This is a genomic window from Nostoc sp., assembly GCF_036917535.1.
Classification (GTDB): domain Bacteria; phylum Cyanobacteriota; class Cyanobacteriia; order Cyanobacteriales; family Nostocaceae; genus Nostoc.
The window spans coordinates 1-115,343 of the sequence record NZ_JBALDA010000057.1 but is presented as its reverse complement, the minus strand read 5'-3'; the positions used below and the strand labels follow the sequence as shown (position 1 = coordinate 115,343).

111 protein-coding genes, 2 pseudogenes and 2 CRISPR repeat arrays (1 of these 115 running past the window's edge) are annotated in these 115,343 nt (G+C 41.7%); of the genes and pseudogenes, 58 read left to right on the top strand and 55 right to left on the bottom strand.

Annotated elements, in window-relative coordinates; translation table 11 throughout:
- Positions 1–1,445, bottom strand: partial view of a cation:proton antiporter gene (locus V7K56_RS19055; protein ID WP_334912485.1) — the 5' portion only. Its footprint begins 34 nt before the window's first position; 1,445 of the gene's 1,479 nt are visible here — the first part of the coding sequence; its start codon is at positions 1,443–1,445; the stop codon falls past the left edge of the window.
- A gap of 345 nt (positions 1,446–1,790) precedes the next feature.
- Here V7K56_RS19055 and V7K56_RS19050 point away from each other — a divergent pair, with 345 nt between their 5' ends.
- Complete coding sequence (locus V7K56_RS19050) at positions 1,791–2,534, top strand: SIMPL domain-containing protein (RefSeq protein ID WP_334912514.1); 744 nt, start codon at positions 1,791–1,793, stop codon at positions 2,532–2,534.
- A 59-nt stretch (positions 2,535–2,593) separates the two neighbouring features.
- Here V7K56_RS19050 and V7K56_RS19045 read toward each other — a convergent pair whose 3' ends face one another.
- Positions 2,594–2,956 carry a single-stranded DNA-binding protein gene (locus V7K56_RS19045; RefSeq protein ID WP_322682945.1) on the bottom strand — a complete coding sequence of 121 codons (363 nt, stop codon included), beginning with the start codon at positions 2,954–2,956 and terminating at the stop codon, positions 2,594–2,596.
- 374 nt (positions 2,957–3,330) lie between these two features.
- Between V7K56_RS19045 and V7K56_RS19040 the strand changes: the two genes are divergently transcribed.
- From V7K56_RS19040 to V7K56_RS19025, 4 genes are all read left to right on the top strand, one after another.
- On the top strand, positions 3,331–4,338 hold the full coding sequence (locus tag V7K56_RS19040; protein WP_334912513.1) for a rod shape-determining protein: 1,008 nt from the start codon (positions 3,331–3,333) through the stop codon (positions 4,336–4,338).
- Between the two features lie 101 nt (positions 4,339–4,439).
- Positions 4,440–5,234 (top strand): rod shape-determining protein MreC, encoded by a 795-nt coding sequence (gene mreC, locus V7K56_RS19035; RefSeq protein WP_334912484.1) that lies wholly within the window; start codon positions 4,440–4,442, stop codon positions 5,232–5,234.
- Positions 5,235–5,259: 25 nt separating this feature from the next.
- Positions 5,260–5,880, top strand: a complete 621-nt coding sequence (gene mreD, locus V7K56_RS19030) for a rod shape-determining protein MreD (RefSeq protein WP_334912483.1) — start codon at positions 5,260–5,262, stop codon at positions 5,878–5,880.
- 101 nt (positions 5,881–5,981) lie between these two features.
- Positions 5,982–6,188, top strand: coding sequence for a hypothetical protein (locus tag V7K56_RS19025; protein ID WP_334912482.1), 207 nt, complete (start codon positions 5,982–5,984; stop codon positions 6,186–6,188).
- 140 nt (positions 6,189–6,328) lie between these two features.
- On the opposite strand, the gene V7K56_RS19020 is transcribed toward V7K56_RS19025, so the two are convergent.
- A complete protein-coding gene (locus V7K56_RS19020) occupies positions 6,329–6,463 on the bottom strand; it encodes a hypothetical protein (RefSeq protein ID WP_334912481.1) in 135 nt (44 codons plus the stop codon).
- Between the two features lie 411 nt (positions 6,464–6,874).
- On the opposite strand from V7K56_RS19020, the gene ribD reads away from it, so the two are divergent.
- The gene (gene ribD, locus V7K56_RS19015) at positions 6,875–8,071 is read left to right on the top strand and encodes a bifunctional diaminohydroxyphosphoribosylaminopyrimidine deaminase/5-amino-6-(5-phosphoribosylamino)uracil reductase RibD (RefSeq protein WP_334912511.1); all 1,197 of its coding nucleotides are present in this window, start codon (positions 6,875–6,877) and stop codon (positions 8,069–8,071) included.
- 60 nt (positions 8,072–8,131) lie between these two features.
- Here ribD and V7K56_RS19010 read toward each other — a convergent pair whose 3' ends face one another.
- From V7K56_RS19010 to V7K56_RS19000, 3 genes are all read right to left on the bottom strand, one after another.
- Complete coding sequence (locus V7K56_RS19010) at positions 8,132–8,350, bottom strand: hypothetical protein (protein WP_334912479.1); 219 nt, start codon at positions 8,348–8,350, stop codon at positions 8,132–8,134.
- A 694-nt stretch (positions 8,351–9,044) separates the two neighbouring features.
- Complete coding sequence (locus V7K56_RS19005; RefSeq protein ID WP_334912477.1) at positions 9,045–10,859, bottom strand: protein kinase domain-containing protein; 1,815 nt, start codon at positions 10,857–10,859, stop codon at positions 9,045–9,047.
- Positions 10,860–11,026: 167 nt separating this feature from the next.
- Positions 11,027–11,986, bottom strand: coding sequence for a LysR family transcriptional regulator (locus V7K56_RS19000; protein WP_334912475.1), 960 nt, complete (start codon positions 11,984–11,986; stop codon positions 11,027–11,029).
- A 130-nt stretch (positions 11,987–12,116) separates the two neighbouring features.
- Between V7K56_RS19000 and V7K56_RS18995 the strand changes: the two genes are divergently transcribed.
- Positions 12,117–12,761 (top strand): DsbA family oxidoreductase, encoded by a 645-nt coding sequence (locus tag V7K56_RS18995; RefSeq protein WP_334912473.1) that lies wholly within the window; start codon positions 12,117–12,119, stop codon positions 12,759–12,761.
- A gap of 48 nt (positions 12,762–12,809) precedes the next feature.
- Entirely contained in the window at positions 12,810–13,964 is a 1,155-nt protein-coding gene (locus V7K56_RS18990) for an FAD binding domain-containing protein (protein ID WP_334912471.1), read from the top strand.
- Positions 13,965–13,987: 23 nt separating this feature from the next.
- Here V7K56_RS18990 and V7K56_RS18985 read toward each other — a convergent pair whose 3' ends face one another.
- A complete protein-coding gene (locus V7K56_RS18985; RefSeq protein ID WP_334912469.1) occupies positions 13,988–14,212 on the bottom strand; it encodes a hypothetical protein in 225 nt (74 codons plus the stop codon).
- A gap of 52 nt (positions 14,213–14,264) precedes the next feature.
- The gene (locus V7K56_RS18980; protein WP_334912467.1) at positions 14,265–15,317 is read right to left on the bottom strand and encodes a hypothetical protein; all 1,053 of its coding nucleotides are present in this window, start codon (positions 15,315–15,317) and stop codon (positions 14,265–14,267) included.
- Positions 15,318–15,799: 482 nt separating this feature from the next.
- Here V7K56_RS18980 and V7K56_RS18975 point away from each other — a divergent pair, with 482 nt between their 5' ends.
- From V7K56_RS18975 to V7K56_RS18945, 9 genes are all read left to right on the top strand, one after another.
- Positions 15,800–17,731 carry an alpha-amylase family glycosyl hydrolase gene (locus V7K56_RS18975; RefSeq protein ID WP_334912465.1) on the top strand — a complete coding sequence of 644 codons (1,932 nt, stop codon included), beginning with the start codon at positions 15,800–15,802 and terminating at the stop codon, positions 17,729–17,731.
- 158 nt (positions 17,732–17,889) lie between these two features.
- Positions 17,890–18,045: a hypothetical protein gene (locus V7K56_RS37155; protein ID WP_442940102.1), complete on the top strand. Its 156-nt coding sequence runs from the start codon at positions 17,890–17,892 to the stop codon at positions 18,043–18,045.
- Between the two features lie 82 nt (positions 18,046–18,127).
- A complete protein-coding gene (locus V7K56_RS37150; RefSeq protein ID WP_442940103.1) occupies positions 18,128–18,283 on the top strand; it encodes a hypothetical protein in 156 nt (51 codons plus the stop codon).
- Positions 18,264–18,491 (top strand): DUF29 domain-containing protein, encoded by a 228-nt coding sequence (locus V7K56_RS18970; RefSeq protein WP_334912509.1) that lies wholly within the window; start codon positions 18,264–18,266, stop codon positions 18,489–18,491. The genes V7K56_RS37150 and V7K56_RS18970 overlap by 20 nt, the downstream gene beginning before the upstream one ends.
- Positions 18,492–19,013: 522 nt before the next feature.
- Positions 19,014–20,588, top strand: a complete 1,575-nt coding sequence (locus V7K56_RS18965) for a CPBP family intramembrane glutamic endopeptidase (RefSeq protein ID WP_334912463.1) — start codon at positions 19,014–19,016, stop codon at positions 20,586–20,588.
- A 774-nt stretch (positions 20,589–21,362) separates the two neighbouring features.
- Positions 21,363–21,638, top strand: a complete 276-nt coding sequence (locus V7K56_RS18960) for a TM2 domain-containing protein (RefSeq protein ID WP_334912461.1) — start codon at positions 21,363–21,365, stop codon at positions 21,636–21,638.
- Between the two features lie 530 nt (positions 21,639–22,168).
- Positions 22,169–22,357: a hypothetical protein gene (locus V7K56_RS18955; RefSeq protein ID WP_334912459.1), complete on the top strand. Its 189-nt coding sequence runs from the start codon at positions 22,169–22,171 to the stop codon at positions 22,355–22,357.
- Positions 22,358–22,682: 325 nt separating this feature from the next.
- Positions 22,683–25,298, top strand: coding sequence for a heavy metal translocating P-type ATPase (locus tag V7K56_RS18950; protein WP_334912457.1), 2,616 nt, complete (start codon positions 22,683–22,685; stop codon positions 25,296–25,298).
- A gap of 167 nt (positions 25,299–25,465) precedes the next feature.
- Positions 25,466–25,954, top strand: coding sequence for an FHA domain-containing protein (locus V7K56_RS18945; RefSeq protein ID WP_334912455.1), 489 nt, complete (start codon positions 25,466–25,468; stop codon positions 25,952–25,954).
- Positions 25,955–26,034: 80 nt separating this feature from the next.
- Here the strand turns inward: V7K56_RS18945 and V7K56_RS18940 are convergent, their stop codons facing one another.
- On the bottom strand, positions 26,035–26,382 hold the full coding sequence (locus V7K56_RS18940; protein ID WP_334912453.1) for a hypothetical protein: 348 nt from the start codon (positions 26,380–26,382) through the stop codon (positions 26,035–26,037).
- A gap of 534 nt (positions 26,383–26,916) precedes the next feature.
- Between V7K56_RS18940 and thyD the strand changes: the two genes are divergently transcribed.
- Positions 26,917–27,882, top strand: a complete 966-nt coding sequence (gene thyD, locus V7K56_RS18935; RefSeq protein WP_334912451.1) for a thylakoid membrane protein ThyD — start codon at positions 26,917–26,919, stop codon at positions 27,880–27,882.
- 195 nt (positions 27,883–28,077) lie between these two features.
- Here the strand turns inward: thyD and V7K56_RS18930 are convergent, their stop codons facing one another.
- From V7K56_RS18930 to V7K56_RS18920, 3 genes are all read right to left on the bottom strand, one after another.
- Complete coding sequence (locus V7K56_RS18930; RefSeq protein ID WP_334912507.1) at positions 28,078–28,323, bottom strand: hypothetical protein; 246 nt, start codon at positions 28,321–28,323, stop codon at positions 28,078–28,080.
- A gap of 156 nt (positions 28,324–28,479) precedes the next feature.
- Positions 28,480–28,902, bottom strand: a complete 423-nt coding sequence (locus V7K56_RS18925; protein ID WP_334912449.1) for a tetratricopeptide repeat protein — start codon at positions 28,900–28,902, stop codon at positions 28,480–28,482.
- Between the two features lie 86 nt (positions 28,903–28,988).
- A complete protein-coding gene (locus tag V7K56_RS18920; RefSeq protein ID WP_334912447.1) occupies positions 28,989–29,345 on the bottom strand; it encodes a HesB/IscA family protein in 357 nt (118 codons plus the stop codon).
- A 320-nt stretch (positions 29,346–29,665) separates the two neighbouring features.
- Between V7K56_RS18920 and V7K56_RS18915 the strand changes: the two genes are divergently transcribed.
- The 4 genes from V7K56_RS18915 (at position 29,666) to V7K56_RS18900 (ending at position 35,393) form a co-directional block, all read left to right on the top strand.
- Positions 29,666–31,297: a DUF6930 domain-containing protein gene (locus tag V7K56_RS18915; RefSeq protein ID WP_334912445.1), complete on the top strand. Its 1,632-nt coding sequence runs from the start codon at positions 29,666–29,668 to the stop codon at positions 31,295–31,297.
- A gap of 1,671 nt (positions 31,298–32,968) precedes the next feature.
- On the top strand, positions 32,969–33,145 hold the full coding sequence (locus V7K56_RS18910) for a CopG family transcriptional regulator (RefSeq protein WP_292857258.1): 177 nt from the start codon (positions 32,969–32,971) through the stop codon (positions 33,143–33,145).
- 276 nt (positions 33,146–33,421) lie between these two features.
- The gene (gene zds, locus V7K56_RS18905) at positions 33,422–34,861 is read left to right on the top strand and encodes a 9,9'-di-cis-zeta-carotene desaturase (protein ID WP_334912443.1); all 1,440 of its coding nucleotides are present in this window, start codon (positions 33,422–33,424) and stop codon (positions 34,859–34,861) included.
- An 88-nt stretch (positions 34,862–34,949) separates the two neighbouring features.
- A complete protein-coding gene (locus V7K56_RS18900) occupies positions 34,950–35,393 on the top strand; it encodes an SRPBCC family protein (RefSeq protein ID WP_334912441.1) in 444 nt (147 codons plus the stop codon).
- A 34-nt stretch (positions 35,394–35,427) separates the two neighbouring features.
- On the opposite strand, the gene V7K56_RS18895 is transcribed toward V7K56_RS18900, so the two are convergent.
- From V7K56_RS18895 to V7K56_RS18885, 3 genes are all read right to left on the bottom strand, one after another.
- Positions 35,428–35,664, bottom strand: a complete 237-nt coding sequence (locus V7K56_RS18895; RefSeq protein ID WP_334912439.1) for a 2Fe-2S iron-sulfur cluster-binding protein — start codon at positions 35,662–35,664, stop codon at positions 35,428–35,430.
- Between the two features lie 95 nt (positions 35,665–35,759).
- Positions 35,760–37,244: a cobyric acid synthase CobQ gene (cobQ, locus tag V7K56_RS18890; protein WP_334912437.1), complete on the bottom strand. Its 1,485-nt coding sequence runs from the start codon at positions 37,242–37,244 to the stop codon at positions 35,760–35,762.
- 275 nt (positions 37,245–37,519) lie between these two features.
- Positions 37,520–37,924 carry an Npun_F0494 family protein gene (locus V7K56_RS18885; RefSeq protein WP_334912435.1) on the bottom strand — a complete coding sequence of 135 codons (405 nt, stop codon included), beginning with the start codon at positions 37,922–37,924 and terminating at the stop codon, positions 37,520–37,522.
- A 194-nt stretch (positions 37,925–38,118) separates the two neighbouring features.
- Between V7K56_RS18885 and V7K56_RS18880 the strand changes: the two genes are divergently transcribed.
- A complete protein-coding gene (locus tag V7K56_RS18880) occupies positions 38,119–38,556 on the top strand; it encodes a peroxiredoxin (RefSeq protein WP_334912434.1) in 438 nt (145 codons plus the stop codon).
- Between the two features lie 76 nt (positions 38,557–38,632).
- On the opposite strand, the gene V7K56_RS18875 is transcribed toward V7K56_RS18880, so the two are convergent.
- From V7K56_RS18875 to V7K56_RS18840, 8 genes are all read right to left on the bottom strand, one after another.
- Positions 38,633–39,034, bottom strand: coding sequence for a hypothetical protein (locus tag V7K56_RS18875; protein ID WP_334912432.1), 402 nt, complete (start codon positions 39,032–39,034; stop codon positions 38,633–38,635).
- Between the two features lie 36 nt (positions 39,035–39,070).
- On the bottom strand, positions 39,071–39,958 hold the full coding sequence (locus tag V7K56_RS18870; RefSeq protein WP_334912430.1) for an ABC transporter permease: 888 nt from the start codon (positions 39,956–39,958) through the stop codon (positions 39,071–39,073).
- Between the two features lie 99 nt (positions 39,959–40,057).
- The gene (locus tag V7K56_RS18865; RefSeq protein ID WP_334912428.1) at positions 40,058–41,077 is read right to left on the bottom strand and encodes an ABC transporter ATP-binding protein; all 1,020 of its coding nucleotides are present in this window, start codon (positions 41,075–41,077) and stop codon (positions 40,058–40,060) included.
- Between the two features lie 134 nt (positions 41,078–41,211).
- Positions 41,212–42,192, bottom strand: coding sequence for a choice-of-anchor A family protein (locus V7K56_RS18860; protein ID WP_334912426.1), 981 nt, complete (start codon positions 42,190–42,192; stop codon positions 41,212–41,214).
- A gap of 195 nt (positions 42,193–42,387) precedes the next feature.
- Positions 42,388–43,857 carry an aminotransferase class I/II-fold pyridoxal phosphate-dependent enzyme gene (locus V7K56_RS18855; protein ID WP_334912424.1) on the bottom strand — a complete coding sequence of 490 codons (1,470 nt, stop codon included), beginning with the start codon at positions 43,855–43,857 and terminating at the stop codon, positions 42,388–42,390.
- A gap of 62 nt (positions 43,858–43,919) precedes the next feature.
- Positions 43,920–46,811, bottom strand: a complete 2,892-nt coding sequence (locus V7K56_RS18850; RefSeq protein ID WP_334912422.1) for an AAA family ATPase — start codon at positions 46,809–46,811, stop codon at positions 43,920–43,922.
- A 37-nt stretch (positions 46,812–46,848) separates the two neighbouring features.
- Positions 46,849–48,432, bottom strand: a complete 1,584-nt coding sequence (locus tag V7K56_RS18845; RefSeq protein ID WP_334912420.1) for a serine protease — start codon at positions 48,430–48,432, stop codon at positions 46,849–46,851.
- A gap of 60 nt (positions 48,433–48,492) precedes the next feature.
- Positions 48,493–48,804 (bottom strand): CU044_2847 family protein, encoded by a 312-nt coding sequence (locus V7K56_RS18840; RefSeq protein ID WP_334912418.1) that lies wholly within the window; start codon positions 48,802–48,804, stop codon positions 48,493–48,495.
- A 737-nt stretch (positions 48,805–49,541) separates the two neighbouring features.
- On the opposite strand from V7K56_RS18840, the gene V7K56_RS18835 reads away from it, so the two are divergent.
- Positions 49,542–50,249 carry a M15 family metallopeptidase gene (locus V7K56_RS18835; RefSeq protein WP_334912416.1) on the top strand — a complete coding sequence of 236 codons (708 nt, stop codon included), beginning with the start codon at positions 49,542–49,544 and terminating at the stop codon, positions 50,247–50,249.
- A 5-nt stretch (positions 50,250–50,254) separates the two neighbouring features.
- Here V7K56_RS18835 and V7K56_RS18830 read toward each other — a convergent pair whose 3' ends face one another.
- The 3 genes from V7K56_RS18830 to V7K56_RS18820 form a co-directional block, all read right to left on the bottom strand.
- A complete protein-coding gene (locus tag V7K56_RS18830) occupies positions 50,255–50,728 on the bottom strand; it encodes a TspO/MBR family protein (protein WP_334912414.1) in 474 nt (157 codons plus the stop codon).
- Between the two features lie 184 nt (positions 50,729–50,912).
- Positions 50,913–51,386 (bottom strand): TspO/MBR family protein, encoded by a 474-nt coding sequence (locus tag V7K56_RS18825; protein WP_334912412.1) that lies wholly within the window; start codon positions 51,384–51,386, stop codon positions 50,913–50,915.
- A gap of 211 nt (positions 51,387–51,597) precedes the next feature.
- Entirely contained in the window at positions 51,598–52,038 is a 441-nt protein-coding gene (locus V7K56_RS18820) for a hypothetical protein (RefSeq protein ID WP_334912410.1), read from the bottom strand.
- Positions 52,039–52,400: 362 nt separating this feature from the next.
- Between V7K56_RS18820 and V7K56_RS18815 the strand changes: the two genes are divergently transcribed.
- On the top strand, positions 52,401–52,625 hold the full coding sequence (locus V7K56_RS18815; RefSeq protein ID WP_334912408.1) for a DUF433 domain-containing protein: 225 nt from the start codon (positions 52,401–52,403) through the stop codon (positions 52,623–52,625).
- Between the two features lie 350 nt (positions 52,626–52,975).
- Here V7K56_RS18815 and crtR read toward each other — a convergent pair whose 3' ends face one another.
- Positions 52,976–53,857: a beta-carotene hydroxylase gene (gene crtR / locus V7K56_RS18810; RefSeq protein ID WP_334912406.1), complete on the bottom strand. Its 882-nt coding sequence runs from the start codon at positions 53,855–53,857 to the stop codon at positions 52,976–52,978.
- 484 nt (positions 53,858–54,341) lie between these two features.
- Between crtR and pyk the strand changes: the two genes are divergently transcribed.
- Complete coding sequence (gene pyk / locus V7K56_RS18805) at positions 54,342–56,111, top strand: pyruvate kinase (RefSeq protein WP_334912404.1); 1,770 nt, start codon at positions 54,342–54,344, stop codon at positions 56,109–56,111.
- Positions 56,112–56,226: 115 nt separating this feature from the next.
- Here the strand turns inward: pyk and V7K56_RS18800 are convergent, their stop codons facing one another.
- Positions 56,227–58,008 carry a M61 family metallopeptidase gene (locus tag V7K56_RS18800; protein WP_334912402.1) on the bottom strand — a complete coding sequence of 594 codons (1,782 nt, stop codon included), beginning with the start codon at positions 58,006–58,008 and terminating at the stop codon, positions 56,227–56,229.
- A gap of 445 nt (positions 58,009–58,453) precedes the next feature.
- Between V7K56_RS18800 and V7K56_RS18795 the strand changes: the two genes are divergently transcribed.
- Positions 58,454–58,597, top strand: coding sequence for a hypothetical protein (locus tag V7K56_RS18795; RefSeq protein ID WP_334912400.1), 144 nt, complete (start codon positions 58,454–58,456; stop codon positions 58,595–58,597).
- Between the two features lie 7 nt (positions 58,598–58,604).
- A pseudogene (locus tag V7K56_RS37145) lies at positions 58,605–58,709 on the top strand (DUF6888 family protein); the annotation flags it as partial.
- 48 nt (positions 58,710–58,757) lie between these two features.
- On the opposite strand, the gene V7K56_RS18790 reads toward V7K56_RS37145, so the two are convergent.
- The 5 genes and pseudogenes from V7K56_RS18790 to V7K56_RS18770 form a co-directional block, all read right to left on the bottom strand.
- On the bottom strand, positions 58,758–59,441 hold the full coding sequence (locus V7K56_RS18790; RefSeq protein ID WP_334912398.1) for a Crp/Fnr family transcriptional regulator: 684 nt from the start codon (positions 59,439–59,441) through the stop codon (positions 58,758–58,760).
- A 189-nt stretch (positions 59,442–59,630) separates the two neighbouring features.
- Positions 59,631–60,191: pseudogene (locus tag V7K56_RS37140) on the bottom strand (pilus assembly protein PilB); the annotation flags it as partial.
- A gap of 955 nt (positions 60,192–61,146) precedes the next feature.
- Positions 61,147–62,334 carry a HetZ-related protein 2 gene (locus V7K56_RS18780; protein WP_334912394.1) on the bottom strand — a complete coding sequence of 396 codons (1,188 nt, stop codon included), beginning with the start codon at positions 62,332–62,334 and terminating at the stop codon, positions 61,147–61,149.
- A gap of 1,132 nt (positions 62,335–63,466) precedes the next feature.
- Positions 63,467–63,814, bottom strand: coding sequence for a carbon dioxide-concentrating mechanism protein CcmK (locus tag V7K56_RS18775; RefSeq protein WP_322727986.1), 348 nt, complete (start codon positions 63,812–63,814; stop codon positions 63,467–63,469).
- Positions 63,815–63,896: 82 nt separating this feature from the next.
- On the bottom strand, positions 63,897–64,208 hold the full coding sequence (locus tag V7K56_RS18770) for a BMC domain-containing protein (RefSeq protein ID WP_334912390.1): 312 nt from the start codon (positions 64,206–64,208) through the stop codon (positions 63,897–63,899).
- 273 nt (positions 64,209–64,481) lie between these two features.
- Between V7K56_RS18770 and V7K56_RS18765 the strand changes: the two genes are divergently transcribed.
- On the top strand, positions 64,482–65,369 hold the full coding sequence (locus V7K56_RS18765; RefSeq protein WP_334912388.1) for an alpha/beta fold hydrolase: 888 nt from the start codon (positions 64,482–64,484) through the stop codon (positions 65,367–65,369).
- Positions 65,370–65,401: 32 nt separating this feature from the next.
- Here V7K56_RS18765 and V7K56_RS18760 read toward each other — a convergent pair whose 3' ends face one another.
- The 3 genes from V7K56_RS18760 to V7K56_RS18750 all read right to left on the bottom strand — a co-directional run bounded on the left by V7K56_RS18760 (position 65,402) and on the right by V7K56_RS18750 (position 67,085).
- Positions 65,402–65,602 carry a tautomerase family protein gene (locus V7K56_RS18760; protein ID WP_334912505.1) on the bottom strand — a complete coding sequence of 67 codons (201 nt, stop codon included), beginning with the start codon at positions 65,600–65,602 and terminating at the stop codon, positions 65,402–65,404.
- Positions 65,603–65,820: 218 nt separating this feature from the next.
- Positions 65,821–66,450: a hypothetical protein gene (locus tag V7K56_RS18755; protein WP_334912386.1), complete on the bottom strand. Its 630-nt coding sequence runs from the start codon at positions 66,448–66,450 to the stop codon at positions 65,821–65,823.
- Positions 66,451–66,452: 2 nt separating this feature from the next.
- Positions 66,453–67,085: a ParA family protein gene (locus V7K56_RS18750; protein ID WP_334912503.1), complete on the bottom strand. Its 633-nt coding sequence runs from the start codon at positions 67,083–67,085 to the stop codon at positions 66,453–66,455.
- 308 nt (positions 67,086–67,393) lie between these two features.
- Between V7K56_RS18750 and V7K56_RS18745 the strand changes: the two genes are divergently transcribed.
- Positions 67,394–68,776: a cytochrome P450 gene (locus V7K56_RS18745; protein ID WP_334912384.1), complete on the top strand. Its 1,383-nt coding sequence runs from the start codon at positions 67,394–67,396 to the stop codon at positions 68,774–68,776.
- A 265-nt stretch (positions 68,777–69,041) separates the two neighbouring features.
- Here V7K56_RS18745 and V7K56_RS18740 read toward each other — a convergent pair whose 3' ends face one another.
- Positions 69,042–69,215: a hypothetical protein gene (locus V7K56_RS18740; protein WP_334912382.1), complete on the bottom strand. Its 174-nt coding sequence runs from the start codon at positions 69,213–69,215 to the stop codon at positions 69,042–69,044.
- Positions 69,216–69,385: 170 nt separating this feature from the next.
- Between V7K56_RS18740 and V7K56_RS18735 the strand changes: the two genes are divergently transcribed.
- The 4 genes from V7K56_RS18735 (at position 69,386) to V7K56_RS18720 (ending at position 73,236) form a co-directional block, all read left to right on the top strand.
- Positions 69,386–72,157, top strand: coding sequence for a tetratricopeptide repeat protein (locus V7K56_RS18735; RefSeq protein ID WP_334912380.1), 2,772 nt, complete (start codon positions 69,386–69,388; stop codon positions 72,155–72,157).
- A gap of 386 nt (positions 72,158–72,543) precedes the next feature.
- Positions 72,544–72,801: a hypothetical protein gene (locus tag V7K56_RS18730; protein WP_334912378.1), complete on the top strand. Its 258-nt coding sequence runs from the start codon at positions 72,544–72,546 to the stop codon at positions 72,799–72,801.
- Positions 72,789–73,037 carry a hypothetical protein gene (locus tag V7K56_RS18725; protein ID WP_334912376.1) on the top strand — a complete coding sequence of 83 codons (249 nt, stop codon included), beginning with the start codon at positions 72,789–72,791 and terminating at the stop codon, positions 73,035–73,037. Before V7K56_RS18730 ends, V7K56_RS18725 begins: the two co-directional genes overlap by 13 nt.
- Before the next feature lie 76 nt (positions 73,038–73,113).
- A complete protein-coding gene (locus V7K56_RS18720) occupies positions 73,114–73,236 on the top strand; it encodes a hypothetical protein (RefSeq protein WP_334912374.1) in 123 nt (40 codons plus the stop codon).
- A gap of 99 nt (positions 73,237–73,335) precedes the next feature.
- Here V7K56_RS18720 and ccmS read toward each other — a convergent pair whose 3' ends face one another.
- The gene (gene ccmS / locus V7K56_RS18715) at positions 73,336–73,764 is read right to left on the bottom strand and encodes a beta-carboxysome assembly chaperone CcmS (RefSeq protein ID WP_334912372.1); all 429 of its coding nucleotides are present in this window, start codon (positions 73,762–73,764) and stop codon (positions 73,336–73,338) included.
- Positions 73,765–73,923: 159 nt separating this feature from the next.
- The gene (locus V7K56_RS18710) at positions 73,924–75,732 is read right to left on the bottom strand and encodes an ABC transporter ATP-binding protein (RefSeq protein ID WP_334912369.1); all 1,809 of its coding nucleotides are present in this window, start codon (positions 75,730–75,732) and stop codon (positions 73,924–73,926) included.
- Positions 75,733–75,822: 90 nt separating this feature from the next.
- Here V7K56_RS18710 and V7K56_RS18705 point away from each other — a divergent pair, with 90 nt between their 5' ends.
- The 4 genes from V7K56_RS18705 (at position 75,823) to V7K56_RS18690 (ending at position 79,545) form a co-directional block, all read left to right on the top strand.
- On the top strand, positions 75,823–75,966 hold the full coding sequence (locus V7K56_RS18705) for a hypothetical protein (RefSeq protein ID WP_334912367.1): 144 nt from the start codon (positions 75,823–75,825) through the stop codon (positions 75,964–75,966).
- 32 nt (positions 75,967–75,998) lie between these two features.
- A complete protein-coding gene (locus tag V7K56_RS18700) occupies positions 75,999–76,847 on the top strand; it encodes a prohibitin family protein (protein WP_334912365.1) in 849 nt (282 codons plus the stop codon).
- 284 nt (positions 76,848–77,131) lie between these two features.
- Complete coding sequence (locus V7K56_RS18695) at positions 77,132–77,548, top strand: DUF1824 family protein (protein ID WP_334912363.1); 417 nt, start codon at positions 77,132–77,134, stop codon at positions 77,546–77,548.
- 71 nt (positions 77,549–77,619) lie between these two features.
- Entirely contained in the window at positions 77,620–79,545 is a 1,926-nt protein-coding gene (locus V7K56_RS18690) for an ABC-F family ATP-binding cassette domain-containing protein (RefSeq protein WP_334912362.1), read from the top strand.
- A 115-nt stretch (positions 79,546–79,660) separates the two neighbouring features.
- On the opposite strand, the gene V7K56_RS18685 is transcribed toward V7K56_RS18690, so the two are convergent.
- Positions 79,661–79,945 (bottom strand): peptidase, encoded by a 285-nt coding sequence (locus tag V7K56_RS18685; RefSeq protein WP_334854477.1) that lies wholly within the window; start codon positions 79,943–79,945, stop codon positions 79,661–79,663.
- 580 nt (positions 79,946–80,525) lie between these two features.
- Here V7K56_RS18685 and V7K56_RS18680 point away from each other — a divergent pair.
- From V7K56_RS18680 to V7K56_RS18670, 3 genes are all read left to right on the top strand, one after another.
- A complete protein-coding gene (locus V7K56_RS18680; protein WP_334912361.1) occupies positions 80,526–80,984 on the top strand; it encodes a DUF4363 domain-containing protein in 459 nt (152 codons plus the stop codon).
- A gap of 236 nt (positions 80,985–81,220) precedes the next feature.
- Complete coding sequence (locus V7K56_RS18675) at positions 81,221–81,604, top strand: toll/interleukin-1 receptor domain-containing protein (protein WP_334912360.1); 384 nt, start codon at positions 81,221–81,223, stop codon at positions 81,602–81,604.
- Positions 81,601–85,797: an NB-ARC domain-containing protein gene (locus tag V7K56_RS18670; protein WP_334912359.1), complete on the top strand. Its 4,197-nt coding sequence runs from the start codon at positions 81,601–81,603 to the stop codon at positions 85,795–85,797. Before V7K56_RS18675 ends, V7K56_RS18670 begins: the two co-directional genes overlap by 4 nt.
- Before the next feature lie 117 nt (positions 85,798–85,914).
- On the opposite strand, the gene V7K56_RS18665 is transcribed toward V7K56_RS18670, so the two are convergent.
- The 4 genes from V7K56_RS18665 to V7K56_RS18650 form a co-directional block, all read right to left on the bottom strand.
- Entirely contained in the window at positions 85,915–86,067 is a 153-nt protein-coding gene (locus tag V7K56_RS18665; protein ID WP_334912358.1) for an antitoxin, read from the bottom strand.
- Positions 86,068–86,200: 133 nt separating this feature from the next.
- Entirely contained in the window at positions 86,201–86,332 is a 132-nt protein-coding gene (locus V7K56_RS18660) for a hypothetical protein (protein ID WP_334912357.1), read from the bottom strand.
- Positions 86,333–86,347: 15 nt separating this feature from the next.
- Positions 86,348–86,569, bottom strand: coding sequence for a DUF5615 family PIN-like protein (locus V7K56_RS18655; RefSeq protein ID WP_334912356.1), 222 nt, complete (start codon positions 86,567–86,569; stop codon positions 86,348–86,350).
- Positions 86,566–86,859 (bottom strand): DUF433 domain-containing protein, encoded by a 294-nt coding sequence (locus V7K56_RS18650; protein WP_334912355.1) that lies wholly within the window; start codon positions 86,857–86,859, stop codon positions 86,566–86,568. Before V7K56_RS18650 ends, V7K56_RS18655 begins: the two co-directional genes overlap by 4 nt.
- Before the next feature lie 88 nt (positions 86,860–86,947).
- Here V7K56_RS18650 and V7K56_RS18645 point away from each other — a divergent pair, with 88 nt between their 5' ends.
- From V7K56_RS18645 to V7K56_RS18610, 8 genes are all read left to right on the top strand, one after another.
- Positions 86,948–87,388 (top strand): hypothetical protein, encoded by a 441-nt coding sequence (locus V7K56_RS18645; protein WP_334912354.1) that lies wholly within the window; start codon positions 86,948–86,950, stop codon positions 87,386–87,388.
- A 142-nt stretch (positions 87,389–87,530) separates the two neighbouring features.
- Positions 87,531–87,926 carry a hypothetical protein gene (locus tag V7K56_RS18640; protein WP_334912353.1) on the top strand — a complete coding sequence of 132 codons (396 nt, stop codon included), beginning with the start codon at positions 87,531–87,533 and terminating at the stop codon, positions 87,924–87,926.
- Positions 87,927–88,101: 175 nt separating this feature from the next.
- Positions 88,102–89,160: a BMP family protein gene (locus V7K56_RS18635; protein ID WP_334912352.1), complete on the top strand. Its 1,059-nt coding sequence runs from the start codon at positions 88,102–88,104 to the stop codon at positions 89,158–89,160.
- Between the two features lie 570 nt (positions 89,161–89,730).
- On the top strand, positions 89,731–89,916 hold the full coding sequence (locus tag V7K56_RS18630; RefSeq protein ID WP_334912351.1) for a hypothetical protein: 186 nt from the start codon (positions 89,731–89,733) through the stop codon (positions 89,914–89,916).
- 372 nt (positions 89,917–90,288) lie between these two features.
- The gene (locus V7K56_RS18625; protein ID WP_334912350.1) at positions 90,289–92,166 is read left to right on the top strand and encodes an NAD(P)H-quinone oxidoreductase subunit F; all 1,878 of its coding nucleotides are present in this window, start codon (positions 90,289–90,291) and stop codon (positions 92,164–92,166) included.
- Positions 92,167–92,217: 51 nt separating this feature from the next.
- Positions 92,218–92,931 carry a carbonic anhydrase gene (locus V7K56_RS18620; protein WP_334912349.1) on the top strand — a complete coding sequence of 238 codons (714 nt, stop codon included), beginning with the start codon at positions 92,218–92,220 and terminating at the stop codon, positions 92,929–92,931.
- Between the two features lie 197 nt (positions 92,932–93,128).
- Positions 93,129–94,625, top strand: a complete 1,497-nt coding sequence (locus tag V7K56_RS18615) for an NADH-quinone oxidoreductase subunit M (RefSeq protein ID WP_334912348.1) — start codon at positions 93,129–93,131, stop codon at positions 94,623–94,625.
- Between the two features lie 98 nt (positions 94,626–94,723).
- Complete coding sequence (locus V7K56_RS18610; protein ID WP_334912347.1) at positions 94,724–96,031, top strand: CO2 hydration protein; 1,308 nt, start codon at positions 94,724–94,726, stop codon at positions 96,029–96,031.
- A 93-nt stretch (positions 96,032–96,124) separates the two neighbouring features.
- Here V7K56_RS18610 and V7K56_RS18605 read toward each other — a convergent pair whose 3' ends face one another.
- Complete coding sequence (locus V7K56_RS18605; protein ID WP_334912346.1) at positions 96,125–97,342, bottom strand: glutathione S-transferase family protein; 1,218 nt, start codon at positions 97,340–97,342, stop codon at positions 96,125–96,127.
- Between the two features lie 367 nt (positions 97,343–97,709).
- Positions 97,710–98,120: direct repeats of the CRISPR family, unit length 38 nt; unit sequence GTTTCAGTCCCCTTGCGGGGTAATAGACTTTGGAAACT.
- A 258-nt stretch (positions 98,121–98,378) separates the two neighbouring features.
- The gene (locus V7K56_RS18600; RefSeq protein ID WP_334912345.1) at positions 98,379–98,579 is read right to left on the bottom strand and encodes a hypothetical protein; all 201 of its coding nucleotides are present in this window, start codon (positions 98,577–98,579) and stop codon (positions 98,379–98,381) included.
- 304 nt (positions 98,580–98,883) lie between these two features.
- Between V7K56_RS18600 and cas10 the strand changes: the two genes are divergently transcribed.
- Genes cas10 through V7K56_RS18555 form a run of 9 tightly spaced genes read left to right on the top strand, consistent with a single transcriptional unit; the run spans position 98,884 to position 108,035 of the window.
- Positions 98,884–101,202, top strand: a complete 2,319-nt coding sequence (cas10, locus tag V7K56_RS18595; RefSeq protein ID WP_334912344.1) for a type III-B CRISPR-associated protein Cas10/Cmr2 — start codon at positions 98,884–98,886, stop codon at positions 101,200–101,202.
- Entirely contained in the window at positions 101,199–101,960 is a 762-nt protein-coding gene (locus V7K56_RS18590; RefSeq protein ID WP_334912343.1) for an RAMP superfamily CRISPR-associated protein, read from the top strand. The genes cas10 and V7K56_RS18590 overlap by 4 nt, the downstream gene beginning before the upstream one ends.
- Complete coding sequence (gene csx10, locus V7K56_RS18585) at positions 101,957–103,249, top strand: type III-D CRISPR-associated RAMP protein Csx10 (RefSeq protein ID WP_334912342.1); 1,293 nt, start codon at positions 101,957–101,959, stop codon at positions 103,247–103,249. The genes V7K56_RS18590 and csx10 overlap by 4 nt, the downstream gene beginning before the upstream one ends.
- Positions 103,246–103,713: a hypothetical protein gene (locus V7K56_RS18580; RefSeq protein ID WP_334912341.1), complete on the top strand. Its 468-nt coding sequence runs from the start codon at positions 103,246–103,248 to the stop codon at positions 103,711–103,713. Before csx10 ends, V7K56_RS18580 begins: the two co-directional genes overlap by 4 nt.
- 55 nt (positions 103,714–103,768) lie before the next feature.
- Positions 103,769–104,707: a type III CRISPR-associated RAMP protein Csx7 gene (gene csx7 / locus V7K56_RS18575; protein WP_334912340.1), complete on the top strand. Its 939-nt coding sequence runs from the start codon at positions 103,769–103,771 to the stop codon at positions 104,705–104,707.
- Positions 104,700–105,716: an RAMP superfamily CRISPR-associated protein gene (locus tag V7K56_RS18570; RefSeq protein ID WP_334912339.1), complete on the top strand. Its 1,017-nt coding sequence runs from the start codon at positions 104,700–104,702 to the stop codon at positions 105,714–105,716. Before csx7 ends, V7K56_RS18570 begins: the two co-directional genes overlap by 8 nt.
- Entirely contained in the window at positions 105,704–106,282 is a 579-nt protein-coding gene (locus V7K56_RS18565) for a hypothetical protein (RefSeq protein ID WP_334912338.1), read from the top strand. Before V7K56_RS18570 ends, V7K56_RS18565 begins: the two co-directional genes overlap by 13 nt.
- On the top strand, positions 106,275–107,327 hold the full coding sequence (locus tag V7K56_RS18560; protein WP_334912337.1) for an RAMP superfamily CRISPR-associated protein: 1,053 nt from the start codon (positions 106,275–106,277) through the stop codon (positions 107,325–107,327). Before V7K56_RS18565 ends, V7K56_RS18560 begins: the two co-directional genes overlap by 8 nt.
- Before the next feature lie 9 nt (positions 107,328–107,336).
- The gene (locus tag V7K56_RS18555) at positions 107,337–108,035 is read left to right on the top strand and encodes a hypothetical protein (RefSeq protein ID WP_334912336.1); all 699 of its coding nucleotides are present in this window, start codon (positions 107,337–107,339) and stop codon (positions 108,033–108,035) included.
- Positions 108,036–108,073: 38 nt separating this feature from the next.
- Here the strand turns inward: V7K56_RS18555 and V7K56_RS18550 are convergent, their stop codons facing one another.
- The 9 genes from V7K56_RS18550 to V7K56_RS18510 form a co-directional block, all read right to left on the bottom strand.
- Positions 108,074–108,892, bottom strand: coding sequence for a hypothetical protein (locus V7K56_RS18550; RefSeq protein WP_334912335.1), 819 nt, complete (start codon positions 108,890–108,892; stop codon positions 108,074–108,076).
- 90 nt (positions 108,893–108,982) lie between these two features.
- Positions 108,983–109,394: direct repeats of the CRISPR family, unit length 35 nt; unit sequence GTTTCCATCCCCGTGAGGGGTAATGATTTGAAAAC.
- A gap of 295 nt (positions 109,395–109,689) precedes the next feature.
- Positions 109,690–110,805, bottom strand: coding sequence for a CRISPR-associated endoribonuclease Cas6 (cas6, locus tag V7K56_RS18545; RefSeq protein ID WP_334912334.1), 1,116 nt, complete (start codon positions 110,803–110,805; stop codon positions 109,690–109,692).
- A gap of 291 nt (positions 110,806–111,096) precedes the next feature.
- Entirely contained in the window at positions 111,097–111,339 is a 243-nt protein-coding gene (locus V7K56_RS18540) for a hypothetical protein (protein WP_334912333.1), read from the bottom strand.
- Positions 111,340–111,476: 137 nt separating this feature from the next.
- Positions 111,477–111,782 carry a hypothetical protein gene (locus V7K56_RS18535; protein ID WP_334912332.1) on the bottom strand — a complete coding sequence of 102 codons (306 nt, stop codon included), beginning with the start codon at positions 111,780–111,782 and terminating at the stop codon, positions 111,477–111,479.
- A 372-nt stretch (positions 111,783–112,154) separates the two neighbouring features.
- Entirely contained in the window at positions 112,155–112,424 is a 270-nt protein-coding gene (locus tag V7K56_RS18530) for a hypothetical protein (protein ID WP_334912331.1), read from the bottom strand.
- Between the two features lie 131 nt (positions 112,425–112,555).
- The gene (gene cas2 / locus V7K56_RS18525) at positions 112,556–112,834 is read right to left on the bottom strand and encodes a CRISPR-associated endonuclease Cas2 (RefSeq protein ID WP_334912501.1); all 279 of its coding nucleotides are present in this window, start codon (positions 112,832–112,834) and stop codon (positions 112,556–112,558) included.
- A complete protein-coding gene (cas1, locus tag V7K56_RS18520) occupies positions 112,834–113,874 on the bottom strand; it encodes a CRISPR-associated endonuclease Cas1 (RefSeq protein ID WP_334912330.1) in 1,041 nt (346 codons plus the stop codon). The genes cas2 and cas1 overlap by 1 nt, the downstream gene beginning before the upstream one ends.
- Before the next feature lie 386 nt (positions 113,875–114,260).
- Positions 114,261–114,482 carry a DUF4351 domain-containing protein gene (locus V7K56_RS18515; RefSeq protein WP_334912329.1) on the bottom strand — a complete coding sequence of 74 codons (222 nt, stop codon included), beginning with the start codon at positions 114,480–114,482 and terminating at the stop codon, positions 114,261–114,263.
- A gap of 463 nt (positions 114,483–114,945) precedes the next feature.
- Complete coding sequence (locus tag V7K56_RS18510; RefSeq protein WP_334912328.1) at positions 114,946–115,140, bottom strand: hypothetical protein; 195 nt, start codon at positions 115,138–115,140, stop codon at positions 114,946–114,948.
- Positions 115,141–115,343 lie beyond the last annotated feature (203 nt).

The following is a 115,343-nucleotide window of genomic DNA, read 5'->3' as shown; positions in this document are numbered from 1 at the left end:
TTGCTGCTGTCATTTGATGCTGGCACCCTTGATTGAGGTGGTTCAATTACCAACGAAGTGCCAGAGGAACCGTCTAAGATTAGTTGCTCTGAGCTTCCGTCCACGGTTTTTGGATCTGGAAACACAAATCGTAACAAAGGAGGAGCTAAAAAGGTTGTCAAGATAACCATCATGATAATTGCTGCCCCTAATGGTTTGGAGAGAGCGCCACTGGCAGCGCCGACACCAGCAAACACTAACCCAACCTCGCCTCTAGGAATCATCCCTACACCGATCGCTAAACGGTTGATTCCCGGTTGACCAAACACGCTTAAGCCTGTGATTACTTTACCGAGAATGGCTACTGTAATCAGGAAAGTTGCCATAATTAGACCTTCACGATTGTCGGGAATTGCTGGGTTTAATACTCCCAAATCGGTTTTTGCGCCAACAGTCACAAAGAAAATTGGCACTAACATATCGGCAATGGGACAGACTTGCCTTTGCAGTTCTTTTCGCTTATCTGTTTCTTCTAGAACTAAGCCAGCTGCAAAAGCTCCCAAAATTGCTTCTAACTGGATGACAGCGGCCAGGTATGCCATAGCAAAGGCGAAAATGAATGCTGGGATTACTAGTCCACCACGTGTTTTGAGTTGATCAGCGATCGCTACAAAGGACTTATTAAAAACATTGCCTAGTAGGATTGCTCCCAAAATAAAACCAGTGGCGCTGATAATCAAGTAAATGACTTTGCTGACATCCACCACGCCGTCTTTAGCTAAACTGGCAACTACCGCTAAAACGATGATTCCTAGTACATCGTCAATTACAGCAGCACCCAAAATAATCTGCCCTTCTTTAGAATTGAGTCGCCCCAGTTCTGACAGCACTTTGGATGTCATCCCAATACTAGTAGCAGTCAAAGCCGCCCCTGCAAAAATTGCAGGTATAGCGCTAATACCAAACAAAGTCATTAGTCCTGCAGTCCCAGCGGCAAAGGGTACTGCTACCCCGACGACTGCGACGACGGTGGCTTGGATACCAACTGCCATTAAATCTTTTAAATTCGACTCCAAGCCGATTTCAAACAGCAGAATGATCACACCCAATTCTGCCAAAACGGAAATGACCTCGGACTGGGCTGCAAACACTGCTGGAGCAGCTTCAGGCGTTAAACCAGCAGTGGTTTGAAGGAAGGACACAATCAAAGAATTAGAACTGTCTGTGCCGCCTTCTGGAAAGACTAAAAGATGGAAAACAGAGATGCCAACTACCACACCGCCAACGAGTTCGCCTAAGACAGGCGGCAAACCTACTTGGTTTGATAACTCTCCACCAACTTTGCTGGCGAGATAAATGACTACTAAGCTTAGTAGCACTGCTTCGACTACCATTGAGCTGTCTGCGGCTTGTGTTGCGCTGGCCAGCAGAGGAAAAGAGAAGTTGATTGGTTCTAACAAATGCATTAGGTTCTCTGAAAATCCTTCTCTTTGATTCTGACGCGTTTCTGAAAAACATCATATAAAGACATAATCTGAATTCAAAATTCAAAATTCAAAATTCAAAATAAATACAGTGTAGACGTTTCATTTATGCTGTGCAGTATTAGTGTATTTTTTTAGTATCCAAAAATGTAACCATTTCAGCTTTTGACAATCGCAGTGTCAAAGTAAGAACATATAAATCGTATCTGGCGATCGCACTTAAGTTGTGAAAAACTTGTGGTGGCTGTTGATTCTCAACAACCACCAGAAGATTGCTACATACTTTTATTCAAAACATCTGTGGATACTTTGAGGAGTGCAAATATTATGACTAGAGCCGCTTTATCCGGTTCTCAGTTTCCATCGGGAAACTTGTGGAGAATACTGCCTTTAGCAATGCTTTTATGTACAACTTTTGTACTACCTGCATTTGCACAAGAAAGAGATAAATTGTCGCGAACCCTTAGTGTCAGTGGTCGCGGAGTCGAAACAATTCCGACAACTCTGGCACAAGTCAGTTTAGGAGTGGAGATTCAGGGGAAAACAGCCCAAGAGGTACAACAAGAAGCCGCTCAGAGGTCATCTGCGGTGGTTGCGTTTCTCAAGAGCAAAAATGTTGAAAAATTACAAACCACTGGTATCCGGCTCAATCCGGTTTACAGCTATACCAATAATGTGCAGCGGATTACAGGCTATGCTGCCAATAACACTGTAAGTTTTAGAATTCCTGTTGAGCAAGCTGGGACATTATTGGATGATGCAGTCAAAGCCGGTGCGACACAAATTAACAACATTAGTTTTGTTGCAAATGATCAAGCGATCGCTGCTGCTCAAAAGCAAGCATTAAAAGAAGCTACTCAAGACGCACGGCAGCAAGCTGATGCCGTTTTCAGTGCTTTGGGTTTTAAATCCAAAGAAATAGTCAGCATTCAAGTTAATAATGTTAGTGCGCCTCCACCACCACCAATGTTTTTACGGGCTGAGGCTGCGAAATCACCTGATGCTTCCACCCCGATTGTTGGTGGTGAACAAGAAGTAGAAGCATCGGTGACGTTACAAATTAGTTATTAGTCATTTGTCATTAGTCCTTTGTAGAGGCAAAGGACTAATAATCAATGCCCAATGCCCAATTAAAAATGTTCTGAAGACATATCTCCTGTACCGCCTTCTGCATCTCGCTTAGAACCTAATAAATCCAGCTGATCTACTTGGATCACCGGTGATGAGCGGTTTGCTCCTGTTTGGCGATCGCTCCATGTGTCAAACTTCAAAGAACCTTTGACAGCAATTTGCCTGCCTTTACGTACATAATTACCTGCCACCTCCGCCGTTTTTCCCCATAGTTCCAAATTAAACCAGTCGGTATGTTCACCTTCTTTTGTGCGACGATTAACAGCTAGTGTTAATTTACACTTCACACTACCAGACTCAAAATACTTAATCTCTGGGTCGCCGCCTACACGACCAATGAGGGTGACAACATTGATACTCATCGCCTTACCTTTCAGTACAAACGTACTTAGCAATTCCGACTTTCATCATAGCGAATTGTGAAAGAATTGAAAATAATGTGTTAAACAGTTAACAATATAATTGACTTGAAAATTTATACACATTAATTTGGAGTAAACATATAAAAATATACGTATATACTAAGTTAACCAGAGAATATCAAAAAGTACGGTGCTTGAGACATACTAAATATTTCTGGGAATCATATAAAAATATTGTCTAGTTTACTCAACTTAGGATACAAACATAATCGAATCAAGCACGATTAACTCTTACCGTTGTAGTCAAAAAGTATCGCACATAGGGGGCTTACAGACGCGTGGGTATTTTTAGGAACTTTCGCACTTCATGGGATATGGGTATCGACCTCGGTACCGCAAACACCCTAGTTTATGTATCTGGTAAAGGTATTGTACTGCAAGAACCTTCTGTAGTTGCGATCGATGTCAATGAAAAGGTAGCACTAGCAGTAGGAGAAGAAGCCAAAAAAATGCTCGGTCGCACACCGGGAAATGTGATTGCTCTGCGTCCTTTGCGGGATGGTGTAATCGCTGACTTTGACATCGCCGAGCTGATGCTTAAAAGCTTTATTCAGCGTGTAAATGAAGGTAAATCTCTAATTTTACCCCGGATTGTCATTGGTATTCCCAGTGGTGTCACAGGAGTAGAAAGGCGAGCGGTGATGGATGCAGCTCACCAAGCAGGAGCAAGAAAAGTTTATTTAATCGATGAACCTGTAGCTGCGGCTATTGGTGCAGGATTACCTGTTGCCGAAGCAACTGGCAACATGATCATTGATATTGGTGGTGGGACAACAGAAGTTGCAGTGCTGAGTCTTCAAGGTACGGTACTTAGTGAATCAGTACGCATTGCTGGAGATGAACTAACTGATGCGATCGTTCAGTATATTAAGAAAGTTCATAATTTAGTCATTGGTGAACGTACTGCCGAGGAAATCAAGATTCGGATGGGTTCTGCCTATCCAACTAATGATGATAATGACGCCATGATGGAAGTCCGAGGCTTACACCTGCTTTCTGGTCTACCGCGAACTGTCACAATCAAAGGACCAGAAATCCGTGAAAGTATGTTGGAACCGCTATCAATAATTATAGAAGCTGTGAAGCGGACACTGGAACGCACACCGCCAGAACTGGCAGCAGACATTATTGACAGAGGTATTATGTTAGCTGGGGGCGGTGCTTTGCTTAAAGGCATAGATACCCTCGTTAGCCATGAAACAGGGATTATTACCCACATTGCTGCCGATCCTTTGAGCTGTGTTGTGCTGGGAACAGGTCGTGTGTTAGAAAACTTTAAACAGTTGGAACGAGTTGTCATCGAAAGCTCTCGCAATATGTAACAAAAAAAATATCAGACTTGAGTTCTATTTGAGTTCTATTTGGGTTTTATATACATAGAATCCAAGTAGAACTTAATTTATATAAGTACATACAGGTATATATGGTGACAATACGGCGCTGGTGGGATCGTAAAGGGTTGCAAATTGGCTTGTTAGCTTTAGTAGTTGGTAGTGCTTGGATATTGCGACAGACTCAAGGTGAACTAGTGCTTGAGACATACCAGGCAATTACCCGTCCATTAGAGATATTGCAGTCAGGGCCAACTCCAGAAGAACGTCTTAGAGATGCCCGGATAATGGAATTGCAAACCCGTATAGTAGATTTGGAAAATCAAAAGACAAAGTTACAAGATTTATTAGGCTATGTGGAAAAAGAGCCGCTAGCATCACGGCCAATTCCAGCACGGGTAGTAGGACGTAGTGCTGACCAGTGGTGGCAACAAGTTACGCTGAATCGCGGTGCAAATACGGGGATTCAGGAAGGCTTCATAGTTAAAGCAGAGGGCGGATTGGTGGGTTTGGTAGAGAGTGTAACTCCCAATACTAGCCGCGTGTTGTTAATCAGTGACCTGAAGAGTCAAGTGGGTGTATCGATTAGCCGCACAGCAGCTAAAGGCGTTTTGCGAGGAGATTCTTCTGCTGAAGCAGTGCTGGAGTTTTATGAAAAAGTTCCAAATGTCAAAATAGGAGATTTAGTTTCCACATCTACTTATAGTCAGAAATTTCCCTCCGGTTTGGCAGTAGGACGAATTAAGTCGCTGGATTTAAAGAAACTTCCGGCATCAGTGGCGAAAATTGAGCTTTTTCCGCCAATCCGTTCTCTCGATTGGGTAGCTGTTTATCCCAAGCCAGAAAACCAAGAGTCAGCAAATCAAGTGCCGCAAAAGTCTAAGTAAATTCTTTGAAAAAATCCATAGAAAAATGAAGATTCCTGCATTTGGTGGTAGTAGGCAGAAAAAGCCAAAATCGTCACAGCGAAAATCGAAATTCCGAATCCAGCCGCTTGCTCGTTGGCATCCCGGTGTACGTCAGTTGTTTGGTTGGATAGTGACGGCTAGTTCTGTACTATTATGTTTACTATTATTACCAACTCGATTCCCAGGTATGGAATTGTTAGGAATTGGCCCTAACTGGCTGTTAATTTGGGTGGTAGCTTGGAGTGTGAAGCGCACGGTGTTTGCCGGAGCATTGGCAGGTATAGTTCTGGGGCTACTTCAAGATTCAATGACATCAACTAATCCCACTCATGCCATCGGTTTAGGTATAGTGGGGGCTTTAACTGCTCTGCTCCAGAAACAGCGTTTTATCGAAGAAGATTTTATTTCGATTGCTGTAATTGTCTTTGTGATGGCAGTTTTGGCAGAAACTATCTTTGGGTTGCAATTAACTTTGCTGGGCAATGAGCGCAAGGTGACAGATATTTGGACATATTACCAGCGTGTCGCTCTAGCTTCTGCCATTCTCAGCAGTCTTTGGGCACCTGTAGTTTATTATCCCCTGAATAGTTGGTGGCAGCGGATGAAATTATTGGAGCAATCTTAAAATAGCTTTGCCAACAAGTTTTCCGGTGTAGCCGGGATTAAGAAAAACACCACTTTGCAATTCAATAAACCAAGGTAAGGGCACAACATTGTTGTGCCCTTATGATTATTCAGCAACATTCGAGCTTTAAGTGCAAACGTTCTCGTTTTGAGTGGGAACGTTTTCGTTTTGAGGTAGAACGTTCTTGTTTTGAGGTAGAACGTTTTCGTTTTGAGGTAGAACGTTCTTGTTTTGAGCAGGAACGTTCTCGTTTTGAGGTGCAACTTCCAGCTTTTGAACTCGAATCATGTACCTTTAAAGAATATTAATTACAAAAATACCCAGATTGGGGACTTCCAGAAATTAAATTATTCAATTTTGTAAGCGAAGACGATCATTAGATTCTTGCTCCTCTGCTTCAAGAGCGCAAGAACAGCTTTCTCTGCTCACCAAAGCGATGGGTATTTTTTTAGTTGGAAGTCCCTTGTATGAGCCTAAAACAGAAATGCGATCGCAAAAATTCTACCCGCTTTGCCCGTTGATTATCCACATCAGCAGTGTAACTATTGGCATAGACTTCAAAATACCAGCGAATATCTTCCAAATCTTCTGCTATTAAGGGGGATGTAAAATTTAGTCTGTCGGTTTCTTAGTGGTCAAGTCTGACAATAACTTGATTAATTTCTGAAAAGCGGAAATTTAATTCCATATTCAGGGGAATTGCGGCTTGAGTGTAGGGATAATTCGATTGTAGATAAGCTACCGCCGCGTTTGCTAGATTTCCAAAGGACTAGGGACTGGGGAATGAGAGGGATAAGAATGACAAACAATTCTTTGTATCTACCCTACGGTAAGCCGCTTTGCGTCTATACGTGAGGCTCATTCATACTTTCAATCAGTAACACCAAAATTGCTGTAAGTTAAGATCACCAAAAGTAAAACCTAAATATTACTGTAAAAAAATCGCCTAAAAGAGCAGCTAGCGTGGAAAATATTGAGAATGTTACCCAAAATTATGGATAATTCCCCTGCGATCGCTCAAGCAGATGCATCTCTACCTAATTACACTCTGGAAAATACGCTTCCAGTGGATTCGACTGAGAAAAGGATAGGAAGTGACTTTGATTCCCGCATGATGCTGCGGTGTTTGGAACTGGCTCGTCGTGCTTTAGGGCGGACTTCGCCAAATCCGTTAGTGGGTGCGGTGGTTGTCAAAGATGGGGAAATTGTGGGAGAAGGGTTTCATCCCCGTGCTGGTGAACCTCATGCTGAAGTTTTTGCTTTGAGGGCAGCAGGAGAGAGCGCTCGTGATGCTACAGTTTATGTCAGTCTGGAACCTTGCAACCACTACGGGCGCACTCCGCCTTGTTCTGAAGGTTTAATCAATGCGGGAGTGGCAAAGGTGGTGGTGGGTATGGTAGACCCGAATCCACTGGTAGCTGGTGGTGGTATTACTCGTTTACGTGCAGCAGGTATAGAAGTGTTAGTTGGAGTAGAAGAAGCAGCTTGCAAAAAACTCAACGAAGCTTTTGTGCATCGCATTCTCTACAAACGACCTTTGGGAATTTTAAAATATGCTATGACTTTAGATGGTAAAATTGCTACTACCTCTGGTCATAGCGCTTGGGTGACAAGTCAAGAAGCCCGCAGTGAAGTACATCTAGTGCGGGCGGCTTGCGATGCCATAATTGTCGGTGGTAATACAGTTCGACAAGATAATCCTTACTTAACCAGCCATCAAGTAGGGGCACATAATCCCCTGCGGGTGGTGATGAGTCGCCACCTAAACTTACCGGAAAATGCCCATATGTGGCAAACTGCGGATGCTCCAACTTTGGTGTTGACACAGAAGGGTGCTAATCCCGATTTCCAGGAACTGTTGCTCAAGCAGGGGGTGGAGGTGGTGGAATTAACATCACTTACACCAGATAAGGCAATGGCGTACCTATATGAGCGGGGTTTTTGTAGCGTGCTGTGGGAGTGTGGTGGAACCTTAGCTGCTAGTGCGATCGCTCAAGGAGCAGTGCAAAAAGTTTTGGCATTTATTGCCCCAAAAATCATTGGCGGTAGTATTGCTCCCACACCAGTGGGCGATTTAGGTTTTACTACCATGACTGAGGCGTTGTCTCTAGAACGTGTTTCTTGGCGTGTAGTAGGCTCTGACTGCTTAGTGGAAGGTTATTTTTCCCAAAAAGCTAATAGTCAACAGTAATAACACTTGACGAGCAATATATTTATCTTGATTTTGCGTTGGCGTAGCCTGCCGTAGGCATCATGAACACTGGCGTTCATGGGCAATATCACGTATGAGGGCTAGTCGAGATTGAATGTAGTGGCTAAGAAAATCAGTTTCGTTAGAATCTAACAACACTTGCGTTTCGGTTTGTTTCACTAACCACTGTACCAAGCTAGCATCATCCAGTTGTAAAAGGAGCTTGGCTTGAGCAGTTTCAACCACTGACCAAAGCTGACGCATAATTATAGGAGTCATCAGACCTCAATTGAATAATTTAGCTTTGCTATCTTCAGATTACACAATTCCGATCGCACTTTACGACATGAATGTAGAAGCTGAGACAAGTATTATTAAAAACTTAATAATGGTATTTATAACTTTATGAAGATTAAGAATTGAAAACTCAGTTTTGAAAATGGGGATGGGGGATGGTGTATTAGGCATTGGGCACAGGAAAGACAGATTTTCATGGGTTTAATTACAAAACCTAGAAAACAAATGCACTAACTCTAAAAACTTGGTTTTTGTGTTTGGTAAGACCGAAATTATGTTGATTGTAGCCTAAGAAAGCCAGTTTTTTAAGGACTATATGAATACTGAATCTGTCTTCTAGAATACAAAGCTTTGCAAAAGCCATTTTAATATCGAATAACACATTCATATTCATCCTGCTTTACTAATCCAAAATTTCTTCTTCTGCTTTTGAGCCACGATCTTTGATGCAATGAAAGCGGCATCCTCTCCAACGCCCAATAGAAGGCCAGACTTCACGGTGTACAACCAGGGTAGACCTAGTAAGTAAAGTCTCAGGTAATTTGTGAGACCACGCTTGTGAATCGGATAGCCTTCCTTTCTACATCTGTTGCCTAATTCATGGAGTAGCAAACAAGTAAGCTGCATAGTTGCTAAATTTAAAATCTAACTTTTGAGAACAATGTTTCTCAGAAAATTAACATTGTTTTGCTGTAGATGGATTCACAAAATCATGTAAATCTACATCCCAAATACTGATGTAAATAAAATCACATCTTTGGCGGATAATTTGGCCTTTGATAGAGCCATTCGTAAAACTAAAATTATCAGATTGACGCTGTTGTACCTGTTTGAGTCCCTGCTTAATTTCTTCAGTGGTTTGCCCTGCTAACATTCCATTTAAAGTAGTCTCCATTACCTGTGGGTCTACTGATTGGGCAAAAGATACCTCAGTTTGACGTAGCACTTTAGAATTACGATCAAATAAGTAGCCAAGGTCAATTTTGTTGGGCACTAATTTGTAAACGACAGCACGAGTCTTGCCCCATGCGCCCCTTAAATCTTGATTTGGTTTGCCGAGGGTAGCTTCTACGGCGCTTCTTGACGTACCTGTAGGAAATGCGGGAATGCTTTGGCTAGTGGTAGCTAATTTACTAGGCGGCCGATCGCTGTTTTGTGCTGTGGAACGAACTTCTGGTTTGGGAACTGCGCTTGCCTCATTTTTTGTTTCTGGCTGTGGTGTCGATACTGCTATCGGTGCTGGAGTATCTGAAGTGACAGGCTCTTTTTCTGGCTGTGGTCTGGATACAGCTGGGGGATTAGAGGTTGGTCGCTGTCGTGGTGGTGAGCTAGGGATAACTGGAACTGGAGAAGTTTGGGAAGAAACGGGCAGTTCAGTAGATGCAGAAGTCGGAAAAGATTCTGGCGATGGCGTGGGATTTGTACCAATAGTTGTTTCTGGTTGTTGCTGACGAATGATGCTAGGAATTGCTACTGCACCAATCAAGCCGCCTATCAGCAAACTACCAACAATCACAGTAGATTTTTGCCAGTTCCCAGAAGTAGATGACTGTGGAATCGCAGAATTGTTTTGTGGTGAATATAATGGCTGTGTTTGTCGAGTCGATGCAGTGGGAGAAAAACTGACTGTAGAAGTATTTGTAGCTAACTTAGTAGGTATATTACTAGCAGATTGTAAGGCATGTAGCATTTTACTAGCAGTGCTGTAACGATCGCCAGCATGAGGCTTAATTGCCTGATTGAGTACCGCCGCCAATTGGGAAGAGACATTAGAGGCGTGCTGCTGCCAAAGTATTTCCCCAGTTTTGGGATCGGTTAGTAATTCTTGTGGGTGTTTACCAGTCAGCAGATAAATTGCCGTTAAACCCAAGCTGTAGATATCAGTGGCGTAAACTGGGCGGCCAACGGCTTGTTCGCTAGGCATATATCCGGGCGTACCAATGATAAGCGATCGCGTGGGGTATCCTGGAGAATTCACCACAGAACGGATTGTTTCTTTGACTGCACCAAAATCAATTAAAACTGGATTGCCATCAGCAGAACGCAGAATAATGTTATCTGGTTTGATATCCCGGTGAATAATGCCTTTACTGTGAACATAATCTAAGACTGAAAGCAGACTTAAGAGAATTTGCCGAACAGCAGTTTCACTCTCAAATCCTTTGTCTTCGACAATTTTTGTCAGGGTTTGGCCATGAATCCATTCTTGGACAAGGTAAAATTGCCCGTTCTCAGAAAAGTAGGCGTAGAGTTTAGGCACTTGGTGACTACTTTCACCCAAATACTCTAAGGTTGCTGCTTCCCGTTCAAACCGTTGTTGGATAAGTTGGTAGGTTTGCGGGTCATTATTGGTTATCGGTTTTAGTTGCTTGATTACACAGCGACGGCGAGAAGGCATGTGGACATCTTCTGCTAGAAAGGTTTCGCCAAACCCACCAGCGCCGATTACCTGAATAACTTGATAGCGATTGTTCAGCAGGGTTATTGTCATGAAAAATTACAAGTGTATACACCCAGTGCAAAGCCAAAGACTTCCTCTCTTCTTTGGGCTTGTCGTCAGACATCGCCCTTTCCAAATGTACATCAGATGAGTTGATCAGTTATGGACACTGAATTTAGAACGGGTGTAGCTAATGGGAGAATACAAGGATACTCAAGTCAATTGTCTGAGTAGAAAGTGCCACAAGCCAAACTTTTTGTCTCCCAGTAGGGCGGATTACCAAATTGCTGAATCAAGAAATCCATGAACACTTGAACACGTCGCGAGTGCTTACGATTGGGTAAATACAATGCATAAACGCTTGTATCTTGATCAGTTTGGGGAGAAATTTGAAAATCAGACAACACTGCCTGCAATCGTCCAGCTTTAATATCTTCACCGATCAACCAGGTTGGCATCAAGACCAAACCACTGCCATCTAAACAAACTTGACGCAGCACCTCTGAATGATTTGCTATTAGAGATCCACTCACTTTCACTTCACACACTTCTGTCTGACGCTGGAAGCGCCAGATTTGATGATTTGTAGAATAAGCAAACAGCAAACAATTGTGCTGAGTTAAGTCGTTTGGATGACTCGGTTTACCCTGTTGCTTAAAATAGGCTGGGCTACCGCAGACCAGCCGATGGTAGGTCGCGAGTTTGCGAACCATTAGATTAGGATTGGAACGATCAAGGTTGCCAATGCGGATGACCACATCTAGATTGGCTTCTGCCAGGTTTGCAAGTCCATCGCTCAGTTGGAGGTCGAGTTTTACTTCTGGGTAGTGAATCAGAAAATCGCTCAGAATCGGAGCAATGTGCAGCCGCCCAAACGTTACAGGCAGACTGATTCGCAAAGTGCCGTGCGGAATATCACCCTGTTCCATAACACAAAGGTTGGCTTCTTCTACATCTTGCAGAATTTGCACGGCTTTGTCGTAGTACTTCTGCCCCTGTAGTGTGAGCGTGATGCTGCGCGTGGAGCGGTTGAGTAACTGAGTGTTCAGCATCGCTTCCAGGGAATTGATTTGGCGCGTCACTGAGGAGACGGCTAACTCTAACTGCCGTGCAGTTTCCGAAAAGCCACCAGTTTCTACGACTTTGACAAACGATCGCATCGCTGCCAGTTGATCCATCGCATCTCCCGAAACTAATTATTGCATAAAACGCAAAGATGTTTAGCGTATTTAGTAGATTAACATTCTTTTCAAATGAGATTAAAGTGAAACTATCAACAGTTGCAGAACAGTCTCAAAGGAGGCAACGATGACGCTGACGATCGCAATCACTTCTGATTTCATTTGTCCTTGGTGTTTAGTGGCAGAAACGCGGTTGAATCAAGCGATCGTGCAACTAAATTCTGCTGTTGAGATTGAATACCTCTGGTTTCCCTTTGAGTTAAATCCGCAAATGCCAGCAGCTGGAATGGATCGCAAAGCCTATCGCACTGGCAAATTTGGCAGTTGGGAATACTCGCAAGGGTTGGACGCAAAAACGGTGCAGGCAACACAAGCTGATGGTATTAACTTCCGCTACGACTTGATGAGCGTCACACCCAACACCCTAAAAGCACATCGATTGACTTGGTTTGCAGGCAATCAGGGCAAAGCAACTGAGATGGCTGTCCGCATTCTTAATGCCTATTTCACAGAAGGTCGAAACATTGGTGATGTTGAGACTCTAGCAACTTTGGCAGCAGAGATCGGCATTGATGCTGCTCAAGTGAAGGCGTTTCTGGAGTCAGAAGCAGGAATTCTAGAAGTCAAAGACTTGGAACAACAAGCGCTCGCCCAAGGAGTTTATGGTGTTCCGGCCATTCGCATTGGTCGAGAAATCATATCTGGAGCGCAATCAGTTGAAGTATTTCTGGCAGCTTTGCAACAAGCAGTGAATGAATTAGCCAGCGCTTAATCACGCTCGTTGCCATCACAATTCAAATCAATATCTGGAGGAAAATAGATGAACGCTACTGATCGTCGTGCCATTGTGATCGGTGGATCGTTGGCGGGACTATTTACGGGAACCCTGCTGCGATCAATTGGTTGGCAGGTCGATATTTATGAGCGATCGGCTCATACGCTTGACAGTCGCGGCGGCGGCATTGTGCTCCAGCATGATGTGATTGAAGCATTTCAACGCGCAGGCATTCTCCAGGACAATCTGGGTGTCATGGCGCAGGAGCGCTATTACTTGAAGCAGAATGGCAGCATTCAACGAATGCCGATGCGTCAAACCTTGACCTCCTGGAACTTGCTCTACACTTCGATGCGGCGGCAGTTTCCAGATGAGCATTACCATCAAGGGAAATGCTTGAGCGAGATTGAGCAAAACGGCAATCAGGTGACAGCCATCTTTGTAGATGGTACGCGTGAGACAAGCGATTTATTGGTAGGAGCCGATGGGCCAAATTCGACCATCCGCCAATTGCTACTGCCTAGCTACACACCCCAGTATGCAGGCTATGTTGGTTATCGCGGCTTAGTCGATGAATGGGAGCTAGACCGAGAAACGGCTGCCATTTTTACCAAGCGCTTTGTGTTTTATCAGTTTCCCAATTCACACATCCTGCAATACGTTATTCCAGGCGAGAATGAATCGCTTGTGCCGGGAGAACGTCGGTTTAATTGGGTATGGTATGTCAATTACAATCAAACAACTGAATTGCCGCACATTCTGACTGATAAGTACGGCAAGCGTCGAGATTTCTCGATTCCACCCGGTCTGATCGCGCCATCTGTAGAACAAGAGATGCGATCGTATGCGAATCGAGTCTTAGTTACTCCATTTCAAAAGCTAGTGGCAGCAACGAAAGAACCGTTTGTGCAGGCCATTTTGGATCTGGGTGTACCCCAAATGACTTTTGATCGCATTGCCTTAGTGGGAGATGCAGCGTTCATCCCCCGTCCGCACACCGCAGCAAGTACCTCAAAAGCGGCAGCAAACGCGATCGCGCTTGTCGATGCCCTCATAGCTCATCAGGATGTCTTGAAAGCACTCTCCACTTGGGAAGACAATCAGCTGGCGCTGGGAATGCAGCTATGGAAACACGGTCAAGCTTTGGGAGAGCAATCCCAGTTTATCTATGGCACAGAGCGCTGGGAGGGAGAGGAATGAGAATACGCTTGGGTTAAGGAAATTTATTCGTTGAGCAGGGGAAGCAGGGGGAGCAGAGGGAGAGAAAAAAGGCTTATCCCAAGTGTATTGAGAGCAATGAAGTCATTAATGAGCATGAATCGATTTGAGACATTTAGCAATGGCGTGTTTGCATATTGCACTGCATCTGTAATTTGTAGGGAATTAAATTTTGCAATCCTCTGCAATCCTAATGCATTGGTTTGCATTGTTAATGCATCGGCTTGCACTGTTAATGCGTTCCCCTAGATTAAAAACGCTACGCTTTTACACAAAGCTGTACTAGGTGAACTCTATAGTCTCAACAAACTCTAAAATACCCTCCTTGATGTCTTCGGCTTCTTCTTCAAGGGAATCGGGAGTTTCGCCGTCAAGAAAGCTGTGCTGACTACTAACTATATATAAAAATTCACCACTGATAAAGGTGAGCAACCCCCGGTATGCATCTAATCTGATTGCTGTTCCATTATTTTCTTGCTTAGAAATTGTGGAACCTTTGGGCATATCTATTAACACGTAGTAAGCACCTCGCAAAGTATCTTTCAGATATTCGGTATACTCCACAGAAGCATCTGGTACATTGGCAAAAATCGCTTGGGGTACATACTTCTCTACTAAAATTGTTTCTAAATATTCTTCTTGTCCAATAGACTCCAATTCCTCTAACTGTTCTAAGGGGAAAGGATAATAATCGATTCTTAGCAAAGTACCGATGTCATCAGAAAAGCCAACTACTCCTTCCTGGCTTTGAATTCTACCACCCTGCTGTGGATCAACCGGAATCGGTACGGTAAAATTACCTAAAGGAGATTGATATGTCTGTTCGCTAAAATCTTCGATGACCACTGTTTCATCATCATCGTCGTCTGTATATTCTTCATCTTCTGCTTCTTTAAAGGCTGCGATTACCTCCTTGATGATTTCCTCTGCTTCTTCATCCTCAAGTTCTAAAGCTGCTTGTAGCTTTTTCAGATAGATTTGTTTCGGTTTAGGAATGGTGAGTTCATCGTCTAAAAGCACTATTACCCCAGCAGCAAAACCATCTAGCACTAATTCATCTGAGAGAGATACTTTGGCGGCATTAAACAGGGGACCAATTCCCTCTTCTTCTGCAATGGAGATGAGTCTATCAACTATTTCTGCAATTTCATCTTCTGAGTATTCCTCAAAAACCTCGAATTCCCAGAGGATACCTGCTAAACTTTCTGCATCTACCTCTTCAATAAATGAATCAGCGATCGCAGTCACAGTTGCGATCGCCGCCACCGCTTCCTCTGGACTTAGTGATTCCTCTGATGTCTTTGGTGAGTTAAAAACCTTGTCATATTTGGTCATAATTGCTACCTAAATTAATTCCTTGATAGTAATAACAGATTGAAAGTGACAATGGTCAGTTTACCAATGGAGCGAATCTTCTAGAGAAAAAGTTGGCTTATACGTGGTTGACTCTGTATCGATTGGGTGTAACAAAAGCTTGTTCACAACTAATCTTCAAGGAGTTGAATATTCTCCAATTTGTTTCCTAATATACATTTAAAGAGAAGCTAACTTCAGTATTTACCGCATGTCAATTTAATTAAATATTGTATGTAAATTTTTGTGACCGAGCAATTATTGTAAATAACTGCTATATCCCTTTATTTTTATCCTCCAGCAGATGAATTATATCTATCGATAGAATTATAAACTAGCTAGCGATAGATACATACACCGTAGGCAGGATGTCACGATACCGAAAGTTTGTAGTAACACATAATACTCAAAACGTTGTACTGTTAGTTCTATAAGTGTGAATTACATGAAATTTTGAGTTTTTTATGGTAAAAACCCCTCCTTCCCAGTTTTCACCAGATCAATATAAAGTAGATCCTGCAAAGGAAAACGTAGAAGCTCTTATACAAGAACCGCAACAGTTAGATATTGAGATTGCTCTAGAGTTCCTTTACACCAGAGATATTGAATTTCGTCAGGAAACAATTTATTTTCTCGTAGTTGATCGCTTTTATGATGGCGATTCAGAAAACAGCGAAGGTGCAAACTCGGAACTGTACGATCCAACTAAACAAGATTGGGGTAAGTACTGGGGTGGCGACTTGCAAGGTGTCATCGATAAATTAGATTATCTCAAAAATATGGGAGTTACCGCTCTTTGGCTAACTCCACTGTTCGAGCAGGTGGAAGAGTTATTTGTTGGCAATGCAGCAATACATGGCTATTGGACAAAAGATTTTAAACGGCTTAATCCTCGATACATTGCTGACGGAGAAAACCCTTCTTTAAACGCCACTCAAGAAGAAAAAAATACAACCTTTGATCGGTTAGTTACAGAAATGCACAAGCGCAATATGAAGCTAGTGCTGGATATTGTCTGCAACCATAGCACACCTGATACTAGCGGTAGTAAAGGTGAATTGTATGATGATGGTGTCAAAATTGCTGACTTCAATGATGATGCTAATAATTGGTATCACCACTATGGCCAAGTGCAAAACTGGGAAGACGAATGGCAAGTGCAGAACTGTGAATTATCTGGTCTAGCAACTTTCAATGAAAATAATACTGAATATCGTGAGTATATCAAGTCAGCAATTAAACAATGGCTAGACCGGGGTGTGGATGCACTGCGGGTGGATACTGTCAAGCACATGCCGATTTGGTTTTGGCAAGAATTCACTGGCGAGATGACGAATCACAAACCAGATGTATTTATTTTTGGTGAATGGATTTACAGTAATCCAGATGATGAGCGCTCGGTGGAATTTGTTAACCACTCAGGCATGACACTTTTAGACTTTGGGTTGTGTGTGGCAATTCGAGCCGCACTGGGACAAGGTTCAGAAATGGGATTCCAAACAATTCAATACATTTTTGATCAGGATTATCGCTACAAGGGGGCAACAGAGTTAATTACCTTCATCGATAACCATGATATGTCCCGCTTCCAATCGCTGAACCCCGATCCAGCGATGTTGAAGGTTGCGATCGCCTTAATTATGACCTGTCGCGGTATTCCTTGCATTTACTATGGCACAGAACAGTATTTGCATAACGATACTGATGGCGGTAACGACCCGTATAACCGCCCAATGATGGAAAATTGGGATACTGAGAGTGAGATTTATCGTTGCATCAGGCTGCTGTCTGGCTTACGACGACTGAATCCAGCCGTATCAATGGGTAGCCATTGGCAAAAATACTTAACACCGGATGTTTACTGCTATGTACGCCGTTATCGTGACTCTGTGTGTTTTGTAGCTTTAAACCGGGGAGGAGAAGTTACTTTACCAGAAGTAGAAACAGAATTGCCCGATGGAGAACATACCTGCGTGGTGACTCGCAACAAGTATGAGGTAAAAGATGGCAAGATTTATGACCTAGTACTAGAAGAAAGGGGAGTGATTGTTTTCAGCCACGTTGGCGAACGGATAAAAGCACAAACAATTGTCCGCGTCCAACTCAATGGTGTAGAAACCCAACCAGGTGAAATTATTGTAGTCACAGGAGATTGCCCAGAGTTAGGTAACTGGGATATTGGCAAAGCCTATCCTTTAGAGTACATCAACACCAATACTTGGTTTGCTGAAATTCCCTTTAATGAAAGTGCCGGAAATCTCATAGCTTACAAATATGCCATGTGGCGGGAAGGGCGATCGCCTCTGCGCGAAAATCTCGTAAATCGTCGCTGGGTGATTGCCAAAGAAGGTACTGTTAAATGGCGTGATACTTGGGCATCGGGAAGAGAATCTTAGAAATATAGAATGATGTATGAAGAGTGAAGGATTAAAATTTTGATTATTCACTCTTCATTATTTGTGAATTAAAAGTTCCAAAAAATACATAAATATGCGTATTTAATCGCAGTGTACGCCATAGTGTAGTAGTTAGATACTTTAGTAATTTTATACTCATGAGACTCTTCTCCTACTGCCTAACTTGTGATAGCGGTGCTGCTCCTAACCCATTCTGGGAACTTTGCACTCTCGCAATTTGCAAGCCTAGAATCCGACGAGTAGCAAACATTAGATCTCTTGCAAAAGTCCCAAAATCAGGTATGTCATTCTGAGCGAAACGCAGTGGAGAGAAGAATCTCACTAAATGTATCGCTCCGCTTAATATGACAATTTAAGCATTTATGCAAGAGGTCTATTGGAGATTGGGTTTTAGGATTTGGTTCTACACAGTCACCAATTGGAGATAGAGATATCGGTGACTGCGTTGTATATGCGATGAAGGTAATGGATAAGATGACATTGCAAGAATACGACAAGTTTTGCCGAGTTCATAACCAAAAGTTGGGTTAACACAATCTCAAACTGCCGAAACCAAATTCAAGATTGCTTGGAAGATACTCCCAGTTTGCAGCGCCTTCTAAAAGACTGGGAGTGGATACAGAAATATTATCGCCGCGCCCGTAGAGATGCAGCAAATGAGACTCAAAAACCAATAGAAACTTTTCCCCTTGAGTGTCCTTTAACTATGGAACAACTTCTCGATCCTGAATTCCTCTAAGTACAATTTTGCGTAAAAGCGTAGCGTTTATAATGCAGGGGGACGCAATGGCATTGTAGGGGAATGCATTAACATTGTATCAAGATGCAATGGCATTGTAGGGGCACACATTAACATTGTATCGGGATGCAATGGCATTGCAGAGGGACGCGTTAACATTGTATTGGGATGCATTGGCATTGCAAGGTATTGCCAAATTTAATTCGCTACGAATTTATGAAATGCTGTACTAAGTTAGACTGCTGAGACTCAGTAACTAGACATAATTAAACATAAAATAAAATCCTAGTTCGTAGTGAGTGATTCATCGCTCAAAACAAAGATTATCAGCTTCCTCAAGGTGGGAGAACACTACTGTAATTTAACACTGTGGGTGCATAGGCTAGCAAGAACCGCAGGCATCGCACATTCATCGCAAACTTATAATCTTATAATATTGATGATATTTATCCACCTCTGACTTTTTATTGCGATAATTCCCAAGGGGGACGCGCTCTCCACTGGTCAGTTAAAGGGGGATAGATGACAATCAAGCGGTTGGTTTTATTTTTTATAATGACGCCGATAGCAGTTCTGTTAGCAGTTTCGGCTTTATTCGGTAGTTGGCAAGAACCTCAATTTCAAAGTCGCCTGGAACTATACCAAACAAATATTGCTTTACAAGCTCAAGCTTGGCAATCAGAAGATAAGAGTGATGACAAACTCCAAGCGATTCGGGAAGCAATACTTGGTGAGCAACCCCTAGAAAGTGCTACAAAGCAGTATCAGGAGGCGCGTCAATCAGTTCAAGCTAATTTAGACAAAGTTAACAACAAACTTGCACAATTACGCTCTCAAGCTGAAATAACTCCCACGCCTCCGAAACCTCTACCGGATGCTCCTCCCACTATTGAAACGTCTAAACAGGGACAGCAACAGTTACAACAGTCTTTTAATCAATTACAAAAATTACTGGCTGAATTAGACCTGCGCTTGGGAATTTTACAAGCACAGCAAGAACAGAGGGATACAGCCTTCAAGACTTGGAGCGAATTACAACAACGCTCAGATATTAATCCAGGGTTTGGGGAAACCGCTGCTGTCTTGACTGGACTGTGGAGCAATCCTCCCCGTATCCTTCCAAATGCTCAAGAACCAATTCAAAAGAATTTAGAAGGTTGGTTTCGCTCTACTGCTTTGGTTAAATTATACCAACTTCAGCAACGACAAGACGCGTTATCAGCAGTAAAAGCTGCACAACAAGAATCCTCTGCTCAAGCAGTGTTGAAATTGGCGGTTATTGGTACTATTCCCACTTTGGCAGCTTTAATTGGTTTAATACTGCTAATTTTATTATTTGCTCAACGCTTGTTGAAAGGAAAAGCCTCGTTATTAGCTCAAAATGCTGATGTCCCTTGGTCAACGCCTTGGGGTGGTGAAACGGTTTTGCAGGTTTTTATCATCGGCTTTTTCTTTATGGGGCAAATTTTTGTGCCCTTGGTAATATTACTGCTACCCATCCCGCGTCCCATTGTGGATGTGCGACTTCAGGCATTTTCTGTCTTGGTTAGTTACTTCTTAGTAGCATTAGGTGCGTTGTTAGTGCTGTATTTCTCTCTCAAGCGCTTTTTTCCATTACCAGAATTCTGGTTTCGCTTCCGTTTTCAAGATAACTGGTTTTTGTGGGGACTGGGAGGCTATTGCACGGCTTTACCTGTAGTTGTGCTGGTATCTTTGATTAATCAACAGCTATGGCAAGGACAGGGTGGGAGTAATCCTCTGTTGCAACTAGCGCTGGAAAGCCAAGATGGTATAGCACTTGGTATATTTTTCTTTACTGCTGCGATCGCAGCTCCATTTTTTGAAGAAATCCTATTTCGCGGTTTTTTGTTACCCTCTCTAACTCGTTACTTACCCGTGTGGGGATCGATTCTGATCAGTAGTTTGTTGTTTGCGATCGCTCACCTCAGCTTATCGGAAATTCTCCCCCTGACCGCATTGGGCATTGTGTTAGGAGTAGTTTACACGCGATCGCGCAATCTCCTCGCTCCTATGTTCCTCCACAGCCTTTGGAATAGTGGTACACTATTAAGTTTGTTTGTTTTAGGTAGCAATTAATACGATGATAGTACTGTTGCCAAAAACGGAAATATCTGATTTTATCTCCATAGGTAGAGACAATTTACTAGTGATAATTGGTTACAACCATATAATACTAGCTGAAAACCCAATTAAGATAATGGCAAAAGCAAATTAAAGAATGCTATTAACATAGACAACAAACTATGTAATTAAGCATTTATTCTCATTCAGGTAGATTTTAGCCATTTTCGAGATGTTAATTGTCTTGTTGAACCATTTTTAGTTGTCATAAATTGGAATGCAATTCCGGTTTGCGCTCATGGAAGTGGGGATCGGTAACTAAAAAGCGGTTAGAAAGATATGGAAGATGCCTCTTGCGCTTCTAGATTCCCACTAGCCACGTAGTTGTCTTGTCTATTGATGCAATAGCGTTTCACATCCGATCGCAAAAGAATCCGGAAATAATACTGATGGACTTGTAAAAAGTGGTGTATGTAGCAGCTTTTGCTGATTATTTAAGATTGATTCTGCTCAAGATAAACGTCTGAGCTAAAAATCTGCAAAACTGCTGCACCAGGGTTTGCGATCGTCAAATCCACCAAAAGCCATCAAGGAGCGCCAGATCTGCCTATACTGCAAGACATATTGGCGTCTCCTCTGGAATAGAAGCACGCTGATTTTAATTATTCATCTTGGGACTTACTCATACTGAAAAATTAAAAATTTATTGATTAAGCAAATAGATTTACTTGCTTTCATTACAATAAAGACTTTATTTTTATACTAACTTATCAAGGAGCAGCACTTAATATGGCAAATCTCAACCCCAGTCACCCTACCAAACAACTTCTAGCTGGTTACTGTGGCATTATCCTGGGAGCGTTTGGGGTTCATAAGTTTATTTTAGGATACGCTTCTGAAGGCTTTATCATGTTAGTGATTTCTGTAGTAGGGGGTTCTTTCACCTACGGCGTTGCCATGTTAATTATGCAACTTGTAGGTTTAATTGAAGGCATGATCTACTTAAATAAATCCCCTGAAGGATTTGTAAACACCTATTTTGAAAATAAGCAGGGCTGGTTTTAGTGTAAGAATAGTCTTCTTACTGAAAGCCGAGGGTAATACCAATTCAAAATTCAAAATGACGCTCTCTACGAGACGCTAAAAGCGTAGCTTGCAACTCTTACAGAGTACGCGGACTCGCTCTAAGCGAACGCGAGTGCGTCTCTAAGAGTTGCCATGCCGTTGGCGAAGCCTCTCGTTCGCTGTCTTCGTCTCTGAAAGAGAAGAGAAGGCTTTACGCTGCGCTAACAAAATTCATCCATTAAGAAAGCCAGACAGAACAAAGGTATGTCCGTATGTATCTGTCGTATTCTTTTTTCAAATTGGTATAACACAGGCTTCTAAGTGTAGGATTGTAGCAAAAGTGCGGGGATAAAGGGCAGCGAGCCACAAAAGCAACATCCTTTTTCCCTTGTGCTTCACCCTTCAGCTTTAGTAGAAGTTATACAGCACTTCTACCTCGTATATTTATTTTTATTGATATGCTCATTCTCAAACCTAAACAGCTTAACTGGGCAATGTTCTTCTTGTTAGGCTTAGGATATTTTAGTGTTATGTCTCATTTGGAAATCAACTATTTCTTAAAAAACCTGATTGCGATCGCGCCAATACAGGTGGCAGCTATTATTTATGTCACTTATCGACGTTGGAACTGTCAACCCCCTGTAGGGGAATTAAAAATTCCAAATTTAAAATTCAAAATTCAGAACTCTAGAGATAAATCTGAAAACTTGGAACGTTGAATTAAAGTGCAGCGATAATCTTGATGCTCAACGAAGTACGAGAAAAAGCAGCCATAATTCATAATTTTGAATATTTTACCGATGTTCGTGCAGTGTCCTGTAGGTATGGGATAGAGTTTTAAGGCGATAAGCTGTGAATTCGCTTTAACTTACAAGGGGCAGGATTTAAATCAATACTCATTACCCAGTTGTACTGAATTTTTCTTATAAATTAATAATTTTAATATGGTTGACATTGAGTCATAGTTCCATATTTCGCCTACGCTCGAATTAGAGACGCTTTTAGTCAGGCGTTGAATTTCTGTAGCGAATCTAAACACAAGCCATGCAACTTGTCCCGAAAACCAAGCTAGCCCCAGAACTTGACCCAATCCTAGATAAAATTATTCTAGATGTTGGGGGCATGAAGTGTGCTGGGTGTGTGAACGCAGTAGAACGACAGCTAACCCAACATCCAGGAGTTAAGAGTGCCTGTGTGAACCTGGCCACAGAGGTAGCAGTTGTAGAGTCAGAAACTGGTGCGGTAGATGCAGATGCACTGGCACAGCGATTAACAGCCGTTGGATTCCCGACTCAACCCCGAAAAGCTAGTGGCACAGTAGTAGGTGAAATACCGACCTTACCAGACCCAGCAGAACGACAACGCCGAGAAATGCGTTCTTCTCTATGGCAGTTAGCGATCGCTGCGGTGTTGCTGATATTGTCGGGAAGTGGACATTTTGGTAATCTTGGTAGCTCAGTGCTGCCTGTGCTAAATAACATCTGGTTTCACTGTGGACTGGCGACAATAGCGCTGTTAATTCCCGGTCGCCCGATTTTAGTAGATGGCTGGTTGGGCTGGCGGCGAAATGCGCCTAACATGAATACCCTGGTGGGATTGGGAACGCTGACAGCCTACATTGCTAGTTTAGTAGCGCTGCTTTTTCCCCAATTGGGTTGGGAATGTTTCTTTGACGAACCAGTAATGATGCTGGGTTTTATTCTCTTAGGAAGGACATTAGAGCAACAAGCTAGAGGTCGCGCGGCTGCTGCATTTAGGAAGTTACTAGCACTCCAGCCACTCTTAGCGCGATTGATTGCCAACCCAGAGAAAGCCGGAATGGGTTCTTCTAGTGTTGAGATTCCTGCTGAACAGGTGCGTGTCGGTGAATGCTTACAAGTGCTGCCAGGTGATAAAATCCCTGTTGATGGTGAAGTAGTGGTTGGTCAAACAACGGTTGATGAATCAATGCTAACTGGGGAAGCAGTGCCAGTAATCAAGAAACCAGGAGATACGGTGACAGGAGGGACGCTAAACCAGTCAGGAGCGATCGCTATTCAAGCAACCCGGACTGGAAGTGATACAACTCTAGCTCAAATTGTTGCCTTAGTAGAAGCTGCCCAAACTCGGAAAGCCCCAGTACAGAAATTAGCAGATACAGTAGCTGGTTACTTTACCTACGGTGTGCTGACAGCATCTGTATTAACATTTGTCTTTTGGTACTTTTTCGGCACTCATATTTGGACTGATATTACCATGTCTGGTGGCATGGAAATGATCAGCCACGCTCACCACTCCGTACAGACGCGATTAATCGCGTCTCTACCAACTCCTCACTCTCCTTTATTAATCAGCTTAAAACTAGCGATCGCAGTTATGGTAGTCGCCTGTCCCTGTGCTTTGGGACTTGCCACACCAACAGCCATTCTTGTTGGGACTGCTATGGGCGCAGAACGTGGGCTGTTAATCAAAGGTGGCGACGTTTTAGAAAAAATACACAAGTTAAACACCGTAGTATTTGATAAAACTGGCACTCTCACCACAGGTAATCCCATCGTCACAGATTGTTTGTTAATTGAGGAAATGAGGAATGAGGAACTCGAGGCCCCCTCTGGGGATAAGGGGCAATGGCAAATAGGAAGTAGTGAACCCTACTGCCTATTCCCCACTCGCTACTCCCTAATACAACTAGCAGCAGCCGTAGAAAGCGGTACTCACCATCCCCTAGCAAAAGCGATTCACCAAGAGGCACAGCAGCAACAGCTATCTATTCCAGAGGCTGTAGACTTTCACACGGAACCAGGGCTAGGGGTATCTGCTGTGGTAGAGGATATAGTTGTATTATTGGGTAACTGGGAATGGTTGAGTTGGCACGGCATTGCCATTAACGAAACCGCACAACAGCTAGTACAGGATTTGGCAACAGATGGTAAAACAGTTGTTTGTGTAGCAATTGGGGGAACTTTAGCCGGACTAATTGGTGTTTCTGATACCCTCAGGTCGGATGCCCGATCCACTGTAGACAAGTTGCGTCAGATGGGCTTACGGGTAATGTTGCTCAGTGGCGATCGCCAAGAAGCAGCTAGCGCCATAGCCAAGCAATTAGGATTAGATAGCGCTGATGTAATCGCAGGTGTTCCCCCAGCTAAAAAAGCGGCGGCAATACAGTCTCTCCAGTTAGAAGGGACAAGGGGACAAGGAGGACAAGGAGACAAGGGGGACAAGGGGACAAAGAAAACTCCTCACTCCTCACTTCTCACTCAGCACGGGCTAAACGCCCCGCTGACGCTAACGGCACTCAGCACTCAGCACTCAGTTGTGGCAATGGTAGGAGATGGAATCAACGATGCTCCAGCTTTATCCCAAGCTGATGTAGGAATTGCTTTACACTCCGGGACAGATGTGGCGATGGAAACTGCTGAAATTATCCTAATGCGCGATCGCCTAAACGATGTCGTCGAATCTATTCAGCTTAGTCGCGCCACCTTCAATAAAATCCGCCAAAACTTATTCTGGGCTTTTGCATATAATACACTTGGCATTCCTTTAGCAGCAGGTGTTTTATTCCCTAGTCTGGGTATTGTGCTTAACCCATCTGGTGCTGCTGCATTAATGGCTTTTAGCTCTGTTAGCGTCGTTACCAACTCAATATTATTACGGCGATTCGCTCATCGTCTGTAGATTAAACTGAGTCGGTATTCAACTTTTACCAGTTCATAAAGCTTTTTGAGACACTTACCAAAGCTATCATAGCTACTGGAGTAGAACGGCCATGTTCTACTCTTTCAAGGTATTATGCAATTTTAAAGCTTATTTAAATTAGCACCACAGACTGATGGTGCGCGAAAATGGCAAGATACGATACAAAACAAATCTTAATCAATTACAGTTCCACCGATTTGTCAATGGCAGCAGAAACCAATGAAAACCATCTACTGATTATTGAAGACGATCAAGGTCGCAAAGAATTTTCTCTAGAGCACCCCGTCTACTCTATTGGTAGAGACCGCGAATGTAATATCCGTTTAATGTCGCAGTTTGTCTCCCGCCGCCATGCCACATTAGTGAGATTGCCACGAGAGCATAATAGTCATAGCTACTATTACCGGATTGTAGATGGCGATGCCAAAGGTAAGCCTAGTTCCAACGGTTTGATGATTAATGGACGCAAAATACCAGCCCACGATCTTAAAAATGAAGACGAGATCGTTTTTGGGCCTCAAGTACGTGCCATTTATTACCTTTTAAGAAATACTCAGCGTTTAGGACAAACGGATTCGAGTGAGTACGACATTACACTAATAAACCCTGGTATGGCCGAGGATTTAGAGGAGTAGGAGAGTAAATTATAACTACCAATTACAGTCTGACACTTCCACGGCTTCAAACTGTGGGAGTATCAATTCAATCACCAAATCTATCCTGCAATACTTTCAATCAAATGCCAATGGCGGCTACTTTCAATAGATTGCTTGATTAACTCAAACATTTGTCGGCAGTAATTATCTAAGTGGATTGGTAGTTCTTCATTCTTAATCACAATACTCATCCGGGTTTCCGTTTCAGTAGATTTTGATTTATCAATCAGTACTTCTACTGTTATCAATTTAGGAAAAGGAACATTTCCAGGAACTTCACGACCAATAATATATTCGGGCGTGTGATATTGAATATCCAACTGACAGTCCTGTAGAAGTTCTACAAGTAACGGCAACAGATGGTCACTAGCAACAGAAATAATAAATGAACAGGTATAGCGAGCCATAATAGCCCCACCCTTGCAACACTGCGTTCATCCTATAATACCGAAGTATCTAAACATAAAGTCATTAAAAAATCAAAGTTTTTGAGATCCGGTACTACCAGATATACAGTCAACTCCTTCTCTGCGAGACGCTATGCGTAGCTTGCTTCCCCGCAGGGGTACGGGGAATTCAAAATGACGCTCTCTACGAGACGCTAAAAGCGAACGCGGACTCGCTAACGCTGCGCTAACAAAATTCAAAATTAATAATCCCCATAAATAAATTTAGGCGTTCCGTGAGTGTCAGCTGAACGGGGTTTCAATAAGGACGCAGTATTTTTTGTGGCACTTTACTGCTCGAAATACATATTTTATTCTTTCTTGTCTAAGACACGCTCCAGGAATATAAATAAATTTACTTGATCTAAAACAAAGTGGCAGAGGGCAAAAAATATGTTTTCTTCCTTCTGCCTCATGTCTCCTGCCCTCTGCCTTCTTTGGTAAGCTAAAAGTTTGATTAAAAACTTTACAATAAAGGTTTGGCTGAGGTAGAAAATGAAAGTCGCAATTACTGGAGCAACAGGATTTGTCGGTAGTCGTTTGATACAACGATTACACAAAGAAGGTCACAAAATAGTAGTATTAACTCGGAATACCACTTTTGCTCAAAAGGTTTTTCCTTCTGAGGCTTTCCCTAATGTAGAAATTGTTGCCTATACACCAAATGCATCTGGTTCTTGGCAAAGTGTCATCGCTAGTTGTGATGGCGTAGTTAATTTGGCAGGAGAACCTATTGGTGAGGGACGCTGGACATCAGAACGGAAACAACAAATCTTCAATAGCCGAAAGTTAGGTACACAAAAAATAGTTGAAGCAATAGTCAGTGCTAACTCCAAAACGGCAGTCGCTACAACGGAGGTAACCTCCGCAACGCGCTGCCTCCCATCTGTGTTAATTAATGCTTCAGCTATTGGCTACTACGGCACCAGTGAAACGGCAACTTTTGATGAAACCAGTCTATCTGGTAACGATTTTCTTGCCCAAGTCTGCCAATCTTGGGAAGCTGAGGCGAGAAAAGTAAAAGATGCTGGTGTGCGATTGGTAATTCTGCGTTTTGGGATTGTCTTGGGCAATGGTGGTGCTTTAGGTAAAATGATTCCGCCTTTTAAACTCTTTGCTGGTGGTCCTATTGGCAGTGGTCGGCAGTGGTTCTCATGGATTCACATAGACGATTTAGTTAACCTGATTTTGCAAGCTTTAACTAAACCGGAAATAGAAGATGTATATAATGCCACTGCCCCTAACCCAGTCAGAATGGCAGATTTAAGCCAAACTTTGGGAAAAGTGATGAATCGACCTTCTTGGTTGCCTGTTCCTGCTTTTGCGATCGAAGCTCTTTTAGGAGACGGGGCGATAGTAGTTTTAGAAGGTCAGCAAGTTATCCCAAAACGCACCATGCAAATAGGCTTTGAGTACAAATATCCTAATTTGCAATCGGCATTAACACAAATTCTTAGTTAAAAGGGATTGGGGAGTGGGGATGAGGGAGTGGAAAAGCAGGGGAGCAAAGGGGACAAGGGGACAAGGGGACAAGGTGACTAAAGTTAGAACTTGCAACAAGTCTTTCCGTTCCCCTTCTCCCCAATTCTCCTTATCTCCAAGTCTCTTCCTAATGCCCAATCCTCCATGCCTCATGCCCCATACCTAATTTTCTGACTATTGACTAGAAATAAATTTTTTGGAAACCCAACTGATAATACCGCTAAGAATGGCACCACCCATGAGGATGCCAATTGCTGGGTTAAACAAGGGTTGCCACAGTTGATACCATAAATCCAAACCCAGGTTTACTCCTGCGGCATTACCGATCGCAGCGATCGCTAACCAGCCAAAGCCAAACAAAACTAAAAAAACATCGGCGACTAAAACCATGTTTAGCCAATTTAACAATTTATCTTTCATAATTGGATTGGGTATTGGGTATTGGGTATTGGGCATTGGGCATTGGGCATTGGGCATTGGGCATTGAGAAGAGACAACTTAGAGAGTTACTTCAATAAATTCTCCCTTCTTTTCGTTGTCCCTAACCTCCAATTCTCAGTTTTCAGTCCCCATCCTCTACTTTTCAAACAGCCAACTTTTGACCTTTGTTAAACTCTGCCAATCTGGTTTTCTACTTAAACCGTCCTCAATATTATTTTTTATTTCATCATTCCATTGTTCGTTGACAAATATCAACTGTTGTGCTATGTCAATGTGTTCCCGCAAACCTTTTTGCTTTGTTTCCAGCATTGCTAAGGCGAGATTGATTCTAGCCTGGGGATCTTGTGGATTTAACTTGACTGCTTTCTGTCCAGCTTTGTAAGCCAAATTGGGTTTGTTATCGAGTAGATACAACCACGCTAAACAAACCCAAGCTGCACTAGTTTTAGGAGCGCGATCGCACACTTCTTTAAACACGGGGATTAAAGATTCTGCTGATTCTCCTGCTTTATAGCGTTCTAAACCTGTATCAAACAGGGATTCAACTGTTTGAGTCATATTAAATTAATCATGAGTCATTAGTCATTGATCGTTTGTCATTTGTCTTTTGTCCAATAACCAGGGACAAATGACAACTGACAATATTACACCCCAAATGACTTGCCGCAACCACAAGTTTGATTAGCATTGGGGTTAGTGAATTGGAAACCACCGCCAATCATAGCATCGCTGTAATCAAGCATTAAACCGTAGAGATATAACAGACTCTTGCGATCGCTGACAATTTTGAAGCCATCATAGTCAAAAACTTCATCATTAGGGGTGATCTTGCTAGTGTCTTCAAAGTCCATCATGTAAGACATCCCAGAACAGCCACCCTGACGCACTCCTACCCGTAAGCACAAGTCTGTGCCTTGCTTGTCCCGGAGGGATTTTACTTGGTGCAATGCGGCTTCGCTCAACAGAATTCCGCGTTGTTGAGCTTCAATTGCTTGTGTCATCTGTTTTTTCAACTCCTTAATTAGTATAAGCTTTACCCTATATCAGCTTGTTAATGCTTCTGGGTTGCTCTTGGTATTTTTGTATTCATTCTAGCGGCTTAGATGTTGCTAGATGCCAAATTGTAAACACTCCGTCAAAAGTAGCCAAAGATTTTTATTCTAGAATTGAGAGACTCAATGTGTTTATACATTCGGTATTCTTAAAATTCAAGCCTTGCGGCAGCCTGAGAAGCAACCACCCTTCAGGTGCAGCCATAAAAATTTAATTCGAGGCTAGCTAGCCCCCAAAGTTTACTTCCAAATTGCTCCTTTTGATCTCTATGACAAGTTTTAATCGCTCTACCAGTCGTCGGTTGAAGAAATTAACTCAAATTCCTTCTGTATGGGAGGGCGATCGCCGTCCGTTGTCATCACCAAACCAGCAGTCAGATTCAGAGGCAAAGGGAGAATGCATTCTTTGGGTAGATTACTCCCAAGGTGTTGTTCGAGGAATGGACGTAGTAGCTTCAGATATCGGTCCAGAAGCAATAGTTCGCACCTTAATGCAAGCAATGGAGCATCCTCAAAGTCCGGCAAGACCCGCTAGACCCCAAAGAATTGTAGTCAAAGACCGCGAGATCCAATTTTACCTGCGGGGAGTGCTGCAAGATTTGGATATCGCCATTGACTACGCGCCAGAACTGCCTTTAATTGACGAACTATTTCGTGGATTCGCCGATATCCTCGATAGTCAAACCCCCGACTTACCCCCACAGTATGCGCAAATCTTGCGAGAGAAAGCATTTGCAATTTGGCAAGCAGCACCTTGGGAATTTTTGGAAGAACAACAAATTTTGTCAATCGAGATTAATAAGTGGGATGTTGGCACACTCTACGCCTCAATCATGGGAATGCTGGGAATGGAGTATGGGATTTTGTTTTATCGCTCAGAAGAGTCTTTAAAACAGTTTCGTGCCGCAGTTCTAACAGATGAAGAATCAACAGAGCATTTAGAAGAAGCGTTCCTCAAGCAAGATTGCTTGTTTCTCACTTTTGAGAGCGTTGACGAAACTGATGAAGATGACGATGAAGAAGATGATTTGGCGGATCTGCCATTATCAGAAATTGACCCTACTTTTGGTAATATCCACCCCTTAGAAGGACTCCGGTCTGTTTTGTATGACGAAGAAGCATTGGTAATCTTGGTTGCGATCGAAAGCCTGAGTCGCTTTATTCGCGATCACCGTCGCCAACTTCATGAGGACATCTTCCCTACCCTCAGCCGTCGCTATCGCATTTTTCTGCCGCAGTCAGAAGAATCAACTAAATCTGTAGCTGTGACAGTCTCTACCATGCCGCAGTTAGCAGCAGAATTAGAGGAAATGACAGGCTTTGGTATTGACGATCGCGAGATTGACAATCTTGATTTCCAATCATTGCGAGATGACTTGATACCAGAAGATTCCTTCCTCAGCTTAGGTGTAGTGTCCTGGGAAATGTTGGATTCTCTACGAAAGGGGGTCAGCTACCACCAGGCTAGTGAAATCAAACAAGTGGGTGATGGTTTGCCGGTGATTTTAATTCAAACCTCCCGACCCAAGGCGAAGACCGTAATTGAAAGAATTGAAGCAGCAGGTGGATTGAGAGCAATTTGCTTTAATCCAGGTGCCGATCCTTTTGATGGCGATCGCTACGACCTGGGTTTATTGCAAACTCAAAATGGCGAATTGTTCCTATTTGGTGAATTTTTAGATGAAGATCCGATTCATGTCGAAGCCCGAAAAAAATGGAATCAGCGGTGTAAAAATACTAATGGCTACTGTGGTTTAATCATTGCCAAAGGACTAACGGGAGCCTCCCGTGGCAATCCTCAGTTACGAGATATGATGGCTTTGTTTGAAGGGCGATCGCTTTCACCAAAAAATTTAGGTATTGGCACTCTCCAACTTATGCCCCAACTTAAACTTGATTAATTGCATGAATTACTGCAATGAGAAATTAAGTTGATGTGTATTTGATTGGCATATTGACTGAAACTCCATTTAAGAGAGGAAAAGAGAAAGGCTTTGTCTGTCTGTTAACGTTTACCCCTTCCATCGCTCTTATGCAGTCTATTAACCGGAGACAGAGCGTTGCCGGTTCCACTCAGTCTTCGTCATCCGCGTACCTATCAGGGCGTGGCACTTTCTAATGAATGTTCATGTATATGTCAATACTAATAGACGTACCAATCTTGAAAGCTAACTTTATCTAAATTTTATGAAGTACCTGTATTTTTATGGTTTTCTAGTCTTTTTAGGCGAATGCTCCTCAGTATAAATAACTACAAAGTTTTTAAATACTGTTTACAAAGACTACTTGAATCAAACTTTAACTGATGCACTTAGATATTGGAATCTTTTTTTAACAATTTCTTGAGTTTAGCATCCTGTTATATATCAATATTATTAAGCAAAAGTTCAGATGTATATCTTTTTCTTTGTAATTTTTTTATAAAGAAGAAAAAATAGCTTTCTAATGTCTAAATGAAGATTATTTAAAGCGCGTAAATAATAGCTATAATAAACACACTGCCGAAAAAATTAAAATATACGATTCTTTTTATAGGTATACTTACCAAATAAAAATAATTATAATTACAATTTGATTGACAGTATTTTATATCTTGGCTTAGATGTGAGGAAAATATTTTATGGCAAAATTATAGTGCCCTACTTGGCTAAAAATGATTCATATAACCTCCAGATAGATGAAGAAGAAAAATCGCAAAAAAAAATGCTGATTTTCAGGCAAGTTATATCATCGCTGGAAGGAAGATAAAATATGCAAAACTTTATTGCATTGTGACGATAAGTTATTATAAAAGCATGAAACAAAACTAAAATATTAGTATTGGCAACAGTCAAGTAACATCATATTTATGATCAATTAATTTATCTGTGTAAAATTACAGATGTTGCTGTCAAAATTTACCAAATTGCTTGGCAATTTACACTCAGTAGACTGAGTTTTGTCCTCTTTTTTTGTGGCTACTATATTGGTACTGAAAAGCAATCAGCTTGATCGAGGTAAGCCAAAATTCATAACAGTTCAAGTAGCTCTTAACTTCTTGGTTAGAGATAGGTGTTTGTTTTAAAGCGATCGCTTATTTGCCTACTTTCTAAGTCACTATTCACGCTGTCTATACACCACTCTAACCCACCTGTAACACCAGCATTTCAGCATGACAATGATTCTGAAGCTTTATTTTTTTGTGTTCTAGCAGATATTCTCTCCAAGCGGGTTTGACAAACTTGAGAGAAGAGAGAAGGTCAAATGCTTTCAATGGAGAATAACTTTGGAAATCTTCATTGAGTCAATAGTAGGTATCTCGAATTTATTTAGAAAATTTCATTGTCAGGCTTTACTCATGCTGTTAGTAGGGTTATTATCTTCAAAAGCAACTATGTGTTATTTATGCTGTCACAATAGTAACAAATAAAGTGTAGTATTTTGATTTTTTTAGAAAATGATCAATCCTTTGACAAAACAAACATTTTTAATATTAATGGTATTACTTGTTTCCAGAGACAAACTCTGATAATCTTATCGGTTCCCTCTTATAATTTAGACTCTTTCGACCATCTAAATATACAGCAGATAGCATGATAATGACAAATAAAAAATGGGCAGTTAAACGCATAACAGTTAATCTCGCAACGCAGGAAGCGGAAAAACTAGAAAAATATTGCCAACAAACAGGTAGACCTGCAACTGACGTGATTCGTGAACTGATTAGAAGCTTGCCTGTTTCCGACGACAGCAAAGATGCAAACAACTAAGAAGTTACTTTCACAACTTATCCAAAAAACTGCTTTGCCATCAAAAAAATATCTATGATACTTTTGAGAGTCCACCGCTATGGACAAAAGTTTGTCTAGATGATACAGACGCGTTTTTATCGCGTCTGGTCATTTAGCGGGACTAAAAAAAGTAATCAAAGAGGTTTTAGTATCGATATTGGCAAGCCTTAATATGCTGCTGGAGTTGATATTAAGTAGCAAATTCCGACACCAACCCAGTTACAATCTGTAAAGAAACTGAAAAGGAACGACGGAATGCGTGTTGCAATCGTAGGTGCGGGACTGGCTGGGCTAGCAACCGCAGTAGATCTAGCTGATGCTGGTTGTGAAGTAGAGATTTTTGAATCTCGTCCGTTTGTCGGTGGTAAAGTTGGCAGTTGGGTTGATGGAGATGGCAACCATCTAGAAATGGGGTTGCATGTATTTTTCGGGTGCTACTACCAACTATTTGACTTAATGAAAAAAGTGGGGGTGTTAGAAAACTTACGCCTCAAGGAACATACCCACACTTTTATTAATAAAGGGGGGCGCACTGGTGCTTTAGATTTTCGCTTTCTTACAGGTGCGCCTTTCAATGGCTTAAAGGCATTTTTTACTACTTCTCAACTATCGTTGCAGGATAAATTGCAAAATGCGATCGCTTTGGGTACTAGTCCGATAGTTCGTGGATTGGTAGACTTTAATGGGGCGATGAAAACTATCCGCAATTTAGATAAAGTTAGCTTTGCCGATTGGTTTCGCAGTCATGGTGGAAGTAATGGCAGCATCAAGCGTATGTGGAACCCCATTGCCTACGCATTGGGATTTATTGATTGCGAAAATATGTCTGCCCGTTGTATGTTAACTATATTCCAGCTATTTGCAGTTAGAACTGAAGCTTCAGTTTTGCGAATGCTGGAAGGCTCTCCATCTGAATATTTACACAAACCAATTCTGGAATATCTGGAAGCTAGAGGCACCAGAGTTTACACGCGCCGACAAGTTCGGGAAATTCAGTTTACTGAGTCAGCTGAACAAACCCATGTCACTGGTATAGTAGTTGCCCAAGGTGATGCAGTAGAAACGATCGCTGCTGATGCTTATGTTTTTGCCTGTGATGTTCCAGGAATTCAACGCATCCTACCCCACGAGTGGCGTAAGTGGTCAGAATTTGACAATATCTACAAACTGGATGCAGTGCCAGTGGCTACAGTGCAGTTACGCTTTGATGGTTGGGTAACAGAACTGAACGATGGAGACCAACGCAACCAGCTAAACCATGCTGCTGGAATCGATAATTTACTTTACACAGCCGATGCTGACTTTTCTTGTTTTGCCGATTTAGCGGTGACTAGCCCTGCTGATTATTATCGCCCAGGACAAGGGTCTTTGTTACAGTTAGTGCTGACACCGGGAGATCCGTTTATTGCACAAAGTAATGAAGCGATTGCACAGCATGTCCTCAAGCAAGTCCATGAACTGTTTCCTTCGTCGCGGGAGCTAAATATGACTTGGTACAGCGTGGTAAAACTTGCTCAGTCTCTCTACCGGGAAGCGCCAGGGATGGATGCGTACCGTCCCAACCAAAAAACACCAGTAGATAATTTCTTCCTTGCAGGGAGTTATACTCAGCAAGACTACATCGACAGCATGGAAGGTGCTACTATTTCTGGACGACGTGCGGCAAAAGTGATTTTGGAGAGTTTGAAGAAATAACGTAGACACGCAGTGGCTTGCCGCAGGCTACTCCAAAGAGTGCGAAGAACGCGATCGCAAGGCATCTCGTAGAGAAGGAACAAAAGAAATGTCAGACTGGTTAGAGCATACTGTGCAGGTAGAAGTAGAGGCTCCCATAGGTTTAGTATGGAGCCTCTGGTCTGATTTAGAGCAAATGCCTCGGTGGATGAAGTGGATTGATTCAGTGAAAATTCCGCCAGATAATCCAGATATATCTCTTTGGAAATTAAAAACTGGCAGTCTAGAATTTAATTGGCAATCCCGAATTCTTAAAGTTATTCCTAACCAAATTATCCAATGGGAATCGGTTGATGGTTTGCCGAATCAGGGAGCGATTCGCTTTTACGATCGCCAGAATAGTAGCATTGTGAAAATGACTATTTCCTATGCCATCCCTGGCATTATTGGCAAAATTATGGATAACTTATTTTTGGGACGGATAGTTGAATCAACAATTCAAGCTGATTTAGAAAGATTTAAAGAATACGCACTGAATGCTAAAGCTAATTGATATAAATATTAACAAGAATAAAATGTTAGCGACATTACCAAGTTGGGTCGCTAAATAAATTAATCGTCAATTCCTCGCGTGGCGGTACTGCGCTGATACAAGCGCGAACCATCTCTCCATCCTCTAATTCGACGGTGCAAGCGTGACAAGACCCCATCAGACAACCGGTGGGAATAAATACCCCAGCCCGGTCTGCTACATCTAAAAGGGCTTCTCCCACTTCGGCATCTACTGTGACATCATCTGGTAAAAAGCGGACACGAACAATCATCAATGTTACGCATTTAATTTAGTATTGTCATTAGTCATTTGCAAATGACCAATGACTAATGACAAAGGACTAATGACATTTCAACGCATTTTAGCTTAAGACAAAAACTGACTTAAGTCTAAATAGCTTTCAACTTCAATAGCTAGAGAGTCCAAAATCTGCTCTCGCTGTTCTCGGTAGTTAGCGACACCAGTGGGCAAAGATTTTAAACCCCGCTGTTGACGGAGGCGATTTAACCAAGCCCGTCGCCAAGGCCCATTGTCAAAAAGCCCGTGGAGATAACTGCCCCATACTGATTGACAACTATCTACTAACCCTAAATTAATATCGTCAAACAGGGCATGGTACGATTGGGGATCTATGCCTTGCTGTTCGATGCGCGATCGCCCTTGGTGGATTTCAAAGCCATTAACTGGTAAGCCTTGTTGGGGATAATTTGAGCTAGCTTGGCGCTGGCGGGCGATTTTTTGTCCTGTAATTACAGTTCTAATTGGTAAAAGATTTAACCCTTGAAATCTGCCCGCTTGTCCCTCTATCCCTTCTGGATCAGCGATGATTTGACCGAGCATTTGATAGCCACCGCAGATACCTAAAACCGTTCCTCCAGAAGCAGCGTAGTTTTGAATAGCTTCTGCCATACCACTTTTTTGCAACAGTAGCAAGTCAGCAATTGTGGTTTTTGTACCTGGAATAATCACGGCATCAGGATGTCCCAAATCTTGCTTCGGACTTAAGTACTTAATTGAAACTGTACTTTCTGATTCTAGTGGGTCAAAATCGGTGAAATTGGCAATTCTTGGTAAGCGGATGACAGCAATGTTGAGGTCAGTTTGAGCTTTATTCGACGACGATTGACGTTCTAGCAGGTCAAGGGAGTCTTCTGCTGGAAACATTTGTTGCAAGTAGGGTATAACACCAATAACGGGGATACCTGTGCGTTCTTCTAACCATTTTATCCCTGGATCTAAGAGCGCTCGCTGTCCTCGGAACTTATTAATTACTACACCCTTAATTAGGGCGCGTTCATCTGGTTCCAATAATTCTAATGTGCCAACAACATGGGCAAAAGCACCACCCCGATCAATATCAACAACTAATATCGTTGGCGCATTCAAATATTTTGCCACCCGCATATTAGTTAAGTCGCGGTGCTTGAGGTTAATTTCCGCTGGACTACCAGCACCTTCACAAACCAGCATGTCAAATTCTGTTCCTAAATGCTGTAGCGATTCTTCAATTGTCCGCCAACCCAGTTCAAAATATTGCTCGTAGTAATCTGAGGCACTCACTTTGCCTACAGACCTGCCTTTGATAATTACTTGGGAAGTCGTATCCCCTTGGGGTTTGAGTAAAATTGGGTTCATTTCTACCCAAGGCACTACTCCCGCGGCCCAAGCTTGCACTGCTTGGGCGTAGCCAATTTCTCCACCACTGGAAGTGACATAAGCATTTAAAGCCATATTTTGACCTTTAAAGGGAGCCACTCGCCAACCACGCCGCGACAGAATGCGACAAATAGCTGTAGTTAAAAGTGATTTCCCTGCATGGGACGTTGTTCCCACTACCATAATTGATTTCATAGTTGCTATCACTTAGTTTTTCAAGATACAAAGTTAATTTTTAGGAACGAACAACAGGGGAGTAGGGGAGAAATCAATTCAAAATTCAAAATTCAAAATTGAAGATTCAATCCCAATACCCAATGCCCAATGCCCCATGCCCTATACCTAATGCCCACCATAACTATCACAAATTTCAATTAGATGGTTATGGTAAAGACTTCATGAATAGATGTGATGTTTCCGTATATATTGTTCCCTTTGATTCCCTAATCCTAACTCTTGGATTTTTTATTCTAAAAAGGTATCCGTAACCAACGAATCACAGCATCATAGAAACGATCGCGCCATGAAGGAGTACGCCAATTTTTTGCCTGGTACTGTTCCACTAACTGGCGTCCCAAGGGAGTGAGACGAAAACTATCTGTAATTCCTTGACCATCGACTTCTCGGCGCAATACACCTACTTGAATCAACCAGCCCAAAGCGTTATCACAGGCTAATTCTGATAAAGGGCGTTTAGTATAGCCCTGCTTGAGTCCATTTTCTAGGGCGATCGCACTTAATGACATACTCTGGTGGCCCATCACTTCAAATAAAGATACATTAAAGGGTGAACACACTAGTGATCGCTCGGCTCTTTCTACTGTGCTTTGAGGATAGACAAAAATATTTGGGTTTTGGGAATCAACAACAGCCATTGTGTATTGGTAGAAATTTTTCTTCTAACAAAGATTAATTTCAGAATATATTTTTTCTTGTATCAAATACCCCATTAAACCAAAATTAGTTACCGAAAGTATATTTATGCTATTTTTTAGTAATTATATTTAATCATTATAAATTAATGTAAAATTTCAAGTGCATCAACAATCTGAAACAGGAAAAGTTTATTATGCCTCTAGCAGTTGGTACGGATGCACCTGCATTTACCGCCAAAGATACAAACGGCAACACAGTCTCTTTATCTGATTTTGCCGGAAAGACAGTTGTTTTGTATTTTTACCCCAAAGATGATACGCCAGGCTGCACCAAACAAGCCTGTAGTTTCCGGGATGCTCAGTCTCAATATCAAGGTAAAGATATTGCAATCTTGGGAGTGAGTGCAGATGATGAAGTCTCCCATCAAGCATTCACCCAAAAATATAATTTGAATTTTCCCCTACTGGCTGACAGCGATAAATCCCTGATCAAAGCTTTCGATGTGGATGGCGGCGGTTATGCCAAGCGCGTCACTTATGTAATTGACCCTAGCGGCAAAATTACCCATGTTGACGCTAATGTAAATACCGCTAACCATGCTAGCGATATTTTAGCTGCACTTGGACTGTAGTTTTTTACCTGATAATTCAAGATTTTTTAGATAGTTTTAACCCCAAGCTGTAAAGGCCTGGGGTTCTTTGTTTGATTCAGTTACCTGATGGTGGAGTTACCGATGGCGATGTAACTGATGGTTGTATCGTCGTTGGCAAATTATTGAGAGTTGGTTGCTGTTCTTGACCTTGAATTAGTTTTTGTTGCCTTGCTTTAAAGGCTGCTGCTGCTGAGTCTAATTGTTGGTTCTGTTGATTAGAATCCCAGTTGAGAGTCCCAAAATTTGCCCGATGAATCAGATCAAACATATTGAAATTGTCTGAGTTGGAACGGGAGAAAGGATCGGTATTTTGGTCTGTTGTACTATTACTGGGAAAAGCATCTGTTGGACTGCTGATTTGAGCGGAACTTGGTTGAGCCATGAGCAAGGAAGCAAAGCTAATTCCTGCCGCCGTAGCTACAAAAAGTCTAGTAATTTGTAAAAATGGTTTTTTCATGGGGTTTTGACTCTAAAATTGATCTATTTTATCTTTTTAAGCTAGAGTCCGCCGCAGTTGGGGTTGAATACTCACTAAGGCGACTAGGGCAAAGCCAAACAACACCAGTAATGCTCCCCCAAAGGTAACATTGCCCCAAGGAGCCTGCATAACTACACTATTTAGTCCCCAATTATTGTGGAAATAGAGATAGCGGATTGGTTCGATAGCATAGCTGAGAGGATTTAGGGTAGCCACAACCTGCAACCACTGGGGCATGAAGGATAGAGGTGCTAAAGCAGTACTAGCAAACAATAATGGTAGGTTAGTGACGAAAATCACTGCAATCAATTCAATGTGTCCGGGTAGAGCGAAAGCTAAACCGAGGGAAATGGCTGTTACACCCAAAGCTAACAGTAAGACAATTAGAGCGATCGCACTTAAACCCGCTACATTTGGTAGTCCAGCGCCTAAAAATGCTGCTGCTGCAACGATTACGGCTGCTTGCAACAAACTTTGGCTAATGATGAAGATGGCTGAGGCAAAAACAATGGAAAACCGTGATGCTAAGGGTGCTACCAGCAAACGATTCAAAAAGCCGAACTCGCGGTCAAACATTACAGGTAAACCAGCATTCAGCGCCCCAGCAAAGGCTGTAAACACAATGATGCCAGCCGCCAAAAATTGACCGTAATTTGTTGTATTGCCAAATATACCCTTGGGAGCATTTTGGAACAAAGCACCAAATAGCACTAACCACATTACTGGCTGAATAATTCCAGCAACTAAAGATGAGGGACGGCGTTGCAACTGAATAAACAAGCGACGTGTTAAAGCCAACGTCTCTTGTACCAATTCGCCGAAAAAGTTAGGCACAGTATTAGCATCTGCTTGTGGTGATGCTAATGGCTGCCAATTGATATCAGATTTAGGAGTAACACTCATAGCAATTTTAGATTAATTGGGCATTGGGCATTGGGCATTGGGCATTGGGCATTGGGCATTGGGCATTGGGCATTGGGAAGTATTTTCATGCCCCATTCCCTATCTCATATTCTGCTTTTTCTCAGCTTTGGGATCGCGGGTGGCGACGGCTGCCAGTTCGGCATCCAACAAGGTGCGTCCTGTGGCGGCGAGATAAACGTCATCAAGGCTGGGGCGAGATTGGGCGATGCCAAATATGGGCAAGCCAGCGGTATTCAGCGCTTGCTGTATGTTAATCAGAACATCATTCTGAGGTGTCACTACTAAATTGAGCGAATTACCTTGAGCGCTGTTGATGATCACTTCTTGGACAAAGGGCAAAGGTTTCAGGAGGTTTTTGGCTTTTTCAGCTTCCTCAATGGGAGAAAACTCGCGGATTCGTAGGGTGATGCGATCGCCCCCTACTTGATCTTTTAATTGTGAAGGTGTATCACTTGCAATTACAACGCCGCGATCTATAATTGCCACGCGATCGGCTAAAGCGTCAATTTCTTCTAAGTAATGGCTGGTAATTACTACCGTCGTTCCAGAGGCGCGTAATTTTCTCAGGAAATCCCACACCACAAAACGAGTTTCGATGTCAAGTCCCACAGTTGGCTCGTCCAACACCAAAACATCCGGTGCATGGAGCAATCCAGCAGCCAAGTCTAGGCGCTTGCGTAAACCACCAGAATAGGTTCCTGTCTTTTTGTTGGCGTATTCTTGCAAACCGAGTAAATTTAATACCGTTTCAATACGCTGTTTCGCTACTGCGCCTGGGAGGTGATAAAGTGCTGCTTGCAATTGCAGCAATTCTTTTCCAGTCAACACTTTATCTATAGCGACTTCCTGAGCTACGTAGCCTAGTCGTTGTCTTGCCACTTTCGGATTATCTAACACAGAGATGCCAGATACTTCGATTTTGCCAGCATCCGGTGTGGTCAGCGTACACAAGGCGCGCAAGGTAGTAGTTTTCCCAGCACCGTTGGGGCCAAGTAAACCAAAAATTTCTCCTGGTTCTACCTGAAAGGAAACATCCTGGACAGCAACCACTGTACCGTAACGTTTTTGCAGATTTTGAATTAAAACGGCGGGAGCCATGACAGCCGATCCCCAACTATACAAATCTCAATAAAGTCTATCTTTATTGTAGAAGGTAGAGAGCAAGGAAATAGCGCATGAGCGAAAATCTGTAAACAAGTTCCATCATGCGCTATGCTGCCAAAAATTTTTAATTATTCTAGACAAGTTGGTTGATTGCGTTTGTAGCGAAGCAAACCAAATACTACAGCAACTAATCCTAAACCTGGAAGATTTGCAGGCTCTGGAACCTTACGAATGGGAGGCTTCGGCGGAGTGTAGTACTTAGTTGGGACATTTGGCAGATCGCCATTAAATAGATAGTTGTGAGACTCGCCATTTCCTGTCAAAGAAGCTACGACTACATTGCCGTTAATTTGACCGTTGTTGAAATTAAAATTAGCCAAAGGTGCAAGAATACTACCTTGGATGCCAATTCCACTGGCAGTTAGATTTGTTGCTTCATAAAAGTTGTAAATTACCTTTTGTTTATCTGCGCCAATGATATTAAACCCAAAGTTTTGCAGCGAGACATCCTTACCGCTGATATTGACAACGATAGTTGAATTTGCATCTCCCTTAATTTCAAAATAGTTTGTCTTAGAGACAGATGAGCCTGCAAGATTAAAAACATTGAAAGCAGTACCACTGCCACTAAGGTTAATAGCACCCCAAGGTTGAACTGTTGTGCTACCAGTAGGAGTTAAGGTTGCCAAATATTCAGATAGTCCTCGCAGTTGTTTCCCTGCTTCATTGAAGTCGATGGGATTGCTCTTGCTGAGAGTTCCTTCGGGAAATCCCACATTGCTGGATACATTGGCGCTGCCTCCATAGACAGCATTACCGCGGTAGACTTGACCGTTGCTCAGAGTTAGATTCTGTCCAGCGACTACTACGTTGCCGCTATTACCAGAAAGTCTGCTTCCAAGTCCGCCGACGAAATTTATGTTACCGCCAGCAGCAACTTTGCCTTCGATATCTGTATATTTTTGAGAGATATCTCCTAAAACAAATACATTGTAATCAGAGGCAGCACCTAACTCAACTGCATTTGCTCTTGCTGAAAAACCCAGCGCTAGAGTGACTACAATCGGAGCTGTTACTAGCACCCAAATATAATAGGTTTTTGATTTCATCTTCTAGTTTAAGAATTATCAAGACGATCCTATGGGTATAAATCAAAGATTGCACTAGTCTACCAGCTATTTTTATTGAAGTTTCATACTGGTATAACTACTGTGTATTTTTCCCTAAATCATCTAAAAAACCGCACATTTACTATTGACTTCATCAATTAAATTTTTGTGAAGAAGAATTTAGGAGTTATAATGTTATTTCACAACTTTTAAACTTTTGAGGCTAATATCATTGCAACCGCTGATAAATCCTCCTAGAGCCTGTATTTGTTGTAGGTACTCAAAGACAGATTTGGTAATGACTTCTCCTGGCATTAACACAGGAATTCCAGGGGGATAGGGACAGACGATTTCAGCACAGATGCGTTTATTGGTTTGTGTCAAAGGTAATGTTTCACTGACAGCAAAAAAAGCTTCACGGGGAGAAAGTTGTAAAGCATAATCTAGTGTTCTATCTAAATATAGCCAAACCTGGTTTTTAACAGTCAAGTTGCTTCGGCGATATTCTTTGGCGAGGGTGGTGAAACCTTGCACTAATTGTTCAATATCAGCTGGGGTGTTGCCCAAACTAATGATAAAGGTGAGATGTTGTAGTGAAGCAAATTCAGCAGTAATACCTAATTTTTCATCGAGAATCTCATCTGCTTCAAATCCGGTTAAACCTAAACCAGAAACAGTAACAGTTAGTCGCGTTTTGTCTAAAGCTGCAAAGCCGAGGGATTCCTCTAACTGAGGCATTTCCAAAACTGATAATCCAGGAATTTGACTGATTTTTGTTCTAGCTTCTTGGGCAAGTTGCAAAGTGCGAGACATCAATATTTTTCCGTGGAGTGCCATTTGCTGACGCGCTGCATCTAGAGAAGCTAAAAGTAAATAACTAGGACTGGTAGATTGTACGAGTTGTAAAGCTTTACTGATACGATCGCAATCGATCCTGTTACCTTGAACGTGCAACATCGATGCCTGTGTCATCGCACCAAGTACCTTGTGAATGGATTGTACAGTTAAATCTGCATTTGCGACTAAAGCTGGAGTGGGTAATTCGGGATGAAAGGCAAAGTGTGCGCCGTGTGCCTCATCTACGAGTAGAGGGATATTATATTGATGTGTGATGTTAGCGATCGCCCTCAAATCTCCACAAACACCGTAATATGTTGGGTAAACTGTCAACACTGCTTTAGCGTCTGGATGCTGGTGGAGTGCAGATTGTAGGGTATTGGGCGTGATGCTATGGGCAATATCTAAAACTGGATCGTATTCAGGATTGAGAAAAATTGGTATAGCACCGGAGAGAATTAAACCAGCGATCGCAGAAGAATGGACATTGCGAGGCAGAATAATTTTATCCCCCATGCCACAGGTAGCGAGAATTGCCGCTTCAATCCCACAGGTAGAACCATTGACAAGGAACCATGTTTGCGAAGCGCCAAAAGCTGCTGCTGCTAGTTGTTGTGCTTCTTGAATAACGCCTTGGGGTGCAAAGAGATTATCTAAATCTGCTAATTCGGTTAAATCAGCGCGAAAGACGGTTTTGCCAAATAAATCAGCCAAGGGTTGAGAAATTCCCTCTCCTTGTTTATGTCCTGGGGTGTAAAAAGGCGCATGAGGCCGTGTTGCACTGGCTTTTAAAGCATCTAATAATGGTATTTGGTTTTGATTGAGCATTTAAATAAAACAAACCATTAATAATAAAATTTGAAATCTGTTAGGGCATATTCATAAAATAATTAGCTTATAACTGCACGTTCTCTCACCCATTGTTTTAACAGAGGAATTTCAAAATCATATCCTCCATTGATTTTGTGTAAAATATGATAACGCAATAAGCGGGTTAATACCTTTTCAGCAATTTCAGTAGTTCTAGGTAAGAAAGTATCTGTCTTGGCAACTTGTAATAATAATTCTTGACCAATTACCATTTCTTCTGGCGTAGTTCCTGTAAATTCTGTCCAAATATTTGTAAAATAAGGCTGACCGGAAATAAAAGCGTCATTAATAGAAGCTTGCAAGAGTTCAGTAGTAATAGAATCAGTATGGTTAAAGTTAGCTTGATTTACCATTGATGCGCCCAATAATTGTAAGCAGTAAGGGTGACAATTGGTGAGCTTTAATACTTCTTCCACAATCCTTGGAGCGTAACGCAGTGCAAAATCTGGATCTGGATTAAGCAGTAATTCCTCGGCTTCGTTATCTTCAAGATAAAGCATTTCTATCGGGACAACACTGATAAAATAGCTACTCCAATTTGGCCCTAATTCCTCTAAAGTTTGCACTCCAGAAAAGAGAAAACCAAGTTGTTCATAATGTTGAATTAAGTGGCGCAGTTCGTCAAATAAACGTAAAGTTATCTGTCTCTTTTGGATGGCGGTACCGATTTTTTCAAATTCATCAAGGTTGAGAAGGATGCGCCGTTCTCCGATTTGGGCAAGTGCTTTATCCAACCAATCTTCTAAGGTGGTATAGGGACTAGGTTGAAAATCGGTGCGTTTAGGAATGTTTGGTAATTGAACCCCTTGACTTTTACAGTCTTTATGAATTGCACGGACTAAGCCAAAGCAAAAGTCAGATTCACTGGTAGTAATGGCGGAACTTTGCATATCCACAAATACGGGGAGGATATCACTGGGAAGCAGGCGGGGAAAGTTATACAAAAAGGAAGTTTTACCACAGCGCCGGGGGCCATGCAGCACAAGGGTAGGTCGATCGCGGTTTAAAACTCGACGGACAACTTCATCGGCAAATCTCTGACGACCTTTAAACAAGTTCTTTTGGTCAAGTCGCACCGGATTTCCATATTGGAACGGGTTGATTAGTTCGCCTTGAGAGAGTTTGCGTTGTTCATTTTGTTCCAGTTCAATAACCCTTTGCCAATGTTCCAGTACAGGTGTCCAGCGTTTGATGGCTTCGCCTTTAAGTCCGAGAGAGGGTAATTGAAGTTGTAATCGAACAAGCTTGTTATTAATTCGTTCTAATCCTCGTTCTCGTAGGTGTATATTTTTATTTTCAAGTGCAGATTGAATATCTTGAATAATAGTTTGCAAACGAGGAAGAAGGATAGAAAGTTCGGGTTTAACCTTTGGTAAAGGTATTTCTGAAGTGGAGGTATCGCTGTCAGAATCGAGGTGATAAAAGGGGGAGATCAGCAAGGATAATATCGGATGGTCTGAGTTGGCAGTAAAGATTAGTTCTGGAATACTTTGAATTTGCTTGAGTTGGTCGGCGACAATTTGTGGTAAGGCATTTTGCAGGGTTATTTTAAATCCTGGTAAGGAAAAAGTTTGGGTATATTGAAAGATTGTTAAGGCTTGTTGAGGTCTTTCACGAAATTCAGAAACAAGAAGTTGAGCATGATTAGGTAAAGGTATCCACAGAAGTTCGCTAGTGTAAGGAGGTAATAGAAAAAGTATTTTTGCTGTTTGGGGACGTAACCACCTAATTGTTGAATCTGAAAATCCGAAAAGTTTTAGTAAAGAATTAGGGGATGTATAATAACCACTTAAAAAGATAAAGCTATAATCAGGAAATATTCTGCAATAGCTGACTAAGGTTACAGGGATAATTAATACTGAAACCCATCCTAAATTTTGGGCAGAAAGAGCTATTAAAATCACTGTAGTGCTGATCAAAACTATGTTATGTTTTGCTGGTGCAAGAGCAAAAGCGATTAAACTTGCAACAACCGAAAACCAAGTGAACGGTAAAGTAGCAGCTCCCGCCACGACGAGCGCCACTCCGACCGCCACTCCGACCGCCACGACGAGCGCCACTCTGACCGCCACGACGAGCGCCACTCTGACCGCCACGAATCCCGTCACTTCTTCCGCCACGAATCCCGTCACGACGAGCGCCACGACGAGCGCCACGACGAGCGCCACGACGACTGCCACTTCTCCCGCCACGACGAGCGCCACGACGAGCGTCACGACGAGCGCCACGACGAGCGCCACGACGACCGCCACGACGAGCGCATCATCACTATTTTTTATACTTTCTCTTACTGAAAATAGGACAAAGCCTGTCATTCCACTTACTAACAACAGAAACAGCCAGTTTTGAGTTGCTAACCACACTCCTAACATCACACTGATTGTTCCTCCCACCACCATCACATTACGAGCAAGGGAAAGATGTTCTTTGTTTAACAGTTGCAATACTAACCAAACAGTTAATGATATAGATACTCCAAAAACTGGAAGACCTATTCCCATTTGAGGTAAAGTAGGTAAAACTTTAATAGCTTCTATTAAGCCCTTTAACCAACTATCAGGCTGATTTAATACAACTATCAACCACAACAAGGGAATAACCAGTCCTAAAGGTAAAAATAAAACTCCTGTCGTATAAGCAATTAACATGACACAAGGTAACTGTAACCAATCTAATAATTCATTACGCTCAAGCAGTCTTAAAAGAAGAGGGACATTCAAAATAAATAATAGTAATAAATACTGACTAATAAATCGTGATTTTCCGAAAAATAAAATATCATAAAAATTTGTGTCTCGTCTGCGTCGAGCTTCTTCTTGAGGCAACCATTCATTCATTCGTTGTTGGAGCTTTGAAGGACAATACATTGCCCACCAAAATAGTTCCCAAGTTTCTTGCAAAAACAGCAACATTTTTTATATTTAATGTTTAAATCTTTGGCTGATTGCTTTATCTTTGACCTTTCACAAACTCTGCAAACACACTACTAAATAAACCCCGATTCTTCCGTAATAACCCATGACGCTGAAGCCTATCTACAATTGCCAGATCAGGAGTAGGTAAGTTACCCCCTCCCAACTCATAACGCAATGTTAAACGTTCAACTTCGGTTAAATCTTTCCAAAGTTCTTCAAAACGAGGCTTTGCTTGAAAATTAAACTCATTTTTAGCTATTTCTTGATTCCCATTTTGCCACAACATCGCCCCCGCCATCTGCACATAGTAAGGCAACCCTCCTGCTAACTCATCCACCCATTGTAATACCGCAGAATTAAGCAGAAATTCTTTCTGTCCTTTCTGGATGATGTTTTGCCAAGCTTCCTCGTGTAATGCCCCTAAAATAGTCGTACTGAAAATATTGGCAAAGGGAGAACCCAGACTCAAAGTTTCGTAGACTTCATTAAGAGACCGTTTGCTAGCAATTACCATTGTTAATAAACCCGCAGAAGCCTTAGAACGCCAATCTTCCCCCCAATCCTGAAACAATTCCAATCTATCTTTTTTACTAGCAATGGCTTCAAACTCATCCAATAAAATAATTAAACGATACCCTTCATCTACTAAATCCTGTAAGCCATCTTCCACTGCAAAGCCATCTTGATTATCTTCCTTTGACCAAGGAAAATTCCCTGTTAGTTTGTGAATCCCTCGCCTTAATCCTTCAATAATCCTCTCTGGAGTATGAAAATTCCCATTCGTTAAATCTAAGGCAACAACTAAAGGCTTTTGTTCTGGCGAACAAAATTCGCTGATTCTTTCTTTGATATATCGCAATAGAGAGGTTTTTCCATTACGCCGCAAGCCTACTAAATTGACACATTGAGGACTAATCGCGCCAATACGGTTTTTAATCTCTAAAATCTCTCTTCTCCGTCCGTAAAAACGTTGTGGAGGAACAGGAAGACCATATTCAAATGGATTATCACCTTTGGGCTTTGGCTGATGAAATTGTTTATTAAGTAAGGCAATTTCAGGAAACTGTTGCACAATAACTTGAGTCGAAACTGCCCGTCCACCTAAATCGTTACACTCATCACGGGAAAGATGCACAATTCCACAAACTTTACCTGTTAGTAAATTTAGTAAAGGCGAGCCACTAAAGCCTGAGATAACTTGCCCTTGCTTTAACTTATAGAGAATAATATCCTGTTTAAAACTTATTCCTTCATATTTAAAACTTGCTGAATCTCCCTGCGAATAATCAACTTCGCTATTCTTGGGATAACCGAAAATATATAAATCATCGTTGGTTTTTGGTTCTGTGTTATCCAATTCAACACATGGATGATGCAAACAATCTTCGTCCAGTCGTAAAAGGGCTAAATCAATAGGATATTTGCATAATTGCGTAACTTTAGCTGTGTAATTCTGGTTTTCTGCTTTCCAGAATACTTGCACAGGGTTATCTTTCGCAGGTTCGACTACATGGGCACAGGTGAGAATCCAATTCGGTGCAACAAAAAAACCTGTTCCCTGACTACTGGCAACATTTAAACGCACTGTACAGCGTTGTAAATTGTCTTCGTTACCCATTAATTGCTCTCATCCAGCATCTTTGTAAAAAGATTACCACAACTTTAAGACAATCAACTGTTATTTACCCCATTCCATCGTAATTTCTAGGTTAGCTGTGCCTGTTCCTTTGACAATTAAAGCGGTTAGTTGTCCTGACTCAACTCCAATTTGTAAACCTAGTTTGACACTAAATTTATCTGGTTTGACTGTCTCGCTAATATCTTTTAATGTACCTGCGACATCTTCAGCAATGGATTTAATAATTTCTGTGGCTTGTTTAAAAATTCTGGTTTCATCAGAAACAGGTTGTTCCCCTATAGGCGTAACCTCTACTTTAATTATTTTGCCGTCTGAAAGTTCAAAGGAAATAATTTTGGTTTTATCTGCCATACCTTATTTTTTTCTGTTATTTTTCCGTACAAGGTTCTTCCTGAAGAATAGCAAGAAGGTATATGGTATTGTTACATTTTTCGGCACGAATAATTTGAGTCTGGCAATGATTCATAATATGCTACACATTACTTTGTTCGTTTTATTTTTTGAAAGGTTTCAGAACTTTATAAGCAGTAATTACAGCCTAAGTAATTTATATAGCGGTTCTCGGTTGAGTTGGGTACAAGAACCTCGCCCCCAATCCCTCTCGAAAAATAAAGCTGTTTTATTCCCTGAAAGACTCAAAAAAGACTTGTGTTCTGAACAAAAAGACTTGTGTTCAGAACGAAAGTACTTGTGTTCTGAACAAAAAGACTTGTGTTCTGAATGAAAGTACTTGTGTTGTGAACGAAAAGACTTGTGTTCTGAACGAAAGTACTTGTGTTGTAAACGAAAAGACTTGTGTTCTGAACGAAAGTACTTGTGTTGTGAACGAAAAAACTTGTGTTCTGAACGAAAATATTTGTGTGTACACCGTAAGCTCTTCGAGAGGGGACTATGATGTACCTTATATGATTAGGAAAGGCTATGTAACTTTGTATACGTAGCAGATTATTAGAGTAGGCGTAGCCCGCCGTAGGCATCGCCCTTTAGAAAAAAGTTTTTGGTTTATTGTTCAGGATTGAGAAAAATTGGTATTGTACGCACAATGCTATGCTTGCGTTAAAATCCGTAAGTCCTGCATGGCTGACTAGATGAGACCTTATCATCAAATCCCGATTTTTGAGTGTGGTGAACCGCTAACTAAGATTCCTTTAGAATTGTTTGCGGTAGAATCTCCCCATCCTTATGAAAAGTTAGGTGCGCCTTATGGCGATCGCTCCCCCTATTATCTCCGTCAAAGCGTTATTGAAAATTTGCTCCAAGCGCAAAGTTATCTTAATCTCCTGCATCCTAACTGGCATATCCAAATTTTTGATGCCTATCGCCCGATCGCAGTCCAGCAGTTTATGGTAGATTACAGCTTCGCCCAAGCAGTGCAGAATAGAGGACTAACTGAGGTGGAGTTATCACTAAATCAACGCCAAGAGATTTGGGAAGCGGTTTATGCAATTTGGGCTGCACCGAGTTTAGATGCAAAAACTCCGCCTCCTCACAGTACTGGTGGGGCGGTAGATGTGACGCTAGTAGATGATGCAGGGCAAATAGTAAATATGGGTTCGCCAATTGATGAAATGTCAGAGCGATCGCATCCCGATTATTATGCCAATAGCGATCGCTATGAAACGCAAAAGTATCATCTTCACCGTCAGCGATTGCAAGATGTAATGTTAAAAGCCGGCTTTCAACGCAATCCTAGAGAGTGGTGGCATTTTTCTGTCGGCGATCAAATGTGGGCTTGGCTGAATAATCAATCCAATCCAGCCAATCCTGTCACCGCACGTTATGGGCGTCTTTCATAGATGCGTTATGCATCTTGAGGATTTAACTCTCTTAACTCGTCGGTGGTGTAAGTACCAATAGGAGTCCAAATTAGATAGGGAAGAAGTAACAGCGCCGCTATAAAAGAAATCGGTAAAACGCAGATTGCCAGGACAACGGCTAAAATCAAACCTATTAGCCCAAAAATTTCCCCGGTTTTGAGACTGCGAAATCTCAACATTAGAGGTATGTAGGCGACGGTGATAAGTTCTACCACGAGATACAAAGCCATTAATAGCCAAGTAATTAGGCTTCCGGGTTTTTTTTGCCAGACAATAGTAGCTGAAGCTGCACCACTGATAAAAATCACAGTCCAGATGACCGGAATCAGCGGTTCAAAAACTAGCCAGCGAGGGCGACTTAATCGTGCAAACCATTTAACGTCACGCGGCGTAATCAAGAAACTACCAAGGGCGATCAAGAAAGTTACAGCCCCAATTATTATCCAAGATGGAATCATAATGCACTCAAGTTTTGTGTATTTTGTCAAGTCATACATTGCAAGTTTGACAATTTAGACTAGATGTTTAATCATTCTCTGGTGCAATTCTTAGACCAATCTGAAAACAATTGTTACCGATGGATTCATAAAATCCAGATAGAGAAACCAATTCCATAATACTTTTGACTTCCGCCCTGCGGTACTAGGCATCTTGAGGATTGAGACGGATCATCTCCCAAGTGGTATAAGTACCAATGGGACTCCAGAGCAAATAAGGAACTAGTAATAGTGCTGCCCAACCAGAAAACCCTAAGACTGCAAGTATCAATAAAATATTAATAATTAAACCTGTGCCACCGAGAATTGTACCCACTTTCAGACTGCGAAGCTTAAACATTACAGGCGTATAAGCAATGGTAACAATTTCTAATAGCAGATATAAACCCATGATTAACCAGGTTGAGGTGCTACCTGGGTCTTTTTCCCAGACAATATAAGCTGACCAAGCACCGCAAATAAATATTACAGTCCAAATAATCGGAATTGCACCCTCAAAAGTTAGCCATCTTGGTCGTTGTAAACGCTTGAACCATTGGCGATCGCTAGACGTAACCACGTTCGCTGCTAAAGCAACCAAAAAAGCCACGCCCCCAATCACCATCCAAGATTTAATCATGCCCGTTAGTCCTTTACAAGCCCTATCTATCGCTTAATATCACTCTTTATAGTGTGATTTTGTCAATTTAATTGCTAATTACTCATCATCCCTGAGTTTGAACCCTTCACACCGTTTGGCAGGATTTTAAATTATGAGCATTGGGAATTGGGAATGGGGCATTGGGCATGGCTACCGCTTTAGAGGCGATCGCATTGGAATTACAAAGCTTTTATGAGCCGACAGTGACAGTGTAAGACAACACAAAGGGCTTGAAACTAGCTCCAGATTTTGGAGTACCGCTTAACTCCAAATCATAAGCTCCTACTTTGGGAAATACGATCTCGGCTCCGGGAATACTTTTATATTGCTTGGTTGATACATTATGTAAACTTGGCTTCAGCAATGGCGTATCAGTTTCACTGTGAGGTTGAGGGTAGATAGCCAACTGACAGTTACATTGTGTCAGGGGGATTAGTTGCCCACCTTTACGGGTGAGGACAATCCAAACATGAGCGGTTTTACCAGCTTGAGGATCGTCATGGGGTTCAATATGCAGCATCCCGCCCACATCTTGTGATACCTTTTCAGTATGAGCATTAACTGGTGTGACAATCAGAACTGAAAGTAATAATAGCCATCCTAAATTCTTTTCTAGCGTAAAGTGGAACATAGAATTTATAAGAGTAAACGAAGTAGACCAGGCTAACTGAGGAAAGGCAATTAAAGGAAAATTAAAAGATTTTTGATGCTATTTTTCCACCAGTATTTAGGAACAATAATTTAAAAGAATAGTTGCGTCAAAAGACAACCTGTCAAACTTTGCTCAGACATCCTCTAAAGCATTTAATTCCATAACAAGATGGCGTATTTGCTTCTATATTAAGGTATCTGCTAGCAGGCTAGCGTTGGTCATGATGCAGTTTTATCAGGTAGCGATCGCACTCTGCTAGGGGACAATAGCATATATGCTGAGATTTCCAAAACAACTAGAGCTAAGATCGGAAGATAGTCTGTTGCAGACAAGCTAACTATATGACATCCAGATCGCGTGTTGTTCATAGCGACCCCGATATATTGGGAGGAACCCCTGTTTTTGTTGGTACTCGTGTGCCGATAAAAACCTTGCTCGATTATCTGGAAGCGGGTGACTCACTGGATGAGTTTTTAGATCACTTTCCCAGTGTCAGACGTGAGCAAGCGATCGCCACTCTCGAATTAGCAAAGGAAATGCTAACCGCCTATGCGAATTCTGCTTGATGAGTGTGTTCCACAACCCTTGAGGCGTGAACTCACTGATTATCAGGTACGCACAGTTGTGGAAATGGGATGGTCAGGCAAAAAGAATGGTGAACTTTTGCAATTGATGAGATAGGAGAGTTTCACGATTCTCCTGACAACAGACCAAAACTTACGATATCAGCAAAACTTACAACAGGCTGGAGTTGCGGTCATTGTTCTAGTGGCGTCTAGTAATCGCCTGCCTGATTTGCTTCCATTGATACCCAGTGTTCATAGTGTCCTAGAAACGATCGCTCCGGGTGTGGTTGTTGAAATCAGAGATTTTTGACACGTTGGTGCAGCCAGCTTCATACAACAACTCATTCTTTTTAGTGATGAAACCGAATTCCTAGAAAAATGTCATAAACAAACTCAAAAAAGTCCTTTTTCTGCAATAATCCTGAAGTTTGATAACATCCTTTTTCATCTAACAAAGGCTTCATCAGATAATAGCTGGGCTGGTAATTATACCAAGGAATCGAAGGCCACAAATGATGAATTAAGTGGTAATTCTGTCCCATAATTAGAATATTGAGAACTGGGTTAGGATAAACGCGAGCATTTTTCCAGCGATCGCGCTCCGCAAAAGGACGATGGGGTAAATAGTCAAAAAATAATCCTAGTGCTATCCCGACTACAAAAGCCGGTATAAACCAAAAATTGAGAATGTAACCCAAAAAGTGGTACTGCACTGATATATAAACAATTACACCGACAATTAAGCGGCTAATAAACCATTCTAGTAGCTCATATTTACGCCACAGTTGCCGTTGAAAGAAAAACACCTCGTGGTACAAAAACCGCACTGCAATCAACCACAGCGGCCCACCCGTAGAGACATAATGATCTGGGTCATCTTTAGGATGGTTAACATGACCATGATGCTGTAAATGCACCCGCGTAAATACTGGAAAAGCAAAAGCTAGCATCAATGCACTGCCATGACCTAACATCGCATTCATCACTCGGTTGCGATGGGCAGATTGGTGACAGGCATCATGAATTACCGTTCCAGCACAATGCAAGGCAATCGTGTTCACACAAAAGCATAGCCAGTGCGGCCATTCCCAAAGCCAGTAACCAAAGTTGGATAACACCAGCATAGCCACAGCTACAGAAAACAACAGCAGCGTCGGATTGAAATTACCAGGAGGCGCTAAAAATTCCTTGGGTGGGATTGTCAGTGGCTTTTGTGCCTCCGATGCGATCATCTTTAAGATTGACTCCTTCTTAAGCAGACATTACGAATATACGATAAATATTTAGTGAATAATAAAGTTTTGCAAAGTTTTATATAGCAAGATTTATCCACAGTTTTGCATATCAGCAGATGAATAACGCTATGATTCCAGACGAAGCCTAGTCTTTACTGATAAGTGGGGTATGACAATTGGTAATACCAATTTAATGTGAAGCTGCACTAAATGAGTAACTCTCTATTCTTGGCGTACTTGGCGGTTCGTTTAATATTCTGTGCATCTTCATAAAGAATTGATATAAGAAGTTGATGGGATAAACTCCTTCGTCAGGAAGATGGATACAAGATTGATGTACTATATCTAGTCTATCCCACAGCCCCCACTCTCCCATAAACCCTCTCTAACTGCTTATATCTTATTGATATAGCAGTGACTGAAAAGGAGATGCCACTTAAGTTACGATGACTTCCCAGATAGCTCCCTAACTTCAGCCCCTATGCAATTAAGAGATTCTCTGCGCCGGACAAAAATTGTCGCTACTATTGGCCCCGCCACTAGCAGTCCTGAAATACTCAAGGCGATTATTGAAGCGGGAGCCACAACGTTGCGGCTAAACTTCTCTCACGGAACTCATGCCGACCATCAACGTAGTATTCGCTTAATTCGGCAAACCGCTTTTGAACTAAATCAGCCAGTGGCTATTCTCCAAGACTTGCAGGGCCCAAAAATTCGCTTGGGAAAGTTTGACAACGGATCTATAGTTTTGGCAAAAGGCGATCGCTTTATCTTGACAAATCGTCCGGTGATCGGTACGCAAGAAATTAGCTGTGTCACCTACGATTATTTAGCCGAAGAAGTCCCAGTTGGGGCAAAAATCCTCCTTGATGATGGACGAGTAGAAATGCTGGTGGAGGAAATTAACCGGGACAAAGGTGATTTGCATTGTCGCGTCACCGTGCCTGGTAAACTTTCTAACAATAAAGGCGTAAACTTTCCCGGCGTTTACCTGTCAATTAAGGCAATGACCGACAAAGACCGAGAGGATCTAATGTTTGGTCTAGATCAGGGTGTCGATTGGGTAGCACTTTCCTTTGTCCGCAATCCCCAAGACATGATCGAAATTAAAGAACTAATTTCCAGTACAGGCAAGCAAGTGCCAGTAGTTGCCAAAATTGAAAAGCATGAAGCCATTGAACAAATGGAAGCGGTTCTGGCTTTGTGTGATGGCGTGATGGTTGCCAGAGGCGACTTAGGGGTAGAATTGCCAGCAGAAGATGTGCCGGTACTGCAAAAACGGCTAATTGCCACAGCAAATCGCTTGGGGATTCCGATCATCACCGCTACTCAAATGTTAGACAGCATGGTGAGCAATCCCCGTCCCACTCGCGCTGAAGTATCAGATGTGGCAAACGCGATTTTAGATGGCACGGACGCGGTGATGCTCTCCAATGAAACCGCCGTGGGTTGCTTCCCTGTAGAAGCAGTGGCGACGATGGCGCGAATTGCCGAACGTATGGAGCAGGAAGAAGCCCAACACTTAAACTTACGTTCTTTGAGGGATGCCCGCCGCTCCATTCCCAATGCGATTAGTCAAGCTGTTGGTCAAATTGCCGAACAACTAGGTGCAGCGGCAATCATGACCCTAACCCAAACAGGGGCAACAGCTCGCAATGTCTCTAAGTTTCGTCCTCACACACCAATTTTGGCAGTGACACCCCATGTAAATGTGGCGCGGCAGCTACAGATGGTGTGGGGAGTCAAACCGCTGTTGGTGCTAGGATTACCTTCCACTGGTCAGACTTTTCAAGCTGCGATTAACGTGGCTCAGGAACTTAAGTTACTGTCCCAGGGAGATTTAGTAGTGATGACTGCTGGTACACTCCAGGGAATTTCTGGCTCTACAGATTTGATTAAGGTAGAGGTAGTAACGGCAGTACTAGGTCACGGAATTGGACTAGGACAAGGTTCAGTGAGTGGTCGCGCACGGGTGGCAAGTACTGGTATGGATGTGAGTAACTTTAATCCCGGAGACATATTGGTTGCACCCCGCACTAGTGCCGATTTTGTCGAGGCAATTCGGAAATCTGCCGGGATTATTACTGAAGAAGAAAGTCTCACAAGTCATGCAGCAGTGATTGGCTTACGTCTTGGTGTACCAGTGATTGTGGGCGTGAAGCAGGCAACACAAGTGATTCGAGATGGAGCGATTATAACGCTGGATCTGCAACGAGGTTTGATTTACTCTGGGGCGGTGAGAACAGCTTAGGACTAGGGAAAGGGGACAAAGGAACAGGGGAGCAGGGGACAAGGGGAACAAGGGGGAATTATTGAACAAATCTCTCCCTTGTCTTCCTTGTCTCTTCCCAATGCCCAATGCCCTTTTAAACAGTTGCGATCGCAGCCCCAAGCCATCCAGCAAAGTTTTGCTGCTGTTTGGAGTTAGGATGCTCAACAGGCTTTACTTGATATTTAGTTGCATGTGGTGATGCAAGGGTAATGGAATAAGTACGGAGTTCGTCTTGGTGGAAAACGGTGACTTGAATGGTATCGTTTGGTTGATAATCTTTGAGGCGATCGCTTAAGCCACCCGCCGTTACCTTAATCCCATCAATTGCTAACAACTCATCACCTGCATCAATTCCTCTTACTTGTGCAGGTGAACCAATCTCTACAAACTTAATCATCTCCCGCCCATTTTCTGTATTTATTCTCACGCCCAGGTAAGGTTCTTCTTGCTGTTCGGCTACCAACTGCAAGCCAAAGGGTTCTAAATACTGATTGAAAGGCAAATCATCAGTACTATCAATATAGCGTTTAAAGAAATCAGTCAAATCAATTCCGGCAACAGATTCGATAACTTCCTGTAACTGTTCTGGGGTATAGCCAATTTCAGCTTGCCCAAATTGCTGCCACATTTTCAGCATCACCTGATCAAGGGAGCGCTGATTGTTGTGAGTAGAGCGAATCAGCAAATCCAGCAACAACGATATCATTTCTCCTTTTAAATAGTAGGAAATTTGGGAATTACCGCTATTGGCATCCGGGCGATAGAGTTTTATCCAAGCATCAAAACTCGATTCAGAAACAGGTTGTACCTTGCGCCCTGGTGTCATTTCATATCTAGTAATTTCTTTGCTCAAGTTATTCAAATACGACTTAACATCAAAAATTCCTGCCCGCAAAGGAATTAACAAATCGTAGTAACTAGTAGTGCCCTCACAAAACCACAGTGATGGTGTGTAGTTTTCTTGGTCGTAATCAAAAACCTCTAATGCTTTTGGACGAATTCGCTTGACATTCCACAAGTGAAAAAACTCGTGTGCAACTAATTGAAGAAAGCGATGGTACTTATCCTGAGCGCGAAATCCAAAACGTTGGTAAATTAAGGAGCAAGAGTCTTTATGCTCCAAACCGCCAAAAGCTTGGCTAAATAAATGTAGCAGAAACACATATCGTTGATATGGCAAACCACCGAACATCTGCGCTTCTACCTGAATAATTTTTTGGATATCAGCAATCAGCTGCTGAACTTGGTAATTACCTTGCCCCCAGATTGCCAATTCATGAGGTTTTCCTAATACCTCAAATTTATACAATTGGTGGCTACCAATCTCAAAGGGAGTATCAACCAGAGTATCAAAATCGCTAGCTAAGAAAGTATTCGTTTCTTCACCAACGTGTGGTAGGGCAGTAGTTACCTGCCATTCCGGCTGTGGTGGTACGATGGTGACGCGAATGGGTTGCTTATTCCAGCCAGATATTCTAAAAAATAGTGCCGCACCATTGAAATAACCGTGGGTAGCATCTAAGTGATTTGTCCGTACCGATAGCTCATTCGCAAAAATGCGGTAACGTACAGTTAATTCTGAAATACCTATTTTGTTTACCTGCCAATGATTTTTACTGATTTTTTGGCAAGGCAAAGGCTTATCCCCAGCAAAAGCGGCAAAATCCTGTAAATTCTTGGCGTATTCCCGGACTAAATAGGAACCTGGTGTCCAAACGGGCAATTTTAAATTGAGAATCGGTGAGGGATAATCCACAAGGCGTAAAGTCACCTCAAACAGATGGGTTTCTGGTTGGGACATTGCCACCAGGTAATGAATCGTTGGCCCAGTTTCCTGAATGTAGGTGTTAGAACGAGTTGCTGTTGCTTCAGTCATCTTGTGTGCTGAGTTAATAGTCGATAGGTAATTTCTCCCATGATGACAAATTTGCCTTTTAACTTTTGACTTTTATTTGCTGCGGCTGGTAGTCAAACCCAGTTTATTGGCACAAAAGCTGATATCCTATACTGAATTTGGCTCAATCGTTTGTCCCAGTGTTCAAATTAAAACAGGCTGAAGCTCAAAAGGAAAAAGAGGAAGTTATCCAGAAAGTCAATGATAATGATTTGGATTTGGATTAACAATAATTTTGGGTACGTAGGCGTAGCCCGTTGTAGACATCGCTAATCTATCCCTCGCCACCAATTACAGTGATAGCCCTATTAAGTAAGGCAAAAAATTGTAGAACTCATTGAAAATGGTTGTAAAAATTTTAATGCTGCTTTAGCAATTAGCCGTATTCTTAAAAAAGGCATACCTCTAAAAAAACGTATTTGCAGCAGTGATTATCGCCAAAAAGAATGTTGAGGATGATTTGAGGCAATTGCTAGAAAACAGTACCACAGAACCCACACTGCTAACGGTAAAACGTGATAACATACGCCGCCTACGCGAGTTGAAGAATAATTCTGAGGATGAAGATTAATTAAAACATGCCTACACAAGAACAAATAAGAACTTGCTTCATTCTCTGCTATAGACATACTAAAATGTATTTACCTGTATATTTAATATCTGTATACCGCCGCACAAAAGATATAGTGATTATACCAATTTTATACGTAAATTTTTATTGGATAAAGCAATCACACTTTGCCAGCCAAGTTTATCAATTGTTTGAAGTTCACAAGATAAATGATGTTGTTGGCACTGTTAATGTTAATCCACCCTTTTTCATGCAGCTTTTCCATGATTTTAGTGGTTTCTTCAACACCAATTTCTGTCACCTCTGCTAAATCTTTAAAGGGAATGTTAAAAATTTCTCTTCCTAAATCTGATTCTTGACCATAGCTTTCACCCAAAGTCACTAGGGTATGAGCGAGTTTGACAGCTGGTGGTGAAGACCGCATTTGTAAGCGCAGATTAATTTGCCGCAATCGCCTCACCATCAGTTGCAACATTCGGTGATGTAACTGTGGGTCTTTAAACAATATTTGAATAAACCGCTCTCTGGAGATACTAAGCAACTTCACAGGTGAAAGGGCAATGACATCAGTTGAGCGTGGAGATTCATCCAAAATTGCCATTTCTCCAAAAAAATCGCCACGACCAAAAATTGCTAGAGCTACTGAATCTTCCCCGACGGTACGCCGGACTTTGACCCAACCAGAAACCACGAAGTAAACGGCGTTACCCCAGGCATCTTCCATCACAACAGCTCGCCCAGATGGGTATTCATGTTCAATTGCAAAGTTGAGTAACCATTCCAATGTCTGTGGATTGGCTGTACTCATTAAGGGGAAAAGTTCACTAAAAACCTCAGTTAGCATGAAATATTTGCAACAATAGGATTTAAGAGCGGGAAACTAACTTTGCTACTATTAAGTTTGTTTAAACCGTAATCTTACTTAGAATACGATCACCAAATTTGTATTTATTTAGAGATAAATCTCTAAGCTTTATTAATCTAGGATTCCATTACAACATAACAATTATGTATGCGAACGAAATCAGCGTTTTCACTTACTGACGGATGATTTACTCTTTGTTGGTAGATTGCTATCTAGTGCCAGTATTTTGATCTGTTGGTCTAAATTTTTCACTAATTGATTCAGGACAACTAAAGCCTCTAATTGCTGAGAATCAAGGTTAGGATTCAGTAAAAGTCGTTCTTGTAGTTCATGTAACTTGATGCTTAGTTGCTGAGAAATTCCCAAAGCATCGCGCCCTAGACGTGTCAATTGTTGTTGTTGATAGAATTTTAATGCTGCTCCCCGCAATACTTGGAGTGTTGCCTCTTCGCCGTAGATTCCCGGCATGACTCGCAAGCGTAATAATAAGCGATTTTTTTGATATACATATTCTTTTTCTACCTGTTTTGGTTCTGCAACCGTGATTATAGGCAGGGAAGCAAACCGCTTTAATTCATTCAGTACTCCTTGGAAAACTGAGAGCGGCAGTTTGTCTAATACAGACTGCAAAATTCCATTGTCACTCCACAGTATTCTGCCTTCATAAGCTTGTCTTTCTAAGTACAGACGACCAATTCCCCCAGCCAAGATTCGTCCTAGTAATTCTTCTAATAATTTTTTTGGTGGCAGTGTTTTTAACAACTCAATAGAACTCAGTAGTTCGGAAGCTTGTGTGGGAGAAAAAGGTAAATTGTTTGATGATGTGGCTTCAGAATTTTCTTCCTGTTGAGTTCTGGAAATAGGGGTCAAGAACGTCGTAGTTTGAGATGATTGGTCTAGCTCTAGGATAGGAGGCAAGTCTACCCGCTGTCTATAATTTTGACGCTCTTGTGTCTGAAACACCATCAATATTGGTTGTTGATTTGATTTTGAGTCGGCATCTAAGGAAGGACTAGGTATGTCAGTAATCGTAGCTCGGCTATTTGTTGGGGGAAAGTCCACTGTTGGCTGATGCATAAGTTTTGCATCTAGCTGGGATGTATTCTTATAGTTGAGGTAGGCTGATAGTATTCTGCGGTGGGCATCGGCTGCGATCGCCTCAATCATCAGTGTGCAATTGATAGAAGACAAAATACGACCAACATAATCTAGGGCTTCGCTCTCTTGTGGATGTACCATGCCTAGCAAGAGGTTTTTGTCTTCTAATCCAAAGGGCAAAATTTGGTGGTAGAGGCAAGCTTCAAAGGACAAAAGATTATCAATCAGGTGGAATATTTGTTCGCGATCACTTCCTTCCTCCCACCTAGTTTGAGCGGCAGTTAGCATTTGCTGTCCATTTGCTGCGGTATCATTTAGTTCACCCTTTGAAGACAACATAGATTTGATTCGTTGGTGTTTACTTATATTTTGCCTCTAATTTCATAAGTAGTTAATAAAGATACTTTGTTAAATTGTTAAAATTTAAATTATATATACTTAAGTAAATGTAAGTAGAAGATGAATTTTAGATTATGGACTGGGGATAATACTGAAGATTGGGTATTGGGCATTGGGTATTGGTTATTAATTATTCTCCCTTCCTCCTCTGCTCCCCACTCCCCCATGCTCCATTTTCTACTACAGGCTACTCTTGGGTTCTTAAACCTTGGGCTGCAAGATAGACTTTTGTCCATTCGCCTAGCACTTGATGGGTTTTGAGTTTTAATTGTTCGGCTATGGCTTCTATTGAATTACCTGCTCTCCGCAAATTTAAAATCTGCCGCCCTAGAGGAGTCAATTTTTCATCAAGTTGTTGCCATTGGTTTTGGGTTAATCCCAAGTTATGTTCTTGCAAGGAAATTGAGAGCCAGCTATCTACAAGTTCTGGTTTCCCTTTGAGGGCAAAAACACGTACAGCATGGTAACTAATTTTTTCTCGCAGACGGTAAACTTCTTTAGTCGGCTTATTCAGTTTTTTGGCGATCTCTTCCTGGGACTTACCTTGCAGATACAATCGTAGCCATTCTACTGCTTCTGTTCCCAGATTTTCTTGTAAATAATTTTCAAATTCTTTTTGTACTGATTGACGCAGCCCCTGTTGTTCCTCTAGTTGTTGTGCTTCTTGATATTCTGCGATCGCCTGACTATCGACTAAGTTAACTCGATTGTCACTGTCGTCTGTAAGAACTTCTTCTGACACTAGTCTAACCAAGTCACGGTTTGGTACTTGGGTTAAACCACCGCGCTGAGTGCGACGCAAATAATTCACAAATCGGTAAGCTAATAGGGGTTGATTCCGTACTGGCCGCAGACAATATTCTTCTACACTGGCAAATAATAAAGCATCCCCCAATCGTCTATCGGTTGTATATTTGGCAATATCAACCATTTGTTGTTGCATCTGGCTGTCACTTTGGAGTAGTTCTTGAAGTACTTCTTGTAACACATCGATGACACTACGCTGGCGATCGCGGCTGAGGGAAACCCAAGTCTGAATCTTATTCCGTAATGTTACTAAACTTCCCAATCGGGTTATCAAGTTGCGATAAGCACGTTCTCGTCCTAGCCCCAAGTAGCGTTGACGTAAAATCCTCCAGCGATATTCCATCGCTTGTTTAGCGATATCAAGTTCTTTAGGATTAAACAGATCGAACCGTTTTGAATCAGATCCCAACAGCCAGATAATAATGCTTTGCCTCGCGGCTTCATTTTGCTCTGGACATTCCACAGCCAAGCGCTTTTGCCAATCTAGAGCCAGTTTTTCCACATCCGTTGTCATAGTGAGATTGCATTCCTCGAAACTCAATTTTGAAGTTTGCATCACAACCCCCATTCGTCCCACCTAATTGTTTAACTGGTAGCTGCCCCAGATTTCATGAATTTCATGAATTTCATGAAAATAGCTCAGTGATTCTACTTTTATTACGTCTGAATTCATTAAAATTATGCAGAATTTTCTACATTGATGTTTTGCTGGCAGTGAGAATTGTCCAAAACCAATGTATATCAGGCATTTGGAAGCATTATACTCATTTAAACTTTTTGTAAAGTTATGTTTTGTAGTTGAGAACAAAAATCTGCTTAAAGTTGTGGAAATACACTTTGCACGAAATATATCGCGGAAATTTGACATTTTGTAACAGATTGAGGAACGAATCTAATTTAACTCAATGTCAAGACGTTATTCCACCCGTATAAGTTTCAACCCTCTACAACCCTTTACGTAGTAAGATATTTAGTTAAATCTAAATATTCTTGGTATAGCAAAGTGCTGTTAGCGTCAGCGGGGCGTTTAGCCCGTGCTGAGTAAAAACCCAGTTTTGTCAAGGCTTTGAGGGATCAATACTGTCCTAACATTAGTGACTACGGCTATATTAATGAGAATTTGCCCTAGAAGATTTCCCAACGCCTCTGATAAGTTGACTTAATTCCCTGCTTTTTAAAGAGGATCGCACCTTGGCTGAATCGTATTAAGTCACATTTTCTGATATTTGTTGGTTTTATTAAGTGTATATATGGTAATTAGCGTTTTCAAAGGTTGTTTGGTAAGTAAGTTGTATAAAATATTAGATAAATACTATCGCTATAGCGTGTAATTAGTCTTAGTATCCTATGTAACGATGTCTACGACGGGCTATGCCTACGCTATTCTAGATAGTAGGAATTGATAGGCAAATTTCTCTTTTTTTAAACTAGCTTCAGTCACAATTACACTTTCAATGTTACTAAGTTCTTCTTAAAGCTTTTAGATTCCTAAAAATGAATAGTCAACAGTCAATATTGGTTTTGACTATTGACTTTGACTGTTGCTTTCCTTCTGCCTCAAAATTCAACTTATGCAAAATCTAAAAACAGAGGGAATGTAATCTTCTAAAGTTTTAATAGTCAGAAGCCTGACAAAAAACTTCTCTTTAAATTCATTTATGGGAATTTTTTGTTTTGAATTTCCCCACAGGAGGTTAAATCTATCGATTGTTCGATCTAACAATGGGATTTTCTACAGATTCTCGATACCCTTGGACTTGTTCTGTATAAGCAATTGGTAGAACAGCTTCAACGTTTTCATGAGGACGAGGAATAATCACCCAAGATTCAAGTGTACCGCCATAAACATTTTCTGCGGCTTCAACACCGGCAGCCATAGCGGTTTTTACTTCAGAAACATCGCCACGAATATTAACTGTAAAGCGAGCGCTACCCACTCTGATATAACCAACGAGGGTAACTCGACCAGCTTTTACCATAGCATCTGCTGCTGCTAGCACCGCAGGAAAACCTTTAGTTTCAAGTGCTCCAACTGCCTGTAATGACATTATTAATCTCCTGTATGAATAAACTGGGGGCTACAAATTAATTGTACGAAGCTTCGCTACAGATAATGAATAGCAAAATTGCTTAGAAGATGCGGAAAGGTTCTGATTCTTCAGTGAAATGGATTGGTAATATGGTTTCGACATTTTTTGGAGGATTAGGAATGATGTAGTAGGTAATTACTGTACCAACCTTTACTTCCTCTCCAGCTGCGATTCCGGCTTCAACAGCTCTATTTACTTCAGAAACTTGTCCCCGAACGGCGACTAACAAGCGAGCGCTTTCCGCTTGACCATAATACACAATTGTGACTTCGGCAGCTTTGACCATTGCATCTGCTGCTGCTAACACACTCGGAAAACCTAAAGTTTCAATTACGCCAACCGCCATTGGCATGGCATTAGCTCCTGGATTAAGGGATAAGCGATTTTAATTGTACGTGGGTTTAGTCCCCATTTTGACATTTTGGAAAACTTTCTTTGATGCCATATTTTTTGGGGGGTGGAGACGTGATTAATCGCGTCTTTTGGGAGTTAGAATATTTTGATAACTCACTGGTTTATGTTTTATATATTATAAATAATACCTCAGCATCTTAGATTGTGTAAGTTTATTGTTTAACAAAATCAGTTATGCGTGGAAGCAAGCTAGTACGACAAACTAAAATTTATGTTTCCGAATTTTCTTCCTACAGCAGTTGGGCAACTCACAGAACCTACTTCGATCACACTAGCTCGGAGTATTCAAACAACTGCGATCGCTACTCCTTTAACTAATCAAGCAGTTACCACAACATTTGTCAAGCAAGGGTGTGGTGGAACCCCGATTTTATTAATTCACGGCTTTGACAGTTCTGTATTAGAATTTCGGCGGCTTTTGCCACTACTTTCTAAAGATAATGAAACTTGGGCAGTGGATTTGTTGGGTTTTGGGTTTACAGATAGACTCTCAGGAATTGCCTATAGCCCAACTGCGATTAAAACCCATCTTTATTATTTCTGGAAAAGTCTAATTAACCAACCTGTGATTTTGGTGGGCGCTTCGATGGGGGGTGCGACGGCGATTGATTTTACACTGGCTTACCCAGAAACAGTCAAAAAGCTGGTGTTAATTGATAGTGCGGGATTGGCGGGTGGTTCGCTATTGAGCAAATTCATGTTTCCCCCATTAGATTATTTAGCAACTCAGTTTTTGAGTAATCTGAAGGTGCGCGATCGCGTTTCCCGCATTGGATATAAAAATCAAACTCTTGCCTCTATCGATGCTTTATATTGTGGGGCATTACACTTACAAATGCCGAGTTGGCATCAAGCTCTGATTTCTTTCACTAAAAGTGGTGGTTACAGTGCTTTTAGATTTGAAATAATATCACAAATTGTACAACAAACACTAATTTTATGGGGCGATTCTGATAAAATTTTGGGTACTGAAGATGCCATAAGATTTAAAAGGGCAATTCCACACAGTACTCTTACTTGGATTCAAGATTGTGGTCATCTCCCACATTTGGAACAACCACAAATCACTGCGCAGCATATTTTAGACTTTCGAGTTTAAACATACCCTAACTCTCAATAAACTCCAAAGATTTAGACTTGCACTTGGTAATTTAGGTTTAATTCATCTCCTGTTGTTCCCCGGATACCCCAGTTGTGTTTTAGGGTTTCTGTAATCGTGATTTCTATATCTACAGGTGCAATTGCAACTTGTTCGGATAAGCGGAAAAACAACAACTTAATTAGTTTCTTTTTCGTTTCAATAGTGCGTTCCTCAAACATACTAATCTCAATGATGATGTATTTCTCTGAACGTCCTACGGGGTAGATGAAATCATCAGGTTCAAGAGGAAAGGAACCGATAGGCGCGCTTGTCTTGAGGATATACTAAAGCTTCAACAACACAATCATGAATTGCGTCAGAAATGGCACTGCGAGAATGACGGATAAATGAAGCAGTGCCATAGATTTTGATTTGTACAATTAACCTTTACCTAACTGATTAACTGACTCTAATCAAGTAACCACATCTCATTAGAACTATCAGGATACTCATTTGGTTGATTTTGAGGTTGATTTTGAGCTAGTGTTTCCGATGACCGATGTGATTTTTTGTAGGTAAGTGGATTGTAGTGGTCTTTTACTGGTTTGATCGCGCTACTTTCTTTGACAACAAGTTTAGATTTTTCTGCTGCTTTTTGTTCTGCTTGTTGTTTGAAAGCATTCATTTCTTCTATCAGTTGGGAATTGGCTTCTGCAAGTTGCAGTGCTGTTTTTTTGGTTTCATCAAGTTCTTTTGTTAGCTGTTCTAGTAATGATTTTTGTTCTGATGCAAAGGTTTTTTGTTTAGATAATTTTGATTGCAAATCAGCAATTTCTTGTACAAGAGATGCTTCTTTTTTGTGGCTTGTTTCTAAACTACTTGTCAATTCTTTGACAGTTGCTTCTAAATCAGCTTTAGTGGGACTTGTGCGTTTAGTAGAAGTTGGCTCAAGTGTTTGTGCTGACGATTCCTCATCAGATGAAGCCTGTTCTGCGGCAATTTTTTCGGCTGTAACTTCGATCGCAGATTCACCTTCTGGGGGTGTAAATTTTTGCGCCTCTTCTTGTAGTAAATCAGAGAGACTTTGTTTCCTAGCCATTCTTATTTTCTCCAATCACGCTGTAATTCATCAGCTGCACGGCGGTAGTCTAATTCCGCCTCCCGTGCATTTCCTCCTCGCCATTGAGTAATCGCTACACCTTCTAGTGCTGCTCGTTCATGAGCTTTATAGGCACGGATAAAGGTATTACAAGTAGGAATACCTAAGCGAGTCAAAGTGTTTTTTGCTTCTTGTGCTTCCCCCAGACTGCGCGTATCGACTTTGGTGAGCAATACCCGATGGGGGGTTCCCACTGGGATGACGGCTTCCTTGACTGTTTCCACGAGGATTGCTAAATCCATTGCGGCTGGGGGTGTAGGCAAAACTAGATAATCTGCGATCGCAACTACCGCCACTAATGCTTCAGAGCGTAGCGCGGGAGGTGTATCTACCACTACTAAATCGTAACCTGTTATCTTTGCTAAATCACCTAAAAGTGTGGGATCTGTTTCTTGAGATAAATCAAATCCCATTCCCTGCTGACTGCGCCCAAACCACCAACTGGCAGAACCTTGAATATCTGCATCAATCAGCAGTACCTTTTTTTTCTTCGCAAAGTTTGCAGCTAGATTGACTGCGGTAGTCGTTTTACCGACTCCTCCTTTACCGTTGAGAATAGCGATGATTTTTGGCACTACTTGCTTCCGATGCTGCCTTTTGAATGCTGAGTTAGGAGGAGCCAGTGCGTTGCGGGGGTTCCCCCCGTTGAAGCAACTGGCGTTGCTGAGTGCTGAGTTAAAAGTAGAGACGCGATTAATCGCGTCTGTACAAGAGCGATTAATCGCGTCTGTACAAGAGTTATTATTATCCTCTTTGTCTTCTTTTTCAGTCCCCAGTTTCCAGTCCCTAGTCCCCAATGATGAATATAGCGCTTTCTGTAACCTTAAATAACATGAAAAGTCGTAACAATAAAATTCAGAAGCCATTAACTCCACAAAATTTTATGACAACAACTTACAATTTGCCTGATGGCCCCCAAATGCCGCGCTGGCTAAGGATGATCAAGTTTATTAGTCAGCCACTGAAATATGTGGATGATTTTGCCCAAACCTACGGTGACACTTTCACGATCAGGAGTAATCGCTCGGATAACCATCTAGTATATTTTAGTCAACCCCAAGCGCTTGAGCAGATTTTTACTGCTGATTCCAGGCATTTTGAGGTTGGCAAGGGGAACATAGGACTAAAATTTTTACTTGGCGATCGCTCCTTTATGTTATCAGATGGCGATCGCCACCAGCGCCAACGGCAATTATTAGCTCCTCCCTTTCATGGCGAAAGAATGCGGGCTTATGGCAAAGAAATTCGGGAAATAACTCGACAAGTGAGTAATGAATGGCAAATTGGTAAGCCTTTTAATATCCGTAGGTCGATGCAAGAAATCACCTTGCGTGTTATTCTCCGGGTTGTATTTGGTTTGCATGAAGGACAGCTATTTGAGGAACTGAGGCGATCGCTAAGTGATTTACTAGATTTCATCAATTCGCCCGTAATGTCCAGCGCCTTCTTCTTCCAATTCATCCAAAAAGATTTTGGTGCACGGAGTCCTTGGGGTTGGATTCTGCAACAACGGCAAAAAATCGATCAACTTATTTATGCTTTGCTTCGAGAACGTCGGGCCCAACTCGATCAAAATCGCCAAGATATCTTAAGTTTGATGATGGCGGCTCGTTATGACGATGGTCAAGGGATGTCAGATGAAGAATTACACGACGAGTTAATGACCCTGCTAGTTGCGGGACATGAAACTACCGCTTCGGCATTGACATGGGCTTTTTATTGGATTGACCATTTACCAGAGGTGCGTGAGAAGTTGCTAAAGGAACTCAACACCATTGGAGTTAACTCCGATTTGAGTAGTGTGGCTAAATTGCCGTATTTGACAGCTGTTTGCCAAGAAACATTGCGAATTTACCCAATTGCCATGACTGCTTTTGTGCGGATTGTGAAGAACCCAATTACAATTATGGGCTACGAACTGCGAGAGGGAACGGCAATAGTCCCCAGTATTTATTTAGCGCATCATCGCCAAGAAGTTTACCCACAATCCAAGCAGTTCAAACCAGAACGCTTTTTAGGAAGACAATATTCACCTTATGAATATTTACCCTTTGGCGGCGGTAATCGTCGCTGTATTGGCATGGCATTTGCCCAGTATGAAATGAAAATTGTCTTGGCAACTGTTTTGTCAGAATTTCAAGTTTCGCTAGTGAATAAACGTCCCGTGCGTCCTGTGCGCCGTGGGTTAACTTTAGCTGCACCAGCCGGAATGCGGATGGTTGCAACACCTCAAGTAAAACGTGCAAATACACCAACGTTAGTTTAGGCAACTAGGGTGGGCATTTTAATCCCCACCTTACTATGGGGTAATAACTAGTCATCAAAATCTATGACTACTTTGCGGATATTACCTTCCATATCAGTAATCAGTTCTTGAGCAAAAGGGTATTTATCAGCCTGCATTTGGGTTGTGATTTTGGTAGTCATACTATGAGTTTAGCGTTAGTAGCTGCCCACATCCCCGACTTCTTGAAGAAGTCAGGGATCTAAATCCAGGTTAAGTAAGTGACATTCCACCCTACATATTACTTTTACTTCAAATCATCCTCGTTTGTCTCCTGTGGTTCCAGCAATTCCCAAATTAGAAAGGCAATTTCAATGAAAATACCTGAACCTGGAATTAACCACTCTGCAATTAAGGGAATCACAAATAGTAAAATTGTCACCAGCTTTTTAATATTGTTAGATTTCGTTGCCTTTTGCATTTGTTTCACCTTAAATACTGAGGCAACGGTAAATTTGGGGTAGTACGTGAAAGCAAATACTGTTGTTTGTTGGCTGTAATAGGTGAATACCCGGAGATTTGAGTTTGGGGATGCTAGATTAAGTTTGGGGATTCTCCAAACTTTGTTGCAAATTTGAGTAAAAGTAACCGATGGCACGTTTTAGCTATGGCGATGATGTCAAAGAGCGGGTAAGGCGGCTATTAGAAAGGTTGTTGGCTTATGCCAATGATGAGATAGAAAACAGCGAACTTTCTCAAATTCCCCTAAATTGGGAAACGCCGAAGCAAGTAATAGTAAGAACACAGCTAAGAGTTCTGGCAGAACTTAGCGATTTAAACACAGAACAAGTCCGAGACTCACTAAATGCACTTGCTAAGTTTTTGGGTGTTCTGGAAGATTTGCGCGAACATCCGCGAGGCTCGGCAGATTGGCATTTTAAGCTGACGCTTTGGTGTGACAAAGGCGATAAAGATGGGAATTTGAGAAAATTTGATGCAGAATGGCAACGCTTTAGAGAAGAATTACCCGGTGTGCAGCGTGCTGAAGCGAGAAAAGCTAAACCTAAGCCGACGTTTTACGAAAATATTCCCTTAAGTGGGGTAATGGAATTTGTGGGACGTGATGACGAACTGCAAAGTCTCCACCAACGTTTGCAGGAAAATGAACAAGTGGCTATAGCTGCTGTTGCTGGCATGGGTGGAGTTGGTAAAACAGAACTTGCCCTACAATATGCCAGGAATCACCGCGAAACTTATAAGGGTGGAATTTGCTGGTTGCTGGCAAAATCTGCTGATGTGGGCATTCAAGTTGTGCAGTTTGCCAGAACTCATCTTGATTTTAACCCACCAGAAGGTTTGGATGTCTTCGCCCAAGTGCAATACTGCTTTCGGCATTGGCGTGAGGGCGATGTGCTGCTAGTTTTAGACGATGTTGGAGAATATCAGCAGGTTAAGCCTTATTTACCTTCGTCATCTTCCCGATTTAAAGTATTGATTACCACGCGCCAATATTTAGGAGCATCTATTCAGCAATTATCCTTGGATGTATTGCAACCAGAAGCGGCACTGGAGTTATTAAAGTCATTTTTTAAAGAAACACCACAGCGAATTGAGCAAGAATTAGCTGTTGCAAATCAGTTGTGTGAGTGGTTAGGATATTTGCCTTTGGGTTTGGAATTAGTGGGGCGATATCTCAAGCGCAAACAAGACCTCTCTTTAACAGAAATGTTGCGACGGTTAGAGAAAAAGCGATTAGAACAACCCGCCTTGGATAAACCAGAAGGCGACATGACAGCACAACGGGGTGTGTTAGCAGCCTTTGAGTTGAGTTGGCAAGAATTAAACGACGATGATAAGCAGTTGGGCTGTTTATTAAGTTTATTTGCTGCTGCGCCTATATCTTGGGATTTGGTAGAACAGTGTTTAACTGAGGAAGATGAGGAAGAGTTAGAGGAAATTCGGGATGATAAGTTATTGAATTTGCATTTACTCCAGCGTAAAGATGAGGGAGTTTACCAATTGCATCCACTGTTGCGCGAGTTTTTCCAATATCAGCTTACAGGTTTAGAACAGGCAGAGGAATTTAAGCGATCGCTTTGCGGGGTAATAGTAGAAGTTGCTAAGAAGATTCCTGATTCTCCCACCCTTGAGCAAATCACCGATGTTACCCCGGTAATACCTCATTTGGCTGAAGTAGCGAATCATCTGATTCAATACGTCAGCGATGATGATTTACTTTGGCCTTTTGTCGGTAACGCTTGGTTATATCATGGCCAAGGTTTATATAACCAAGCTTTACCCTGGTATGAACAATGTCTAAAAATCACTAAAAAGCGCTTGGGAGAAGAACATCCACATGTCGCCACTAGCCTCAACAACCTAGCAGAACTCTACCGTTCCCAAGGCAGATACAGCGAAGCCGAACCCCTTTACCAACATGCTTTGGCACTTAGGCGTCAACTCCTGGGAGAAGAACATCCAAATGTCGCCACTAGCCTCAATGACCTTACGTTGCTCTACAACTCTCAAGGCAGATACAGCGAAGCCGAACCCCTTTGTATCGAAGCTTTAGCACTCAGGCGCAAGCTGCTAGGAGAAGAACATACAGATGTTGCTGCTAGCCTCAACAACCTCGCGTTGCTCTACAACTCCCAAGGCAGATACAGCGAAGCCGAACACCTTTACATCCAAGCTTTGGCACTCAGCCGCAAGCTGCTGGGAGAAGAACATCCAGATGTCGCAATTTGCCTCAACAGCCTAGCAGCACTCTACTACTCTCAAGGTAGATACGGTGAAGCCGAACATCTTTACATCCAAGCTTTGGCACTCAGGCGCAAGCTGCTGGGAGAGGAACATCCATCTGTCGCCACTATCCTCAACAACCTAGCAGAACTCTACCGTTCCCAAGGTAGATACAGCGAAGCCGAACCCCTTTACATCCAAGCTTTGGCACTCAAGCGCAAGCTGCTAGGAGAGGAACATCCATCTGTCGCCACTAGCCTCAACAATCTAGCGGTACTCTACCGTTCCCAAGGTAGATACAGCGAAGCCGAACCCCTTTACATCCAAGCTTTGGCGCTCTGGCGCAAGCTGCTGGGAGAAGAACATCCAGATGTCGCTGCTAGCCTTAACAACTTAGCATATCTCTACGACTCTCAAGGCAGATATGGCGAAGCCGAACCCCTTTACATCCAAGCTTTGACACTTAGGCGTCAGCTGCTGGGAGAAAAACATCCATTATTTGCCCTTAGTCTCAACAATCTGGCAAAACTCTACTACTTGCAAGAACTTTATGTAGAAGCTGAACCGTTGTATCTGCAAGCATTAGAGATTTTTGAGCAACAGTTAGGGGTGAATCATCCTTGGACTGTTAAGTGTGGTGAGAATTTAGCAGATTTGCGCGATCGCCTCTCTTCACAATAGCAAAATTCAAGTTCCCAACCTCATCAATCAAGCTTTGATCTCCAAGTTTCCTGTTCTGAACTCAAAGTTTCATGTTTCAAACAAGAACGTTTCTGTTTCAAGTGAGAACGTTCCTGTTTTAAACGAGAATATTCTTGTTCCAAGTGAGAACGTTCCTGTTTCAAATAAGAATGTTTTTGCTCCGAGTGAGAACGTTCCTGTTCTGAGGTGGAATGATGGTGTTCTGAGGGCGATCGCTCTACCTAAATTGTAGAATGATGTGCGATCACCTTTGATAGTTGAGATATGGTTGCGCTCGCAATCGCTTTTTGAGCCACAATGGATAACGATAGGGAGTCCATAGAACAAACAATAGCTAAAAAGAAACCAAATCAGGAGAAGGCTTGATGCAATCAGCATTACGCATAGAAACTAAAGTGTTACCAGGCAACAAAATTGAAATCACTTTGCCTGACGATACACTCTCAACCTCTGTAGGACAAACTATTGAGGTAATTGTCCTGATACCAGAGCAAAAAACGACACTAGAAGGACAATCGATTATGCACCTGCTTGAAGAAATCCACAAACAGCGTCCTGTTGGCAGAAGTGTAGAAGAAATCAATCGAGACCTCGAAGCAGAACGAGATGCATGGGACAACTAATTCTGCCAAATGCTGCTCGTGTATACATCGATACGGTAACAGTTATTTACGCAGTCGAACAGACCCCGACTTATGGGGTGTTGCTGAATACCTTATGGAATAGTCTTCAGGCGAGAACCCTTGAAGTCTTTAGCAGTGAACTAACTCTGATGGAAACCTTAGTTGTGCCACTGAGAAACTCGGATACATTTCTGGTTGATGCTTATGAGCGATTACTGCGATCACCTCAAATGTAGTTGATTCCAATAAGTCAGACCATCTTGCGTGAAGCAGCAAGGCTACGTGCAAGCACACCTTCTTTGAGAACACCTGATGCCCATTCATATTGCGACTGCTACAACATCTGGCTGTACTCAGTTTCTCAGCAACGATCGACAACTGAGGACAGCCACAAACTTGCCGATTGTGATTCTAGATGAGGTGCTGAGATCGTGAGCGATCGCTTTAATTTAGTTAAAAAGATCAACACAGCGAGCGGTATAAATAGAGTCTTTTCTCTGCGTTCCTTTGTGCTTACCTTTGCGTTCTTTTGCGTTAAAAAACAATCTCCTCCCTCATCCGCTGTTCCAGCACATCCAATAACCCATCCACATCCTTACCAGCTTGCTCAAAACAAATCGGTGGTGCTGGTTCCGGTGCAAACTGAATTAACTTAATTTCCCCCTTCCCAATCCCAATCATTACAACTTCCACTTCCGGCTTGTGATTCTCGACAATTCCCAAAATTTCCTGAAGCCGATTTTCAACCTTATTATTTAAATTCTCTATCTGCTCTTTCGGACAATAAACAAAATGCGGCGTTGGTTGCAAATCAATACCAACAGTACCCTGACTGTCACCATTTGCTAACCACAATCCCCAAAACAGCGCCGCCAATTCTTGCTGATTTGCTTTGACAAACTTATCCAACTGGCGACGCCATTTGTTATCACCTGATTCTGGTTGACTATTACCAAAAAACATAAATAATTCGTAATGAAGACACAGTTAACAATTCAAAATTCAAAATTCAAAATTCAAAATTAAAGACATTTTGATTCGGAGGTTTAAACCTCGACTCAAAATATGCTACAACTTGACGTAGGGGTCTTAAACCCTTGAATGTACAATAATAGGCGAAATTTATCTTAAGCCTGACTGTACACGCCAGAGGCCGGAATAAATACCGTCTTTCTCTAGCAATTGCTCATGGGTTCCCGACTCTACTAATTTCCCATGTTCCATGACATAAATGCAATCGGCATTGCGAATAGTGGAAAGACGATGAGCGATCGCAATTGTAGTTCTATCGACTGTAATCCGTTCTAGCGATCGCTGGATTGCTGCTTCTGTCTCATTATCTACTGCCGAGGTTGCTTCATCTAAAATCAGAATCGGGGGATTTTTGAGAACTGCACGAGCGATCGCAATCCGTTGTCTTTGTCCACCAGATAACTTTTGTCCTCTTTCTCCGACAGTTGTCTCATAACCTTGGGGCAATTGAATAATAAATTCGTGCGCCTCGGCTATCTTCGCCGCCGTAATAATTTCTTGCTCTGTAGTCTCAAAGCTACCATAAGCAATATTCTCCGCTACAGTGCCATGAAATAGAAAGACATCTTGACTCACCAAACCGATGCAGCGGCGTAAATCTTGTAAATTCAAACTTTGCAAATCAATGCCATCGAGAGTAATGCTTCCAGCTTGCACCTCATACAACCGCAATAAAAGTTTGACTAAAGTACTTTTACCAGAACCAGTTGAACCGACAATCGCAATGGTTTTTCCTGCCGGAACATCCAAAGACAAATTTTTAATTACTGCAAATCTATCTTTATAGGCAAAATAAATATTTTTAAATTGCACTTCACCGCGCACTTCAGCCACAGGTAACGCCACATTACCTGTATGAATGGCGATCGGAGTATCCAATAAATTCATAACTCGATTAGTAGAAGCCATTGCCCTTTGATATTGGTCAAATGTTTCGCCTAATCTAGTTAAAGGCCACAGCAAACGCTGAATTAAAAACACTAATACGCTGTAAGTACCTACAGACATTGCTCCAGAAACCGCGGCCATCCCGCCATATAAAAGTAATGCCGTGAAACCCACCAAAATTAGCATCCGAATTAGCGGCACAAAAGCAGCAGAAAGAGTAATTGCTTTCCAATTACTGCGGCGATAAGCGTCACTATCTAATTCCAAACGATAGGCTTCATAAGCTTCAGCCGTAAAGCTTTTAATAGTAGTAATTCCACTGATATTGTTTGACAAACGCGAATTGAGAAAACCTACCTTTTCGCGAACATTAGCGTAGCGAGGCGCAAGTAGTCGTTGGTAAGCAAAAGAACCCCAAAGGATAAATGGCATCGGTGACAAAGCCATCCACGCTACACTAGGAGCCAAAATAAAGAAAGCAGCGCCAATAATTAGAACAGTTGCGGAAACTTGGATGATATCATTCGCTCCTCCATCCAAAAACCGCTCTAATTGGTTAATATCATCACTGAGGATAGACATTAAACCGCCAGTACTGCGTTCTTCAAAATAAGCCAATTCCAAGTCTTGCAAATGTTTGTATGCATCCAAACGCAAGTCATGCTGAATATTCTGAGCCAAATTTCGCCAAAGTCGAGCGTAGGCGTACTCAAAAACCGATTCTAATATCCAAATGATCACAGTGAGCAAGGAAATAATCAAAAATTGTCCAAAGACATCGCGTACTCCTAACTGTGCAATTATGGAATCCTGTTGCTTGACTACCACATCCACTGCCACACCAATTAAGCCAGGTGGTGCTAAATCGAAAAATTTATTGAGGATAGAATAAATAGTTGCCAGCCAAATTTGTTTACGATACTGGTGTCCATACTCCAGCAAACGCAGGAGAGGATACGTTGAATGTTTACGCCTTCTTGATGTCCGATGAGATTTAAATGCAGTAGCCACGGCTTTTTGCGGTTTCGTGTGACTGATATTACCACGGAACAAAGTCTTGAGTCCTAAGTCCTGAGTCTGAAGATTGATTCAGACAGACTAATGAGAAACTTAAACTATGGGGATTGGGGACTGGGAGACAAGGGAACAAGGGAAATAACCATGCCCAATGATGGCAGTTGCTTCAAGTCGGGAAACCCGCCCAACGCACAGCCTCCCCAATACCCAATGCCCAATGCCCAATGACCAATGACTGACTCAATATTGGAGAGAGGAATTTGAAAAATCAGCAATTGGGTAATTGGCAAACCACAGTTTTGGGAATTGTGTTAGCAATACTAATGATTATCGGGCTAAATTCCTTTATCATTATTAACCCAGGACAAGCAGGAGTAATCAGCATTTTGGGTAAAGCAAGAGATGGCGCTTTATTGGAAGGTATTCACCTGAAACCGCCTTTTATCACTGTGATAGATGTGTATGATTTGACGGTGCAAAAATTTGAAGTACCAGCAGAAAGTTCCACTAAAGATTTGCAAAATTTATCTGCGAGATTTGCAATTAATTTTCGCCTCGATCCGATAAAGGTAGTTGAAGTTAGAAGGAAGCAAGGAACATTAGCCAATATTATATCAAAAATCATTGCGCCCCAAACACAAGAAGCATTTAAAATTGCCGCAGCTAGAAGAACAGTAGAAGAAGCGATTACCAAAAGAAGTGAATTGAAAGAAGACTTTGATAATGCCTTAGGCGATCGCTTAGATAAATATGGGATAATTGTGTTAGATACTAGCGTAGTTGATTTAACATTCTCGCCAGAATTTGCTAGAGCAGTCGAAGAAAAACAAATTGCTGAACAACGGGCGCAAAGAGCAGTTTACGTAGCACGTGAAGCTGAACAAGAAGCCCAAGCAGACATTAATCGTGCCAAAGGTAGGGCAGAAGCTCAAAGACTCTTAGCAGAGACACTCAAAGCCCAAGGAGGACAGTTGGTTCTCCAAAAAGAAGCAATTGAAGCTTGGAAGACTGGCGGCGCTCAGATGCCCAAAGTCCTCGTTATGGGTAATGACTCAAAAAATGGCGTACCTTTCATATTCAACCTTGGGAATGTCCAAAATCAACCGTAAAAGGGAAGTGGTGATGAGATAACAGGGTCTAAAGTTATGGAATTTGCTCTAACCTCAGACAAATTTTAAGATACGTTGGACTATTCTCAATTCAAAATCTAAAATTCAAAATGGTATAAGTTGGGCTAGTACCGCAAGGCGGAAGTCAAAAGTCAAAAGTCAAAAGTCAAAAGAATTGTATTTCGGGCTTTTGTGCCATTTTGAATGGTCTGTTTATTTACGCCGTTCTGTACTAGTGCCAACTCAAACACCACAGAAAACCAACCAAATAATAGCCGAAGTTTATGTCAACCCCCAATTCTCAAAATCTCACTGTTGAAGAAGCGAAGAAATTATTGAACAAATTCAACTGTCTAGACATTGCCCCTATTCTCAACCCATCAGAAAAAGTAGTAATTCGTAATGCTTTAATTTTGCTCACCAAGCTTACTGATTACCAAATTTTAGGAATTTGTGCTGATACAGCAGAAGAAGGAATATTGGCGATGAAAACCTATTCTCTGGCTTTGGGTTATGAACCACCAAATAATTTACTTACACCCGAAGGGCCAGTTTATATCAAATTAAATGGTAAAAATGGCTTGTGTTATCTTGATTCCTATGATGGACATCATCGTGGTGTATTAGTATCTTGCCAGTCTTATGACGAAGATGGAATCAACGAAATGTATGGACACCTTCCCTTGGACTTATTTGTATAAATTCGGCGAATGTAGGTAAGGTATGAGCCTTGCCTACTTACTAGCGAAAAATAATTAATGACTTCAATCTTATGAGTATTATTACACTACAATCAGTAAAAAAGGACTTTGGCATCAAGGAAATTTTAAAAGATGCTAACTTTAGCCTTGATGCTACTGATAAAGTTGGATTAATTGGTACTAATGGCTCTGGTAAATCAACTCTATTAAAAATGATCGCTGGGTTAGAATCCATTGATAGCGGTCAAATTTTAATCAACTCTGGTTCTAAAATTATCTACTTACCGCAGCAGCCAGATTTAGATGAAAATCACACAGTTTTAGAGCAAGTTTTCGCTGACAGTGGCGAACATACATCTTTGGTGCGTGAGTATGAAGAACTTTCTGATAAATTGGTTCACTATCCAGATGATAGTCAACTGATGTCTCGCCTTTCTGTGGTGATGCAACGGATGGATACGACTGGTGCTTGGGAACTAGAAACTAATGCCAAAATCATTCTTACAAAATTAGGAATTTCTAACTTTGATGCCAAGATAAGTACTTTATCTGGAGGCTATCGCAAGCGCATTGCTTTAGCATCAGCTTTGCTATCAGAACCAGATGTTTTGCTCATGGATGAACCGACAAACCATCTTGATGCTCTTTCTGTAGAATGGTTACAAAGTTATTTAAATCGCTATCGCGGCGCACTTTTTCTGATCACTCACGATCGCTACTTTTTAGATCGCGTTACCAATCGGATTATTGAAATCGACCGAGGCGATATTTACACCTATACAGGTAACTATTCATATTACCTTGAAAAGAAAGCTTTAGCTGAAGAATCTGCTGTAAGTAGTCAACGTAAACACCAAAACTTGTTGCGCCGCGAGTTGGAATGGCTCAAAAAAGGGCCAAAAGCCAGAAGTACCAAGCAAAAAGCTAGAATTGACCGCGCTTACGCTCTGCGGGATACTGAATTTAAACAAGTTCAGGGTAAAGTTGATATTTCGACAGTTGGTCGTCGCATTGGGAAAAAAGTTATTGAATTAGATAACATTTCTAAGGCATACAATGGACGCACTCTGATTAAGAATTTTACCTACGAATTTAGTCCAGAAGACCGCATCGGCATTATTGGCGCTAACGGTGCTGGTAAATCCACTTTAATGGATATAATCACTGGACGAGTTGAGCCAGATACCGGCATTGCAGAAATTGGTACTACAGTTCACATCGGTTATTTTGACCAGCATTCGGAAGAATTGCTCACAGCATTGAACGAAAATCAGCGCGTGATTGACTACATCAAAGAAGAAGGAGAATTTGTCAAAATTACCGATGGTACTCAAATTACTGCTTCGCAAATGTTGGAGCGGTTTTTGTTTCCTGGTAATCAGCAGTATGCCCCAATTCATAAACTTTCTGGTGGGGAAAAACGTCGTTTATTTTTATTGCGGGTTTTAATGAGTGCGCCCAATGTCTTGATTTTAGATGAACCGACAAACGATTTAGATGTCCAGACATTGGCAGTATTAGAGGATTATTTAGAAGATTTTGTTGGGTGTGTAATTGTAGTTTCTCACGATCGCTACTTTCTTGATCGCACCATCGATACAATATTTTCCTTTGAGGAAGGCGGTAATCTCCGGCAATATCCAGGTAATTACTCGATTTATCTCGACTATAAAAAGGCTGAAGAGGCACAGCAACAAGCTACTACTAAGGAGAAGCCAAAAAATGCCGAAGTCCAAAATGGTGCAGCTTCAGCCAAGGATGGAGAGAATACCAAGCGGCGCAGGTTATCCAATTGGGAGAAAAAGGAATTTGAGCAGTTGGAAAGTAAAATTGCCGAGTTAGAGGCTGAGAAAGCAGAAACCGAGAAAACACTAGCGAATGTCTCACCGGGGAATTATAGCCAAGTGCAGAAACTCTATAATCAGGTGGAAAATCTTAAGCAAGCGATCGATGTGGCGACTGAAAGGTGGTTAGAATTAGCTGAAAAGGAGGCTTAAGTTTAGGATTAGCTATTGTATCGGCTCGCTAGAACTGATTGAGGAGATATTACTGTCACCAGTGAAGTTGGTGTTGGTAGCTGCTTTCGGGTACGTTTACCATTAGCTTTTTAGTTTAATTATTAGGGTTTTGCCGAGTCCTTTTACCAAATAAACCAGACATATTTAATCCTGTCAACAACAATCCTAGAAGTCCTAATCCGTTTAAAACTGGGTAGATTCCTTCCAAATGAAAGATTTCGCCTGTATGGATACTTAAGAGAAAGCTAGCTGGAACTCCTATACTCAAAGACCACTCGCGGACAAATGTTGTTAATATCCCAGTCAGCACAGTTAACATAAGTGGCACAGATAGGATGATACCAAGGATACGATGATACTTACGAAATGAACGTTTCATGGTAGTTCTCCGGTCAGTAGAAACTTTTTACACTGTAGGCTCAATATCACCTGAAATGCAAATTAGATGAGAAAAATCGAAGTCAGCAATTAGTGTAAAGAGTCTTGATAGACTCTGTTTTGAAGGTAAACCACAGCCAGTAAAAAACTCGGAAAGAGAAAATATCAGTTCTTTCCGAGTTTTTTACCTTGATAGCTTTAATATTTGAATGGCAAAAATATTAGGTAATTAGGACTTACGCACTGTACAAACGAGTCATCTTGTGTATTAACGTAAAGACCTTGTTTCAGGCTTTTATAAAACCCCTTTGTTGGTTGCGATCGCTTGGTGAGGAATAGAAAAATCAAGTTAGAAGCGCTGAAAATCATACCTGCTATTTTGACTTTTCTGTCAATGCGTAAGTCCTAGTAATATTTTTGTTCATAGTCAGCGCCAAATATGAACACTAGTACAGGTAGGTGAAAATAAACCTACTATTCAAAATTGCTAACAAGCCCAAAAATTAATTAAAGCTTTTTGACTTTTGATTTTTACTTTGCGGTATTATTCTACACAAACGAGTTTTGATGAGGAGTTTAAAATGAATCGTTTTAATCCAGTACTGATAGTTGCTGCAATCAGCCTAATGACTTTGGTTGGATGCAATAAGGGTGAAGAACCTACTGCACAGACAACACCTGCTGGGAGTTCTATCTCTGATACCACACCCACACCTGCTGCGACAACCAGCCCTAATGCAGTAGCCGCTCCCACTACAACAACGGGATTTCAAGCTTTACAGGGTGTTGTTACCAATACTAAGACCGCAGTTCAGGGGGGAAATTTTACCAAAGCTAAAGGGGAATTTGATAAATTTGAGGATTCATGGTCAAAAGTTGAGGATGGAGTTAAAGCTAAATCTCCTAGTGGCTACAAAACAATTGAAGATAAAGCTGATGAGATCAAGGCAGGACTTAAAGCCTCTACACCAAATAAACAAAAAATTCTCACAGCTTTAGAGGTTCTCAACAAGAATGTCACTAGTGTAGCCAAGCCTTAAGAGCTAAATACATAAATTGAGTATTTGTTGGCTAGTTTGCTAGTAAGCAATCTCGTTTCCAGCCTCTGGCTAGAAATGCTCTCTCATTGCGGCTCTACCGCAAGTCTTGAGGCGGAGCCTCAAAAACAGGCATTCCCAGTCGGAGACTGGGAACGAGACAACCCTCATGTAGAGACGCGATTTATCGCGTCTAATAAATTTGTTAAATTAATATCATTCAAGTCGATAATTTAACCATGCCCAATGTCTTCATCAGTCATCGTAAAAGTGATGCTCAACAAGCTGAACAGCTGGCGAATGAATTAGGTGATGCTGGGCATGAAGTATGGTTTGATGAATGGAAGATAGACATAGGAGATTCGATTGTTGAGCGTGTTGACCAAGGGCTAGAAGGATCTAAGTATTTAGTGCTGTGTTACTCCTCCTCTAATATGTCGCCTTGGGTAAACCGTGAGTGGATGTCAGTGTTAGCTCGACAATTGGCAGGACACCAAGTAAAGATATTGCCAATTTTGCTCACAGGTGGAGAACTGCCTGCTATTCTAGCTGATATCAAGTATGCAGATTTAGTTCAAGACTGGTCAAAAGGAGTATCTGAACTGCTGCGGGCAATAAAATGAGTGATAAAAACTGGCAAGTTTACATTGCCCACGCTAACGGAGAAGAAGATTTAGCAGAAAAATTGGCAAAACCCATCCGTGAGGCTGGCTATGAGGTAATACATCGCGGAACTGTCATGGTAGGGCAGTCTTTCACCGAGGAAGTCTCAAAAATTCTGAGTGCTGGCGGGGCAGTGGTATTGTGTGGAACTAGTAGAGCATTGGGAACCCGTTGGGCATCCCAGATTGTTAACGCAGCCAGACAGCAGACTTCTGGTAAACAAACGCGAGTTTTTTGTATCCAAATGGAACAGGAGGCGGATGTAGGGAGATTGAGCTTTGATGAATGTATTGCTCTTTATTGGCAAAACCCTGCAAAAGCAATTGAGGATTTGATTGCTGCACTCAAAAAGCACTATCCCCTTAATCCCCTTAATACTAATATTGCTCATTCTGCTTACCGCCCCCTGCAAGCGCCACCTTTACCTGCACACTTTGTAGAACGCCCAGAGTACAGCGATGATTTAAAAACTCGTCTTTTAAATGGTTCATCGTCTGATAGTCGCACTTTGGTAATTACTGCGATTCACGGTTTGGGTTCGGTGGGCAAATCTACTTTAGCTGCGGCTTTAGCCCATAATGCAGAAATACAATCTCGTTTTTGTGATGGCATTCTTTGGGCAACATTAGGTCAACAACCCAATGTACTTTCTTTACTTAGTGGTTGGGTGCAAGCATTAAGAGACTATAGCTTTAAACCTACCAGTGTAGAAGCAACTTCTAGCCATTTGCGGACTCTGCTTTATGACAAAGCTGTGCTGCTGGTGGTGGATGATGCGTGGAATACAAAAGATGCGTCAGTATTTAATGTTGGCGGGGTGCGGTGTCAGGTTTTAGTGACTACTCGTGAAGGGGCAATTGCTGACGCATTAGGAGCCAACACCTACAGTCTGGATATAATGAAACCAGACCAGGCAATGGAATTGCTGACGAAGAAGTTAGGACGGGAGATTACAGGTGTAGAGTATCAGTCAGCAGAAAAGTTAGCTAAAGGCGTTGGTTATCTCCCCTTAGCATTAGAACTAGCAGCAGCACAAGTTGTGGATGGTAGAAGTTGGGCAGTCTTGTTACGAGATATTCAACAAGAAATTGCTCGGTTAAAATCATTGGATAGACCAGGGGCAAAAGATACTACTGATGAAGCAAGTTTAAAACGCCTCAGCTTAACTGCATCTTTGAACTTGAGCATAAAGCGATTGGTACAAGAGGACAAAGAATACTTTACTTGGTTGGGGGTGTTACCTGAAGATGTAAGTATTACTCCTAAAATGACGGCAACACTTTGGGATATTGCAGATGAGCGCGATGCCTCTGATTCATTAAAAGATTTACAAAGTAAAGCCCTGTTATTACTTGGTGTTCCTCTTACTGATGGTACGCCTACCTATCGGTTACATGACTTATTTCACGATTTAGCGCGGAACTTGTTAACTGCTCCACTACAGCCAAAGTATCGGGGTGATTTACTAGGACTAGGTATATCTCTTGCTGATGCTCACGCTATTTTGTTGGAGAAATATCGGCAGAAAACCCAAAATAATTTATGGCATACCTTGCTTAATGATGGTTACATTCATCAGCATTTAGTTTGGCATTTAGATAAAGCTGGACAGGTAGGAGAGATTCACCAGTTATTACGGGAAGAGTCGGCAAGTGGGAATAATGGCTGGTATGAAGTGCGAGAGAAACTAGGAGAAACCGCAGGTTACATTACAGATATTTCTCGTGCTTGGGAATTAGTAGAGGTAAATTGGACTGAAGCAACCTTGCCGCAGGTTGTGGGTTTGCAGTGTTGCTATGCTTTTATTACGGCTTCTCTTAATAGTTTGGCAGCTAATTTACCAGTAGAACTGCTGGTGGCGTTGGTCAAAAACAATGTGTGGAGTCCTGAACAAGGACTAGCTTACGCTCTGCAAAAACCAGAGCCAAAGGAAAAAGCGGAAGCTCTTACAGAGTTAGTCAACTATTTGCCGCCAAATTTAGAAAAACTGGCACTGTCAGAAGCATTCGCCGCCTCTAGGGCGATTCAGTCTGAGTGGTATCGCGCCCAAGCCTTGAGTGCATTAGCCGACAAACTGCCTGCCGAGTTGTTACCACAAGCTTTGGAAGTGGTGCGGGCGATTCAGTCTGAGAGGTATCGTGCCCAAGCCTTGAGTGCATTAGCCGACAAATTGCCCGAAGTGTTGCCACAAGCCCTGGAGGCGGCGCGGGCGATTCAGTCTGAGTTGTATCGCGCCCAAGCCCTGAGTGCATTAGCCGACAAACTGCCCAATGTGTTGCCACAAGCCCTGGAGGCGACACGGGCGATTCAAGATGAGAGGTATCGCGCCCAAGTCCTGAGTGCATTAGCCGACAAACTACCTGCCGAGTTGTTGCCACAAGCCCTAGAGGCAGCGCGAGCGATTGAGTCTGAGTTGTATCGCGCCCAAGCCCTGAGTGCATTAGCTGACAAACTGCCCAATGTGTTGCCACAAGTCCTAGAGGCAGCGCGGGCAATTCAGGATGAGTATTTTTGTGCCCAAATCCTGAGTGCATTAGCTGACAAACTGCCCAATGTGTTGCCACAAGCCCTAGAGGCAGCGCGGGCAATTCAGGATAAGTATTTTCGCGCCCAAACCCTGAGTGTATTAGCCGACAAACTACCCAATGTGCTGCCACAAGCCCTGGAAGCGGCGTGGGCGATTGAGTCTGAGAAGTATCGCGCCCAAGCCCTAAGTGCATTAGCCAACAAACTGCCCGCCGAGTTGTTGCCACAAGCTTTGCAGGCGGCGCGGGCGATTCAGTCTGAGAGGTATCGTGCCCAAGCCTTGAGTGCATTAGCCAACAAACTGCCTGATGTGTTGCCACAAGCCCTAGAGGCGGCACGGGCGATTCAAGATGAGAGGTATCGTACCCAAGTTCTGAGTGCATTAGCCGACAAACTGCCCGCCGAGTTGTTGCCACAAGCCCTAGAGGCAGCGCGGGCGATTCTATCTGAGGAGTATCGCGCCCAAGTCCTGAGTGCATTAGCCGACAAATTGCCTGCCGAGTTGTTACCACAAGCTTTGGAGGCGGCGCGGGCGATTCGAGATGAGAGGTATCGCGCCCAAGCCTTGAGTGCATTAGCCAACAAACTGCCCGCCGAGTTGTTGCCACAAGCTTTGGAGGCGGCGTGGGCGATTCGAGATGAGAGGTATCGCGCCCAAGCCCTGAGTGCATTAGCCGACAAACTGCCCGAGTTGTTGCCACAAGCTTTGGAGGCGGCGCGGGCGATTCGAGATGAGAGGTATCGCGCCCAAGCCCTGAGTGCATTAGCCGACAAACTGCCCGAGTTGTTGTCACAAGCCCTAGAGGCGGCGTGGGCGATTCGAGATGAGAAGTATCGTGCCCAAGCCCTGAGTGCATTAGCCGACAAACTGCCCGAGTTGTTGCCACAAGCCCTAGAGGCAGCGCGGGCGATTCGAGATGAGAGGTATCGCGCCCAAGCCTTGAGTGCATTAGCCAACAAACTGCCCGCCGAGTTGTTGCCACAAGCCCTAGAGGCGGCGCGGGCGATTCGAGATGAGGAGTATCGCGCCCAAGCCTTGAGTGCATTAGCCAACAAACTGCCCGCCGAGTTGTTGCCACAAGCCCTAGAGGCGGCGTGGGCGATTCGAGATGAGAGGTATCGCGTCCAAGCCCTGAGTGCATTAGCCGACAAACTGCCCGAGTTGTTGCCACAAGCTTTGGAGGCGGCGTGGGCGATTCGAGATGAGAGGTATCGCGCCCAAGCCCTGAGTGCATTAGCCGACAAACTTCCCGCCGAGTTGTTGCCACAAGCCCTAGAGGCGGCGTGGGCGATTCAGTCTGAGGAGTATCGCGTCCAAGCCCTGAGTGCATTAGCCAACAAACTGCCTAATGTGTTGCCACAAGCCCTGGAGGTGGCGCGGGCGATTGAGTCTGAGGAGGATCGCGCCCAAGCCCTAAGTGCATTAGCTCGCAGTTTGTCACAAATGCCACTTTCTCAGCTTTTTCCGCTATGGGAAAATACACTGCATCAGCTATCCCTTCACACTCGTCCTAATTTGCTGTCAGATATCAAGGCATTGTTTCCAGTTATCTTTGCATTAGGTGGCGAAGCAGCAACGGCAGAACTTGCCCGCGCTATTATAAATGTAGGGCAATGGTGGCGATGATTTAACAGTTATCAGTTTGTTAAACATCACCTAATTTACAACTACTCAACCCAATTCTCTAACAACAGCGCTGAATGCCAGGTATCGAATTTACAAACTCTCTCTGATGTCCATGAGTTAGCGATCGCAATTAGTCATAAAATCATCACAGAAATTGTCTAGACTGTCGATGAGCGATCGCCAAGGGTTATCTTTGGCAATGAGAGCGATCGCGTTACCAATTTTTTTAATATAGACTTCTGTGCCAGTAAGATGAAAATCTTCGGGCAAAACAACAACTTGGTGAGTGCCATCAGTGCTGAGTTTAGCGGTGTTTACAATATTACTTTTATTCTGTTGCAGTTGCTCATCGTTAAACTATAGCGCTTCTCAGTTTTTAGCTCTAACCCAAGCGTATTGGATACTATTCTTCAATCCAATTACTCAAAAATTCTACCTGGTTTTGCATTTCTTCTGCTGACTTAGCTGCAATTAATCTCAAAATACCGCGCATTATTTCCCCCACTGAATAACGTTGCTGCTGTACCAAAATCATTCCTGCATGAGATTGTTATTTGGTCAAAAAATCAGTGTGCAAACGGTAGAAATCTCTGATATTAGAACTATATAAGACAAAACCTTGTTCAGTTGCCCACGTTAGCTGTTCTTCATCTGTATATCCCAGCCTATTCAAATTTAGACTTGTAATCACATCTACACCACGATTTTGTAGAGCCAGAACTAGAGAACGTGCAGTAGAATCCTCATCCATATACAAGCGAATTCGGCTCATGAAAGTTTTTGAGTTTTATGTAGTTTCTCTAATCTCTCAGCCTCATCTGCTTCTGCTGCAATGTCAGCGTCAATTTGGTCGCGGTTAGCATGATAATAAGCTAAAGCTGCATAAACCTGCGCTAAGGTCAGATGACTAATTTGATCTGCAATCTCTTCGGCGCTATAACCTTGTTTGTACCAGATTGCTATGCGCCTGACTGTCACCCCTGTACCAGCAATAATCGGACAACCGCCGTGTATTCCAGAATGATGATTAATCAGTGTGCCAATATCAGTAATAGTTGTCAAAACTTGTTCTCCAAGATTTTTTACATTATCTCTAATTTGAATTAGATTTGCCTAAACTGTGATCGCGATCGCCCTTCCATAAACTGCGATGCCTAGAAAGATTTTGCCTACGCACCAACATCTATCAACAACCCGCTTTGCGTCTACGTACTCCCTAACTTATATCAATTCAATTAATGATTGCAACACATCCTTGGGTAAAGACGCGATGAATCGCGTCTCTACAAATGGTCTATTTGTCGGATTCTTTTTTCAAATTGGTATTATGGGAGCAGCTTGGCAACTTATGGGAGCAGCTTGGCAACTTACGGGAGCAGCTTGGCAACTTATGGGAGTAGCTTCGCAACTTACGGGAGCAACTTCGCAACTTACGGGAGCAACTTCGCAACTTACGGGAGCAACTTCGCAACTTACGGGAGCAACTTCGCAACTTACGGGAGCAGCTTCGCAACTTACGGGAGCAGCTACACAACTTATGGGAGCAGTCTCCCTTAAAGTTTTCATAAAGCTTAGACAATTATCTCTATAAATACCAATATTTAATAATTAAATTCCGAAAAATTACTGCTATAGCTTGAAAAAATTATTACAAAAATTGTGAGTTTTGCTGAACCAAAATCCAGTTTAATTGAGGCAAGCTAGCTCTATAAGCATTTTAAAGGAGTAGTTTTATGTCTCGGAAAAAACGTACATCCCGTATTTTAGAAAAAGCTCAGTTAAGATCCGCCGGATTGAAATCGATTGTTCCAAGCGTCAAATTTGATGAAGATTATAGTTTGGAAAAACTAATTGAGTCAATCGAGCAGTTACGTAACAAAATTGATGTTTATAATACTGCTTTATCTGTGGTTGACTCTTCTAAAACTGAAATTGAAGAGATGGAAAAAAACTTAAGTCAGCTTTCTGAAAAAATGCTGATGGTGGTTGGGATCAAGTACGGCAAAGACAGCCGCGAATATGAGATGGCGGGTGGTGTTCGCTATAGCGATCGCATCCGCAAAATTAGGTCGAGTCGCTTGAAAAATGTTGCAGTTTTAGCATCTGATGAAGATGCTAAAACTGCATAAAATGCAGGATAAGGTAAGAGACGTGATGAATTCTCGTCTCTACAAAAGACTGATTGTTGTAGAGACGGCGATTTATCGCGTTTTTGAGAAATCTGGGAGAAACTGTTTCCAAAGTACCACCTACGACTTTAGAGTGTTGAAATAACTCAAATAGTTATCTGTTTAAAGGCGAGGTATGACAACAAATTTTAGTCGGCGTGAATTTATCTTGTTCGGTTCAGCAGGGTTTGGTACTAGTTTACTGCTGCAAGCTTGCAGTAATCAGCCGACGACACCAACAGCGACAACAACGGGTGGTACTGAAGGGTTTAAAATAGCGATCGCTCTCCCTGGAATAATTACCGATAAAGGCTGGAATCAATCTGGTTATGAAGGCATCAATCTCGCAAAACAAAAGCTAGGTGCTCAAACCGCCTATGTCGAAAAAGTAGCACAAGCAGATCAAACAGAAGTACTAACAGATTTTGCTCGTAAAGGCTACAATCTCATCTTCGCGCATGGTGGACAATTTGATGCTGCAATAGAACAAGTTGCCTCACAGTTTCCCAATACATTTTTTGTCGGAGTAAATGGTAATCTCAAGGCTGAGAATATTGCTTCTTTACGAATAGATCACCTACAAGCTAGTTATTTGTGTGGCATTATCGGTGCTTCTATCACTAAATCTAATAAATTAGCTTATATTGCTGGAGAGAAGTTTCCTGCAACCGAAGGAGAACTGCGGGGATTTGAATTAGGGGCAAAGTCTGTTAAACCAAATATCCAAATTACTTCTACTTTTACAGGTGATTGGAATGATGTTGCCAAAGCTAAAGAAGCGACTCTGGCATTAATTTCTTCTGGGGCTGATATCATCTATCAATGGTTAGATAATGCTTCAGCCACAGTCTTACAAACAGCAAGTGAAAAAGGAGTATATGCTTTTGGCAACACTAAGGATCAATTAGATGTTGCACCAAAAGCCGTCTTAACCAGCGCTGTCAAACGCTTAGATTTAGCCATAGCTTACATAGCAGAATTAGGCAAACAAAAACAAATAAAAGGACAAATATATACAATTGGGCTAGAAAGAACAGATATATTATTTTTAGGGAAGTTTGGGGCAATCATACCGGAAGCAGTCAAGCAAAAGGTATTAAATGCAAAGCAAGCAATTGTTAGTAAAAAAATCGTTTTTGAAGACTGTAAAGAGGCTGGTAAGGATACACGCTGCGTGAAAAAAGCAACAACATAGGTTTAACATACAGATACAGCATTTTGCATCTAAATGATGCCTTCGGCAAGGCTTTGCCAACGCACTCAATATTTTGCGCCGAAATGGTTATTCCTCCATCACCCAAGCCCAGAGATTTACCTCTAATGATATTGACAAACTCTTATCCTTTGTGGAATTAAACAGCCCTGCAATACATCGGGGAGCCACTGCGTTGCGGTGAGGGGGTCGCAGTCTTCTCCCAAGGGGAGACGCTAAGAGCGATGGCGGTTCCCGTCGATTGCGTTAGCGACGCAGGAGCGCCACCCCGAACCCGAAGGGAGGTTTCCGACGCTCGAGTACTCGCTCTAAGCGAAGCCATGCCGAAGGCTTTACGCTGCGCTATCCGTTGTAGCAAGTGGCGTGGGATTAAGGAGAGTAATTTGACTTGTGTGTACACCGTAGCCTTTACAGAGGGGTAAAGGATGTACTCCATTTAGATGCAAAATGCTGTATCTGCTAAGGTGCGGTTGGCTCATGCCCAGAAACCGTAACCGAGTTTATTATGTGGATATAGACACAGCACAATAACTTGCATTACAGGAAATACTAATGAAACGTTCAAAATTAATTGCTATTCTGACAGGTGCGATTTCGATCATTTTAGCGATCGCCTACCTCATCCTAGTCCAACTCTTGGACTACCGAGACATGAAACCCGCACCCATCAGCCAATTTGACCAAGCACCTGCGATTATTTCTGTTGTTTGGCAGGTTGACAAAATCTCCAAAGTGTAGATTACATTTAGTTAAATTGTAGAGACGCAAAGGACTTGCGTCTTTTGTCATTTATGTCAATAAGTAAAAACTCATGATGAATATTAATTAAGCCAATAGTTAATTCATAGAGAAAAAATAATAGCTATTATTCATTACTCAAATAGTTTTTTATATAAGATTTATTTAGAGTAATTATCTCAAATTTATTTAGATAAATTAATTCCATTTTGACAAAGATAACGGTAAGCTGTTTCTAAGAAAATTAAATAAAGATAAATTTACTGATCTGCGACGCCAAATAGCCCGTCGTAGATATCGCTAGGTTAACGGGGATCAACACCAGTTAACTCCAAACTACAAATTTTTAATAACAATTATAGAGGTGAGTTTATGGCTCAGTTTCTACTTGAGACTGTTTGGCTAGTTCCGTGCTATGCCTTAATAGGTGGCTTGTTAGCCGTGCCTTGGTCGCCGGGGATCATTCGGAAAACAGGGCCAAGACCGGCGGGTTATGTAAACTTGGTGATGACATTTTTGGCATTTGTACATAGTGCGATCGCATTACAAGCAACTTGGAATTATCCAGCCCAAGAAGTATTTATTCCGTGGTTATCTACGGCTGGTTTAGACCTGACTATTGCTTTGGATATATCCTCGGTGAGTGTCAGCGCTTTAGTTGTGATTACTGGCTTGAATTTGCTGGCGCAAATTTATGCCATCGGCTACATGGAAATGGATTGGGGTTGGGGACGCTTCTACTCTTTATTAGGATTATTTGAAGCGGGATTATGTGCCCTTGCCTTGTGTAATAACTTGTTTTTCAGCTATGTAATTTTGGAAGTCCTGACGCTGGGAACCTACTTACTAGTTGGCTTATGGTTTAGTCAGCCGTTGGTAGTTTCAGGTGCAAGAGACGCTTTCTTAACCAAGCGGGTGGGAGACTTATTCTTGCTGATAGGCGTGTTGGCATTATGGCCTTTAGCTGGAACTTGGAACTATACAGAATTAGCTGAATGGGCGGCTACTGCTAACGTCAACCCGACAACTATAGCACTGGTAAGTTTAGCTTTAATTGCTGGGCCGATGGGTAAATGTGCCCAATTTCCCCTGCATCTGTGGTTGGATGAAGCGATGGAAGGCCCTGTTCCCAGTACGATTTTGCGGAACTCGGTAGTAGTAGCTAGTGGTGCATGGGTGCTGATTAAATTGCAACCTGTGTTAACCATCTCACCCATAGCTTCCTCGGCGATGGTTGCGATTGGTGCGGTGACAGCCGTGGGCGCTTCTTTAATTGCGATCGCTCAAATCGATATGAAACGCTGTCAATCTTATTCTGTCAGTGCATACATGGGTTTAGTATTCATCGCTGTGGGAGTGCAACAACACGAAGCAGCACTCTTGTTAGTCCTCACCCACGCCATATCCGCAGCACTATTAGTTATGAGTACTGGCGGAATTATCTGGAATAGCATTACCCAAGACGTAACCCAACTTGGCGGACTGTGGAAACGCCGCCCAATTTCTGGAATCGCCTTTATCGTCGGCAGTTTGGGGTTAATTGGTTTTCCACCATTGGGTAGCTTTTGGGCACTGATGGAATTAGCAGATGGATTATGGGAAACCCAACCTTGGTTAGTGGGAGTAATAATCGCGGTAAATGCTTTGACAGCCGTGAGTTTAATGAGAGAATTCGTTTTACTTTTTGGTGGTAAACCTAGAGAAATGACCGAGCGATCGCCTGAAGTTCACTGGCCGATGATTCTGCCAATGATGATTTTACTTGGTTTTAGTCTCAATCTTCCTTTCATCTTGCAAAACTTATCACTTTTACCAGATTGGGCAAGCCTAAATAAAGATGTCGCACTACTTTTAAATTGGTCGAGTATTTTCGGTTGCGGTATCACGGGTGTAATTTATTTCAGCAATATTCCTAAACCGATTCGTTTGCCTTGGAAAGGTCTACAAGACTTAATCGCATACGATTTTTACACCCCCAACATCTATCGGATGACGATTATTTTCACCGTTGCTAAAATTTCCCAACTTGCCGATATGATTGACCGCTTCGTAGTCGATGGCATTGTTAATTTCGTTGGTTTATTTTCGCTATTAGGTGGCGAAAGTCTTAAATACAGCACCTCTGGGCAAACCCAGTTTTATGCATTCACTGTTCTTCTAGGAGTGAGTCTTTTAGGAATGTGGGTAACTTGGCCATTTTGGGGAGTACAGTTTTTAAATTTTGTTTTTCAAATCTCGACACTTGGGTAGCAGTAGCTATCTGACTAAAAGTTAACAGTTTAATATTGTCAGGATAATTCCATGAGCAGACAACATCCGCAGATAAATCTTTCTAGAAGAAGTTTATTCAAGTTTGGTGCAGGTGCCATCGGTACAGGTGTATTGACAGCCGGACTTAGTTCAAACTTACTTGCAGCCGAAAAAAAACCAGTAGAAGAAGATATTACGCCTGATAAGGCACTGCAAGAGCTATTAGATGGAAATGAAAGATTTGCCAAAAGAAAACGTCGTCATCCTGACCAAAGCTATTCACGTTTAGTTGAAGTTGCTAAAGGTCAAAAGCCTTTCGCTTCTATTCTTGGTTGTGCTGATTCACGAGTCCCTTCGGAAATTGTTTTTGACCAAGGACTTGGAGATTTATTTGTTTGCCGAATAGCTGGTAATATTGCCACAACACAGCAAATTGGTAGCTTAGAATTTGGCAGTTTAGTACTAGGTACCAAAGTCATCATGGTAGTAGGGCATGAAAGATGTGGTGCGGTACAAGCGGCGATTAAAGGTGCTCCAGTACCTGGAAATATTGGAAGTTTGCTGGAAGCAATTAAACCAAGTGTAGAAAGTTCAAAAGAGCAATCAGGAGATATGGTAGAAAATGTTTGTAAAGCAAATATTTTGACGCAAATTAAAAAATTGAAATCATCGTCAGTTTTATCTGAGTTAATCAAAGCAGAAAAACTGAAAATAGTCGGTGGTTATTACGATTTAGATACTGGAGAAATTAGTATAGTCAGTTAGCTTTTTTGTCCTTTGTCATTAGTCATTAGTCATTGGCTAAGAGTTAAGTCAGAAAGGATAAAGGACAAAAGACAAAGGACGAAGACGTAAATTGGGTTGAGGAACGGAACCTAACATTATTAAGACTTTGTTGGATTACGCTATCGCTCAACCAAATCTACTATTCTCTTAACCCAAGGACAAAGGACAAAACTTCCATGTTAAGTGTTTTGATTTGGCTGCCAATCTTTATCGCTATTTTTATAGCAGTATTACCTGTAACTATTCCTACATATCGCATTCGTTTAATAGCATTAATTTTTTCAGGGGTAGTTTTTTTATGGAACCTGTTTATCCTGCTAAAATTTGATATCAGCAATCCAGGAATGCAATTTCAAGAGTATTTACCCTGGAATGAAACCCTTGGCTTGAACTATCAATTAGGTGTTGATGGGCTTTCTATACTGATGTTGGTGTTAAATAGCCTGCTCACCTGGATTGCTATTTACAGCAGTAGTAAAGAAACTGAACGCCCCCGGCTGTTTTACTCCATGATTTTATTAGTTAGTGGAGGAGTCGCAGGTGCTTTCTTAGCAGAAAATTTGCTACTATTCTTCCTCTTTTACGAACTAGAATTAATCCCCTTCTACTTACTAATTTCCATTTGGGGAGGGGCAAAACGGGGTTATGCTGGGATTAAATTCCTGATTTATACTGCTGTTTCGGGAGCATTAATTCTGGCAACATTCTTGGGTATGGTGTGGCTGAGTGGTTCGAGTAATTTTGCTTTTGATGCAGTCTCTACAGAAAACCTGTCAACAACCAAGCAAATCCTTTTACTAGTAGGAATAGTGTTAGGTTTTGGCATTAAAATTCCTTTAGTTCCTTTCCATACTTGGCTACCCGATGCTTATGTCGAGGCTTCAGCACCAATTGCTATTCTTCTCGGTGGCGTGTTAGCAAAGCTAGGAACTTATGGACTGCTGCGATTTGGGTTGGGTATGTTTCCTCATGCTTGGAGTATTATTGCACCGACTTTAGCAATTTGGGGAGCACTCAGCGCTATCTATGGGGCGGTAATTGCGATCGCTCAAAAAGATATCAAGCGCATGGTAGCATACAGTTCCGTTGGTCACATGGGCTATATCTTGTTAGCTGGTGCTGCTAGTACTCCCTTAGCACTCGTTGGCGCAGTCGCCCAAATGTTCAGCCACGGCATTATTTTAGCGATTCTCTTCCACTTGGTGGGAGTTGTAGAAGCCAAAGTCGGTACACGCGAGTTAGATAAACTCAATGGTTTAATGAGTCCCATACGCGGTTTACCTTTAATTAGCGCTTTACTAGTTTTAAGTGGAATGGCTAGCGCAGGTATTCCCGGTTTAACAGGATTCATCGCTGAATTTATCGTCTTTCAAGGCAGTTTTTCTATCTTTCCCCTCCCGACTATTTTGTGTGTAGTCGCTAGTGGATTAACTGCAGTTTATTTTGTCATCCTCCTCAACCGCACCTGTTTTGGCAGACTGGATAACTTCGCCTACTATCCCAAAGTCCTTTGGTCTGAGAAAATACCAGCTTTAATCTTGGCAGCTTTCATCATCTTTTTGGGAGTACAACCCACTTGGTTAGTACGTTGGAGTGAATCCACAACTACAACAATGGTGGCTGCAATTCCCTCCTTGGAAAAAACCGTAATCTCTGAAGTAGCGGTGAAATAGGAAATAAATCAAAACTCTTGTACAGACGGCGATTTATCGCGTCTCAAAATCTATCCTCCAGACGCGATTTATCGCGTCTCTACCCATTTACGATTACCATGACAGCAATTAAAACAGCGATTAAATTACCTCCTTCCAAACACGAATTTGCTGAAGTAATTCACTGCTTAGAAGCAGGCGGTGCAATGTTACCCGATACTCCAGAAAATTTGATGCAAATCATCGGTTTGTACAAAGCTTATGCTGTACCGATGGATTTTTACTGGCGTGACCTACTTTATATTGCCGAACGCGAATTTTTAAACCCGCTTCCTTTCTTTAAATACTTCTTACCCAAAGAGTATTTAGAACGCCATAATCATTATGCTGGCGATGATGCAGATTTACGAATTTGGCGCGGCGAAGCTACTGCACATCCAGAACTTTTGGCATTTATCGACAAGGGTGAAACTTTTAAAATGCCAAAGTTGTTGCATCACTTGTTGCACGATCGCATTAACATGGAATTTGCAGAAGCTTGTATGCGGGCGATGTTGTGGCACAGAGGAATGGGTGGGCAATTTGACCCTTACCTAGATTCAGCAGAATACAAAGCCAACGCTGACCGGGCAATTAAAGCTTACTTCCAAGGCAACCCCGTAATGCTGGGAATGTACAAGCTGTTCCCCGATATGTTTTTGGAACAGTGCCGCCAGATGTCATACTACGCTAATCTGGGCTTATTCTGGGAAGTCATGGCCCCGGTATTCTTTGAAATGTCAGACCGCTATGACGAAGGTACGATTAGCAGTGTCCCAGAGGCGATGAGCTTCTTAGTTAATGGTATATTTGCGATCGCAGGTCGTCCCATTTACCATCACGTTTATATTCGTGGTGAATGCTACGAAATTATCCCCAAATCTAAGGGTTTCATGTGGCTATATGAAGCTGCATTACCATACGTCGAAGCAGTTTTCTACCGCACTGCACCTTTCCGAGGGACAAAATCTTATAATGCTCAAGCCCGTCAAGTACCGGCAGACCAGAAAGACTTTCACTATGGTATTCTTTACGCTGATGTATTTCCTGTGGGTACTGCTGGCATTCCCCCGACATTGTTAATGCAAGATATGCTGCATTTTTTACCTCCATATCTTGTTGATTATTACAACCAACATTGCCGGGGTGAAGAAGATATGTTGATTCAGTTAGGAGTTAGTTTTCAACGTTCAATGTACTGTGTCACTTCTGCGGTAATTCAAGCCTTGCGAACTGCACTTTTATATCCTTTAGATGACCAAAATCCCAAGCATTTACAAGCCAATCGAGATTTCTTTGAAATGCAGCTAAATCGCTTTACTCGTGCTGACTACAATATTCGTGATGCTGCTCGTTTAGCGAGTATTCAAAGTCAAGATTATCGATAAGATATCTCCATCTAAAACCTTTATAGAGACGTAGCAGTGCTACGTCTCTAAATTTTTTTGTAGTAAATGCCTAATGATCTGGAAATGCGATCGCTAATAAAGAGATGCCAACACTTTATCTGCTGCTGCTCGGAATGCAGTTGCAGCACCAGCGCTCATATCCCGTGGCGCACAGATGCGATTTCTCACATAGGCGAGTGTGATCGCACCAACCGCAGCCGCAGTCGGATCGGCATTATCTTTACCACCCACGCGTCCCCACGGTAATGCTGCACCATTGCCATTGATCAGATAGTCAGCCAGCAATTTCAGGTGAAAATCAACCATTTCTTTAACAGCTGTTGTGTCGCCATTGACCGTTAATGCTTGCACCCCGGAGTTTTTCAGAATATCTCCTAAAGCAACTTCTCGGTTATCAGTCAACCTCTCAGCCGCTTCTGCCCGAAATTGGATTTCTTGGCTAATAGCCGGGTCAAGAGACAAAGGATTGCCGATTGGTGTCACGCCCCATCGGCGACGCAAAAGTAAATTGTTGGTGATATCATCCGATTTGACACGATGATAAGCAGGACGCTGTTTGAGCGCTTCAAACCAAGCGTTGATCCGAGGATACCGGGGATTTCCCTTGAGTTGATATCCCCGATAAACGGGTAAGTTAGCCGCTAATCTGTCTAAATGGGGACTATAGGTAATATCTACCACGCTAAATGTTGACAAAAAGTAGGGGCCAGAATACTTTGTGAGAAGTTGCTCTAGTTCGTCTAATTTCCCCTCAAAAGCTGCTTGTAAGCTTGCTAATTCATGAGGATCTTCAGGAGCTTGTCTGAGAAATTTGTAGGCGATATCTCTGACACCATTGGTTTCAGCATCTTCAAGCCACTGCCTAGCAACGGCGTTTTCCTCTGGGTTTTCAGGAAGCAAGGTTGGCCCAAATTTTTCTTCTAAGGCTAACAGAATATCTTTGGATTCATAAACTAACTTGCCCTCAATTTTCGCCGCCGGCACAAGGGTTGTGGGAACTAAATCTGTATACCATTTAGGCTTGTTAGTCAAATCGATAAACTCTGTTGCAAAGGGAATTTCTTTTTCTTCGAGAGCAAACCAAACCCGTTCACAAAATGGACACCAAGAGTTGGTATCGCGGTAGAGCAGTACTGGCGGTTCTGTATCTGGCGGCAGTTTATGGAGACTGCTAGGTATGGGAGCAGTAGAAGGAGATTGCCCTCGTCTACGCACCCGTCGAGCAGAAGTATTTTTTTGGGCAATTTCTAACAGTTGTTCCCAATTAGGTACTGTATCTTGAATTGACATATTTCACCTTAATTGTAAGTTAACTTTATTTCCACAAATGAGTTAGAAGTCATATCACTGACTGTTTTTAAATAAATAACAAGCTGAATTTTTGAATTGTGACTATTAACTACGGTAATAAGATAGATTTATCGTAGTTAATGGTTATTATCACATTAAAATAGTTTGAAAGCAATATTTAATATATTTATTTTTTGACTTACTTAAACCGTCAAAATCAGAAAAATGTCTATCAATTCGAGTCAGAGGAGGATAGAAAGGTTAAGTCAAAAAAATACATCTAAACGAATAAGTGTATAAAGTAAAGCTAAGAGCTACTAGTAACCCAAGTTGCTAGTTATGCATTCGAGCGATCGCGTTTTTCCAGGTTTTAGTCCCCTTGCGGGGTAATAGGCTTTGGAAATAAAAACCAGTATGCACTTTCCTACAACAACAGCAAGTTTCAGTCCCCTTGCGGGGTAATAGACTTTGGAAACTTCTGACGATGTTCTTTTTTTAGCTCTGAAAGCTTTGTGTTTCAGTCCCCTTGCGGGGTAATAGACTTTGGAAACCTGAATAAGCGCATTCATCACAGTAGAAAGAACCAACTTCATGTTTCAGTCCCCTTGCGGGGTAATAGACTTTGGAAACTGGTGGCGCTATCAATGCCGCGATCGCTGAACGAAAGTTTCAGTCCCCTTGCGGGGTAATAGACTTTGGAAACTAGTTCTAATAATGGTTCATAATAGAACTAAGTCAACGTTTCAGTCCCCTTGCGGGGTAATAGACTTTGGAAACTCCTCCATCTGAAACTTAATCAGAGCAAGCTTCCTGGGAAGGTTTTTGACGGATCGAAAAAAAAGGTCATTTTCAGCCGCTCTTCTTGCAAGTAATTTGCAACTTCCCGAATTATTGAAACGCTGTAATTATTTACTTGTCAAGGTTCTGGCGATTTTGGCAGATCCCCCAGGGTTTTAGCCCTCGCTTCGACTTGCCAAACATCAAGCTGATTATCATCTAATCATAAGACTTGTATCTATTATTGTCGAGGTAGTTTCTAGAATTCAATCTGTAACACCGTACTCTTGCGATGCTTGAAAGCTTTTCGAGCTAATTTTACATAAGTTTTAACAGTCAACGGCAGCATCTTTAAATCATCAGCGTAGGCGTATAGCCCGCCGTTGGCGAAGCCTCTCGAAGAGAAGGCATCGCTCCCAGTGATTCGCCCATTTACCGACAGGCTAGAATTGTTGCCCAAGCAAGTATAAGCAATTTTATCAGTGCGTAGACGCTTCGTCTTGTCGCAGACATCGCTTCCCTAACCCAGAATCACCAGTGCTAAGAGAGCGCTCGCTATTCACTCAATAAAAACCTTTTGCCAAGTTACAGCAGTAAATCTTAACTAGGGAAAAATACGAAATTTTTTATTTTTACTGGACACCCAGTATATAGTAGTGTAATTTCTTAACAGATAAAAAAGTTACTTCTTAGCAAACTATCTCAGTAGAAAATAAGACTATTAGTAGGTTGAGACTAATCACTCATTGCTTTGATTTAAGCCGATGATAAACAATTCTCGCACACGCACAATTACTGCATTAGCCTGGTGTCTTGCTTGGGGCGAAAAGCACAATCTCGTTCAAGACAAACTCACTACGTTGTATCAAATACAACAGGAATTGCAAAAAAGGCAGGATGTACCGGAAAGTATAAAATCTGTTGTTACAAAAGCAAAACGACTCTATGATATTTCTGAAAAGTATGCTCCCAAGACACTCAAAGACTTAGAGAAAGATTATCAAGACCTTTGGAAGGAGAATACGCGCATTGGGCTGGTATACGGTGGAGCTACCAAAATCAAACAATACGTATTTGAAGCTGCCAAAATCAACGATATTCGCGGTGCATCTGCACTACTTGACCGCATTAACCTTGATGATATTCCCGGTTTTTTTGGAGAAGGCAAGCGATCGCAGCGAATGAGAGACTGGCTTAATGACAACCAATTTGCCGAATTAAGACAAGCCTTAATCCCTGAACTTATTATCTACTCAACAGGTGGAAGTATTCTTGCTTTCTGCCCTGCCGCGTTTACAGACAAACTCGCCAATGCAATTGAAAAACGCTACACTCACGAAACTCTGACTGCTAACTCCTGTGCTGTTGGTGACACTTTCCGCCTTTTAGAATTCCGCTTCGGGTTATTGCAAAACCCAATTGAGAATACGCTGTGGCTTGAAGAATACAAGAAAAAACAGAGCAATCCTAATCCCAATCCCATCATTAAAGCTTATTTTGACCAATCAAGTGAATCTGACCTAGAAAAGAAATTTTGGCAACGCAAGAATTTTAACGAACTTGTCGGAAAACTTGCCAACCAATTTACCCACCGCCGTAACGGAAATACATCACCAACAGAACGTCCGAGTCGTTCCTACCCGCCGATGTTTGAAACTCATCCCTACCTGCAACGAGATGAAACTGACAATCGAGCAGCCGTGGCAGAAACGAATTTACCGAGAACGCCTAGTTTTTCAGATCCCCTAGCACGAAAAGTAATCGTCGGGCAGCGTAGTAAACGCGATCGACTTAGACAGGGATGGTATAACAAAAACTTTGGATTCCGCCGACTGTCGCAAGACTATGAACTATGGCAACCGGATAATGTCCGCAGTTGGGTAAGTAAGTTTAAGCTATTTCTGAAAAAATCAGGTAGCAAACCGGAATATTATCAAGCATTAAATCAAACACTAAAACCTTATAAAGTTACAGAAGCTTTTTCCTTGCGAGAAATTGGTAACGTCAGCACACCTCGCGGCTTTGTGGGTTATATTTACGCCGATGGCAACAATATGGGCGGCTACCTCCGCCAGCACATCCGCACACCAGAAAAATACCGCGAGTTTAGCATACAAGTTTTAAATGCAACGCAGAATTCTGTTTACATTGCCCTGAAAAAACATCTTCAACCCCGCCAACTCAATCATCTCACTGACCCAGATAACGCTTATCGTAATGGACAGTGGATTTATCCCTTTGAAATTATTACCATTGGTGGCGATGATGTGCTGTTAATCGTACCTGCGGATAAAGCTTTAGATATTGCCAAAACCATTGGTGAAGAATTTGAACGAGAAATATTAAAATCACCAGGATTTATGGCTAACACACCCTACGACCCCGAAAAAGTCCACCGCTACCAAGGGGAAAATCCATCTGAGTATACATCCCAATGTGAATTAAGTATGTCCGCAGGTGTCCTGATCACTGCGGAAAATACACCCATTTACTACGCAGAGGAACTCACCAACCAACTGCTTAAATCATCGAAGAAACTCGCCAAAGACCTGAAACGCGACTATAACTACTACGGTGGAACGGTTGACTTTTTAGTATTAAAAGCCGTAACAATGATTGCATCAAATATTAAAGATTTCCGCGAACAAGGATTAACGAAAGGTAATCTAAAATTCTATGCTGCACCTTACACACTTCATGAACTGGGAGGGTTACTGGACACAGTACAGGCACTCAAAAAAGCCAAATTCCCCAAATCGCAACTGTATCAAATCCGCAGTTTGTTAGAGCGAGGAAAGCATACCGCCATTCTCAACTATCGCTACTTTCGAGTACGGCTGCAACAAGGAGACAAACTTGAAACTGACTTTGAAGAGGCTTGGTGTCAGCCAAAAGATGAAAATAATCATGGTAATCTTGCCCCGTGGATGTCTAAAAAGCCCAAAAAATCTGATGCAGAAATCGAAAAAACCATCTATGAAACTATTTGGCGCGACTTGGTAGATTTATACCCATTTCTAGTGGAAGATGACCAAACACCAACTAACCAAGGGGAACAGCAAGAACAAGGACTAAGACAATGATCAACCTTGATACATCTCCCCAAAGAGCATCTGAATGCTGGACACCGACTGCAATTATTGATACTGCACTATGCGTTGGTGCTGGTGGCTCATCCGGCTCACTTGCAGATAAACCCATTGTCCACAATGCCCAAGGACAACTGCTGATTCCTGGTTCTCAAATTAAAGGTAGGCTACGCCACGAATGTGAAAAACTTGCACGGGCGCTAGGCTGGCAAATTTTTTACGCACCAATCGCAACAGAACTTTGTCCAAACGACGACCAAGTGTGGAGTCAATTTCGAGAAATATATCAAGTTCTTGGCTATAAAGGCTACCACTGCGTTGTATCACAAATCTTTGGCGACCCAATCTTACCATCCCGCATTATTGTGGATGATTTTATCTGTGCAACACCAGCCGACGAACTACGAGAAGTTCTTCGTCCTGGTGTCACCATCAACCGCCGTCGCCGCACTGCTGAAGAAAATAAACTCTATTTATTAGAAACATCTCCCGCCAATGCCCAGTTAGAATTTACGGGTAACATTTACCTACAGCCTCGCTTTCAATCTCACAGTCCTGACTTGGCAAAGCCGTTAATTTTTGCCGCCTTACGCCGCATCCATGCTTTAGGAGGCAGTAAATCAACAGGTTTGGGATGGTTGCATTGGGAGAATTTACCGACGTTATCTTCTGATGACACAATATGGTCGAGCTTGGATGCCAAGCAGTATCTAGCAAATCATAATGAAGTTTCAGTCGGCGGTGCAGCATGACACAACCCAAAAAGCGGATTGAAATGACAATTACAGCCCTCTCGCCACTGGCTATTGGTAGAGAAAAACCAGGGGGTTCCATTAGTGAAGTTGAACAATATATCCCAGGTTCTGTGCTGCGTGGTGCGATCGCCAAGCAAATACTGCAAACTTACGGGATGGAATTAGAAAATCTGGCAGATAGTGACAACGACTTCCAGCAGTTGTTTTTAGATGATAATTCAGCAATTTTTCAAAATGCTTATCCAGCGATCGCCAAAGACAAACAAGGCTATAAATTAGTACACAATACCCCAATTAAGGTTCTACCAGCAACAGCCGTTAGTTCCAAAGCTAATCCTGGATTTACTTCCACAGGTCATGGTGTATTTGATACATTAATTGACTCATTTTGTGCGGGACAATTTCACTATCCCTACGACCCCAGCAGTCTCAAAGCTTTGGAGGACAAGGTGGATGCGCGAGTAGAAGCTTACAGTTGTTTGTATAGCAAACATGGCAATCAATATTTCAGCCACAGTGTTAACACTCGTCTATTAACAAGAGTTGGTATCAATCGCCGCCGCGCCACTGCTGCTGAAGACATTTTATACAGTCTGGAAGTGCTAAATGAAGCCCAAAAAATAGACACTAAATCTAATAAATGGATTAACTGTGTTTATCGATGTTTTATCATCCTTCCGCATGAATCTTTAGCCAAGAAACTAAAGCAATTTATTTCAATAAATTCTAAAAGTTTTCGACTTGGTGGTTCGGTATCAAGAGGTTTAGGTAAAGTCGAAATTTCAGTTAAAGAAAATAAAATCAATCATAATATTAAAGATAGAATCAAGCTTTTTAATCAAAGTTTAAAACAACGTTGGCTACATTGGTCAAATGCATTTTTGAAACCTAAAAATAACCAATTTGATAATCGCACCTATTTTACCATTGACTTACAATCTGATGCCATTTTAATAGATAACTGGCAACGTACCACAGTAATTTCAGCCGCCATGCTAAAACAATTTGTAGATAATGTGGAAGATGAATCATTAGAACTTCACACAGCATACAGTAGTTACGATTACTGTTCTGGTTGGAATAGTGCATGGGGATTGATGAAAGATGTGGAACTTGTAACTAATAAAGGGTCAGTTTACTTATTTAGTACCACCGTTCCAAAATTATGGTATGAAAAATTATTTGATTTAGAATTACGTGGAATCGGAGAACGTGTAACTGAAGGTTTTGGTCAAATAGAAATCTGTAACGAGTTTCATTTAGTATTTCGTGAGGAGGCGGTATGACAATAAATTTGACTGAGCAGCAAAAAGAGCTCAAACAGCAAAAAGAACTACAGCAAAAAGAATTAAAAATTCAAAATGAAATTCGTCAGGCTGAAGATGATTTAGTAAAAGCGATTGAGACAATTTTGGATAATCAAGAGTCATGTAAAAATTTAGAAGAAGCACAATACCGTAATTTAATGCACGTTGCTGATACGACTGAGAGTACTGAAGTTATTAAGAATTTTTTACGTTACCAGTTAGGCAGAGATAATAAGTGGGGAGGAGGAGACAATTCATTAGCTGAAAAAATTATTTGTGATATTGATAATTTCCTTCATAAAAAAGCTGAAGAAATAGTTAATAAGGTGAAATATACTGAAAAAATTAAATTTGTTTGGCTTGACTTAACTCGTCGTTATCTTGGTTACGGTTCACGTCGGCTCAAATATTTGAAAGCTACCAAAAAATCTAAATCTAAATAATAATCAATATAAATAATATTAATTAACATTTTTTAGAATTTAACAGGTAAACACTATGTTTGAAATCTTTAAAAATCATCTAGAAATCATCGGAACACTCGAAACTGTGACAGCATTACGAATTAGTGCTGGACGTTCCACAGAACCAATTGGTTCCGATTTACCCGTCATCAAAGATGCTTTAGGTAGACCATTAATCCCAGGTTCGAGTTTAAAAGGTGCGTTACGTTCCCGACTGGAAAGTTTTTTGCGCGGAATTCATCTTGATTTTGCTGCTAACCCAGCCCAAGAATTGGAATGGTCAATTACTCCAGATGAAATGGCTAATGTTAAAGAGGGTATTAAAAATTTAAATCCACAAGAAAAGGAAGCTAAATTACACGAATATATTATCAACAACACTGATTTAGTTTCTTCACTATTTGGTTCGCCTTGGTTAGCAAGCAAATTCCAAATTCGTGATTTGACAGTAAGTGAACCAGAAGAAAACTGGTTTGGACAGTATCAAGAACGCGATGGTGTTGCCATTGATAGAGATACTGAAACCGCTGGTGATGGCAAGCTTTATGATTTTCAAGTTGTACCAGCCGGAACTCCATTTATCTTTCATGCAGTTATTGAAAATGCTGAAGAATGGGAATTAGGTATGTTGATGATTGGGTTGCATCAATTTCAAACCGAGCAAATTCCCCTTGGTGGCGGACGTTCTCGTGGATTAGGAGTTGTCAAGCTCATAATTGAAAAGATGAACTGGGTCGATGTCCGGGATGAAAATTACAAACAAGATAAAAATTACAAACCACAAACAGACCCAGAGAAGGTAAAAAATTATCTCAAAGCTTTGATTGATAGTAACTCCAATCCAACTTCTCCTTATATTGATGCCCAACCTTTAAAAAAAGCTTGGGCAGACACTTTTATCAATCACCTTTCTAGTGAACTGCATAAACGCACCAACACTACAGCCACTTCTTCCCATCAAAATCATGCATAAGCAATTTGTTAACCACTGCACACTTGACCTGACAATTGTTCCAGATGGCCCTATTTTGATTAAATCTGGTCGGGAAGGTGCAGACCCTACTAAACCCCAAATGGAATTTGTTGAAACTTTCCATAATGGTAAACCCACAATTTATTTGCCTGGTAGTTCCCTTAAAGGTGCTATCCGTGCTCATGCTGAACGTATTGTGAGAACGGTAGGTCATCCTGAATATGAAAAACCATCTGACTCGAAACTTATTTGGGCGAACAATCCATTGGATACTGATAAATATGATTATTTATATGAAAATCCTCAAGCTGAACAAGGAGTAAAAAAGAAATTACCCGCACCGAGAATTTACAAAGAATCATCATTTACTGACCAGATATTTGGCAATATTGCGATCGCTAGCCGTCTGCGTATTGAAGATGCCTATCCTGATACTTCAGTAGCACTCAAAATCGAAGAACGTAATGGTGTAGCGATCGATAGGGTATTTGGTTCAGTAGCACACGGGCCTTTTGATTATCAAGTCTGCACCAGTGGTGCGTTTAAGACCAAAATCCACTTGAAAAACTTTTCTTTAGCGCAGTTAGGATTAATTGCCTTGGTGTTGCGTGACTTAGATGCAGGTTGGTTTGGGATTGGGTTTGCTAAATCACGGGGTTTAGGCATAGTCCGCTTAGAGTATAACAGCGCTGTTGTACAATACCCAGGTTGCATATTGCGCGACAACCAAGTTTACCCATTTGGCAGTTCAACGCCGTGGGATAAGATTCATCTTTTAGGGGCTGGGGAGTTTTTACGAGGTGATAACGCCAATCCTTATAATTTCCCAACTAACGACCAAGAAAAACAAGAAGTAAAAGATATTTTGCTAACAGCAATGGATTTTAACTTTGGCGTACAACTATGTTGGGAAGGTGATGGTAAAAATGGTGTCCCAGATTTATTTACCAAAGCTGTTGCTGCTTGGAGTAAGTTGCTGCAAACAGGAGGTGCGGTATGTGCTTCGTAGGGGTAAATCAGCAACCACTATCTGCGGATGAATTAATTAAATTACTTGAAAGACTCTCGACTCCACCCAGTTATTACTTTTTACGCTGGGCGCATCGGGTGGGAGGGTTTTGGCGACTAGGTTCGGAAGATTGTGAATATTTTAGCTTGGAAGCTGATATACGCGATCGCCTACAACAAAATCCTACCAATCTGCAACCCAATCCTGTTAATAATTCCACTCCCAAACAACCCGAAACTTTCCCCAGTCCAGAAGGACAGCTATTTAATTCAATATTGGAACTACGTTGGAAGCAAAAGCAAGGAAAATATGAGGTGTTACTTCTCAGTTCTCAAGATGAAGCACCCATTTTTCAGCCTCAAGATGAGCAATATAATTTTCGTCCCATTAAAGGTAATTGGGAAATTTTAGAGCAAAATGCATTATTGCATTCACCTAAAGAAACCCGCTTTCCTAAAAGTTTAAATTCTGAAGATATAAAAAATATTGCTCAAAGATATTTTCGCGATCAAAATACTGCCACTGTACATTTTGTTGCGCTAACGATTAAAAATCATCATGCCTAATAATTCCTCCCGTTCTCAAAATTTTGGTGGTTCAAATCAAGAACGTGGTCCTAGACCATACGATTTTGTCTATTTTCTTGAAAAAGCACCAGCTTCAAACAGTCCTCCTGGACACGATAAATATTTACCCGATCATTTACACGGCACTTTATTTCTTACCCTAAAAGTTCAGACAACGCTGCACATTTCAACTGGTGTAGTACTTATGGGAAGCGATATTAATCGAGAACATATTCCTTTAATAAAAACAATGGTTCAAGGGAATGACAAAGAACTATTAATTCAAGGTAGTTCTTTAAAAGGTTGTATCCGTTCAGTTTATGAGGCAATTACTAATAGTCGTGTAGGAGTCAAGCCGAAAAAACCTAATGAATACCCAGAAGAACGTTTACCAGCTACCGATAAAAACCAACTTTGTCCTGCTAGTATAGTTTTTGGTGCATCTGGTGAAAAATGGGGATGGCAAGGGTTGATAACAATTCAGGATGCTCATTGTGAAGTGAGAGGTTTTGAAGTTGATTTTATGCCTAACCTTTGGCGACCAAGACCAGATGAAAATCCGGCATATTATGATGATAAAAAAACCGTAGGTTGGAAATTTTATTACAATATGAAAAATTCCATCGACAAAGGTTTAGATAATGGTATTCCTATCCAAGTAGCATTTAGAAATGATGAATTTAGCACTCAATTAAATTTTAAAAATCTCAAGCCAGAAGAATTAGGAGCTTTACTGATTGCTTTAGGACAAGATAAAAACTATCCTCTAGTCTTAAAAGTTGGTGCAGGTAAGCCGATTGGGATGGGAAGCATGAGCGTAGACATCACTGAAGCTGAAATCATTCAAAATCAAGCTGATTTATACAATCGCTATACGTCTTGGACTCTACCATCCAATCAAGTTTTAACTGATGAATCGCTCAATATTTTTATTCAAAATAAAATTCAACAAGCGCATGAAGCATTAATTGAAAAGGCTCAATTAAAAAAACTATTAGAAATTCTCAATCCCATTACTAATCGTATACCTCACGAGAGTTATTAATGAAAAAACATGAACAATAATATTACTTATTTTATAGCTGATGAGCATTTGCAAATAGCTCATAAAATTGCTAAGTTTTTAGTCAAAGAACAACAGCGTATTGAACCAGGGAAAGAAGGTATTAGCACCGAGCTAAGTAAATTAATTACTTATCTTGACTCGAAAATAAAACAAAATCTAAATATTGATAAAAAAGAAAGAAAACCTTCAAGATTTTTTACATATATTGAACAATTAGCTGAACATGGTCAAACAATTGGGCATAGCAAAAAAACTACTAGTTACTATGAAAGTATTAATGAAATTTGTAATCAATACCTCAGGGTTTATGAGAAAAAGCCCTTAGTAATTATACAAATATTGGGCTGGTCGCAACGCTTAATGCGTTATTATAAAACAGTAGATAATAATGATATACCAACAGAATCAGTAGTAAGAAAAACTCCTAAAGTAGTAGAGACTCCTAAGGAGACAAAACCTCTCAAAACAAAAGACATAAAAATATTAGAACCTCCTCAATTGTCAAAACCTTCTAAACCTGCAACTCCCAAACTGATAGAACCGAAGAAAGCAGAAGATTCACAAGCTTTACAACCTCCTAAAATATTAGATTCTCCCAAGCCGATAAAATCTCCTAAAACAGAAGTTTCAAAAGCTGTAGAACCTCCTAAACCTTGGGAACGCTATCCTAAAAAACCATCTAAATAAGTTGCTGTATTTATGATTTCAGGAATTATAATTTACCTCTAAGTATTCTGTCCATGTGCTACATAAGCAGCATCAGCAACCATACCCACTAAAGTAATTGCTGTATTTGCAGGTGCATAGTACCTACCTTTAAATGTGACATTATTAATCGCTTTGAGTGCTGGTGGAGCGACGTAGATTACTAAAGTCGCTGTTTGCGGCAAAATCTGTATAAATTCATCAATAATTCGCTTGGCAGTTTCTTCTCGTTTATCTGGTGGCAATTCAGAAAACTTTTTACCCGCAGCATCGATAGAGTTCTCTAAATCTAAAACACATACATCAGCTAAAAATCTCTGTGAAATCGTTGTTTTATTCCAAAAATTTACATTTTTAAATTCCCTGGCTACCAGCAATTTATACTCATTTGGTTCTCCATTTTGTGATGGTAGGTAATAATCTACAGTAGTCGAATTAATAACCCGTTCGCGAAGTAAAGTCCGCCTAACATTTCTAACTTCCTTTTTTACCAACCCAGCGATATGGTTATCAATTTCTTGTTGAATCGTTTGACTGGCAACTTTTTTAGCATCATCTAAATTTTTACCAATCAAGTAGACTAAAAATCCACCGAAAACAGTACTAAAAAAGGTAAATACCACTAAGGTAAATTGCATAGCCCCAACAAATCTGTTAAAGCTTTCACCTAGTTGACCATTTGTTGCTTTGAGAAATTCTAGCTGGCTTTTGAGTAATTCAATATCATTGAGGTTTTTAACTGGAGTTGCTATCGGTGAAGATGTAGGGGTGGGAGTTGGGGTTTGGGCAATAATCAAATCCCAAAGGAGAGATAAATCAATTGAGGGTAGCCAATCCATAGATACTTTGTTTGCAGCGATTATTTATTCATTTAATCATGCGCGATCGCATCACTTTACAAATCCAACTTTAATCAAATCAAATAACTACTTCCCATCCCCGTGAGGGGTAATGATTTGAAAACAAAACTTTTGAAAGTTTTTAGAATCTTTGCAGTGGTTGAGGTTTCCATCCCCGTGAGGGGTAATGATTTGAAAACACACTCCTCCTGCTGCTCCTAATGACGTGTGTCAACCTGGAGGTTTCCATCCCCGTGAGGGGTAATGATTTGAAAACAAGTTTCATTTGAATCGCGCATTCAACTGATGCGTGATTAGTTTCCATCCCCGTGAGGGGTAATGATTTGAAAACAATTAAAGAAAGTCTTGCCTGTCACGGATTGGTAACTTTATGTTTCCATCCCCGTGAGGGGTAATGATTTGAAAACTGGAACTCATGTAACTTCTGTGCATATATAGCTTCCAATGTTTCCATCCCCGTGAGGGGTAATGATTTGAAAACCCTACCCTTCTAGAAGCCTTATCTAGAGAGGGTTAGAGATAGCCATTTTCGCAGGGGGTCTAATTTACTTGTCAATAAGCATAGTTTATTGACAATTAGACAGAGTTATAGGTATCTCAAACTCTTACCCAGTAAGCGATTAGCGGGGGTCAACGAAAAAATAAGGGTTTCAAGCATTGGCATACCCCCGCGAAAAACTTGCGTGTGTAGGGTAAAAATCAACACTTTAACTTTCATTATGAAACGCAATATTGATTTTTCAAGGTTCCGATTTCTTATACAAGAGTATACCAAACTACTCCTCACTCTGCAAAGCGCGTCGTGCCAACTTGACATAAGTCTTCACCGTTTCATAAGGCATCTCTAAATCTTCTGCCACCACTTGCAATGACTCACCCATTTCCCGCCGTGCTAAGATTGTCGCCCATTTTGCGGCTATTTCATCTGCCCGATCGCCACCTGTCCGCTTGCGTTGTGCTTTAAATATCTCTGTTAAATCTTCAATGCGTTTCGCCAAGACACTTTGCACATCAGGTATATCTTGAACAACTTGAGATGACCAACCTAAACGTGTTTGTCCTAAGCCAAAGGTAGTTTTGTGACCAGTACCGCAGTAAGGTGCAAGTTTTCCTAAAGCAGAAAATAACTGCCCAAATTCTGGCTGTTTGGCTGCATCTTTAGCTAAAGTAAACTCAATCGCCCCAGTGAATCCTGTGACTGCGCCTTTCTTCCCCGCCAATACCTTCGCGGTTGCTAGTTGGCAACGAGTAATCAATATATAATCATCTATCCAAGCCAAAAAAGCATCCTGGTCAATAGACATCCCTGAAAAGTCATTCCAGCGTCGCAGGTAGCTATGAAATACATTCACTGGTACTGGTAGGGGGAAGTGATGGCCTTTGCGGCGAAAACTTGTAGGACTGAGAAATTTCAGGGCGAAAGTCTCACTAGGCTCATATTCTAGCAATTGGGTATAAGTCGTAGGAGGATGGGCAATTTTGACAGAACGAATCTGCAAAGGGGCATTTTTTAATTCAAGCACCTCTGGCAAATTTTCAACCCATTGCGCCATCCATTGTTGCACTCGATTAGATAAAGCTGTGACATACCAACGATAGGAGGTGTTTGCAGATAGTTGTATTTGTCTACCGCTACTGGTAATTTCTCCATTTAAAGCTGAGATAGTAAACGGTTTCTCTGACTCTCCATCATGGAGGTAAGCAGAAAGTTCTGAGTCTGTAGAACACACTTGTTGGAGAAACCAGGCGTGTAGTCCAATAGTGTACTGAGGGAAGAGGTCACAATCTTTTGCAGGGACTAACTCAAATTCCAAGCCGATTAACTCTGTGTCCGGCGGCCATGTAAGCAAAGATGGAGGGATATTTGGCTTTTTTGGAGAGCGTCGAGGCATAGTGTCATTTGAGCCACAGTTAGTTTCTACATTTTATCTTGTTTTCATCCCCAGGAGGGGATAAAGCTGTGAGTAAGTTAAATCAGAGACATAAATAAAAATCCCCAGCAAACTGTTTGAGCGATCGCTGGGGATGAATAATGTTATTGTCATACCAGCTAACCAAGTCTTGCTTGATCACAATTACCCTCAACTGTCCTGAGAAAAGAACTTGGGATAATATAATTTTTAGCAAGAATCAGGATAACTGATATCAACAAAGACGCAGATGTTTAGATAAAATCAATCAACTCAAAGCTTCATTATCGGAAAAATTTCGCACTCCTTGATATCAAAAATAATCAAGAAATTGATATTTTTGATTGAATGGTGTTGCAACACTTGTAAGTAAGCAACTGCATCATCACGGTGGCGAAACCGTGCAATAACATTAGATTGTTGAACACCATAATTTACGCCAGCATTATCCGAGACTTGTTCGTTAGATAAAACGCGAATAATGCACCACGGATGCAGTTGCTGAAAATAGGTCATAATAACCACCTTACAAATGCTGTAAAATACCCAAAAAATTCAGCTTTGAAATGACTATTATTACCGTAGGCTATGAGTATTTGCTAAGACAGAGCAAGATGCTATTGACAAATTACTTAAATTGTGAGTTTTCTCGACTATGATTCAAGATGGTTAAGGTGCAACCAATCCAAAACCTGTTCAGGAATCTCCTCGAAATGCTCGAGAAAAAAATCCATCAAAGCCAGATGAAGTAAATCATTATGCGTGGGATAGCGTCGATTAGAACCATTTCTAAACCAGCCTCGAACTGTTGAATCTGAACGGGAACATATTAAGGCAATTAGTTCATAACTTACAGCCCATTTAGCATAAAATTGTGTTGGTGTCATGCTAAATTCCCAATAGCTATAGAGTAAAATCAGATGTCGTTCGCGTGTGGTGATTCGACGAATATTAGACATGATAAGCAAGTTAAAGGTTAAAAAACAAAAGGTAAAAGAAACAGCAATTTAAAGGAATTATCAAAAGTCAGAATTGATCAGGAGTCTAGGATGATTGATACAGCAGTTTTCATTTGCATGAAGTACAAAGTTACGGGTTTTGAGGTAGGAGGCAGGAGGGAAGAGGTAGAAACTCTTTATATCTGATAAATCAGTCCTGGATTTTGTACCTCACCCTGCGGGTGACGCTCCTGCGTCGCTAACGCTGCGCTAACAGCAGTCGCTCATGGGGGAAACCCCCAAGACCGCACTGCTTCACTTACTTGCAATCTGCTGTATATTCATTAATCAAATGTTCTTCTGACTCCTGATTCCTGAATTCTGACTCCTGAATTAGTGCGAATCTAAATGGGTAATGATGATGGTCATATCCTCCATATAACGCCAGTAAAAGCGTTTCGCCATTGATGCAGAAGAACTCCAGAGTTCGCTATCTTTGCAACGATATCGATGGGTTCTTAAGCTGCGATATGTAGCCCCATTATTAGCGAAAAATTCAAAAGCTTTATCGTATTGCTTGCGGTCTTTTGGGGATAATGAATCAAGTTGTTTTTGGGCTTTTGCAGCGAAAATCAAACGGAATTTGACAGCTTGAATGTGCATTCAAAAGTTTCCGAATGTCCAAACTTGACCGAAAGCGCAGAGACATTTGCACAGGTGGAGCGCGTGCTTTTTTCCAAGCGTTCATTTAGTGATAATTTGTGTGGATAATACTTGGTTAGGGGCTGCGTGAGCTAAACTATAAACACAGTGTCGTCTACTACAAACTCAGGTTGCGTTCCCAATACTGCGACCTTGCAACGATTGTGTGCAGACATGGGGTAGAATCTAACTTGGTCTTCGCGTTTGTTAACGAGTCGGAAGAGGTATTTGGATAAGCTTTGGTACTGCTTTTCATCCAACACGCACTCGAAAACCGACTTTTGCACCCGCAAACCGTAAGCTTCCAGAAGTTTCGCCACTTTATTGCGACGGGTATCGCTCACGATGTCGTAGCAAACTAAATAAAACATCATCGTTTCACCAATTTTAGAGGAACAGTTTGCGGTTCAATGGTATTGGTGAAGTCTGAATGTGCTGGACGAAACTTTAACGCTAGGGGACGGTAAAATTCTACATCTCCCAGTAAAGATGCAAGATATTCCCGTACCTGTAAATCGAGACATTGACGATAACTTACTTCTCCAGCGTAAGGATGCAGTATAAAAGTTCGCAGTTTTGCTTCCCAATATTGGAGAAACTTTTGCAAAATATTGCGTGACTGGCTTTTCCTGTTACCATTCCCATTGGTGTTAGTCAAATTGCGGACAAAATTTAATACCAAGTCATCGACAATAGGTGCGCGAAATTCTGCGGTAAAGTCCCATGCTAAGGGCAGTTCGTAATTACTATTGCGGTGTAAAATTGCATAGTCGGGGTCAAGTCCTGCGGTGTTCAGCAGTGTGTAAATATATTGATGCAGCAGTTGATTTCCCAAGTTTATGAGTCCGCTAATGCGCTTTGCAGTTGTACGCGGACATTTGTTGTATAAGCTCAGTAGAGAAGCAACGGCGCAGTAATAAATCTTATCAGCTTCCTCGCTGTATTCTTGCAGTTCGTCAATTCCTGGTGCTATTGGTAAGTTGTCCATCAACAGCGTCAGGTAATTTAATGCACGTTGAGTTGTGTGATTAGCGTGGTCGCAAGTCCAACTTTGCAGAAAAGTATGCTGATTGTGCAATTTTGCCCAGATAATACTTTCTGCTGTAGCACGGTTAAATTCAGTATCGCGTGCGCGTCTACGTTGATAGGTAAGATATTTTGCTTGTAGTTGAGATGGATTTTCTAGCCGTCCTAAATATTCACCAGTTTGGGTTAGATACAAGACGGGAATCTGATGTGAATGAACGATTTGAATGACTTGTTTTGGTAAACTTATATTACCAAAGATAATGAACTGACTGAGATTACGAATGGGAAGACAGATACGTTGATTTTGTTGATGAAACACCTTTAAATAATGGTGTTGAATTTGGAATGATATGTCCTGTTCGGTGATGTAAATGGTAGACATAAATTGAAGCCAACTAGGTTTAGTTGTAGTTAAGAAAGTTTTCTTTCCTTACCTATATTTCAATTTTGTCAGGTTGATATATGAGTTGATATTTGCGTAAATGCTATTTTTATATGACTTCGTATATGGGTTATATGAGTTACTAAAAAAGCATAAAAAAAGCCGGAGGTACTATCCCCGACTTAGTGGTAGTGGCGTGACCAGACTAAAATGTTGCAATAAATTTTTCTGGTGGTGTGGGTTTATAGCCCGCACCGGACGGGCGAGACGCCCATCCCACAAGAGTCAAGCTAATGCACTATTTTAGCCTTGACACGTTACTACATATAATACATATACTATTCCCAACTTAGCGATAGTTGAATTATTCAAGCAATTATTTATACTTATTGTTGGTTTAACCAAGCTTCGAGTTCAGCAATTTCTAAAAAATCTAACAACGCTTCTCCTAAAGTTTCTAGCTGTTCAATCGATAATCCTTTAACTCGTTCAATTAACAATGGATTAATTTCACGAAACCGTCGATTTAGCATACGTATAATTAGACGTTGTTCTCCTTGTTTATTTCCTTGTTCCAGAATATCTTGGTAAATTACTGATTCTTTCATGATATCCTCCCTTAAAAATTGGCGAATCAAAGTCTTATTGAACTTTAAGCCTGCTAATATTTCAGTACACCCCGCAATATTTTGTCGTATATTTATATCTGAAATTCTAGCTATTCTGTTGCCAACCTGCGAGAGTAAAGTTGCTGGAGAGTCAACCCCTTCGGGGAATTCAAAATTCAAAATTCAAAATTCAAAATTAATAACACCATTAGTAAATGCGATCGCACTTGACATCAAGTTTCCACAGCAGTTCAACGACACCAAAAAAACACAGCCCTAATACTTTATCACCATTAATAAATGTGATCGCACTTGAGATCAAGTTTCCACAGCAGTTCAACGACACTAAAAAAACACAGTGCTAATACTTTATCACCATTAGTAAATGCGATCGCACTTGACATCAAGTTTCCACAGCAATTCAACGACACTAAAAAAACACAGTGCTAATACTTTATCACCATTAGTAAATGCGATCGCACTTGACATCAAGTTTCCACAGCAATTCAACAACACTAAAAAAACACAGCGCTGATACTTTATCACCATTAGTAAATGCGATCGCACTTGACATCAAGTTTCCATAGCAATTCAACGACACTAAAAAACACAGTGCTAATACTTTATCACCATTAATAAATGCGATCGCACTTGACATCAAGTTTCCACAGCAATTCAACGACACTAAAAAAACACAGTGCTAATACTTTATCACCATTAGTAAATGCGATCGCACTTGACATCAAGTTTCCACAGCAATTCAACAACACTAAAAAAACACAGCGCTGATACTTTATCACCATTAGTAAATGCGATCGCACTTGACATCAAGTTTCCATAGCAATTCAACGACACTAAAAA

Excerpts from the sequence above, each read along its gene's own strand:
- V7K56_RS19050 (WP_334912514.1), top strand. The coding sequence starts at position 1,791 with ATGACTAGAGCCGCTTTATCCGGTTCTCAGTTTCCATCGGGAAACTTG.
- V7K56_RS19045 (WP_322682945.1), bottom strand. The coding sequence starts at position 2,956 with ATGAGTATCAATGTTGTCACCCTCATTGGTCGTGTAGGCGGCGACCCA.
- V7K56_RS19040 (WP_334912513.1), top strand. The coding sequence starts at position 3,331 with ATGGGTATCGACCTCGGTACCGCAAACACCCTAGTTTATGTATCTGGT.
- mreC (WP_334912484.1), top strand. The coding sequence starts at position 4,440 with ATGGTGACAATACGGCGCTGGTGGGATCGTAAAGGGTTGCAAATTGGC.
- mreD (WP_334912483.1), top strand. The coding sequence starts at position 5,260 with ATGAAGATTCCTGCATTTGGTGGTAGTAGGCAGAAAAAGCCAAAATCG.
- V7K56_RS19025 (WP_334912482.1), top strand. The coding sequence starts at position 5,982 with ATGATTATTCAGCAACATTCGAGCTTTAAGTGCAAACGTTCTCGTTTT.
- ribD (WP_334912511.1), top strand. The coding sequence starts at position 6,875 with ATGGATAATTCCCCTGCGATCGCTCAAGCAGATGCATCTCTACCTAAT.
- V7K56_RS19010 (WP_334912479.1), bottom strand. The coding sequence starts at position 8,350 with ATGACTCCTATAATTATGCGTCAGCTTTGGTCAGTGGTTGAAACTGCT.
- V7K56_RS19005 (WP_334912477.1), bottom strand. The coding sequence starts at position 10,859 with ATGACAATAACCCTGCTGAACAATCGCTATCAAGTTATTCAGGTAATC.
- V7K56_RS19000 (WP_334912475.1), bottom strand. The coding sequence starts at position 11,986 with ATGGATCAACTGGCAGCGATGCGATCGTTTGTCAAAGTCGTAGAAACT.
- V7K56_RS18995 (WP_334912473.1), top strand. The coding sequence starts at position 12,117 with ATGACGCTGACGATCGCAATCACTTCTGATTTCATTTGTCCTTGGTGT.
- V7K56_RS18990 (WP_334912471.1), top strand. The coding sequence starts at position 12,810 with ATGAACGCTACTGATCGTCGTGCCATTGTGATCGGTGGATCGTTGGCG.
- V7K56_RS18980 (WP_334912467.1), bottom strand. The coding sequence starts at position 15,317 with ATGACCAAATATGACAAGGTTTTTAACTCACCAAAGACATCAGAGGAA.
- V7K56_RS18975 (WP_334912465.1), top strand. The coding sequence starts at position 15,800 with ATGGTAAAAACCCCTCCTTCCCAGTTTTCACCAGATCAATATAAAGTA.
- V7K56_RS37155 (WP_442940102.1), top strand. The coding sequence starts at position 17,890 with ATGAGACTCTTCTCCTACTGCCTAACTTGTGATAGCGGTGCTGCTCCT.
- V7K56_RS18965 (WP_334912463.1), top strand. The coding sequence starts at position 19,014 with ATGACAATCAAGCGGTTGGTTTTATTTTTTATAATGACGCCGATAGCA.
- V7K56_RS18960 (WP_334912461.1), top strand. The coding sequence starts at position 21,363 with ATGGCAAATCTCAACCCCAGTCACCCTACCAAACAACTTCTAGCTGGT.
- V7K56_RS18955 (WP_334912459.1), top strand. The coding sequence starts at position 22,169 with ATGTCTCATTTGGAAATCAACTATTTCTTAAAAAACCTGATTGCGATC.
- V7K56_RS18950 (WP_334912457.1), top strand. The coding sequence starts at position 22,683 with ATGCAACTTGTCCCGAAAACCAAGCTAGCCCCAGAACTTGACCCAATC.
- V7K56_RS18945 (WP_334912455.1), top strand. The coding sequence starts at position 25,466 with ATGGCAAGATACGATACAAAACAAATCTTAATCAATTACAGTTCCACC.
- V7K56_RS18940 (WP_334912453.1), bottom strand. The coding sequence starts at position 26,382 with ATGGCTCGCTATACCTGTTCATTTATTATTTCTGTTGCTAGTGACCAT.
- thyD (WP_334912451.1), top strand. The coding sequence starts at position 26,917 with ATGAAAGTCGCAATTACTGGAGCAACAGGATTTGTCGGTAGTCGTTTG.
- V7K56_RS18930 (WP_334912507.1), bottom strand. The coding sequence starts at position 28,323 with ATGAAAGATAAATTGTTAAATTGGCTAAACATGGTTTTAGTCGCCGAT.
- V7K56_RS18925 (WP_334912449.1), bottom strand. The coding sequence starts at position 28,902 with ATGACTCAAACAGTTGAATCCCTGTTTGATACAGGTTTAGAACGCTAT.
- V7K56_RS18920 (WP_334912447.1), bottom strand. The coding sequence starts at position 29,345 with ATGACACAAGCAATTGAAGCTCAACAACGCGGAATTCTGTTGAGCGAA.
- V7K56_RS18915 (WP_334912445.1), top strand. The coding sequence starts at position 29,666 with ATGACAAGTTTTAATCGCTCTACCAGTCGTCGGTTGAAGAAATTAACT.
- V7K56_RS18910 (WP_292857258.1), top strand. The coding sequence starts at position 32,969 with ATGATAATGACAAATAAAAAATGGGCAGTTAAACGCATAACAGTTAAT.
- zds (WP_334912443.1), top strand. The coding sequence starts at position 33,422 with ATGCGTGTTGCAATCGTAGGTGCGGGACTGGCTGGGCTAGCAACCGCA.
- V7K56_RS18900 (WP_334912441.1), top strand. The coding sequence starts at position 34,950 with ATGTCAGACTGGTTAGAGCATACTGTGCAGGTAGAAGTAGAGGCTCCC.
- V7K56_RS18895 (WP_334912439.1), bottom strand. The coding sequence starts at position 35,664 with ATGATTGTTCGTGTCCGCTTTTTACCAGATGATGTCACAGTAGATGCC.
- cobQ (WP_334912437.1), bottom strand. The coding sequence starts at position 37,244 with ATGAAATCAATTATGGTAGTGGGAACAACGTCCCATGCAGGGAAATCA.
- V7K56_RS18885 (WP_334912435.1), bottom strand. The coding sequence starts at position 37,924 with ATGGCTGTTGTTGATTCCCAAAACCCAAATATTTTTGTCTATCCTCAA.
- V7K56_RS18880 (WP_334912434.1), top strand. The coding sequence starts at position 38,119 with ATGCCTCTAGCAGTTGGTACGGATGCACCTGCATTTACCGCCAAAGAT.
- V7K56_RS18875 (WP_334912432.1), bottom strand. The coding sequence starts at position 39,034 with ATGAAAAAACCATTTTTACAAATTACTAGACTTTTTGTAGCTACGGCG.
- V7K56_RS18870 (WP_334912430.1), bottom strand. The coding sequence starts at position 39,958 with ATGAGTGTTACTCCTAAATCTGATATCAATTGGCAGCCATTAGCATCA.
- V7K56_RS18865 (WP_334912428.1), bottom strand. The coding sequence starts at position 41,077 with ATGGCTCCCGCCGTTTTAATTCAAAATCTGCAAAAACGTTACGGTACA.
- V7K56_RS18860 (WP_334912426.1), bottom strand. The coding sequence starts at position 42,192 with ATGAAATCAAAAACCTATTATATTTGGGTGCTAGTAACAGCTCCGATT.
- V7K56_RS18855 (WP_334912424.1), bottom strand. The coding sequence starts at position 43,857 with ATGCTCAATCAAAACCAAATACCATTATTAGATGCTTTAAAAGCCAGT.
- V7K56_RS18850 (WP_334912422.1), bottom strand. The coding sequence starts at position 46,811 with ATGTTGCTGTTTTTGCAAGAAACTTGGGAACTATTTTGGTGGGCAATG.
- V7K56_RS18845 (WP_334912420.1), bottom strand. The coding sequence starts at position 48,432 with ATGGGTAACGAAGACAATTTACAACGCTGTACAGTGCGTTTAAATGTT.
- V7K56_RS18840 (WP_334912418.1), bottom strand. The coding sequence starts at position 48,804 with ATGGCAGATAAAACCAAAATTATTTCCTTTGAACTTTCAGACGGCAAA.
- V7K56_RS18835 (WP_334912416.1), top strand. The coding sequence starts at position 49,542 with ATGAGACCTTATCATCAAATCCCGATTTTTGAGTGTGGTGAACCGCTA.
- V7K56_RS18830 (WP_334912414.1), bottom strand. The coding sequence starts at position 50,728 with ATGATTCCATCTTGGATAATAATTGGGGCTGTAACTTTCTTGATCGCC.
- V7K56_RS18825 (WP_334912412.1), bottom strand. The coding sequence starts at position 51,386 with ATGATTAAATCTTGGATGGTGATTGGGGGCGTGGCTTTTTTGGTTGCT.
- V7K56_RS18820 (WP_334912410.1), bottom strand. The coding sequence starts at position 52,038 with ATGTTCCACTTTACGCTAGAAAAGAATTTAGGATGGCTATTATTACTT.
- V7K56_RS18815 (WP_334912408.1), top strand. The coding sequence starts at position 52,401 with ATGACATCCAGATCGCGTGTTGTTCATAGCGACCCCGATATATTGGGA.
- crtR (WP_334912406.1), bottom strand. The coding sequence starts at position 53,857 with ATGATCGCATCGGAGGCACAAAAGCCACTGACAATCCCACCCAAGGAA.
- pyk (WP_334912404.1), top strand. The coding sequence starts at position 54,342 with ATGCAATTAAGAGATTCTCTGCGCCGGACAAAAATTGTCGCTACTATT.
- V7K56_RS18800 (WP_334912402.1), bottom strand. The coding sequence starts at position 58,008 with ATGACTGAAGCAACAGCAACTCGTTCTAACACCTACATTCAGGAAACT.
- V7K56_RS18790 (WP_334912398.1), bottom strand. The coding sequence starts at position 59,441 with ATGCTAACTGAGGTTTTTAGTGAACTTTTCCCCTTAATGAGTACAGCC.
- V7K56_RS18780 (WP_334912394.1), bottom strand. The coding sequence starts at position 62,334 with ATGGGGGTTGTGATGCAAACTTCAAAATTGAGTTTCGAGGAATGCAAT.
- V7K56_RS18775 (WP_322727986.1), bottom strand. The coding sequence starts at position 63,814 with ATGTCATTACAGGCAGTTGGAGCACTTGAAACTAAAGGTTTTCCTGCG.
- V7K56_RS18770 (WP_334912390.1), bottom strand. The coding sequence starts at position 64,208 with ATGCCAATGGCGGTTGGCGTAATTGAAACTTTAGGTTTTCCGAGTGTG.
- V7K56_RS18765 (WP_334912388.1), top strand. The coding sequence starts at position 64,482 with ATGTTTCCGAATTTTCTTCCTACAGCAGTTGGGCAACTCACAGAACCT.
- V7K56_RS18755 (WP_334912386.1), bottom strand. The coding sequence starts at position 66,450 with ATGGCTAGGAAACAAAGTCTCTCTGATTTACTACAAGAAGAGGCGCAA.
- V7K56_RS18745 (WP_334912384.1), top strand. The coding sequence starts at position 67,394 with ATGACAACAACTTACAATTTGCCTGATGGCCCCCAAATGCCGCGCTGG.
- V7K56_RS18740 (WP_334912382.1), bottom strand. The coding sequence starts at position 69,215 with ATGCAAAAGGCAACGAAATCTAACAATATTAAAAAGCTGGTGACAATT.
- V7K56_RS18735 (WP_334912380.1), top strand. The coding sequence starts at position 69,386 with ATGGCACGTTTTAGCTATGGCGATGATGTCAAAGAGCGGGTAAGGCGG.
- V7K56_RS18730 (WP_334912378.1), top strand. The coding sequence starts at position 72,544 with ATGCAATCAGCATTACGCATAGAAACTAAAGTGTTACCAGGCAACAAA.
- V7K56_RS18725 (WP_334912376.1), top strand. The coding sequence starts at position 72,789 with ATGGGACAACTAATTCTGCCAAATGCTGCTCGTGTATACATCGATACG.
- V7K56_RS18720 (WP_334912374.1), top strand. The coding sequence starts at position 73,114 with ATGCCCATTCATATTGCGACTGCTACAACATCTGGCTGTACTCAGTTT.
- ccmS (WP_334912372.1), bottom strand. The coding sequence starts at position 73,764 with ATGTTTTTTGGTAATAGTCAACCAGAATCAGGTGATAACAAATGGCGT.
- V7K56_RS18705 (WP_334912367.1), top strand. The coding sequence starts at position 75,823 with ATGAGAAACTTAAACTATGGGGATTGGGGACTGGGAGACAAGGGAACA.
- V7K56_RS18695 (WP_334912363.1), top strand. The coding sequence starts at position 77,132 with ATGTCAACCCCCAATTCTCAAAATCTCACTGTTGAAGAAGCGAAGAAA.
- V7K56_RS18690 (WP_334912362.1), top strand. The coding sequence starts at position 77,620 with ATGAGTATTATTACACTACAATCAGTAAAAAAGGACTTTGGCATCAAG.
- V7K56_RS18685 (WP_334854477.1), bottom strand. The coding sequence starts at position 79,945 with ATGAAACGTTCATTTCGTAAGTATCATCGTATCCTTGGTATCATCCTA.
- V7K56_RS18680 (WP_334912361.1), top strand. The coding sequence starts at position 80,526 with ATGAATCGTTTTAATCCAGTACTGATAGTTGCTGCAATCAGCCTAATG.
- V7K56_RS18675 (WP_334912360.1), top strand. The coding sequence starts at position 81,221 with ATGCCCAATGTCTTCATCAGTCATCGTAAAAGTGATGCTCAACAAGCT.
- V7K56_RS18670 (WP_334912359.1), top strand. The coding sequence starts at position 81,601 with ATGAGTGATAAAAACTGGCAAGTTTACATTGCCCACGCTAACGGAGAA.
- V7K56_RS18660 (WP_334912357.1), bottom strand. The coding sequence starts at position 86,332 with ATGATTTTGGTACAGCAGCAACGTTATTCAGTGGGGGAAATAATGCGC.
- V7K56_RS18655 (WP_334912356.1), bottom strand. The coding sequence starts at position 86,569 with ATGAGCCGAATTCGCTTGTATATGGATGAGGATTCTACTGCACGTTCT.
- V7K56_RS18645 (WP_334912354.1), top strand. The coding sequence starts at position 86,948 with ATGCCTAGAAAGATTTTGCCTACGCACCAACATCTATCAACAACCCGC.
- V7K56_RS18640 (WP_334912353.1), top strand. The coding sequence starts at position 87,531 with ATGTCTCGGAAAAAACGTACATCCCGTATTTTAGAAAAAGCTCAGTTA.
- V7K56_RS18635 (WP_334912352.1), top strand. The coding sequence starts at position 88,102 with ATGACAACAAATTTTAGTCGGCGTGAATTTATCTTGTTCGGTTCAGCA.
- V7K56_RS18630 (WP_334912351.1), top strand. The coding sequence starts at position 89,731 with ATGAAACGTTCAAAATTAATTGCTATTCTGACAGGTGCGATTTCGATC.
- V7K56_RS18625 (WP_334912350.1), top strand. The coding sequence starts at position 90,289 with ATGGCTCAGTTTCTACTTGAGACTGTTTGGCTAGTTCCGTGCTATGCC.
- V7K56_RS18620 (WP_334912349.1), top strand. The coding sequence starts at position 92,218 with ATGAGCAGACAACATCCGCAGATAAATCTTTCTAGAAGAAGTTTATTC.
- V7K56_RS18615 (WP_334912348.1), top strand. The coding sequence starts at position 93,129 with ATGTTAAGTGTTTTGATTTGGCTGCCAATCTTTATCGCTATTTTTATA.
- V7K56_RS18610 (WP_334912347.1), top strand. The coding sequence starts at position 94,724 with ATGACAGCAATTAAAACAGCGATTAAATTACCTCCTTCCAAACACGAA.
- V7K56_RS18605 (WP_334912346.1), bottom strand. The coding sequence starts at position 97,342 with ATGTCAATTCAAGATACAGTACCTAATTGGGAACAACTGTTAGAAATT.
- cas10 (WP_334912344.1), top strand. The coding sequence starts at position 98,884 with ATGATAAACAATTCTCGCACACGCACAATTACTGCATTAGCCTGGTGT.
- V7K56_RS18590 (WP_334912343.1), top strand. The coding sequence starts at position 101,199 with ATGATCAACCTTGATACATCTCCCCAAAGAGCATCTGAATGCTGGACA.
- csx10 (WP_334912342.1), top strand. The coding sequence starts at position 101,957 with ATGACACAACCCAAAAAGCGGATTGAAATGACAATTACAGCCCTCTCG.
- V7K56_RS18580 (WP_334912341.1), top strand. The coding sequence starts at position 103,246 with ATGACAATAAATTTGACTGAGCAGCAAAAAGAGCTCAAACAGCAAAAA.
- csx7 (WP_334912340.1), top strand. The coding sequence starts at position 103,769 with ATGTTTGAAATCTTTAAAAATCATCTAGAAATCATCGGAACACTCGAA.
- V7K56_RS18570 (WP_334912339.1), top strand. The coding sequence starts at position 104,700 with ATGCATAAGCAATTTGTTAACCACTGCACACTTGACCTGACAATTGTT.
- V7K56_RS18565 (WP_334912338.1), top strand. The coding sequence starts at position 105,704 with ATGTGCTTCGTAGGGGTAAATCAGCAACCACTATCTGCGGATGAATTA.
- V7K56_RS18560 (WP_334912337.1), top strand. The coding sequence starts at position 106,275 with ATGCCTAATAATTCCTCCCGTTCTCAAAATTTTGGTGGTTCAAATCAA.
- V7K56_RS18555 (WP_334912336.1), top strand. The coding sequence starts at position 107,337 with ATGAACAATAATATTACTTATTTTATAGCTGATGAGCATTTGCAAATA.
- V7K56_RS18550 (WP_334912335.1), bottom strand. The coding sequence starts at position 108,892 with ATGGATTGGCTACCCTCAATTGATTTATCTCTCCTTTGGGATTTGATT.
- cas6 (WP_334912334.1), bottom strand. The coding sequence starts at position 110,805 with ATGCCTCGACGCTCTCCAAAAAAGCCAAATATCCCTCCATCTTTGCTT.
- V7K56_RS18540 (WP_334912333.1), bottom strand. The coding sequence starts at position 111,339 with ATGACCTATTTTCAGCAACTGCATCCGTGGTGCATTATTCGCGTTTTA.
- V7K56_RS18535 (WP_334912332.1), bottom strand. The coding sequence starts at position 111,782 with ATGTCTAATATTCGTCGAATCACCACACGCGAACGACATCTGATTTTA.
- V7K56_RS18530 (WP_334912331.1), bottom strand. The coding sequence starts at position 112,424 with ATGCACATTCAAGCTGTCAAATTCCGTTTGATTTTCGCTGCAAAAGCC.
- cas2 (WP_334912501.1), bottom strand. The coding sequence starts at position 112,834 with ATGTTTTATTTAGTTTGCTACGACATCGTGAGCGATACCCGTCGCAAT.
- cas1 (WP_334912330.1), bottom strand. The coding sequence starts at position 113,874 with ATGTCTACCATTTACATCACCGAACAGGACATATCATTCCAAATTCAA.
- V7K56_RS18515 (WP_334912329.1), bottom strand. The coding sequence starts at position 114,482 with ATGAAAGAATCAGTAATTTACCAAGATATTCTGGAACAAGGAAATAAA.
- V7K56_RS18510 (WP_334912328.1), bottom strand. The coding sequence starts at position 115,140 with ATGTCAAGTGCGATCGCATTTATTAATGGTGATAAAGTATTAGCACTG.